The sequence below is a fragment of the Microcystis sp. MC19 genome (assembly GCF_003019735.1).
In the GTDB taxonomy this organism is placed as follows: Bacteria; Cyanobacteriota; Cyanobacteriia; order Cyanobacteriales; family Microcystaceae; genus Microcystis.
Map to the genome: position 1 here is coordinate 4,648,138 of NZ_CP020664.1, position 115,343 is coordinate 4,763,480.

General features: G+C 42.8%; 107 protein-coding genes and 7 pseudogenes (2 of these 114 only partly in view). 55 read left to right on the forward strand and 59 right to left on the reverse strand.

Annotated elements, in window-relative coordinates; translation table 11 throughout:
• Nucleotides 1-274 carry the 3' portion of a YggT family protein gene (locus B5D77_RS23680; protein ID WP_002763635.1) on the forward strand. It extends 14 nt beyond the left edge of the window, so 274 of the gene's 288 nt are visible here — the last part of the coding sequence; the start codon falls outside the window, past its left edge; it ends in the stop codon at nt 272-274.
• Here the strand turns inward: B5D77_RS23680 and B5D77_RS23685 are convergent.
• Nucleotides 271-711 (reverse strand): hypothetical protein, encoded by a 441-nt coding sequence (locus B5D77_RS23685; protein WP_008199515.1) that lies wholly within the window; start codon nt 709-711, stop codon nt 271-273. The genes B5D77_RS23680 and B5D77_RS23685 overlap by 4 nt on opposite strands.
• Before the next feature lie 86 nt (nt 712-797).
• Here B5D77_RS23685 and B5D77_RS23690 point away from each other — a divergent pair, with 86 nt between their 5' ends.
• The 5 genes from B5D77_RS23690 (at nt 798) to B5D77_RS23710 (ending at nt 3,479) form a co-directional block, all read left to right on the forward strand.
• On the forward strand, nt 798-1,391 hold the full coding sequence (locus tag B5D77_RS23690; RefSeq protein WP_008199518.1) for a hypothetical protein: 594 nt from the start codon (nt 798-800) through the stop codon (nt 1,389-1,391).
• A gap of 63 nt (nt 1,392-1,454) precedes the next feature.
• Complete coding sequence (grxC, locus tag B5D77_RS23695) at nt 1,455-1,715, forward strand: glutaredoxin 3 (RefSeq protein WP_002763636.1); 261 nt, start codon at nt 1,455-1,457, stop codon at nt 1,713-1,715.
• Nucleotides 1,716-1,730: 15 nt separating this feature from the next.
• Nucleotides 1,731-2,714, forward strand: coding sequence for a glutathione synthase (gene gshB, locus B5D77_RS23700; protein ID WP_106909772.1), 984 nt, complete (start codon nt 1,731-1,733; stop codon nt 2,712-2,714).
• Nucleotides 2,715-2,851: 137 nt separating this feature from the next.
• Nucleotides 2,852-3,163, forward strand: a complete 312-nt coding sequence (locus B5D77_RS23705) for a DUF2499 domain-containing protein (RefSeq protein WP_002734463.1) — start codon at nt 2,852-2,854, stop codon at nt 3,161-3,163.
• Complete coding sequence (locus tag B5D77_RS23710) at nt 3,156-3,479, forward strand: DUF3593 domain-containing protein (RefSeq protein WP_008199525.1); 324 nt, start codon at nt 3,156-3,158, stop codon at nt 3,477-3,479. Before B5D77_RS23705 ends, B5D77_RS23710 begins: the two co-directional genes overlap by 8 nt.
• A 104-nt stretch (nt 3,480-3,583) precedes the next feature.
• On the opposite strand, the gene B5D77_RS26085 is transcribed toward B5D77_RS23710, so the two are convergent.
• Nucleotides 3,584-3,742 (reverse strand): hypothetical protein, encoded by a 159-nt coding sequence (locus tag B5D77_RS26085; RefSeq protein WP_159036994.1) that lies wholly within the window; start codon nt 3,740-3,742, stop codon nt 3,584-3,586.
• 296 nt (nt 3,743-4,038) lie between these two features.
• Between B5D77_RS26085 and B5D77_RS26805 the strand changes: the two genes are divergently transcribed.
• The 3 genes from B5D77_RS26805 (at nt 4,039) to B5D77_RS23720 (ending at nt 7,320) form a co-directional block, all read left to right on the forward strand.
• On the forward strand, nt 4,039-4,995 hold the full coding sequence (locus tag B5D77_RS26805; RefSeq protein WP_216362947.1) for an IS110 family transposase: 957 nt from the start codon (nt 4,039-4,041) through the stop codon (nt 4,993-4,995).
• A gap of 281 nt (nt 4,996-5,276) precedes the next feature.
• Entirely contained in the window at nt 5,277-6,296 is a 1,020-nt protein-coding gene (locus B5D77_RS23715) for a glycosyltransferase (protein WP_008199531.1), read from the forward strand.
• 148 nt (nt 6,297-6,444) lie between these two features.
• Nucleotides 6,445-7,320 (forward strand): Tab2/Atab2 family RNA-binding protein, encoded by an 876-nt coding sequence (locus B5D77_RS23720; protein WP_106909773.1) that lies wholly within the window; start codon nt 6,445-6,447, stop codon nt 7,318-7,320.
• A 44-nt stretch (nt 7,321-7,364) separates the two neighbouring features.
• Here the strand turns inward: B5D77_RS23720 and B5D77_RS23725 are convergent, their stop codons facing one another.
• Complete coding sequence (locus B5D77_RS23725; protein WP_106910059.1) at nt 7,365-8,834, reverse strand: carotenoid oxygenase family protein; 1,470 nt, start codon at nt 8,832-8,834, stop codon at nt 7,365-7,367.
• A 114-nt stretch (nt 8,835-8,948) separates the two neighbouring features.
• Complete coding sequence (locus B5D77_RS23730) at nt 8,949-11,120, reverse strand: glutamine synthetase III (RefSeq protein ID WP_106909774.1); 2,172 nt, start codon at nt 11,118-11,120, stop codon at nt 8,949-8,951.
• Nucleotides 11,121-11,545: 425 nt separating this feature from the next.
• On the opposite strand from B5D77_RS23730, the gene B5D77_RS23740 reads away from it, so the two are divergent.
• A complete protein-coding gene (locus B5D77_RS23740; RefSeq protein WP_254053013.1) occupies nt 11,546-12,475 on the forward strand; it encodes a PEP-CTERM sorting domain-containing protein in 930 nt (309 codons plus the stop codon).
• Nucleotides 12,476-12,531: 56 nt separating this feature from the next.
• On the opposite strand, the pseudogene B5D77_RS23745 reads toward B5D77_RS23740, so the two are convergent.
• Nucleotides 12,532-12,804 (reverse strand): annotated as a pseudogene (locus B5D77_RS23745) (Txe/YoeB family addiction module toxin).
• Nucleotides 12,788-13,087 carry a type II toxin-antitoxin system Phd/YefM family antitoxin gene (locus tag B5D77_RS23750; protein WP_002763657.1) on the reverse strand — a complete coding sequence of 100 codons (300 nt, stop codon included), beginning with the start codon at nt 13,085-13,087 and terminating at the stop codon, nt 12,788-12,790. Before B5D77_RS23750 ends, B5D77_RS23745 begins: the two are co-directional and overlap by 17 nt.
• A gap of 378 nt (nt 13,088-13,465) precedes the next feature.
• Here B5D77_RS23750 and B5D77_RS23755 point away from each other — a divergent pair, with 378 nt between their 5' ends.
• The 6 genes from B5D77_RS23755 (at nt 13,466) to B5D77_RS23780 (ending at nt 15,079) form a co-directional block, all read left to right on the forward strand.
• On the forward strand, nt 13,466-13,678 hold the full coding sequence (locus B5D77_RS23755) for a type II toxin-antitoxin system HicB family antitoxin (protein WP_008199545.1): 213 nt from the start codon (nt 13,466-13,468) through the stop codon (nt 13,676-13,678).
• Nucleotides 13,675-13,899: a type II toxin-antitoxin system HicA family toxin gene (locus tag B5D77_RS23760; protein ID WP_002733933.1), complete on the forward strand. Its 225-nt coding sequence runs from the start codon at nt 13,675-13,677 to the stop codon at nt 13,897-13,899. Before B5D77_RS23755 ends, B5D77_RS23760 begins: the two co-directional genes overlap by 4 nt.
• Before the next feature lie 77 nt (nt 13,900-13,976).
• Nucleotides 13,977-14,249: a hypothetical protein gene (locus tag B5D77_RS23765; protein ID WP_106909776.1), complete on the forward strand. Its 273-nt coding sequence runs from the start codon at nt 13,977-13,979 to the stop codon at nt 14,247-14,249.
• A gap of 69 nt (nt 14,250-14,318) precedes the next feature.
• Complete coding sequence (locus tag B5D77_RS23770) at nt 14,319-14,507, forward strand: hypothetical protein (RefSeq protein WP_002766800.1); 189 nt, start codon at nt 14,319-14,321, stop codon at nt 14,505-14,507.
• A 105-nt stretch (nt 14,508-14,612) separates the two neighbouring features.
• Nucleotides 14,613-14,858 (forward strand): type II toxin-antitoxin system HicB family antitoxin, encoded by a 246-nt coding sequence (locus B5D77_RS23775; RefSeq protein ID WP_002753457.1) that lies wholly within the window; start codon nt 14,613-14,615, stop codon nt 14,856-14,858.
• Nucleotides 14,858-15,079 carry a type II toxin-antitoxin system HicA family toxin gene (locus B5D77_RS23780; RefSeq protein WP_002732388.1) on the forward strand — a complete coding sequence of 74 codons (222 nt, stop codon included), beginning with the start codon at nt 14,858-14,860 and terminating at the stop codon, nt 15,077-15,079. Before B5D77_RS23775 ends, B5D77_RS23780 begins: the two co-directional genes overlap by 1 nt.
• Nucleotides 15,080-15,175: 96 nt before the next feature.
• Here B5D77_RS23780 and B5D77_RS23785 read toward each other — a convergent pair whose 3' ends face one another.
• From B5D77_RS23785 to B5D77_RS23825, 8 genes and pseudogenes are all read right to left on the reverse strand, one after another.
• Nucleotides 15,176-16,612, reverse strand: a complete 1,437-nt coding sequence (locus B5D77_RS23785) for a folate/biopterin family MFS transporter (RefSeq protein ID WP_008199556.1) — start codon at nt 16,610-16,612, stop codon at nt 15,176-15,178.
• A gap of 1,798 nt (nt 16,613-18,410) precedes the next feature.
• Nucleotides 18,411-19,124 (reverse strand): PEP-CTERM sorting domain-containing protein, encoded by a 714-nt coding sequence (locus B5D77_RS23795; RefSeq protein ID WP_106909777.1) that lies wholly within the window; start codon nt 19,122-19,124, stop codon nt 18,411-18,413.
• Between the two features lie 1,059 nt (nt 19,125-20,183).
• Nucleotides 20,184-21,116, reverse strand: a complete 933-nt coding sequence (locus B5D77_RS23805; protein ID WP_008199563.1) for a DNA cytosine methyltransferase — start codon at nt 21,114-21,116, stop codon at nt 20,184-20,186.
• A gap of 6 nt (nt 21,117-21,122) precedes the next feature.
• Nucleotides 21,123-21,401, reverse strand: a pseudogene (locus tag B5D77_RS27555) (HindVP family restriction endonuclease); the annotation flags it as partial.
• A complete protein-coding gene (gene kdpB, locus B5D77_RS23810) occupies nt 21,401-23,560 on the reverse strand; it encodes a potassium-transporting ATPase subunit KdpB (RefSeq protein ID WP_106909779.1) in 2,160 nt (719 codons plus the stop codon). The pseudogene B5D77_RS27555 and the gene kdpB, both read right to left, overlap by 1 nt.
• A 15-nt stretch (nt 23,561-23,575) precedes the next feature.
• Nucleotides 23,576-25,321, reverse strand: coding sequence for a potassium-transporting ATPase subunit KdpA (gene kdpA, locus B5D77_RS23815; RefSeq protein WP_106909780.1), 1,746 nt, complete (start codon nt 25,319-25,321; stop codon nt 23,576-23,578).
• A 910-nt stretch (nt 25,322-26,231) separates the two neighbouring features.
• Nucleotides 26,232-26,582: a hypothetical protein gene (locus tag B5D77_RS23820; RefSeq protein ID WP_008199569.1), complete on the reverse strand. Its 351-nt coding sequence runs from the start codon at nt 26,580-26,582 to the stop codon at nt 26,232-26,234.
• Nucleotides 26,583-26,675: 93 nt separating this feature from the next.
• Nucleotides 26,676-27,734, reverse strand: a complete 1,059-nt coding sequence (locus B5D77_RS23825; RefSeq protein ID WP_106909781.1) for a tocopherol cyclase family protein — start codon at nt 27,732-27,734, stop codon at nt 26,676-26,678.
• 2 nt (nt 27,735-27,736) lie between these two features.
• On the opposite strand from B5D77_RS23825, the gene B5D77_RS23830 reads away from it, so the two are divergent.
• Entirely contained in the window at nt 27,737-28,987 is a 1,251-nt protein-coding gene (locus tag B5D77_RS23830; protein WP_008199573.1) for an FGGY-family carbohydrate kinase, read from the forward strand.
• A 162-nt stretch (nt 28,988-29,149) separates the two neighbouring features.
• Here the strand turns inward: B5D77_RS23830 and B5D77_RS23835 are convergent, their stop codons facing one another.
• Together B5D77_RS23835 and glmU are read right to left on the reverse strand one after the other, a co-directional pair.
• On the reverse strand, nt 29,150-29,731 hold the full coding sequence (locus tag B5D77_RS23835) for a thioredoxin family protein (RefSeq protein ID WP_008199574.1): 582 nt from the start codon (nt 29,729-29,731) through the stop codon (nt 29,150-29,152).
• A gap of 146 nt (nt 29,732-29,877) precedes the next feature.
• A complete protein-coding gene (gene glmU, locus B5D77_RS23840; RefSeq protein ID WP_008199576.1) occupies nt 29,878-31,230 on the reverse strand; it encodes a bifunctional UDP-N-acetylglucosamine diphosphorylase/glucosamine-1-phosphate N-acetyltransferase GlmU in 1,353 nt (450 codons plus the stop codon).
• Nucleotides 31,231-31,421: 191 nt separating this feature from the next.
• On the opposite strand from glmU, the gene B5D77_RS26390 reads away from it, so the two are divergent.
• The 4 genes from B5D77_RS26390 to B5D77_RS23860 all read left to right on the forward strand — a co-directional run bounded on the left by B5D77_RS26390 (nt 31,422) and on the right by B5D77_RS23860 (nt 35,186).
• Nucleotides 31,422-31,589: a hypothetical protein gene (locus B5D77_RS26390; RefSeq protein WP_002756735.1), complete on the forward strand. Its 168-nt coding sequence runs from the start codon at nt 31,422-31,424 to the stop codon at nt 31,587-31,589.
• A 92-nt stretch (nt 31,590-31,681) separates the two neighbouring features.
• Nucleotides 31,682-32,425: a DUF561 domain-containing protein gene (locus B5D77_RS23845; RefSeq protein ID WP_008199580.1), complete on the forward strand. Its 744-nt coding sequence runs from the start codon at nt 31,682-31,684 to the stop codon at nt 32,423-32,425.
• 289 nt (nt 32,426-32,714) lie between these two features.
• Nucleotides 32,715-33,974, forward strand: coding sequence for a dihydrolipoamide acetyltransferase family protein (locus B5D77_RS23855; RefSeq protein WP_106909783.1), 1,260 nt, complete (start codon nt 32,715-32,717; stop codon nt 33,972-33,974).
• Nucleotides 33,975-34,238: 264 nt separating this feature from the next.
• On the forward strand, nt 34,239-35,186 hold the full coding sequence (locus B5D77_RS23860) for a PRC-barrel domain-containing protein (RefSeq protein ID WP_106909784.1): 948 nt from the start codon (nt 34,239-34,241) through the stop codon (nt 35,184-35,186).
• Nucleotides 35,187-35,333: 147 nt separating this feature from the next.
• Here B5D77_RS23860 and B5D77_RS23865 read toward each other — a convergent pair whose 3' ends face one another.
• From B5D77_RS23865 to B5D77_RS23930, 13 genes and pseudogenes are all read right to left on the reverse strand, one after another.
• Nucleotides 35,334-35,561, reverse strand: coding sequence for a type II toxin-antitoxin system HicA family toxin (locus B5D77_RS23865; RefSeq protein ID WP_008199586.1), 228 nt, complete (start codon nt 35,559-35,561; stop codon nt 35,334-35,336).
• Nucleotides 35,554-35,763: a type II toxin-antitoxin system HicB family antitoxin gene (locus tag B5D77_RS23870; RefSeq protein WP_002734849.1), complete on the reverse strand. Its 210-nt coding sequence runs from the start codon at nt 35,761-35,763 to the stop codon at nt 35,554-35,556. The genes B5D77_RS23865 and B5D77_RS23870 overlap by 8 nt, the downstream gene beginning before the upstream one ends.
• Before the next feature lie 216 nt (nt 35,764-35,979).
• Nucleotides 35,980-36,255, reverse strand: a complete 276-nt coding sequence (locus B5D77_RS23875; RefSeq protein ID WP_002801699.1) for a hypothetical protein — start codon at nt 36,253-36,255, stop codon at nt 35,980-35,982.
• Between the two features lie 212 nt (nt 36,256-36,467).
• Complete coding sequence (locus B5D77_RS23880; protein ID WP_106909785.1) at nt 36,468-37,241, reverse strand: hypothetical protein; 774 nt, start codon at nt 37,239-37,241, stop codon at nt 36,468-36,470.
• Between the two features lie 324 nt (nt 37,242-37,565).
• Nucleotides 37,566-38,006 carry a DUF29 domain-containing protein gene (locus B5D77_RS23885; RefSeq protein WP_008199593.1) on the reverse strand — a complete coding sequence of 147 codons (441 nt, stop codon included), beginning with the start codon at nt 38,004-38,006 and terminating at the stop codon, nt 37,566-37,568.
• 61 nt (nt 38,007-38,067) lie between these two features.
• Nucleotides 38,068-39,987 (reverse strand): hypothetical protein, encoded by a 1,920-nt coding sequence (locus B5D77_RS23890; RefSeq protein ID WP_149037237.1) that lies wholly within the window; start codon nt 39,985-39,987, stop codon nt 38,068-38,070.
• Nucleotides 39,988-40,288: 301 nt separating this feature from the next.
• Nucleotides 40,289-40,423 (reverse strand): annotated as a pseudogene (locus B5D77_RS28245) (type II toxin-antitoxin system PemK/MazF family toxin); the annotation flags it as partial.
• An 87-nt stretch (nt 40,424-40,510) separates the two neighbouring features.
• Nucleotides 40,511-40,783: a type II toxin-antitoxin system PemK/MazF family toxin gene (locus B5D77_RS23900; protein WP_253257794.1), complete on the reverse strand. Its 273-nt coding sequence runs from the start codon at nt 40,781-40,783 to the stop codon at nt 40,511-40,513.
• Nucleotides 40,776-41,000: a hypothetical protein gene (locus B5D77_RS23905; RefSeq protein ID WP_004158853.1), complete on the reverse strand. Its 225-nt coding sequence runs from the start codon at nt 40,998-41,000 to the stop codon at nt 40,776-40,778. The genes B5D77_RS23900 and B5D77_RS23905 overlap by 8 nt, the downstream gene beginning before the upstream one ends.
• A 394-nt stretch (nt 41,001-41,394) precedes the next feature.
• A pseudogene (locus tag B5D77_RS28250) lies at nt 41,395-41,532 on the reverse strand (clan AA aspartic protease); the annotation flags it as partial.
• Nucleotides 41,533-41,536: 4 nt separating this feature from the next.
• Nucleotides 41,537-41,803 carry a hypothetical protein gene (locus tag B5D77_RS23920; protein ID WP_106909787.1) on the reverse strand — a complete coding sequence of 89 codons (267 nt, stop codon included), beginning with the start codon at nt 41,801-41,803 and terminating at the stop codon, nt 41,537-41,539.
• 235 nt (nt 41,804-42,038) lie between these two features.
• A complete protein-coding gene (locus B5D77_RS23925) occupies nt 42,039-42,335 on the reverse strand; it encodes a type II toxin-antitoxin system RelE/ParE family toxin (protein WP_008199612.1) in 297 nt (98 codons plus the stop codon).
• On the reverse strand, nt 42,332-42,556 hold the full coding sequence (locus tag B5D77_RS23930; RefSeq protein ID WP_008199613.1) for an addiction module protein: 225 nt from the start codon (nt 42,554-42,556) through the stop codon (nt 42,332-42,334). The genes B5D77_RS23925 and B5D77_RS23930 overlap by 4 nt, the downstream gene beginning before the upstream one ends.
• Nucleotides 42,557-43,118: 562 nt before the next feature.
• Here B5D77_RS23930 and B5D77_RS23935 point away from each other — a divergent pair.
• The 5 genes and pseudogenes from B5D77_RS23935 to B5D77_RS23955 all read left to right on the forward strand — a co-directional run bounded on the left by B5D77_RS23935 (nt 43,119) and on the right by B5D77_RS23955 (nt 48,512).
• The gene (locus B5D77_RS23935) at nt 43,119-45,584 is read left to right on the forward strand and encodes an ATP-dependent Clp protease ATP-binding subunit (RefSeq protein ID WP_004160623.1); all 2,466 of its coding nucleotides are present in this window, start codon (nt 43,119-43,121) and stop codon (nt 45,582-45,584) included.
• Between the two features lie 77 nt (nt 45,585-45,661).
• Nucleotides 45,662-45,942: pseudogene (locus B5D77_RS23940) on the forward strand (hypothetical protein).
• A gap of 141 nt (nt 45,943-46,083) precedes the next feature.
• Nucleotides 46,084-47,631: a glycosyltransferase family 39 protein gene (locus B5D77_RS23945; protein ID WP_106909789.1), complete on the forward strand. Its 1,548-nt coding sequence runs from the start codon at nt 46,084-46,086 to the stop codon at nt 47,629-47,631.
• 213 nt (nt 47,632-47,844) lie between these two features.
• Nucleotides 47,845-48,153, forward strand: a pseudogene (locus tag B5D77_RS23950) (ATP-dependent Clp protease ATP-binding subunit ClpC); the annotation flags it as partial.
• Between the two features lie 77 nt (nt 48,154-48,230).
• A complete protein-coding gene (locus tag B5D77_RS23955; RefSeq protein ID WP_106909790.1) occupies nt 48,231-48,512 on the forward strand; it encodes a hypothetical protein in 282 nt (93 codons plus the stop codon).
• 247 nt (nt 48,513-48,759) lie between these two features.
• On the opposite strand, the gene B5D77_RS23960 is transcribed toward B5D77_RS23955, so the two are convergent.
• From B5D77_RS23960 to B5D77_RS23995, 8 genes are all read right to left on the reverse strand, one after another.
• A complete protein-coding gene (locus B5D77_RS23960) occupies nt 48,760-49,959 on the reverse strand; it encodes a thioester reductase domain-containing protein (protein WP_106909791.1) in 1,200 nt (399 codons plus the stop codon).
• A gap of 7 nt (nt 49,960-49,966) precedes the next feature.
• On the reverse strand, nt 49,967-50,779 hold the full coding sequence (locus B5D77_RS23965; protein WP_008199623.1) for a hypothetical protein: 813 nt from the start codon (nt 50,777-50,779) through the stop codon (nt 49,967-49,969).
• A 58-nt stretch (nt 50,780-50,837) separates the two neighbouring features.
• Nucleotides 50,838-51,641 carry a hypothetical protein gene (locus B5D77_RS23970; protein WP_008199626.1) on the reverse strand — a complete coding sequence of 268 codons (804 nt, stop codon included), beginning with the start codon at nt 51,639-51,641 and terminating at the stop codon, nt 50,838-50,840.
• Nucleotides 51,642-51,718: 77 nt separating this feature from the next.
• Complete coding sequence (locus B5D77_RS23975; protein ID WP_106909792.1) at nt 51,719-52,540, reverse strand: hypothetical protein; 822 nt, start codon at nt 52,538-52,540, stop codon at nt 51,719-51,721.
• A gap of 60 nt (nt 52,541-52,600) precedes the next feature.
• Nucleotides 52,601-53,413, reverse strand: coding sequence for a hypothetical protein (locus B5D77_RS23980; RefSeq protein ID WP_106909793.1), 813 nt, complete (start codon nt 53,411-53,413; stop codon nt 52,601-52,603).
• 100 nt (nt 53,414-53,513) lie between these two features.
• Nucleotides 53,514-54,374 carry a sulfotransferase domain-containing protein gene (locus B5D77_RS23985; RefSeq protein WP_254053014.1) on the reverse strand — a complete coding sequence of 287 codons (861 nt, stop codon included), beginning with the start codon at nt 54,372-54,374 and terminating at the stop codon, nt 53,514-53,516.
• A gap of 38 nt (nt 54,375-54,412) precedes the next feature.
• On the reverse strand, nt 54,413-56,179 hold the full coding sequence (locus B5D77_RS23990; RefSeq protein ID WP_106909795.1) for a thiamine pyrophosphate-binding protein: 1,767 nt from the start codon (nt 56,177-56,179) through the stop codon (nt 54,413-54,415).
• A 217-nt stretch (nt 56,180-56,396) separates the two neighbouring features.
• Nucleotides 56,397-57,110, reverse strand: a complete 714-nt coding sequence (locus B5D77_RS23995; RefSeq protein WP_008199635.1) for a sulfotransferase family 2 domain-containing protein — start codon at nt 57,108-57,110, stop codon at nt 56,397-56,399.
• A gap of 314 nt (nt 57,111-57,424) precedes the next feature.
• Between B5D77_RS23995 and B5D77_RS24000 the strand changes: the two genes are divergently transcribed.
• The 4 genes from B5D77_RS24000 to B5D77_RS24015 all read left to right on the forward strand — a co-directional run bounded on the left by B5D77_RS24000 (nt 57,425) and on the right by B5D77_RS24015 (nt 62,005).
• Nucleotides 57,425-57,904 carry a hypothetical protein gene (locus B5D77_RS24000; RefSeq protein ID WP_008199637.1) on the forward strand — a complete coding sequence of 160 codons (480 nt, stop codon included), beginning with the start codon at nt 57,425-57,427 and terminating at the stop codon, nt 57,902-57,904.
• Between the two features lie 349 nt (nt 57,905-58,253).
• Nucleotides 58,254-59,489: a DNA sulfur modification protein DndB gene (locus tag B5D77_RS24005; protein ID WP_106909796.1), complete on the forward strand. Its 1,236-nt coding sequence runs from the start codon at nt 58,254-58,256 to the stop codon at nt 59,487-59,489.
• A gap of 158 nt (nt 59,490-59,647) precedes the next feature.
• A complete protein-coding gene (dndC, locus tag B5D77_RS24010; protein WP_106909797.1) occupies nt 59,648-61,249 on the forward strand; it encodes a DNA phosphorothioation system sulfurtransferase DndC in 1,602 nt (533 codons plus the stop codon).
• 63 nt (nt 61,250-61,312) lie between these two features.
• Nucleotides 61,313-62,005, forward strand: coding sequence for a M15 family metallopeptidase (locus B5D77_RS24015; protein WP_106909798.1), 693 nt, complete (start codon nt 61,313-61,315; stop codon nt 62,003-62,005).
• Between the two features lie 268 nt (nt 62,006-62,273).
• Here the strand turns inward: B5D77_RS24015 and B5D77_RS24025 are convergent, their stop codons facing one another.
• Nucleotides 62,274-62,678, reverse strand: a complete 405-nt coding sequence (locus B5D77_RS24025; RefSeq protein ID WP_008199646.1) for a response regulator — start codon at nt 62,676-62,678, stop codon at nt 62,274-62,276.
• 82 nt (nt 62,679-62,760) lie between these two features.
• Here B5D77_RS24025 and B5D77_RS24030 point away from each other — a divergent pair, with 82 nt between their 5' ends.
• From B5D77_RS24030 to B5D77_RS24045, 3 genes are all read left to right on the forward strand, one after another.
• Nucleotides 62,761-65,514 carry a DNA topoisomerase (ATP-hydrolyzing) subunit A gene (locus tag B5D77_RS24030; protein WP_106909799.1) on the forward strand — a complete coding sequence of 918 codons (2,754 nt, stop codon included), beginning with the start codon at nt 62,761-62,763 and terminating at the stop codon, nt 65,512-65,514.
• 233 nt (nt 65,515-65,747) lie between these two features.
• A complete protein-coding gene (locus B5D77_RS24040) occupies nt 65,748-67,019 on the forward strand; it encodes an RNA-guided endonuclease TnpB family protein (protein WP_106909800.1) in 1,272 nt (423 codons plus the stop codon).
• A 31-nt stretch (nt 67,020-67,050) separates the two neighbouring features.
• On the forward strand, nt 67,051-67,734 hold the full coding sequence (locus B5D77_RS24045; RefSeq protein WP_008199657.1) for a YdcF family protein: 684 nt from the start codon (nt 67,051-67,053) through the stop codon (nt 67,732-67,734).
• Nucleotides 67,735-68,159: 425 nt separating this feature from the next.
• On the opposite strand, the gene kdpC is transcribed toward B5D77_RS24045, so the two are convergent.
• The 7 genes from kdpC to B5D77_RS24080 form a co-directional block, all read right to left on the reverse strand.
• Nucleotides 68,160-68,804: a K(+)-transporting ATPase subunit C gene (gene kdpC / locus B5D77_RS24050; RefSeq protein ID WP_008199659.1), complete on the reverse strand. Its 645-nt coding sequence runs from the start codon at nt 68,802-68,804 to the stop codon at nt 68,160-68,162.
• Between the two features lie 2 nt (nt 68,805-68,806).
• Nucleotides 68,807-69,013 (reverse strand): potassium-transporting ATPase subunit F, encoded by a 207-nt coding sequence (locus tag B5D77_RS24055; protein WP_051011164.1) that lies wholly within the window; start codon nt 69,011-69,013, stop codon nt 68,807-68,809.
• A 398-nt stretch (nt 69,014-69,411) separates the two neighbouring features.
• Nucleotides 69,412-72,690: a non-ribosomal peptide synthetase gene (locus tag B5D77_RS24060; protein ID WP_106909801.1), complete on the reverse strand. Its 3,279-nt coding sequence runs from the start codon at nt 72,688-72,690 to the stop codon at nt 69,412-69,414.
• 141 nt (nt 72,691-72,831) lie between these two features.
• Entirely contained in the window at nt 72,832-74,106 is a 1,275-nt protein-coding gene (locus tag B5D77_RS24065; RefSeq protein ID WP_253882630.1) for a sulfotransferase, read from the reverse strand.
• Nucleotides 74,107-74,288: 182 nt separating this feature from the next.
• A complete protein-coding gene (locus B5D77_RS24070) occupies nt 74,289-75,602 on the reverse strand; it encodes a coproporphyrinogen-III oxidase family protein (protein ID WP_008199664.1) in 1,314 nt (437 codons plus the stop codon).
• Nucleotides 75,603-75,647: 45 nt separating this feature from the next.
• Nucleotides 75,648-75,929: an acyl carrier protein gene (locus B5D77_RS24075; protein ID WP_008199665.1), complete on the reverse strand. Its 282-nt coding sequence runs from the start codon at nt 75,927-75,929 to the stop codon at nt 75,648-75,650.
• A gap of 3 nt (nt 75,930-75,932) precedes the next feature.
• Nucleotides 75,933-77,351, reverse strand: coding sequence for an AMP-binding protein (locus B5D77_RS24080; protein WP_008199666.1), 1,419 nt, complete (start codon nt 77,349-77,351; stop codon nt 75,933-75,935).
• A 237-nt stretch (nt 77,352-77,588) separates the two neighbouring features.
• Between B5D77_RS24080 and B5D77_RS24085 the strand changes: the two genes are divergently transcribed.
• The 13 genes from B5D77_RS24085 to B5D77_RS24150 all read left to right on the forward strand — a co-directional run bounded on the left by B5D77_RS24085 (nt 77,589) and on the right by B5D77_RS24150 (nt 98,792).
• Nucleotides 77,589-78,176: a hypothetical protein gene (locus B5D77_RS24085; RefSeq protein WP_106909803.1), complete on the forward strand. Its 588-nt coding sequence runs from the start codon at nt 77,589-77,591 to the stop codon at nt 78,174-78,176.
• A gap of 115 nt (nt 78,177-78,291) precedes the next feature.
• Nucleotides 78,292-80,847: a sulfatase-like hydrolase/transferase gene (locus tag B5D77_RS24090; protein WP_106909804.1), complete on the forward strand. Its 2,556-nt coding sequence runs from the start codon at nt 78,292-78,294 to the stop codon at nt 80,845-80,847.
• Nucleotides 80,848-81,318: 471 nt separating this feature from the next.
• Nucleotides 81,319-81,891 carry a chorismate pyruvate-lyase family protein gene (locus tag B5D77_RS24095; protein WP_008199669.1) on the forward strand — a complete coding sequence of 191 codons (573 nt, stop codon included), beginning with the start codon at nt 81,319-81,321 and terminating at the stop codon, nt 81,889-81,891.
• Nucleotides 81,892-81,978: 87 nt separating this feature from the next.
• Nucleotides 81,979-82,971: an acetylserotonin O-methyltransferase gene (locus B5D77_RS24100; RefSeq protein ID WP_232306155.1), complete on the forward strand. Its 993-nt coding sequence runs from the start codon at nt 81,979-81,981 to the stop codon at nt 82,969-82,971.
• Nucleotides 82,972-83,036: 65 nt separating this feature from the next.
• The gene (uppS, locus tag B5D77_RS24105; protein WP_008199671.1) at nt 83,037-83,729 is read left to right on the forward strand and encodes a polyprenyl diphosphate synthase; all 693 of its coding nucleotides are present in this window, start codon (nt 83,037-83,039) and stop codon (nt 83,727-83,729) included.
• Nucleotides 83,730-83,787: 58 nt separating this feature from the next.
• Nucleotides 83,788-88,182 carry an amino acid adenylation domain-containing protein gene (locus tag B5D77_RS24110; RefSeq protein WP_254053015.1) on the forward strand — a complete coding sequence of 1,465 codons (4,395 nt, stop codon included), beginning with the start codon at nt 83,788-83,790 and terminating at the stop codon, nt 88,180-88,182.
• Nucleotides 88,179-89,543 carry an aspartate aminotransferase family protein gene (locus B5D77_RS24115; RefSeq protein ID WP_008199674.1) on the forward strand — a complete coding sequence of 455 codons (1,365 nt, stop codon included), beginning with the start codon at nt 88,179-88,181 and terminating at the stop codon, nt 89,541-89,543. The genes B5D77_RS24110 and B5D77_RS24115 overlap by 4 nt, the downstream gene beginning before the upstream one ends.
• Before the next feature lie 289 nt (nt 89,544-89,832).
• A complete protein-coding gene (locus B5D77_RS24125) occupies nt 89,833-90,870 on the forward strand; it encodes a methyltransferase (RefSeq protein ID WP_106909806.1) in 1,038 nt (345 codons plus the stop codon).
• A gap of 17 nt (nt 90,871-90,887) precedes the next feature.
• On the forward strand, nt 90,888-92,090 hold the full coding sequence (locus B5D77_RS24130) for a thioester reductase domain-containing protein (protein WP_008199679.1): 1,203 nt from the start codon (nt 90,888-90,890) through the stop codon (nt 92,088-92,090).
• 55 nt (nt 92,091-92,145) lie between these two features.
• The gene (locus B5D77_RS24135; protein WP_106909807.1) at nt 92,146-94,158 is read left to right on the forward strand and encodes an ABC transporter ATP-binding protein/permease; all 2,013 of its coding nucleotides are present in this window, start codon (nt 92,146-92,148) and stop codon (nt 94,156-94,158) included.
• Between the two features lie 326 nt (nt 94,159-94,484).
• A complete protein-coding gene (locus B5D77_RS24140; protein WP_008199684.1) occupies nt 94,485-96,506 on the forward strand; it encodes a phospholipase effector Tle1 domain-containing protein in 2,022 nt (673 codons plus the stop codon).
• A gap of 51 nt (nt 96,507-96,557) precedes the next feature.
• Nucleotides 96,558-97,019 (forward strand): hypothetical protein, encoded by a 462-nt coding sequence (locus B5D77_RS24145; protein ID WP_008199687.1) that lies wholly within the window; start codon nt 96,558-96,560, stop codon nt 97,017-97,019.
• Nucleotides 97,020-97,130: 111 nt separating this feature from the next.
• Nucleotides 97,131-98,792, forward strand: a complete 1,662-nt coding sequence (locus B5D77_RS24150; RefSeq protein ID WP_106910062.1) for a GUN4 domain-containing protein — start codon at nt 97,131-97,133, stop codon at nt 98,790-98,792.
• A gap of 289 nt (nt 98,793-99,081) precedes the next feature.
• Here the strand turns inward: B5D77_RS24150 and B5D77_RS24155 are convergent, their stop codons facing one another.
• From B5D77_RS24155 to psbA (B5D77_RS24175), 5 genes and pseudogenes are all read right to left on the reverse strand, one after another.
• Nucleotides 99,082-99,546: a helix-turn-helix domain-containing protein gene (locus tag B5D77_RS24155; protein WP_008199691.1), complete on the reverse strand. Its 465-nt coding sequence runs from the start codon at nt 99,544-99,546 to the stop codon at nt 99,082-99,084.
• 219 nt (nt 99,547-99,765) lie between these two features.
• Nucleotides 99,766-100,515 carry an SIMPL domain-containing protein gene (locus B5D77_RS24160; protein WP_039899763.1) on the reverse strand — a complete coding sequence of 250 codons (750 nt, stop codon included), beginning with the start codon at nt 100,513-100,515 and terminating at the stop codon, nt 99,766-99,768.
• 226 nt (nt 100,516-100,741) lie between these two features.
• Nucleotides 100,742-100,873, reverse strand: a pseudogene (locus B5D77_RS24165) (type II toxin-antitoxin system PemK/MazF family toxin); the annotation flags it as partial.
• Nucleotides 100,874-100,875: 2 nt separating this feature from the next.
• Nucleotides 100,876-101,106 carry a hypothetical protein gene (locus B5D77_RS24170; protein ID WP_046663804.1) on the reverse strand — a complete coding sequence of 77 codons (231 nt, stop codon included), beginning with the start codon at nt 101,104-101,106 and terminating at the stop codon, nt 100,876-100,878.
• A 92-nt stretch (nt 101,107-101,198) separates the two neighbouring features.
• The gene (gene psbA / locus B5D77_RS24175) at nt 101,199-102,281 is read right to left on the reverse strand and encodes a photosystem II q(b) protein (RefSeq protein ID WP_002731626.1); all 1,083 of its coding nucleotides are present in this window, start codon (nt 102,279-102,281) and stop codon (nt 101,199-101,201) included.
• 403 nt (nt 102,282-102,684) lie between these two features.
• Here psbA (B5D77_RS24175) and B5D77_RS24180 point away from each other — a divergent pair, with 403 nt between their 5' ends.
• The 5 genes from B5D77_RS24180 (at nt 102,685) to B5D77_RS24195 (ending at nt 105,845) form a co-directional block, all read left to right on the forward strand.
• A complete protein-coding gene (locus B5D77_RS24180; protein ID WP_106909810.1) occupies nt 102,685-103,161 on the forward strand; it encodes a hypothetical protein in 477 nt (158 codons plus the stop codon).
• 3 nt (nt 103,162-103,164) lie between these two features.
• Nucleotides 103,165-104,943: an ABC transporter substrate-binding protein gene (locus B5D77_RS24185; RefSeq protein WP_106909811.1), complete on the forward strand. Its 1,779-nt coding sequence runs from the start codon at nt 103,165-103,167 to the stop codon at nt 104,941-104,943.
• A 146-nt stretch (nt 104,944-105,089) separates the two neighbouring features.
• Nucleotides 105,090-105,218, forward strand: coding sequence for a hypothetical protein (locus B5D77_RS27820; RefSeq protein ID WP_256386900.1), 129 nt, complete (start codon nt 105,090-105,092; stop codon nt 105,216-105,218).
• A gap of 106 nt (nt 105,219-105,324) precedes the next feature.
• On the forward strand, nt 105,325-105,660 hold the full coding sequence (locus B5D77_RS24190) for a DUF433 domain-containing protein (protein ID WP_106910063.1): 336 nt from the start codon (nt 105,325-105,327) through the stop codon (nt 105,658-105,660).
• Nucleotides 105,661-105,671: 11 nt separating this feature from the next.
• Nucleotides 105,672-105,845: a DUF5615 family PIN-like protein gene (locus B5D77_RS24195; RefSeq protein WP_159036995.1), complete on the forward strand. Its 174-nt coding sequence runs from the start codon at nt 105,672-105,674 to the stop codon at nt 105,843-105,845.
• A 332-nt stretch (nt 105,846-106,177) separates the two neighbouring features.
• Here the strand turns inward: B5D77_RS24195 and B5D77_RS24200 are convergent, their stop codons facing one another.
• From B5D77_RS24200 to psbA (B5D77_RS24210), 3 genes are all read right to left on the reverse strand, one after another.
• Nucleotides 106,178-106,516, reverse strand: a complete 339-nt coding sequence (locus B5D77_RS24200) for a type II toxin-antitoxin system PemK/MazF family toxin (protein ID WP_002739429.1) — start codon at nt 106,514-106,516, stop codon at nt 106,178-106,180.
• Entirely contained in the window at nt 106,506-106,745 is a 240-nt protein-coding gene (locus B5D77_RS24205) for a hypothetical protein (protein WP_106909813.1), read from the reverse strand. The genes B5D77_RS24200 and B5D77_RS24205 overlap by 11 nt, the downstream gene beginning before the upstream one ends.
• 252 nt (nt 106,746-106,997) lie before the next feature.
• Entirely contained in the window at nt 106,998-108,080 is a 1,083-nt protein-coding gene (gene psbA / locus B5D77_RS24210) for a photosystem II q(b) protein (RefSeq protein ID WP_046663108.1), read from the reverse strand.
• Between the two features lie 271 nt (nt 108,081-108,351).
• Between psbA (B5D77_RS24210) and msrB the strand changes: the two genes are divergently transcribed.
• Entirely contained in the window at nt 108,352-108,768 is a 417-nt protein-coding gene (gene msrB / locus B5D77_RS24215; protein WP_008199763.1) for a peptide-methionine (R)-S-oxide reductase MsrB, read from the forward strand.
• A 52-nt stretch (nt 108,769-108,820) separates the two neighbouring features.
• Here msrB and B5D77_RS24220 read toward each other — a convergent pair whose 3' ends face one another.
• The 4 genes from B5D77_RS24220 to ruvA all read right to left on the reverse strand — a co-directional run bounded on the left by B5D77_RS24220 (nt 108,821) and on the right by ruvA (nt 111,278).
• Nucleotides 108,821-109,024, reverse strand: coding sequence for a phycobilisome linker polypeptide (locus B5D77_RS24220; protein WP_002739162.1), 204 nt, complete (start codon nt 109,022-109,024; stop codon nt 108,821-108,823).
• A 189-nt stretch (nt 109,025-109,213) separates the two neighbouring features.
• The gene (apcB, locus tag B5D77_RS24225; protein ID WP_002758327.1) at nt 109,214-109,699 is read right to left on the reverse strand and encodes an allophycocyanin subunit beta; all 486 of its coding nucleotides are present in this window, start codon (nt 109,697-109,699) and stop codon (nt 109,214-109,216) included.
• A gap of 79 nt (nt 109,700-109,778) precedes the next feature.
• Nucleotides 109,779-110,264 carry an allophycocyanin subunit alpha gene (locus tag B5D77_RS24230; RefSeq protein WP_002739012.1) on the reverse strand — a complete coding sequence of 162 codons (486 nt, stop codon included), beginning with the start codon at nt 110,262-110,264 and terminating at the stop codon, nt 109,779-109,781.
• Nucleotides 110,265-110,648: 384 nt separating this feature from the next.
• Nucleotides 110,649-111,278 (reverse strand): Holliday junction branch migration protein RuvA, encoded by a 630-nt coding sequence (gene ruvA / locus B5D77_RS24235; RefSeq protein WP_008199771.1) that lies wholly within the window; start codon nt 111,276-111,278, stop codon nt 110,649-110,651.
• A 63-nt stretch (nt 111,279-111,341) separates the two neighbouring features.
• Between ruvA and B5D77_RS24240 the strand changes: the two genes are divergently transcribed.
• Nucleotides 111,342-112,571, forward strand: coding sequence for a site-2 protease family protein (locus B5D77_RS24240; protein WP_106909814.1), 1,230 nt, complete (start codon nt 111,342-111,344; stop codon nt 112,569-112,571).
• 191 nt (nt 112,572-112,762) lie between these two features.
• Here B5D77_RS24240 and B5D77_RS24245 read toward each other — a convergent pair whose 3' ends face one another.
• A complete protein-coding gene (locus B5D77_RS24245) occupies nt 112,763-113,911 on the reverse strand; it encodes a substrate-binding domain-containing protein (protein WP_106909815.1) in 1,149 nt (382 codons plus the stop codon).
• 239 nt (nt 113,912-114,150) lie between these two features.
• Here B5D77_RS24245 and B5D77_RS24250 point away from each other — a divergent pair, with 239 nt between their 5' ends.
• Entirely contained in the window at nt 114,151-114,753 is a 603-nt protein-coding gene (locus tag B5D77_RS24250; RefSeq protein WP_106909816.1) for a chromophore lyase CpcT/CpeT, read from the forward strand.
• 11 nt (nt 114,754-114,764) lie between these two features.
• Here the strand turns inward: B5D77_RS24250 and B5D77_RS26400 are convergent, their stop codons facing one another.
• Nucleotides 114,765-114,938, reverse strand: coding sequence for a hypothetical protein (locus tag B5D77_RS26400; protein ID WP_002739017.1), 174 nt, complete (start codon nt 114,936-114,938; stop codon nt 114,765-114,767).
• A gap of 153 nt (nt 114,939-115,091) precedes the next feature.
• Here B5D77_RS26400 and B5D77_RS24260 point away from each other — a divergent pair, with 153 nt between their 5' ends.
• Nucleotides 115,092-115,343: the 5' portion of a hypothetical protein gene (locus tag B5D77_RS24260; protein ID WP_002803572.1), read on the forward strand. The gene runs 117 nt beyond the window's last position; the window shows 252 of its 369 coding nt (coding positions 1-252); its start codon is at nt 115,092-115,094; the stop codon falls past the right edge of the window.

Consider the following 115,343-nt stretch of genomic DNA (forward strand, 5'->3'; position numbering starts at 1 on the left):
GTTTATTTTGACGATAATCAACAATTTCCTGCAAATTTACTCGGTAATCCTAATTGTTAGGGTTTTACTGACTTGGTTCCAAAATGCCGGTTGGGCCTATCAGATTATGTCTTTTCTCAGTCCGATTACCGATCCCTATTTAAACCTCTTTCGCTCGATTATCCCACCCCTAGGCGGGATGGACTTGTCCCCGATTCTCGCTTTCCTGCTGCTCAACGTCGTTCAGAGTGTCGTAGCCACAGGGGCCAGCAGTCTGGTCAGTAGCAGTTTCTAAATCCGCGGATCCACACTACTGGTAAAACCGGAAGCTTTGAATTTTTCCAGTCGCAAGGGGGTTGGTTGATTGGTAGAAACAGAAATTCTGATCTCGAAATCACTAATCCCCGGCGGCACTTCGGGAATTGCTCCGACTCGGCTACGATTTTGTAAAGCCGGTTCCCCGTTAGCATCGTAAATCCGACCAAAAACATCGGCATCATAGACGGTTTTTCCAGAATTATTTTTAGCCTTGCCGGTGATTAAAAAACAATTAGCCGGAAAACTGGTTCCCCCACTGGTGACACTCCCCTCGGCTAATTCGGGGGGACAGTCCTTGTAAGATACATCTAATAGTTGAATTGGGGTCAAAGCTTGAGCAGTAGGGATGATAAGCCAGCTAGACAGCCAGAAAAGAAGAGAAAGGAGCAAAACGGTGAGCGAGCGTGGTGTCATAGATGAGTAATTTTACGGTATGATTTCCCCAATACTTAGATTATCGTGGATCGTCACCCTTTGAAATCAGCTTTTTTAGGACTCTCATGGATCGAGATGAGATTGAAACCACTCTCAAAGCGGCTTTTCTCCAGTGTGAGGCTTTATCCTGTCCTCTCAATCAACAACAAAAAGAAATTTTGTTAGAGGTGTTTTTTGAGCGAAATTCCCTCGCTGATGGCAATCCCCTCGACGCATTAACATCTATGCAAAGGGAGATTTTGCTGGAATTTATCCTCAAACAAGAACGGGAAAATTTAGCTTGGAAAAGTTCCCTCCTCAATGATTGGCTTAATGATCGCCCTTCCGGTGCGGTACAATTTATCCGCGATCGGTATGGCTTGGCTTGGTTGAATAGCATAAAACCGATTCATTGGCAAGAATATTTACAAAAATTAAGGTTAACCAGAGAAAAATTACAGGTGGGAGATACGATCGAGGTGTCTAATGGATTATGGGAATGGATTCCCGCAGACGCTGCCGATAGTTGCGACTGGTTTCCCTGTGAGGTAATAGAAGTAAATGAAAGTGAGGATGACTCCCCCCCTGTTAGTTGCCGTATTCGCTTTCAAAACGGTGAAGAATGGGAAATACAAGGAATATATCAGTGGAATCGCCCTAATTGGCGTTTTCTGACCTGAAGGAAGATCACTGCTCGGTTATCGGCTAAAATTTAAGATATGTAAAGAAGGGAGATAAATTTTATGGCCGCTAATGTTGAGATCTATACTTGGAGTTCCTGTCCTTTCTGTATCCGCGCTAAAGCATTACTCAAGAAAAAAGGAGTGGAGTTTACTGAATATTGTATCGATGGTGATGAAGGAGCGCGAGCCAAAATGTCCGATCGAGCCAATGGTCGTACAAGTGTACCACAAATTTTTATAAACGATCAACACATCGGGGGCTGCGATGACATCTATGCTTTAGATAGAAGTGGTGGTTTAGCTCCCCTGTTGCAGAATTAAGGATAAAAACTATTAATGAAACTAGCCTTTATTATCGATCCGATCGAGCATCTCGATCCGGGCCATGATACCAGTGTAGCTATCATGGAAGCGTCCCAATTATTAGGTCATGAAGTCTGGATGACTTCCATCACTGATCTCAGTGCGATTGCGGGAAAAGCTTGGGCAAAACTAACTAAAATTGAACTGGTTCCCGTGGAATTAAAAGATAATCATTGGGAGGCTGTATCTCAATGGTATCAAAGACAAGAGACAGTTTTTACCTGCCTAGAAAACTTCGATTTTGTCTGGATGCGAAAAGACCCACCCGTGACAATTGCCTATCTTTATGCCACCTATTTATTAGACCTGATCGACCCCCAAAAAACCCAAGTAATTAACTCAACTAGGGGTTTACGCCATGCCAATGAAAAGTTATATACTATTCACTTTGCTCAGGTAATGCCCGCCACAATTGTTTCCCAAGATAAAGCGACAATTAGGGAATTTGTCAACCAAAAAGGGGCAGCAGTTATGAAACCTTTGGGGGGCAAAGCAGGGGAGGGAATTTTATTTCTTAGTCCCGAAGATCGCAATCTCAATTCAATGATTGAAATTAGCACAAAATGGGGACAAGAACCGGTAATGATTCAAGATTATTTACCAGCTGCCAAAGAAGGAGATAAACGCATTATTGTCCTCAATGGTGAACCCATCGGGGCAGTTAATCGCATTCCCACCGGTTCAGAATTTCGCGGTAATATGGCCGTGGGTGGACGGGTGGCAAAAACAGAAATCAGCGATCGAGAATTAGAAATCTGTGCCACTTTAGCCCCAAAATTACGAAAAGATGGCCTATATTTTGTCGGATTAGATGTGATTGGTGGCTATCTGACGGAAGTTAATGTCACCAGTCCCACTGGCATTCGCGAGATCGATCGATTAAACAATCTTAGTTTAGGTCAACAGGTGATTAAATGGCTAGAAAATTTTTCGGGAAATGGGGAGTATTTTCAGTGAACAGCAAACAGTAAACAGTAATCAGCGAAAAGACAGTAGGAAACTTCTATTTAATACTGCACACTTAAAACTCAAATCTGATAACTGATAACTGATAACTTACCCACTGATAACTGATAACTGATAACTGTAAAAAAATGAATGCTTTATCAATACCGACGTGGATAGTTCATGTATCGAGTGTCGTAGAATGGATAGCGGCGATCTGGTTAGTCTGGACCTATGGCGACATCAGTAGCGATCGATCGTGGCGAATGTTATCTTGGGGAATGTTACCCGCTTTAATTGGGGCCATGTGTGCCTGTACATGGCATTTTTTTGATAATATCAGTGCCTTATCCTGGTTAGTCACCCTACAGGCAGCCATGACTGTCTTAGGAAATTTTACCCTCTGTGCTGCCGGTTGGTGGCTGTGGCGTTCCAGTAAAATCAGCGTTAACAATGAATAAAGAGAGTTTATTTGCCATTTCCCTGTTTCCCTATCTGGGGTTTCTTTGGTTTGTCACTCGTTCGGGAAAAATGCCCCGTTTAGCCTTAATTGGCTTTTATGTGCTGTTAATCTTCGTTTTTATCACTATTCCTGCTGGTATCTACGCCAAAATCCACTATGGTCAAGAATTAGCCAACGTCGATTGGTTACACGGCAGCGCCGAATTTTTCCTCACCCTCTCCAATATTCTCGTCGTCTTAGGTTTTCGTCAGGCAATTTTAGCGAAAAAGGAAACAGAGAAAGGGGAACAGTGGACAGTGAACAGTAAACAGTAATCAGTGAACTGACAACTCACATCTGATAACTGATAACTGATAACTGATAACTGATAGTGGGGGGTATTTTCAGGGAACAGTGGACAGTGAACAGTAAACAGTAATCAGTGAACTGACAACTCACATCTGATAACTGATAACTGATAACTGATAGTGGGGGGTATTTTCAGGGAACAGTGGACAGTGAACAGTAAACAGTAATCAGTGAACTGACAACTCACATCTGATAACTGATAACTGATAACTGATAAGTAGGTAGGCACAATTATTTGTAGGATGGGTTAGCGGTAGCGTAACCCATGCGGACGTTGGGTTTCATGCTTCAACCCAACCTTGTATATTGAGAGAGGTGGTAGACCGTCCCAACCTTGGTCGGAAAAGACCGCTTCGTAGCAAGGGTCACCACCATAATCTCCCTGACAAAACTCGAACAGTCGCCGGGGTCGTGGCGAAAACAATCAATTGTTAAGCTAAGAGACCGTATCGGGCAAGGATGAGTAAAATCAAGGGGATGCTCTCCAAAAGAACCATTAATCCCGCCAATTTCTCAGGTTTAATCATGGAAAATATCTCTCAATGGGTAGGCATTGACATTAGTAAAGCGACCCTAGATGTTTACCTTCGTCCCCTCAGTAAAGCGATGAAAGTTGCTAACACAAAGGAGGACATATCTAAACTGGTCGAAACCCTAAAATCCTACACTGTCAACCTCATCGTTCTGGAAGCAACAGGAGGTTTAGAAACTGAACTGGTGATTCAATTACAAGAAGCGGATTTACCTGTAGCCTTAATCAATCCCCGTCAAGGAAGAGACTTTGCTAAAGCCACTGGTAAATTAGCCAAAACCGATGCCATTGACGCTCAAATTTTAGCTCATTTTGGCGAAGCAATGCAACCGCAAATATTAGCGGTTGAGTCGGAAGAATCTCGTCAATTGGGCGACTTAATTAGTCGTCGCCGGCAACTTGTCGAGATGCGGACTGCCGAAAAAAACCGACGGGAACGCGCTCGCGGTAAAGCTTTGGTCGATATCGAAGCCCATCTTGAGTATCTCGATAACTGCCTCGAAAAACTCAATCAAGAAATTGAGGAATTGACCCAAGCTAACCAACAATGGCTCGAGAAAGTCAATTTACTCAAAACCGTGCCGGGGATTGGTCAAGTAATTTCTACTACTCTCGTCTCCGACTTACCAGAACTCGGTCAATTAACCGCCAAACAAATCTCTCGCTTAGTCGGTGTCGCACCGATTAATCATGATAGTGGTCAACATAAAGGTAAGCGAATGATTCAGGGAGGTCGCGCTCAGATTCGGGCGACTCTTTACATGGGAGCGGTGGTAGCTATGCGTCATAATCCGGTGATTAAAACCTTTTACGAACGCCTAGTCGGACGCGGTAAATCAAAAAAACTGGCTCTGACTGCTTGTGTGCGGAAAATCTTAGTTATTCTTAATGCAATGGTTCGCCAAAATCAGCCTTGGCAGCTTGCTGACAATTTACCACCTTGTTCCTAGAGATTCACACTTTTTGTTATCTCTGATCAAGGGTTGCGCTTGCTTTGGTTTAACCTGAGCGACTTAGTTTTTGCTGCGCTTTTTTCTGGCTTGAGATTTTAGGTTCGACAGCAACTCCTTGATTGTTTTTTGAGTTACCCCTTGACAATCAAGACAGTCGCTACGTTCATTTTATATTTAATTCCACCCACCTACTTAACTGATGACTGATAACTGATAACTGATCACTGATCACTGAATTGTGATACAATCGCCCCAAAAGGCCCCTGCGTCAGTCAACTATGCCCCCGATTACACCGTCCATCAGTGTCAATGAACCAAACCCGCAGGCTGCTATCCAGACTTTATCGGTAGTGGTTCCCATTTATAACGAAGTGGACAGTATCCCCCATCTCGTCGAGAGTATCGCCACGATTTTGCGTTCTTATCAAATTAACTACGAGATTATCTGTGTTGACGACGGTTCTAAGGATGGTTCCACCGAGGTTTTAACTAATTTAGCCCAAAATCGCCATGATCTCAAGGCGGTAATATTGCGACGCAACTACGGACAAACCCCCGCCATGGCTGCCGGATTTAATTATGCCACGGGACAGATAATCGTTACCCTCGACGGCGATTTACAGAACGATCCCAATGATATACCCCTATTATTGGCCAAATTAGAGGAAGGTTATGACCTCGTGAGTGGCTGGCGCAAAAATCGCCAAGATGACCGGGTAAAACGGCTTTTACCCTCAAAAATAGCTAATTGGCTAATAGCAAAGGTAACAGGGGTCAAATTACACGACTACGGTTGTTCTTTGAAAGCCTATCGAGCCGAATTAGTGGCCGATATGAATCTCTACGGGGAATTACATCGCTTTTTACCCGCGTTAGCTTTTATTGAAGGGGCAAAAATAACCGAAATTCCCGTTAATCACCACGCTAGACGGTTCGGACAGAGTAAATATGGTTTAGGTCGCACAATTCGCGTGATTATGGACTTATTTACTGTCTTTTTTATGAAAAAGTTCCTCACCCGTCCGATGCACATTTTTGGACTCTACGGACTGTTATCCATGGTGGTGGGGATTATTTTAGGCACTTATCTGACTATTCTCAAACTCGGTTTCGGACAAGACATCGGCGATCGACCTTTGTTAATCCTAGCTGTGTTATTCTTTTTAACTGGGGTACAATTACTCTGTTTTGGTCTTTTGGCAGAAATTTTGATGCGAACTTACCATGAATCCCAAAAACGTCCTATCTACCGCGTTCGTACTGTTGTCGGGGATAGGGGATTTTTCAGTGAGCAGTAAACAGTAAACAGTGAGCAGTAATCAGTGAAAAGACAGTAGGAAGCTGCTATTTAATACTGCCCACTTAATACATACTGCACACTTAAAACTCAAATCTGATAACTGATAACTGATAACTGATAACTGATAACTGATAACTGAAAAAAATATGACTATTTGGGAACTTGATTTTTATTCGCGGCCGGTGCTGGATGAAAATAATAAAAAAAGATGGGAATTATTAATCTGTGAAACTCCAGCAACAATCGATCGCTCCTCCGATACACTATTTAAATATGCCAGTTATTGTCCTAATACGATGGTTAATTCCCAATGGTTAGGAGAGGCAATTACTGCAGCTATCAAGGAAGCGGGGGTAACTCCCAAAAAAATTCGCTTTTTCCGTCGTCAGATGAATAACATGATTAGCAAAGCTTGCGAAGATATCGGTATTCCCGCTTCCCCTAGTCGTCGCACTCATGCTCTCACTAGATGGATAGAAGAAAGAATGGTTAATTTCTACCCCCAAGAAGTTGGTTATGATCAAAATTTAACTAAAACCGCTTCCGTTAATTATCCCCCTTTAAATGCTGTTCCCCTTCCCGATGCTGTCCGGGGAGATAAGGCAGATAAATGGGCCTTTGTCACGCTAGAATTGTCTTCTTTTAATGATTTAAAAGATTGGGATATTAGCTTCGGAGAAAATTTGCTTATACTGGGAATGGGATTAGATGAGAATCTAAAAATACCCGGTTTAGTTATTTTTTCCCCCCGCGCTTTACCCCTAGCTGGTTGGATGTCAGGGTTAGAAATGGCCTATTTAAAGTTAGAAACTGGTTCTCGTCCTCTGCTACGTTTAGAAACGGGTGCTAGTGATAGCTGGATTCTCGTCAACGTCACTAATGCCGAGACTTTAAACGAAGCTAAAAACTTTGAAGAAGCTAAACAAAAAGCCAATAATCTGCATTTTTTAGCCGTTCAATCTAACCCTGAATCGGAATCCTTCGCTGGTTTTTGGCTACTACAAGAAGGCTCTCAAGAGTAAAGTTTAGTCAGGGTGGTTTTTCAATCCACCCCTAGACAATTAACTTAAAAACATTGTCTAGTCCAACTACCGTGTAACCCGTAGGGAATATGATGTTTAAGATGGATAACTGCTAGGGAATTAGTGATATCTTTAGCATCTAAGATTACCATATTCGATCGATGATTGGCCGCATCGTAAGTAACTACCAATAACCAACCATCATCCTCAGCAATTCCATCGGGTTTAGGCACAAAAATTGGTTCACCCGCAAATCCCCGGGGAGCAAAAGAATGTAATTGTTTTTCTCCCGTTAATAGGTCCAGTTTTAAGATTGCTTGCAAAGGAGCATTACCGGTGGCATGATGAGCGGCAGCGATGTATAAATAACGGTAATCTCGACCAACTTTTGCAGGATTGATGCTGGGAAATTCACAACAATGCTCTAGAATACATTCTCTTGTAACGGTATTTTCTGATAAATTTAGTGTAAATCGCCACAGATGTCCGGGAGCTAAACTATCAAAATCTACCGATTGAAAACTGCTATTTGAATCCAGTTGTGGTAAGGATTGATAACAAATAGAATCAATATAAATTTTCTCCCCTTGTTCAAAAGCATTGCTATGGTGGAAGACAAAACCCGATGGAGTTTCTAAAACTTTCACTTCTCCTTTGTTATGATCCCGGGGGATAATAATAATCCTAGTTAACTTGTCCGGTTGATTGATGAGGCATTCTCCCGCACCTTTTAACCCAAAAAGAAAGGGAAAAGGATTATAACCAACCGGGTTTTGGAAAAAGATAGCGTAGTGGGGAGTAATAACAAAATCGTGGATAAAACAAAAGCCCGGTACACTGTGGGTATGACGACGTAATAACTTACCCGTGGGACTAATTTCGTAGAGAGTAATAGCACTCGACAAACCCGTTTTAATGGCAAAATTTACCAGACAAGGTTGATAATTATCGAAGATACAAGCGGGATCGATGCGAGGATGAGCGGCAAAAGCATCGCCTTTTTCCAAGATACCATCGAGATAGTCTAAACCAATAGTATCAAGGGTTTTAGCATCGAGGCGATGGGGTTCGGCCGCTTCCCAAAGTGCCAGTAATTTATCACCCCAGTAGATAACATTAGTATTAGCAATATTTTTCAGACGCAAATCAAAAGCATTGCCGAAAATTCCCCCCGGTTTTTTCGTGCCGAAAACACCGCGATAAAGGGGTTTTCCCGCTTTCTGTTCCTGGAGATAACCCTCAGTTTTCACAAAACGATTACGATAATGTACGCGGCCATGGTTGAAGCTAATCGCGCTGATCATACCATCCCCATCAAAGGGATGAGCGATCGCAGTGCCAGCGATATCCAGTAAACCGGGGCCGTTTTTAAAGACTGTACCCTGTAAATCGGGGGGAATTTGCCCCTCGATGTCCTCTACCTCGTAATCGTACTCGTTAGGTTGGGATTGATAGCCTTTTTGCCAATCCTGACGATTATAGGATTTTTCGCCAATTGTCGGAGTTAGTACCATAGTAGTTTTAGGTTTGAATTTACTTTTCTTAACATAACTTAAAACTACCAGAGCTAAAAAGAAGGGGGTGGCCAATCATTTTTTCAGCTTATTCACCCCCTCCTTGCCGTCGTGTTATTTAACAAACAACATTTCTTGATAGGTAGGTAGCGGCCAGAAATTGTCGGCCACTTCTCCTTCCAGCGTGTCAGCATATTCGCGCACCTTATCCATCAAGGGACGGATCGTTTGAGCGGAATACTGCATATGTTCCTCGATCGAGTCAAAATCGTGTTTAGCAATGGCCTCACTCAGTTTACCAACGCTATCCATCATTAACTTAATCAGATTCGAGACGGTTTGGGCGTTTTCCTTATTGATCTCGATGCCGATCGCCGCCGCATTAGAGATCGCCAAAGACAATTCCGACAAGTAGCGAACAGCAGCGGGATAAATAATCGTTTTAGCCATACTTACCACCAGTTTCGCCTCCACTTCGATGGCCAGTAAATACTGTTCCGCATAGACATCGAAACGACTTTCCAGTTCAACGGGGGTAAACACACCCATGCGGGTAAACAGTTCTTCAATATAATCAGCTTTCAGCACGGGTAAAGCATCGGCAGTGGTGCGGAGATTAGCCAAACCGCGCTCTTCTACCGCCATTTTGTGCCATTCTGGGGAATATCCGTTACCTCCGAAGATCACATTTCTGTGTTTGTCCATGATCTCCTTGAGAACACCCTCGGCGGCAGTATTGAGGTCTTCCCCGGCTTTCATCCGGCTTTCTAAGTTATCCGCCACCCAAGTCAGGGAATCGGCTAGAATCGTGTTCATCGCCACCAGCGGCCCAGAAACTGACTGATTAGAACCCACAGCGCGGAATTCAAAGCGATTGCCCGTAAAAGCAAAAGGAGAGGTACGATTGCGATCGCCAGGATCCTTGGGGAATACCGGCAGGGTATCGACACCGAGATCCATCAATCCCGGGGCATCAGAACCCTCAATTCGGCCTTGGCTAATTTGGTCGAATACCTTTTCTAACTGGCTGCCCAAATATACCGAAATAATGGCGGGAGGAGCTTCATTTGCCCCCAAACGGTGATCATTGCTGGCGGTAGCCACCACTGCGCGTAAAAGCGCCCCGTACTTGTGAACGCCACGAATCACCGCCCCACAGAATAACAAAAACTGCATATTAGCGTGGGGAGTATCGCCCGGATCCAACAGATTGCCCTGGGTGGCGTTGCCGACGGACCAGTTAACGTGTTTTCCCGAACCATTAATTCCGGCAAAGGGTTTTTCATGCAGTAGGCAGACAAAACCGTGTTTTTTAGCCGTACTTTTCAGCAAAGTCATAATTAACTGCTGATGGTCACTGGCCACGTTAGCAGCCTCGAAAAAGGGCGCAATCTCGAACTGTCCGGGAGCGACTTCGTTATGGCGGGTTTTGGCTGGAATGCCGAGGCGATACATTCTTTCCTCCACTTCCTGCATAAACACCTGAACCCGTTCGGGAATCGCACCAAAATAATGATCGTCGAACTGTTGACCCTTGGCGGCGGGTTTACCAAATAGGGTGCGACCGGTGAGCAGTAAATCGGGGCGACTATGGGCAAAATGAGCATCTACGAGGAAATATTCCTGTTCAGCACCGCAGCTGGAGTTAACGGGGGCGACTTCCGTATGTCCTAAGAGCTTCAGCACCCTGGTGGCGGCTTTACTCATCGATGAAATCGAGCGTAAAAGCGGCGTTTTTTTGTCGAGGGCCTCTCCTGTCCAAGAGATGAAAACCGTGGGAATACACAGGGTGACACCATTATCCGTCTCCATGACGTAGGCGGGACTGGTGACATCCCAAGCGGTGTAACCCCGCGCTTCAAAGGTGGAGCGAAGTCCGCCGTTAGGAAAGGAGGATCCGTCCGGTTCCCCCTGTACTAAGACTTTGCCCGTAAATTCTGTGATCACCGAGCCGTCGCTCTGCACGGAGATAAAACCATCATGTTTTTCGGCGGTGGCGTTGGTCATCGGATAGAAGACGTGAGCATAGTACAGCGCCCCTTTGGACGTGGCCCAATCCTTCATCGCTGCCGCTACCGTACTGGCGATGGAAACGTCTAATTTTCCCCCGGTTAAAATCGTGTTTTTGACCGATTTGAATACATCTTTGGGGAGACTGGCCTGCATTTTGCTCAGGGTAAAGACATCGGTTGCCCAGAGGGCCTCTAAACGCTGAGGAATTTTGCTAGGTAGGGGTTTACGGTCTGTGACTTGAGAGATAGCTTGAACACGGGTTCCATAACTCATAAGTATTTTTCCTATTTTGTTGTGTCGTGGATAAGGGGTTACTTTACTTAGGCGATGACAAGTTTCCTACTAACTTTGATGTTGAAGTCCGGTCAGAGGCTATTCTCCGCTTAATAATTTTGATCCCACGGCACAAGCTTCTCTGCGGTTTTTATCTGCTTGCGCCGGCCTCTTTTCCGATCAATTAGCAACACCAGCCTTCATCTTAAGAACAGATGATCGAGAGATTTGTATCAAACATTACAAATATCCCAAACCCGATCTTCCACAAGCGATCGCACCTCACCCCCTCTTGACCCACGCAGGGGAACTGAGAAAACGGGTTTCTTTGAGAAACCCGTTTTCTGGACTTAGGGCGATCGCTCCTCACTCCCCCTCAACCCAGAAGATTTGACGAAAAACAGAGATAAAACCCTATAAAATCGATGAAAACAGCGATACTTGACAAAATCGGGGGGGGTGATAAGCTTTTTCCCATAATTTACCCGAATAAACCGATGGCTACTCAAAAAAGCTCATTCTTAAGCCGCTCCCTTCCCTTAAAGCCTGTCTCAGATTTTCTCGGGACAACAATCGGGATGGCAACTGCTGTCACCCTCGGAACGGTAGTTAGCTTGCCCGCACAGGCAACTACTCTATTTAGCCAGACAAATATCGTCACCAACCCAGGTGCAGGATTCAACGGATCAGATGTCAGTCAAGCCTCTGCTACTGTGGATGCAGGGGGGGTGACTGTAACGCGCGTGGCACAAAGCTTTACCATTTCTAATGCAGGACTGTGGGCGATCGATAAGGTATCGGTGATGGGTTACATGGTATCAACTTATGGGTTTCCCCCTGCTTCACCTTTTACTGGCATCTCAGTTAATATTTGGGACAATGCCCCCGGTCTTGCTGGAAGTAATATTCTCGGTTCGTCCACAAATCTACTATCTACTAACTGGACTGGCGTTTACCGCACTTTCAATGGCGTGTTAGACAATGCCCGACGCCCGGTGATGAACATTGCCGCCAATTTCAGTGGTTCTGGTCTTACTCTCGCGCCAGGCACTTACTGGGCAGACTACCAACTAACGGGGCTGTCACCCACAGGAGGTACAACTGCTTTTACTCCTTTTCTAATGACAACTTCAGGGGGAAATCCCGTAACTGTAAATGGAAATGCACGGCAGTTGGATTCAGGTAGCTGGATTACCCTCGCTTTGGGTAATCCGGCTCAAGGGGTTTCTTTTCCCTTAACCGTAACAGGACAGAACGTTCCCGAACCTAGTACCGTTCTAGGATTGGGACTGTTGGGCTTCGGTGCATTGGTTAAACGCCAGTTAAAGCCAAAGCAAGGCAGTGACAAAGCTTAATTGCCATAGAAAACGGGTTTCTTTGAGAAACCCGTTTTCTGGAATACATAAGCTGTTTAAGTATAGTGATATCGTGCTGCTAAAAACTCAATGCGGTCATCTTTGACTCGATAGACTAGACGGTGTTCTGTGGTAATTCGGCGTGACCAACTATTAGCTTCAAGATACTTTATGGGTTCTGGTTTGCCTATTCCAGTAAAGGGATCGGCGGTGACAGATTCTACGAGATCGAGTAGGCGAAAGGCGATTTTTTTATCTGTTTTGTACCACCATCTTAAATCTTCTCGAAATTAACTGTCAAAGACAATTGCCCTACTCTTGGCGTTCAATTCCTAACTCCTGACAAAGTTCTGTAACTGTCTGTCCCGGTATTGTTTGAACGTCCCTCTCCATTGAACGTTCCAGTGCTGCCAATAACTTTCTCGCATTCGCAGGCGATCGCAAAAGATAAACGGTTTCTAATAAGCCAGTTAATTCCTCTGCGCTCAATAGTGCCATATCTTTATGACCAGGGCGCGTAATAATCGCCATACTATTCTCGCTTTCCAATCGATCCAGAAGGCTCGCTAAATTTTCTTGAGCTTGAGTGTAGGTAGTTTGGATAGAAAACATAAGGCGAGGGCAACGAGTTGATTCGATTTTAGCTTATTTCATCAACTGAGAAAACGGGTTTTTTAAAGAAACTCGTTTTCTGGACTTAGGGCGATCGATCTTCACTCCTACCTCATCCCAGAATAATTGACGAAAAACATCGATAAAACCCTATATAATCGCTTAAAACAGCGATACTTGACAAAATCGGGGGGGGATAGGCTTTTGGATAGAATTTACCAAAAGACAGGACTTGGTTCCCTAATCCGTGCCATAGAAAAGGGGTTTCTTTGAGAAACCCCTTTTCTGGAATAAGCCGCGATCGCTAGGGTTTGCTAACTCGCGCTAGACTGGATTAAAATAATTAACTTCCAATCAATTCAAAGCAAGGACAAACCCATGAAATATCGCGTCTTAATTGAGCAGGATGAAGATGGCATTTATGTGGCTGAAGTTCCCTCCCTACCCGGCTGTATTTCTCAAGGCAATACCCGGTTCGAGTTACTCGCCAACATTCAGGAAGCAATTGCTTTATATCTAGAAAGCCTAGAAGCGCACAATGAACCGATTCCACCACCAATTTCTGAGGAACTGGTAGAGGTTAAATTATGAGTGAACTCCCTCCTATCGCTGGTCGCCAAGTCGTTAAAGCACTGGGCAAGATTGGCTACGAATTAGATCGGCAGCGAGGAAGTCATATCATACTCAGACAAAAAGCCTATCCCTATCGACGCATCACCATCCCTGACCATCGAGAAGTCGCTAAGGGAACGCTGAGATCTATCATTCGTCAAGCGGGATTGACAGTGGCAGAGTTTAAAACTCTCCTTTAGCTTGAGTCACCAGAGTCGAAACAACCGCTCATAAATCGCCAATTCAAAAATAGACTATTAAACAATGTAAACGCTATATGAGTCAAGCTGCTGCTGCAATCAATACTAAACTAATTGATTCCCTTGCTCAAATTATCCTCTCCTTAACTGACGAAGAACAACAGCTTCTGCTACAAAAAATTCAGCATCCAGCCTTATCTGATGTCGATTTTCATCAAGGTTTTCCCTTTGATGTTCAAATTCCTAATACAGAAACGCTCGCCGCCATTGAAGAAGTAGAAAAACATCCTGAGCGTCTTAAGCGTTATACTAGCGTTGGGCAGATGTTCGAGGATTGGAACAGTGATTAAGACAACCCAAGTGCCGATTCCTGCCTTGATGCGTAGTGTCGAAGAAATTAAACTTGAATGGAGTTAAATATGGATTTTGTTCCTCAGCTTCCCCGGGATTCTGATCAACTTAAGCAAACTTTGGCAAAAGCACACCGCAATTGTCAAGAGATGGAATTAGTTGGATTACAATTAGAAGAAGCGATTAGTCGCTTAGAAGCGGAAAATCGTCAAAGACGAAGACAGCAGTTAGAAAACCTAGAAAACGGGTTTCTTTGAGAAACCCGTTTTCTGGAGAAACAGGGCAAAATTATCGCCAAGTTCAAAACAACTGATAATCACATCGACAATCTTCGAGACAATAACTGAGCTTTATTCCTGTCAATGATGCTAACAAAATATCTAAAACAAGCAATGGAACTGGCAACCTATGAAGTTCTAGAAGACGGTACTTTTTATGGAGAAATTCCGGGATTTGAGGGAGTATATGCTAATGAAACAACTCTCGAAGCTACCAAGGAACAGTTACAGGAAGTTTTGGAAGGCTGGGTTATTTTAGGACTACGCTTACAGCATCAGTTACCGATTGTTGACGGTATCAATCTAACCCCTCAACAAAAAATCGCCTGATGCCACCTTTTGCCCCCATCAAAAGGAAAGAGTTAATTCGCCAGTTGAGAAAGCTGGGATTTTCTGGTCCTCTGGTAGGAGGAAATCATCAATATATGGTGCAGGGAAAGTTAAAAATCTGGATTCCTAATCCACACCAAGGAGATATCAGTAAAAGCTTGCTGGCTAAAATTTTACAACAAGCAAATATTAGTAGAGAAGAATGGGAAAAATTACGTTAAACAATTCTGTCTTGGAAAAGTTAAAAACTGTTCTCAATTAAGCAAGATGAATGCCATAGAAAAGGGGTTTCTTTGAGAAACCCCTTTTCTGGACTGTCAATCTCTTGTGTCGATTAATTCGGGGACAAGTTCGGGAATAAAACCAGGTTCAGCTAAAGAACCGGTAACATGATGTTCAAAGACTTCTGCGGGGGGAAAAGTTTTCTTGACTTCCTGAGATTGCGGATCCGTAGAAGGTAGCCATTTAATTAGAGGTAAAGGTAGGAGAGTGGAGAGATTAGTAATCACCACCAATAACCAAAGGTTATCAAAATTAGTTTCGGTGACTCCCAACCAATGGGTTAATAAAGCACCGATTTCTTGGGAAACTAATCCTGACATATTCCAGATAGACATTAATAAAGCGAATAGAGATGCTTCAATGCCCACGGGACAAAGACGGGCCGATAAGATTAAGACGGGTAAAAAGGCAATTTGTCCCATGACGGTGAGGATGAGACTATCCCCCAAACTAAACCAATGATCGTCAATACCGAGCGCTCGATTAGCATGGGTAACTAAGAGTAGGGTAGTCATGCCTAAAAGCGCGGAAATCACCGTACTCCAACCCAAAATTAAACGGAAGGAAATCGCTTTTAAAAACCTTTGATATACCCAGATACCCAGGATCGAGGCTAAACTGGTGACTAAGCGCACTCGTCCTAAAAATTCTGGTTCAAATCCTAACTCGTTGGTGGTGAAGTAAAAAAAGGCAGAATCGGCGCTAGGAGTAGCCTGCCAGAGAAAAATAAAGGCAGTGGGTAATAAAATTGATTTTTGTCTAATTGCTGACCATAATTGCCCGATTTGCTCCTTGACTTTCGGCTTAGATCGTGCATCGTTATTATTCTTGATTTTTTCCTCTGTAATTAAAAACGCCATGGCTGAGGCAATCAGGGGAAAAATAGCGGTGAGAGCGAAGACAGGACGAGTACCGAGGTGTGCCAGTAACCAACCTCCCAGATAAGCCGTAATTAAGCCGCCTAGGGCCGATATTCCCCAAGTTAAGGACTGTAGAGAGCCGGATTGAGTGAAGGACTCTCTGCGGGCCCTTTCTACTACCAAAGAATCGACGATGACATCACTAATGGTGACAGAAAGGGAACCAAGCAGGATCGCCGCCGTCGCTTGCCAAGCATTCTCCACCACAGTGGCGAGGGCCAACCAAGCTAAAACACCGAGAATTCCCGATAAAATGAGGTAAGGCCGACGACGATAGCCGAAAATAGGCAAACCATCCGAAAGAAAGCCAAAAGCTGGTTTAATCACCCAAGGAATCGCCGCCACTCCGATTAATGCCCCCATCTGGGAGGGACTCAAGGCCAAATCGTCTTTTAAAAAGAAGCTAACCGCTAATCGGGAGAGTCCGAGAATGCCCTGCACGAAATAAACCCCTAAAATGCCGATTAATTCGGGATTAGGGTCATTTCCGAACAAGATAGTCTCTTTAAGGAATTTTTTCCCGCGATCGATGCCAAGGTGATTAATAAGCATGAAGTTTCATAAATATTTGTTACTGTCTCTATAATAATGATTGATCGCTCGATCGGTGCGTTAGCTGTTAGGGTTTAACTGTTGAGCTTTAGGTTTTGGCGGTTGGGTATTGGGTTTTAGGGTTTTAGTTGAATTTCCCCATAAAAGGCTTATTGTCGTGTTATGGGGAAACTTTTTTGCGATCGCTCTATTTGAGAGTAATATACAGAAAGATTTTTAAAAAAATCTGTATTTGGTCTGATATGGGGAAAGTTTTGGTCTAATGTCTAGTTAGACCATCTAGATCAAATTGCGATTTAAGGTGTCCAAAATGACAAAACCTAGAATTCTCACTTTAATACTCAGTATCTTCTCAGTTATTCAGATATTAGATATCCCAAACTCTCAGCAAGTACAAGCACAATTGATTTCTCAGAGAGGCGTTACAACTTTCTCCTCAGAACGTAGTGATTCGGGAACGGGTATTAATCAAAGGTGTAGATATTTTTTCTATGATGGAGGCGATTTTAAACAGACCTGTTCTTCATTTATAAACAGTGGATACACGACACCTAGAACGAGAACATCGAGTGCTTCTGGTTACTGGGAAAGCGATGGCTCAAGAGTTCGTGTGATTATAGTTAGTCCTGAGAATTTATCAGGCCAGATTATCTATCAAGAAGGTCGAGGTGGAGAGTTGATAAGTCCTAGTGGGATTCGACTTCGCCCTGACTAATTATTGTGGCTCTTCGTTACTTGTTGTGGTTCGATAGCCGTAGGGTGCGTTCCCTAATGCAAGTCCTACTACTCCACCGATAGATTTTTGGGAACGCACCATGCTCATGTATTCCCTTAAGTAAACAGAGCCTGGTTTAACAGTTTCTGACACAAGAATAGAAGCAAGGTTAGGTATTGCTCACCTACACTTTCAGGGCGATCGCATCGCTGCGTAGGTTGGGTTGAGCGCAACAATACCGGGTCGAAAATAGCTCAAGTCCCTTGTTTAAGCGAAACCCAACCACCCTAAAGGTTACTCTTGGTCGGCTTTCCTGGCGTCAACCCAACCGACAATAATTGCTGCTCTCTATTGGCAGGAAACCTGGCTCGATGGGAAGCGCGTGCGCTCGTTGTTGATGTCCAAGTCAGTTCATTCCCCACCCTTGATCTTGCCTTCGCTTGCACTCAAGCACCCAATGTGCCTTTAATCTTAGGGCAAGCCAATTTCTTCAACGGTCAATAATGAGGTACAGCGATCACCGATATATTAGGATGCGAAGCATAAAATGTAACGCGTTATCTTTTTACCGCTTGTCCTTTTGCATCCCATAGGATATACTTAGGGTTTGCTGAATAAGTACGGGCGAAGCATTCGGATAGAAAATCTACCTTTTCACCGATAGGTTATTGTCCGAATGCTTCGCCCCTACAGGACGCGGGCCGATGAAGACGCAAGGTTTTGAACGACGATTCTCTCAAAATCTTGCACCTGTTTCGCGAGAAAAGCCCCAAAACCTTTACTTTGCCTACATTTCAAATTTATTCAGCAAACCCTACTTAATGAACATAGGGAATTACTAACAAAACACATACCGTATAAGTTAATGCCAGTTCAGACTGGGCATAAAACAAGTCACCTTGTTTTATGCCCAGCACCTGAAGGGAAACCCGAAGAAGCAGCCGCAAAAGACCGTCAACGAGCGGAGCCGGTCTTAGAAAAAGTGGGATAGTCACAGGAAAGCTTGAGGCTCTTAAGTAGATTTAGCGCAGAAAGCGGGGGAAGCAAAACTTTATTCTCCCACTTCGTTTAAATCTACCGTTTTTATTTTAACTTCAAACCAATCCCCAACAGTCCGAAACCTAGCAATCCTAATATTGCGGAAGGTTCGGGAATAGGAATAGGAGTAGCGTTAAGGGTTATCAGATCGAAATTGGCCTGTACTCCCGATGAGACCAGGCGGATTTCTAATGCCTGCCCGGGGGTAACCATACTGCCACTGGTATGGTTAACGGTGACAAGTGAGAACCTGCCATCAGCAGGAATAACACTACCGTTACTAGCTAGAAGATTAGTTCCGGCCCAAAGTTGGATACTGTAAGTCGGGAAATTTTGAAAGTTTCTGTTCCCGACATAGGCCCCCAAAGTATATCGCGTGTTCGCTTGCAAAGTTGCATTAAGTACCTGGCTGATGGTTCCCCCGTTACTGTAGGCAGTTTGAGAGCCATCGGGGATCGGGTCAGTGAAAGCACTCATGGTCGAGGACGCCATCATTGGGCTAAAAACCCCCTGCAAAGCATTCGATGGATTAGGAACTAGGGTCCAGTTATTGATGACATTCATGCTATAATAAAGATTACCTGCCTGCATAGGAGCGGTCGGGCTTTCAAAGCTATGATTCAATATGGGAATAGATGCCGCCCTAACTTGCACCTGCGGAACAATCACTAAACAGGAGGATGCGATCGCTAGTTTTAACAATCCTAGCTTATCGCCACCAGCAAAAGAAATTAATTTCCTTAATATTTTTTGATTCATGGCCTTAACACTCCAGAGTAAGGTGTTTTAACATTATAATAGCATCACTTGGAGTTTTTGGCAACATTGTAACCCTGATTAACCCGTTTTTATACTAAATCCTGTTAAAGGTGATAACAATCACTCATAAGGGTGATAACAATCACTCATAAGTTAGCCAATGATAGTTAGTCAAGTTTTTAATTTCATTAGTCATTGTTTCGAGATAGTGACAACGAGTTATCACTGGACTTCCCCCCTAAGTAGTCGTGCAAAATTAATTTCCTAGTCGAGACAGGAGACAGGAGACAGGAGACAGCTATTAGGGATCGGATTTGAGTTTTCAGTTCACTGTTTCCTCACACCATGAAGTCTGAAGGAGTAGTGGTTTAGATGTGTAATTAATTTTGCTTAGGTACTTATAAACATACTAGCTATGGCTAAAAGTCTTACAGAGCCTGAGTTAAATCAATATAATACCAATGGACTACTGGACACAAAATCCTGAAGTCCTTAGACAGATAGGGTTTGAGGCAAAAATCTTCCAATTTGACTTTTCCGCCATTATAGCTTATTTCGGTGCAGAAAACCAGCAAAAACATGGCTACAGAGGGAATCCCTTACTCTAGAGATTAATGACACCATCTGTCACCATCAGGTTAGTGATCGCTATACAGCCAACTCTACGGAATCGCTCTAATCCAGATACAGTCAACGGTACAGCGATTTTCAAGCGAAAAATGTAACCAGGAGCGTCTTTTCAATTTTTTCTGAGAAGCTCCATGCAGTCAGGGTTTTGTTGATTTTTTAGTATTTATGTATGTGGGGGAAGTCTAGATAGCCATGGCCATCATTCTAGCAAATGGAGAGAATTCCCCTCCATGAGGAAATATTGCAAATTACATGGGTATATTAGGAAAAGTTAAGGGGTATATCCATTGATAGATAATGGTTTTCGGCTATTGTAGTAGATATGTATGGAAAAAGTTCAGATATACCAGAAAAATCTGCATTTTCTAGGGGATGCTTTCATAAGAATTAGAGTTTTGAGTTTTTGGGAAATTTGTTTTTGCCAGTAAATCAAGAAAATAGCTGTAGTTGTCGATAGGTTATCTTTTTCCCTTTTTTCAATTCATAGTTAAGAATACATTGGCCTACATATCTGGCCAAATTAACAGGGACAGCATTGCCAATCATTTGTTCTAGATTAGATTTTGTTCCAGCAAAAATAAAGTCTTTAGGAAAAGTTTGGATATAGCTTCTCTCGCTCGTTGTTAGCGGTCTTAATTTTTCATTAAGATGACAAGCATCACCGGGATGTTGTCGATAGGTTTTGGGAATTGGTCGATTTACTCCTCGAATAGTAGGGCTAGGTTCATAAATACTGAATATCGCCCTTCTTTGATAGCTTCTAGGATGTCTATAATAGTATTCTATATCTAATTCTTTGCCCATATAGTCAAATACAGTCAGAGGTTGACTTGATAGATTTTCATTGATCTCATCGATTAAAAAATCATCTTCTTGCTTCATTTTACCGATCAGAAAATATCTTTTTCTAGTTTGAGGAACTCCGCAGTAACAAGAATTAATAACTTTTCCAGTCAAACCATAACCATGGCTTTTAAAAATTTGTTTTGCCTGAGTGAGTATTTTACTTTTCTCAATTCTATCCACATTTTCCATAACAAACCATTGGGGACTTACTCTAGTGACAATTTCAGCGAATGTGAGCGTTAGATTCGCTCGTCCTAAACCCTCGTTTCTCTTACCGGCACTGGAAAAGTCTTGACAAGGAGGGCTGCCGACAATAATCTCAGGATTATATTGAGCCAATATTTCTTGATTAGATTCTCTAGATAAATCGACATTAAATATCGGATGACTAAAGTTATTTCTATAGACATCTATAGCAGGTATCCAATTATCAAATGCAGCCACAATAGTAAACCCCGCTTTCTGGAAACCTAAAGATAAACCACCACAACCAGCAAATAAATCGATTGTGATCATTTTGCTCCCTCCTCTAAATTGACTCTCGAAAGCGTAAAATAAATTATCGGAATCGGGAGCTAGACCGTATAACTCTTTTGTACTTAACTCCGTCGGTTGAATTTTTAAATTTTCGTCAAGTTTCAGATATACATTTTTCAGTCCTTTCCCATCCAAGTAAGCGCACAAAGAAGCTGGAAATGAGGAGTTAAATTGATTTTTACCCCAGGTTTCTTTTTGGCTAAAATCCCGATTCGAGTGCTTCAATCCGAATAAACTAGGCTTAAATATTGCCGATTTTGCCATTACCTCAACCCGATCGCTGAAATTATCTCATCAATAATCTTAATAGCAATAAACGGCGCGATCACGCCTCCTACCCCGTAGATGAGGATATTGCGCCGCAATAGTTGGTCAGCAGTGAGCGGGCGAAATTGAACGCCTTTAAGTGCTAGGGGAATCAAAACGGGGATAATCAGGGCATTGTAGATCAGGGCCGAGACGATCGCCGATTGAGCGCTTTTCAAACCCATAATGTTTAAAGCACCGATCCCGGCGGCGGCGAAAATAGTCGGGATAATGGCGAAATACTTAGCGATATCGTTAGCCACCGAAAACGTGGTCAGGGCGCCGCGGGTAATTAATAACTGTTTGCCGATGGTTACTAAATCGATCAGCTTGGTCGGGTCGGAATCGAGATCCACCATATTGGCCGCCTCCTTCGCCGCTTGGGTTCCGGAGTTCATCGCCACACCGACATTAGCCTGGGCCAGTGCCGGTGCGTCATTGGTTCCGTCTCCCGTCATGGCAACTAACTTGCCCTTGGCTTGCTCGCGACGGATCACCTCGATCTTATCTTCTGGGGTGGCCTCGGCGATAAAATCATCCACCCCCGCCTCCGCCGCGATCACCGCCGCCGTGATCTGGTTGTCGCCGGTGAGCATGATCGTTCTCACACCCATGCGCCGTAATTGGTCGAAACGCTCTTTTAATCCAGGTTTCACGATGTCTTTGAGATAAATAACCCCGTAGATATCGTTACCCCGACAGACGGCCAGGGGAGTTCCCCCCAAACGGGAAACCCTTTCCTGTGCCTCATCGAGGGTCTGGGGAACAGAACCACCGCGGGAACGGACGAAACCTTTAATCGCTTCTACGGCTCCCTTACGGTATTCCTCGCCGGCCCTATCGGTGCCGCTCATGCGGGTACGAGCGGAGAATTCGATTCCCTCGCCGGGTTGGCCATCGATATCGAGGTTCGCGCCCAAATTCCGGGCTAAGGCAATGATCGAGCGTCCTTCTGGGGTTTCGTCGAAAAGGCTGGCCGCTAGACAGATGCGGGCTAATTCCTCGAGGTTATGACCGTTCACGGGGATAAATTCGTCAGCCAGTCGGTTGCCGAGGGTGATCGTTCCCGTTTTGTCGAGAAGGAGGGTATTCACGTCGCCGCAGGCTTCCACCGCGCGCCCGGAGGTGGCGATGACATTAAACTGAGCCACACGATCCATCCCAGCGATGCCGATCGCGCTCAATAAACCGCCGATCGTCGTGGGAATGAGAGCGACGAGGAGGGAGATCAAGATGGCGATACTGGAGCCGGCCCGAAAAGTATCCGCAACCGCCGGCCCGAGGCTCGTTTCCAAGAAACCGGCGATATAGTTCCCGATCGAGGGAATCGTGGCCACGACAATTAAAAAGACTTGGGTTAACACGGCCAGAAGTACCGTCAGCGCGATCTCGTTGGGGGTTTTCCTGCGCTCGGCCCCTTCCACAAGGGAGATCATGCGATCAATAAAACCCCGGCCGGGATCTTGAGTGATCCGTACTGTCAACTCGTCCGAGAGAAGCCTGGTGCCACCGGTGACGGAACTGGCGATGTCAGTGCCGGGTTGTTTGAGGACGGGGGCCGATTCTCCGGTGATCGCCGATTCATCCACCGAACCGATTCCCTCGATCACTTCCCCGTCGGCGGGAATCACGTCCCCAGCCACCAGTTTTACCCGATCGCCCCGACCCAAGGCCGTGGAACTGACCGACTCGATCGAGCCGTCGGCAAGGATTTTCCGGGCGATCGTGTCGCTGCGGGTCGATCGCAGGGCATCGGCCTGGGCTTTTCCCCGTCCCTCGGCGATCGCCTCGGCGAAGTTGGCAAACAGCACCGTGAAGAAGAGGATCAGGGTGATGATGCCGTTAAGTAGCCGTTGTTGTCCCCTATCCCCTGCGATCGTGCCGAATAGATGCGGGTCGATCGTCACCAAGGCCGTGACGATCGTTCCTAACCAGACCACGAACAGGACCGGGTTACGCACGGCGATGCGCGGGTCGAGTTTGAGGAAGGACTGCCGGATCGCGCTTTGATAGAGACCGGTCCGGTTGACCTTGGGGGTGTGGTGGCGGTCGTCCAGGCGACCTCTCGGCACTCGCAACGGGCGGGAGGATTTAGAATTTCCTTTGTTCGTTCTCATAAATTATCCCAACTCCTAGCCGATCATCCGGGTGATTTGAAAGGCTTCCGCAATCGGCCCGAGGGCCAATATCGGCAAGAAAGTGAGCGCACCGAGAATTAAAATCACCCCCGCCGTCACGCCGGTAAAGAGTCCAGTATCGGTGCGGAGGGTTCCGGTGGTGGCAGGAACCGGTTGTTTGCGGGACATCCCATCGGCTAACAAGAGCAGGGCGGCGATCGGGATATACCGTCCGGCGAGTAAACTGAAGCAGGCGCTTAGATTCCACCAGAGAGCGGTAATCGTCGGTTTGGCACCAGCCGCGATCGCAAGCGGCGCGGGTTGGGAGTCCCCCAGTCCCTCGAATCCCGACCCGTTATTGGCGGCGGCGGAAGCGTACTCGTAGATAACTTGAGATAATCCGTGAAAGCCGGGGTTACTGATGCCCTGAAAGTCGGGAAAGGCAAGGGCGATCGCTGCGGGGATGAGGATGGCGATCGGGTGAACCAGCAGAATTAAAAAACTCGCTAACACCACTTCCCGCTTCTCGATTTTGCGCCCGAACAATTCGGGGGTTCTTCCCACCATTAGCCCGGTGACGAATACCGCTAGGATCAGATAGGCGAACAGGTAGGCTGTGCCGGTTCCCTGGCCGCCGAAGACGATTTGCAGGAACAGATTCGAGAGGGTGGCGAAGCCGCCGTTCGGCATCAAGGAATCGTGCATGGCGATCACAGCACCGCACATGGTGGCCGTGGTAGTTACCGCGTACAGGGCCGATTGCGCCCAACCGAAGCGTACTTCTTTACCCTCGAAGTTAACCGCTCGATCAACCCCTAGCAGCGAGTTAACCGCCTGGTTGCCGTTATATTCCCCGATCGCTGTGATGATCGTAAAGCCGATGAAGATACCGAGGGGAATTAGATAGATTAACCGAGCTTGCTTGAGATTATCGGCGAAAACCCCGTAGGTATAGATCAGGGAGGTGGGAATCGAGAGAATCGCTACCAACTGCACCAGATTGACGAATCCGTTCGGGTTTTCAAAGGGGTGGGCCGAGTTGCTGGCAAAAAAGCCGCCGCCGTTTTCTCCCAATTCCTTAATAATCTCGAAGTGGGCCACTGGACCGCGGGCGATCGCCTGACTGAGGTTGGGGTTTTCTAGCGTCGGCAAGATCGCCGGGCCCGCGAGGGTTTCCGGGACTCCGGCGATGATCAGGGCAATTGCCCCCACGATCGAGATCGGTAAGAGGATACGGGTGATCGCTCGGATCAGATCCACATAGAAATTGCCCAACGGTCGCCCCGTCAGTCCCCGAATAAAGGCGATCCCCACCGCTAGACCGGTTCCGGCCGAGGTGAACATCTGGTAGCCGAGACCCCAAATCTGACTCCCGTAGCTGAGGGTGGTTTCTCCAGAATAATGCTGTTGGTCGCTGTTGGTGATAAAGGAAATCGTTGTATGTAGCGTGGTGTCCCAAGTGGGGGCGGGGATCGCCGTCGGGTTGAGGGGAAGGACTCCTTGGCCGGCAATCAGGGAAAAAACCAGAATTGCTATTACCGCATTACTGTAGAGAAGGGCGCAGAGGTACTGCCAGCCGGTCATATTCTCTTTCCTTTTCACCCCGACGAAGCTGTAAAGAAGACTCTCGGCTCGATCGCACAGTGGGTCGAGTAGGGTTCTCTGTTCCATAAAAACCCTAGCCATATACCGCCCGAAAAAGGGGGTGATTGCCACGATTATCAGGATCGTGAGCGCGATTTGAATCCATCCTTGCAGCATGGTTCGATCAACTCCAAAAAAAGACCAGTGGTCGGGATGATTATAGCGATTTGTCGCACCTTGACAAGCTAAGTAGGTAGGCACAATTATTTGTAGGATGGGTTAGCGGTAGCGTAACCCATGCGGGCGTTGGGTTTCATGCTTCAACCCAACCTACGTTCATTTTATATTTAATTCCACCCACCTACTTATATTTTTTCCGTTCGTTATCCTATCAGCTTTTACGCACTTATACAGAAATACTGACAATTAGCAATTATCAGTGACTCTTAGGATTTTACCTCACCAGTGGCTGAACAAACAGGAATAATTATGCAAACGCCATCGTAATTTTTAATTAGGTAGGTGTTAAAAATTGTCCGCTTCCCCCCCCCTATCTATTATTCACATATTTCTTAACATAAAATTTGACAAAAAGAGCCAAGTGTGCAAGACGGCTTAAGGTGGTTCTATCGGGTAACTAATTTGATGTAAATAGTTTCCAAGTCTCGCCGATATCATGTAAGGGATGTTCTTTGATACTTTCTACTCTACTTTTGACTTGGGCAGCCCTTAGCTCTCAAGGTTAAAAGTGAGGTGATGGCTATTAATCATCTGTGCCATTATTTTTGAAAAGTATTATTAATTAGGGTTGGCTGAATAAATGTGAAATATAGACTCCGAATGCTTCGCACCTACTTTTTGCAGCAAACCCTAAATTATTATTAAAAAAATACCAAAATTTACCTCTCTAAAACTTAACTAAAAAAGCCTATTTTTTGACTTTAAAATAATTTTTCAACCAGACTCAGCGACCGATTCGGTTTCTGAGGAGAGATTTATAAAGTTTTTTATAGCAATAAAGCATAAACTGATGAGGTATTATCCTCTAAATACTAGCTTCTAACTCCTGAAAAGGGAGACTTTCCACCTAGCCATTAAAATAACTGCTATCCCACCTTTCAGAATATGGTTTTGTGGGAATATTGTCTTCATCTTCCACTTCTGTCTGCGCTACATAATAAAATTTTAGCTCATGCAGCCTATCAGTGATCGCTCTTTCTACAGCAATTTTTATTCTTAATCTTCGGGTGTGGTTATCGTGATATTTCTCTCCCAAAGTTTTGAGGCTACGGGGCAGAATTTGGATAGCATTATTAATGATTTGATCGATTTTAATCTCTGGGAGATATTCGCCAAAAGAAGCCGGTAAACTCCCCAGCTGTTCCTGCACTTCTGCTATCACTAATTGCTCAACAAAATTAAGAGAAGGTCGGTTCATAAAACAATTTTTGGGTACTCAAAAACTGACCCCATTTTAATACCGAACGATCAAGAATAGGGTGATATTATGCCGTCACCATGGTGATTTAACTCACTGTTTTATCCAAGCTGATGGCCAAATACCGCCAATTTCGAGACCAGCTAGACCACTAGAGGCATCTATAATGGTTTTACCGCGACTATCAGCCAATTTTATCGATAATTTACCTTTGAGGGTATCTTGACAAGCAAAACAGAGACCTTTTTCCGTGGGTACACGCACGCGATCGGGAGGATGATCACTGATGCCGATTAAGACAATGGTATAATTCTCGTTGCTTGCCCTCATTTCCCAGTATCCCCAGGGTTGCACTGTCCAAGTTAGTTGAGAATTCCAGATATCAAACTTATAAAAGCGATTTTGCCAGTGAATACCGATAATTCCTACCGATTCCGTCCAGTTAAGAACTTTCCGGGTAGAACCCACTGCGGTTAAGGTTAAATCGGGATTTTCAGGGAAAGCATTACAATTAATCCAAAACCACTTTTCCGGGAAAGAATAACCCCAATTTTTCTCGCTATAAAAAGGTACATTCTCAAATTGGTAATTTTTTCCCCGATGGGTAATCATTCCCGTTGCTAAAGCATGAGCAGTTAAAATCTGCCAACCCGGGTCAAAAATCGGTAAATAAGATAATATTCCTGCTGTTGCTTCGGGTGGACGCTTTTTATCTCCCCAACTGTACCTAGTTTCAACGTGATAATCCCATTGACAGATTTCTCCGGTGACAGGATCATAAATTCGTCCTTGCTGCTGGTGTGCCGTTGCTTGATAACCTTCTCGAATAGACTCAAAAAAATCTGACGGGGAAAGCAGACAGGGACGGGTTTTTAAGTTAGTTTTTCCCCAATGGATAATGGCTAATTGCTGACGACTTGCCCAAAATTTATCCGTATCGGGAAAAGTGCGACAAAGATAATCAGATTCTATGGCTAAAATTTGCACCGCTCCGCCGCTATTGACTTGACCGCCGCTTGGGTCTTGAATAGAATACATAAAGGCGAATCCGTCGGCTAATTGCGGAATCATGACTCGGAAGTACCAACCTTCAAAGAATCGAGGAGTGATACCATCCCAATGGTAGCCAGAATGAGGGGGTTGTGAAGACATCTATGGGTTTATCTTTAGGTATTGATTTTGGCACGTCGGGAGCGCGAGCGATTGCTATTGATTCTAGCAAAAATATCGTCGCTGAGGTTCATTATCCCTTCACTAATGCCAATTTTCAGGATTGGCAAAAGTCCCTATTTTATTTATTGGATAATCTAGGGGATTCGGTGCGTTCAGAACTTAAATCGATCGCGATTAATGGTACTTCCTCGACGGTGTTATTATGTGATAATTGGGGTAATCCTCTTTCTGAGGCCATATTATACAATGACGGGCGAGGAATTGGGTTTTTAGAAGCAATTAAAGCCATTGCACCCCCTCACCATCCCGTGATTAGTGCCACCTCCAGTTTAGCCAAATTATTTTGGTGGAGTCAGCAAGAAATTTTTTCCCAAGCGCGTTATTTTCTCTCGCAAGCGGATTGGTTAGCATTTCTGCTGCACGGTAAACTGGGAATTAGTGATTATCACAATGCCTTAAAGTTAGGTTATGATCTCGAAAATCTCTGTTATCCCCATTGGTTAGAGAATTTACCGATGTTTAATTTATTACCGCAAATTTTTGCCCCGGGTACAGCGATCGATACTATTAAACCAGATTTAGTGACTTGTTTTGCTATCCCGAAAGATTGTTTAATTTATACGGGAACCACCGACAGCATAGCGGCATTTTTAGCCAGTGGTGCTAATTCTTTAGGGGCTGCAGTGACATCTTTAGGTTCAACTTTAGTTTTAAAATTATTAAGTAGCCAGAGAGTTGATGATAGTAACTATGGCATCTATAGTCATCGCTTAGGAAATTTGTGGTTAACCGGTGGGGCATCGAATACGGGAGGAGCGGTGTTAAAGAAGTTTTTTTCTGATCAAGAATTGAGAAATTATAGTTTAGCAATAGATGGACAAAAAGAAAGTAATTTAGATTATTATCCCCTCCTAAAAGCTGGCGAGCGCTTTCCCATTAATGATCCTTTTTTACCCGCAAAACTGACTCCCCGCCCCGATAATCCTCTAGAATTTTTGCATGGTTTACTAGAAAGTATTGCTCGCATTGAAGCTTTAGGTTATCAGCGTTTACAGGCATTGGGAGCCAATAAATTAGAGCGAGTTTATAGTGCGGGTGGTGGGGCAAAAAATCCGACTTGGAGAATAATTCGTCAGCGTCATTTAGGGGTTCCCGTGCTTTTATCTCAACAGGATCAAGCGGCCTATGGTACTGCCCTATTAGCACAGCAATCGGTTACGCTCTTGAAATAGTCTCATAGGTAGGGTTTGCGGCAAAAAGTTTGTTGGTGGGGTTAGGAGTCGGTCGTTAGGAGATAGGAGATAGGGTGATACGGTTTTGGGGCGATAGGGTGATGAGACAGCTTCCCCACTTCCCCACTTCCCCACTTCCCCACACCCTACACCCTTCGTTAATTAACCATAATAGGGTGGCTCATTACCCGGTTTCCATTTGATATTACAGCCTAAACTGGGTTTTTGGTTCGTCGGCACCGGTTGACCGGCTAAAACCTTGTCAATAGCGGTGCGGAGATCTTTGCCTGTCACCGGTACGCCATTACTAGGACGACTATCATCCAATTGACCGCGATAGACTAGAATGCGCTGACTATCAAAGAGGAAAAAATCCGGAGTACAGGCTGCTGTGTAAGCTTTCGCCACTTCTTGGCTTTCGTCATAGCATAAATTGAATTTAAAGTCAAGAGTTATCGCCATTTTTTTCAAATTTTCGGGCGAATCATCGGGATATTTCTCCACGTCATTAGAACTAATGGCGAGGATGCCCAGATTGGTGTTAGCATAATCGCGACCTAGACGGGTAAGTTCTTCTTGAATGTGTTTAACAAAGGGACAATGTTCACAGAGGAAGATGACTAACAGAGCGGTTTTAGCCGCAAAGCTGTCCAGAGAAATAGTTTCACCCGAAACCACATCGGGTAAGGCAAAACTGGGAGCTTTTGTCCCCAGATCTAACATTGTGGACTCGGTGCGTGCCATAAAGTTTCTACTCTTTTCTATAGGGAGGACTGAGATTTTTATAGCATTTCATGCTTCATCGCGCAAATTTAACGCCTTAATCAGCATCAGTGAACAGTAAACAGTGAACTGATAACTGATAACTGATAACTGATAACTGCCATAACCTACTGAAACTGATTTGGCCAATTTTCGATCACACGCTGACTTTCGCGAGCAATAACTAAAGCGTTATCGGGGACATTTTTAGTGATAGTTGAACCAGCGGCCACGGTGACATTTTTTCCTAATTCTAGAGGAGCTACTAGAACACTATTTGCGCCAGTTTTTGTGCCACTGCCGATCATAGTTTGGTGTTTTTTCACGCCATCGTAATTAGCAGTAATGGTTCCCGCACCCACGTTAACTTTTTCCCCTAAAGTGGCATCTCCCAGATAGGATAAATGGGCAATATTGGTTTTATTGCCGATGTCACTTTTTTTAATTTCAACAAAATTACCGACTCGACAATTAGCCCCAATTTTCGCTTCTCCACGCAAATGAGCATAGGGACCAATACGACAACCAGAATCCACCTGACTATCAGAAATAACCGAAAATAAGACCGTCACATCGCTGCCTATCTGACTATTTTCGATTAAACTCCCAGGACCTATACGACAACCGGAAGCAATTATCGTCTTGCCGCGCAGATGGGTTTGGGGTTCAATAATCACATCGGCACTGAGGGTGACAGTATCCTCAATGGTGACACTATCGGGGTCAATAATGGTGACTCCGGCGGCCATCCAATCATCTTTGACTCTAGTTTGCAGGATATCATAGGCGGCGGCCAATTGTTTGCGATCGTTAATGCCGCTAATTTCTAAACAATCCTCCACATCCACAGCCATGACGGGATCGAGAAAATTGACCACATCCGTGAGATAATACTCACCTTGATCGTTATTGGGCGTTAAATTAGGCAGTATATCCGCTAATTTTGACCAATTAAAGCAGTATATACCCCCATTAATCCGGTGGTTTTGTCGTTGGCCATCGGTACAGTCTCTTTCTTCCACAATCTCCTTAACGAGATTATTGCCATCACAAAAAACTCGACCGTAACCTTTCGGGTTAGGGAGGTTAGCAGTTAAGAGGGTGGCAGCGTTACCATGGTCTTGATGAATCTGGAGAAGATTTTGCAAGGTTTCAGGACGCAACAGGGGAACATCGCCATTTAAGACCAACAAATCCCCCTGAAAGTCCTCTAAATGGGGGATTAACTGCTGAATAGCATGGCCAGTGCCTAACTGTTCCTTTTGTTCGACAAATTCGATATCCGCAAGATGCTGTAGAGTATTTCGCACCTGTTCTCCCTGATAACCGATAATTACCAGTTTTCGCTGGGGATGTAAGGATTCGCTGACATTAAGCACCCGTTCCACTAGCGAGCGACTGCCGAGGGGATGTAAAACTTTCGGAAGGCTGGACTTCATTCGGGTTCCCTTACCCGCCGCTAAAATTGCTACCGCTACCATGGTCATGCTTGCCAATATCGTTCGCGACTGAGTATATCGCACTACGATCCCTTTGGTTGCAAGAATTTTTCCCCTCTTTCATCCTGTGCCAGTTGAGAAACTACCATAAAAAGGTTTTCTTTAAGACATTGTTAAGGTACAATACACAAATTGAAACAATTAAACATAATTAGCACTCTATAGATACCGCTATGACAACTGTACTAACAAAGGAATCGTCCGCCATGAAACAGATTCGCACCACCTACCAGGCTGACCAACAGGTTAAATACCTGCATCTGGAAGCGGAAATCGAGGTACTGCTGCAACAACTGCAAAACCTCAAGCGTAAAAACCAAGAGAATCAACACCTAAATTAAAGAAAATTTCCCTAAGAATTCTCAAATCCCACCCTCTTATCGGCGAGAAGGTGGGAAAATGTTTTTTGAGAATTCCAGATAGGTGTAGATTAATGATCAATTTTGCCTTACAGCAAGCCTTCGCCCGTCGTCATGCCCTGAAAGTGATCAGTGGGTTAAATAATTTCGATCGCTCGCAGGTTCTCTCAGTAGTTAAAGCTGCTACAGCCGGAGGAGCAACTTTCGTCGATATTGCCGCTAATGCTGACCTAATTCGGGCAGTAAAAGCCTTGACAAATTTACCCGTGTGTGTATCGGCCGTTGAACCAGAATTGTTGGTGATGGCAGTGGATGCAGGAGCAGATTTAATTGAGATCGGTAATTTCGATAGTTTTTATGCCCAAGGACGCATTTTTGAAGCGGCGGAAGTTTTAGCCCTCACCCGTCAAACTCGCGACTTACTGCCCGAAATTACCCTGTCTGTGACAGTTCCCCATTTCCTACCCCTCGATGAACAGGTGAGACTAGCAGAAGCTTTAGTTAGTCAGGGTGCCGATATCATTCAAACCGAAGGCGGCACTAGCAGTCAACCCCGTCACGCCGGTATTTTGGGACTGATTGAAAAAGCCGCCCCGACTTTAGCGGCAGCCCACGCTATTTCCCATGCGGTTAAGGTTCCCGTCCTCTGCGCTTCCGGTTTATCCAGCGTTACCGCTCCTATGGCGATCGCTGCTGGAGCGGCCGGTATCGGTGTGGGTTCGGCGATCAATCAATTGGATAATGAAGTGGCCATGGTGGCAGCCGTGCGCGGTTTAGTCGAATCTCTGCAAGCACAACCGGTCTATATTGCCAACTAGAACAAATTTTGTCTAGATACGACGGAGAAGGGGCCGTTTTCCCTTCTCTTTTTCTCTCTGTCACCAGTTATCAGTATTCGGGAGTCAGGAGTCAGGAGGCGGTCGTCAGGAGTCAGAAGTCAGGAGATAGGAGATTATTTTATTTATTCTCCCCACACCCCACACCCCAATTCATAATTCATAATTCATAATTTATAATTCCCACACCCCACTTCCCCACACCCCCAACCCCATCAACTGTGGTAAAATGCGCTATGGCTCAAAACATTAGAGATAGAAGCACTCCACCATGATTCGAGATATCTTCATGCCCGCGCTCAGTTCCACCATGACCGAAGGAAAAATAGTTTCTTGGGTGAAGTCCCCCGGGGAAAAAGTCAGCAAAGGGGAAACGGTGTTAGTGGTCGAATCCGACAAAGCCGACATGGACGTAGAATCGTTTTATGATGGCTATCTCGCTGTAATTTTAGTCGAAGCTGGCCAGGAAGCACCCGTGGGGGAAGCGATCGCCTATATTGCCGAAACTGAAGAGGAAATTGAACTGGCCAAAGCTCAGGGAAAAACCGCCGCAACCGCCCCTAGCAAGCCTGTAGAGACCCCAGAAATCGCTCCGCCTCCCGTTTCGATCCCCGTCGCCGCCGTTAAAGATAATGGCCGTTTAGTCGCCTCTCCCAGGGCCAAAAAACTGGCTAAAGAATTAAAGGTAGATCTGAAAACCCTAGTGGGTAGCGGTCCCCACGGACGAATTACCGCCGAAGACGTAGAAAAAGCGACAGGAAAAGTCAGCACCGCCCCCGCTCCCGTCATTACTCCCCCGCAACCCGTCAGTGTGCCTGTAGCGGCTCCTAAAGCCCCGATTCCAACCAGCGCCCCGGTCGGTCGGACTGTTCCCCTCACCACTCTGCAAAAAGCCGTCGCCCAGAATATGTCGGTTAGCCTACAGGTTCCCACCTTCCAAGTGGGCTACACTATCACCACCGACCCACTGGATCAACTCTATCAACAGCTAAAATCCAAGGGTGTCACCATGACGGCCCTGTTAGCAAAAGCGGTGGCCAACACCCTCGCTAAACATCCTATAGTTAATGCCTGCTATAGCGACGCAGGAATTCAATACCACGGGGCGATTAACGTCGCTGTCGCCGTAGCTATGCCCGATGGTGGCTTAATTACGCCGGTTTTGCGCTCTGCTAACCAGATGGATATCTATTCCCTCTCCCGCAGTTGGAAAGATTTAGTTGATCGCGCCCGCAGTAAACAACTGCAACCGGAAGAATATAATAGCGGTACTTTTACCATTTCTAATCTGGGAATGTTCGGAGTCGATCGCTTTACCGCTATCTTACCCCCCAACCAAGGCGCAATCCTGGCAGTGGGTGCTTCCCGTCCCCAAATCGTCGTCCACAATAATGGTTTATTCGGAGTGCAAAAACAGATGACGGTTAATCTCACCAGTGACCACCGAGTCATCTACGGGGCCGATGCGGCCTCCTTCCTGCAAGACTTGGCTAAACTGATCGAAACCGAGGTACAGTCTTTAACTATGTAATCAGAATCTAGACAGCAGGAGCCAAGGGAGTTTCTCTCTAGCTCCTGTTTTGTTGTTACTAAAAAAATGTAAAGAATTAGCTAAAATGGGTTTAACCCTATCTATCACCCCAAACTATCGCCCAAACAAGGCCAAAAAAAGTGTTAATCTCAGGGAACTTTAAGATCTAAGCTAATATCGGTAAATTAACCCCCGATCTCGCCCTATATATTAAGCCTACAATAATTCGTATTCCCACGCCCTAACGCCTACCCATAGGAAAAAATGATCACAGAGAATAGTCGCTTACGTTCAGAATTTTTAAATACACAGGTTATCACTCGCAATACAGGCAAAAAACTCGGCGTTGTTAAAGATATCCTAGTAGATATCGATCAACGAGAAGTGGTTGCCCTAGGACTCCGCGATAATATCCTCTCCCTGTCGGGAATGCCTCAATATATGTATTTATCGAGCATCAGTCAGACGGGAGACGTGGTTCTTGTTGAAGATGATAACGTCTTGGAATCCGTCGATATCGATGCTTATACTCCCTTAATCGGTAGTGACGTGATCACGGAAACCGGCGAACCTTTAGGCAAAGTCCGCGATTATCAATTTGATCCCCTTAGTGGTCAATTACATTCCATTGTCATCGCTTCCCTGGGATTGCCTCTTATCCCCGAACAATTGATCAGTACCTACGAAATTTCTATTGAAGAAGTGGTTAGCAGCGGTCCGAATCGCTTAATTGTCTTTGAAGGGGCCGAGGAACGTCTCACGCAGGTTAGTGTGGGGGTTTTGGAACGTTTGGGTATTGGTCGTCCCCCCTGGGAAAGAGAAGAGGAAGAAGCTTATTATACCCCCGCTGCTCGTCCAGAAAATCAGTTAGGTACGGGCATTCCCCTCCGCACCCCCGTGGAAGCCGCTAAACCCGTTGAAGAACGCTGGAGTGAGGATGAATGGGAAAAAGAACCCCTGCGTGCCACTCCCCCACCGCAAAAACGGGCCGAGGCTCGTTATTATGAGGAAGAATACGAGGAAGAAGAAGATAACTGGGGAGAAGCTCGCTCAGAACACGCAGAAAGCTTTTCTCGTCCTCAGTACGACGATTACCAAGATAAGGCCGAGGATGATATGTGGGATGATGACGTGGAACCGGATTACAATCCCCCCCGGATCAATATCACCGAGAAGAAAAAGGAAAGAATCCCCGAATACGAAGACGGTTAATCTTTGACAGTCCCCCTATCCATTAGTTACACATTTCTTAACATAAAATTTGACAAAAAAAGAAAAGTGTGCTATGTGGACAAAGGGGGTTCTCTGGGGGGACTAAATATTTTTGGGATCACGTCGAGTGCATTGATTTGTCAGACCTTATAGATGTTCAATGAACTCTTCAACTGTGACTTGGGCTTGTTTCAGAATTCCACTTAATGTACCAACCTTCAATTCCTGATGTACAGGGACAACACAACCGATTTTGCCCTCTTCGGTTTCTTTCTTCATCACAACATGGCTACCTGTTTGACGAACTTGCTCGAAGCCTAAGCGTTCAAGAGATCTAATTGCCTCCCCACTAGAGATTCGTGGCAGCTTAGGCATAACTAACCTCAATACTGGTCACAAATCTAGGGGATGTTTCTGGTAAGGTAAATTCCTCTAGGTAAAGCCGTGTGGCTTCTTTCAATCCAGCAATCGCCTGCTCAATTGTTTCTCCTTGATCTACTGTGCCAACTTCTGGACATTCAGCAATGTACATATTATCTTCTTTGTACAAAATAACAGTAAAGATGCGATTTTTCATGGTGTCTTATCATCTCCAGCTTACTCTGAAAATCATAACATAACTGTTTCCTAATCGTTTGGTTAGAAAATAGTTATGTTTCCTGATCATTGACCCAACTCAAGCTTTTTGAAAAACTCTATAAGATATTAAGTTATTAGTAATTAATCCAATATTGTCCCACCTTCCTAGAATTGAGTGAGAAGATTGTGCAAAAACAAGCGTAGAGTTGATTAATCATTGAAATAAATTTGCCCCAATCAAACCGACTCGATGAACTGCTCGATGTCCGATTCTTACGAACCAAATTTGAGCATAGGTCAATCGGGCTAAAAGTTGATCGGAAGCTGTGAGGCTGTCTTTTGCTACTTCAAAAGCCCCTGTTTCAATATCTATGGCTACAATCTTCCCATGATTGCCTTCCTCGACTTGGGGGCGCACCTGAGATTGATAAATCTCTTTACCACGTCGGGCGAATTCTTCTTTGCTGTAGCGGAGTTGATTAACTGTCATTGTCCTGACCCCGTTGCAACTTTTGCCCCTCTATTTTAACCTAAACATTGGCAATCTTCGCTAACATTTCTCAACTGCGACCACAAAGGCTGCATCGCACTTAGACTCACAGTTTCAATCAATGTGCATGGTGCGTTCCCCAAAAATCTATTGGTGGAGCGGTAGAAGTTGCATTTGGGGAACGCACCCTACAAGATTGCGATCGCAGTGCGTTATACCTTAGCTCTTCGCAGACGCAGTTCTCTGTAACTCTTCCCATCGAACTCCATGACGCAGGCTCGATCAAAAGAGCTTAGATACTCATTATTCATCAACTGCTCATGCGGGCGAAGCATACTTGCGCCGACGCTGCCATCTAAGACAAGTAAAAGCAATGCCTCATCAAATCCATCACGCCATTTCAGAATATTCCGTTCTTTGTCGTCAAGCGCATTCTGTATTAGTTCGTCTGTTGTTTCACCGACCCAAAAGCTATCTGTGTAACTCCAATGAGGGGGGTGATCCCCTTCAAGTCGCATTACGCGAACATAGTCGATTTCTTCAGGCCAATCCGGCCCCCACAACTTTTCAGCACACAAGGTGAAATAATCTCCAATTTTAGGATCATACTTCTCAACCAATTTCACTAGCATCTCAGCTATTTTTCTTTCTCGCCTTGCGATCAGGTCAGCATCACGATAACTGCTAAAGGATACCTGGACATCAATCCATTTGTCGCTACGCCTTGAATGAATGTGGGAACAAGTTTTAACTACAGATTCATATATGCCACGACGCTTACGGTCGCGACTGCCAGACCCCTCTTTCTCGTCATTGAATAGATTCCTGATTTCGATTCCAATCGTAATAGAATCAATTCTTGCTATGATATCGGGTCTTTCCAGGTGATCTGGCACGTGCAGTTCTGCGTAGTGGCTCAATCCTCCTGCATCACGAAATAGCTTGACTACGTTTAGCTCGTAAAGTTTTTGGCTTTCTCTGGTCATGGCTCTAATCGGTATAACTACATATTATACAGAAACTTTCTGCATAACAGTCTCCAGAGCAACGATAGGGGTCAACTTCCTGTATATCACCCCGTCTTACAACATATATACTCATTTGTCAATAGGTAGTAATATTTAATCTGCTTATACTTCGAGTTTTGGTCTGAAAATGGGCGATCGATAGTCAAGCGATCGAGAGATGGGGAACAACTTATACTAAATCCGTTGAGTATAGGCTACATATCAAGACAGACAAAAGGCACTCATGCAAAAGGGAGAATAAATAATCAGTCTTTAATAACCAGATTTAGGATTATTTAACCTTCAATCCGGGCTATCACCGGGCAACCAATCTTCGATCACCTGCGCGATAGTATAGGGACAAAACTCGGGAAAAATGCTGAGGACTAAACCTGTTTGTCTGGCGGCTTCTCGACGCGCTCTGGTGTATTCCTTATCCAAAATTTGCGCGGGATAACCGCGTAAACTGGGACTATCCTCTAATTTGCGACGAATTTGCGATCGCCCATCATTGATGGAATCCAGCCAACTATCGGAGTGCCGTTGGGGTTGATATTGCCACTTGAGCAGATGAAGCAAAATTCGCTCCATTTGAGAACCAATCGCACTGCGTTCACTTTTCCCCAAATCCTCGATTTCCTCGATTAAATGCTCCCAGTCAATGGCATCCCAGCGTTGTTCCCGCAAAAGTTGAGCCGTATCCCGGGCCCAGAGAATTAAATCGCAATCGTAGGTGGTTGGCATAACCGGTTCCCTGTTTTTCAAGCTTTTCGGGTCATCTCTCCTGTTGTCACGAGTACCATGATCAGAACCTCACCGACCCTGCAGCTACAGCAGCAGAAAAGCTGGTGATATCAGCCCCTGGGCCGAACAACTCGAAGCCTGAAACGTTCATGATGCCGTTGATTACATAGTTACCCGCACCCACCCCGGCAGTGATTGTGTAGGTGCCAGGATTGAAAACCAGCGTATCTTGACCGCTGCCCCCCTGAAAAGTTCCTCTGCCGAAGCCTTTCAGGGTGTCATCGCCTGCACCTAGATTCGTTATACCGCTTCCGGCGAAACCACCGATTAAGGCATCAACTAAGTCCCGGTCACTGCCTGTATCAATGGTGCCATCGTTGTAGATACCGATGCTGCCAGATCCCATGCCAGATCCGATGATGTTGTCCTCGCTGATGCCCGTGTTGATGGTGACACCGGTGCTAATGTAGATGCCAGTGCCGCCAGGTCCCGTTGCGGATCCTATGATGGTGTCTTTATCGGGGCTGGTGTCAATGCTGATGCCGGCATTGATGTTACCGCTGGTGGTGTAGATGCCATAGGCTTTACCAGTTCCCGTGATGCGGTCGTCGCCGCTGCTGGTGTCAATGGTTCCACTGTTGTAGATGCCATAGTTCATACCAGCTCCCGTTGCAGATCCCGTGATGGTGTCATTGCGGATGCCGGTGTTGATGGTGTAACCAACACTGTTGTAGATGCCATAGGTGATACCAGTTCCCGTTGCAGTTCCTGTAATGCTGTCGTTATCGGCACCGCTGCCAGCACTGATACCAGTATTGATGGTTCTACTGTTGTAGATGCCATAGGTGAGACCATTTCCCGTGATGCGGTCGTTGCCGATGCCAGTATTGATGCTGCCGGAAGTAAGGATGCCATGGATACCACCAGTCCCCACGATTTCGTCGGAGCCGATGCCAGTTTCGATGGTACCGCTATTAGTGATACCAGAGCTACCAGGGCCAGATGCCGTTGCAGTTCCTGTGATGGTGTCGTTATCGGCGATGGTGCCACTGCTGATGCCGGTGTTGATGGTACCCAGGTTACTGATGCCATAGGCGAGACCAGATCCACTGATACGGTCGTCGCCGCTACCAGTGATGATGTTCCTGAAGCTGTTGTTGTAGATGCCGGAACTGTCAGATCCCCCAGCAGCTCCCATAATGGTGTCGTTGTCGGCACCGGTGTCAATAGTGCCGGTGTTGATGATGCCATGGATGGCACCAGTTCCCGTACTTTCAGTGCCACCTGTGATACTGTCGTTGCCAGCACCAGTATTGATGGTGCCACCAGTGTTGTTGATGCCGGCCGTGACACCATAACCGTCTCCTGTAATGGTGTCGTTGCCAGTGCCAGTGTCGATAGTACCGTCATTACTGATGCCGTAGTAATGCCCCCACCCTCTGATGGCGTCGTTGCCGGTGCCAGTGTTGATAGTGCCGCGGTTGATTTGGATGCCGTCGCCGCCACTACGTACAGATGTATCTTTAACTCCTGCAATGTGGTCGTCACCGTCACCGGTGTCGATTCTGCCAGAGTGGTAGATGCCAGATGCACTCCCTGTGGCAATTCCCCCAATGATATCCCTACCGCTGCCGGTGAGGATAGTGCCGGTGTTGTAGATGCCGCACCAGCCCTCTCCCGTGATGCTGTCATCATCGGCGCCGGTGCCACCGGTGTTGATGGTGCCAGAGTTGTTGATGCCGTAGCCGCTACCAAAACTACGACCCTCGATTCGGTCGTTGCCGCTGCTGGTGTTGAGGGTGCTCCTGCTGTTGAGGCCGATGCCGCTGATACCAGATCCTGTAGGCGTAGTTCCAGTAATGCGGTCGCCGCCGGCCAAAGCATCGACAGTCACATCAGTCGGAACAAGCCAACCTTCTGGAGAGGAAGCCAAATCCGCACCTGCCGTGAACGTAAATCTTGTGCTAAGATCGTAAGCCATGATCTTAAGTTCTTTTTTGCTAATAGAAACGTCATGGTAAAACACATACAAGAATTTGTCAATAGGTAGTAATATTGAATCTACTTATACTTCGAGTTTTGACCTGAAAATGGGTGATCAGATCAATAGAGCAGCAATTATTGTAGTTGGGTTGACCCAAGGAAACCCAACCAAGAGTAACCTTTGGGGTGGTTGGGTTGCGCTTTTTCAAGCGAATTGAGCTATTTTCGCCCCAGTATTGTTTCGCCCAACTCAACCCACGAGGCGATGCGCTCTGCTACGCAGTGCCTTTGGCATCGCACTATGAAGGCTTAAAACCTAAACTGAAACCGAGTTGAATACAGACTGCTTTCTCTATTTCTTGCCAATAAACGTCTTCTAAAACACCCTGTTTATTCTTAATTCTTTGAGAATCTACAGCCCTCATTTGACTTAAGTAGGTAGGCACAATTATTTGTAGGATGGGTTAGCGGTAGCGTAACCCATGCGGGCGTTGGGTTTCATGCTTCAACCCAACCTACGTTCATTTTATATTTAATTCCACCCACCTACTTAAGTTGATGTGTCGATCTCCGTCTAGTCCATTCTGCACTGTCGGGGTAATATTGACAACAAAAGGATAAGTCCTTTTCCCAGGCAACAATGGAGCAACTATTGTCGTTGTTCCATTTTGATTGCCAATATCGTTTTGTAAAATCAGGCAAGGGCGTTCTTTATCGGTTTCATAACCAACAACGGGTTTCAGATCGACCCACCATATCTCTCCTCGCTTATAGGTTAGTCTTCCATTAGGCATTTAGACCATCGCCCACTGCAATATCCCAGACAGAAATTTCTGCTTGCATCTCTGGATCATTGGCCTGATCTTTATAAGCATCTTCTAGCTCTTTCATAAAAACCCTTTTCTTCTCTTGCCAGAGAACATCATTGATAAAGCGGCTACGATTGCTTGCTAGTCGATCTACAAAGTCCAAAACTTCGTCGTCTAAGGTTATGCTAACTTTCTTACTCATTGCCCTAAACTGCCCACGACAGCCCAGTAGGATTAGCTCATCATACTAACTAATCCTACATTAATTGTCAATGCCTGCCTCTGATCTTTAAGTAGATTGAATGTCTAACGCTTGAACTCACCCGCCGTCACTAACTTTGGATGATAGCAGTAGTTTAGCAATTATTTTAGGTTGGGTTGACCCAAGGAAACCCAACAAAGAGTAACCTTTGGGGTGGTTGGGTTGCGCTTTTTCAAGCGAATTGAGCTATTTTCGTCCCAGTATTGTTTCGCTCAATCCAACCCCCGCGGCTTAGACTCACAGTTTCAATCCATGAGCATGGTGCGTTCCCCAAAATCGATCAGTGGAGCGGTAGAAGTTGCATTAGGGAACGCACCCTACAAGATTGCGATCGCACTGTCAGAGGTAAGGTCAAAAAGCCTGTGAACCCTGTATCAATAACAGCATCAATTACTTGCCTCTGTTTACTCTCATTGCTTACGACTAACCTAAGCCTCGCCTCGCAGTTTTGATCAACAATTCCGTTCATCATAAAGTTAAAGCAGACGACCTACGCCAAAGCGGTGAACGCCTTTATGTCCAATTCGGACACGCCAGATTTGAGCATCAGGGTTTCGTTCAAGCAATCGATTAGAAGCAGTTATTGTGTCATTGGCAAGCTCAAAAGCACCTGTTTCAATATCTATGGCTACAATCTTCCCATGATTGCCTTCCTCGACTTGGGGGCGCACCTGAGATTGATAAATCTCTTTACCACGTCGGGCGAATTCTTCTTTGCTGTAGCGGAGTTGATTAACTGTCATTGTCCTGACCCCGTTGCAACTTTTGCCCCTCTATTTTAACCTAAACATTGGGAATCTTCGCTAACATTCCCCAACTGGGCCCACAAGAGCGGCATTGCATTTAGACTCACAGCTTCAATCAATGTGCATGGTGCGTTCCCCAAAATCGATCGCTGAAGCGGTAGAAGTTGCCTTAGGGAACGCACCCTACAAGATTGCTAACCAATAACCTCAATGGTCCGGTGCATTGGGGTTGTTAGGTTCGCGATCGCCATGACTTTGGATCACGCCGACCATGAAAAATTGCGGTCACAACGACCCGACTTGAAATCACTCGATAGTAGACAGCATATGGGAATCGTCTGATGACTGCTCGTCGAATGTCCAGATAAACGATTGCATAAGACTCTGGCATCATGCCGATCTGATTGAGTAAGTCATCTACACAATCAATAAATTCATCACCCAAACCAGCTTGTTGACTCTCATACCAATCATAGGCATCCCTGAGGTCGTCACGGACTTCTGGACGAAATACCAGTACATACTTCATGCTTGCTTTCTGACTGATGCTTTCATCTCTTCCCAGGTGAGGACGTTATCGGGATCATTATTATGACCCTCAATCCGCTGATCGAGTTCGTGTTTTTGCGCCTCGGTTAAATCAGGATACACCTGTTCCACTGCAATACTGTCCCAAATCGCTTGAACCAGAAGGATTCTATCCTCAACACTTAAAGTTGTAATTTCATTTAGTGTAGCCGCGATATCCATACAGACAAGCTCCCGATTCAGATTGAGCGAGTAGTTCTAACAAGTTGTCATGGGTTCGGACTTGAAGCGTTAGTTTAGGCATACATAGTGATGACTCAAATACTAAGCGACCTGACTATACATTATAGGTCAACTTTCTGCATAACACTCTCTGGGGTAACGATATAGGTCAACTTTCTGCATATCACCCCGCCCTACAACATATATACTCATTTGTCAATAGGTAGTAATATTTAATCTGCTTATACTTCGAGTTTTGGTCTGAAAATGGGCGATCGATAGTCAAGCGATCGAGAGATGGGAATGACCACGACTTTAGGAGATTATGCAACGGTGAACAACTTATCGGCAGGTTTCCAGGGGGCTAAAACCATAATCCGGGAGATTCCGGGCATCTCCGCAAGTCAGCTAAGAGCCATTGACCCCAGAAAAAATCTTCAGAGCTATAACTACTATAACTAATAGCCGCTCCCCAATAACTGATCACTGAGAGACAGCTAAACTAAAAAGCCGTGCTAAAATCAGCATATCTAGGGTCGCTTGTGTAGGTGATGGATAGGCTATGTTTGAAAGATTTACGGAAAAAGCCATTAAAGTAATCATGCTCGCCCAAGAAGAAGCCCGCCGCCTTGGCCATAACTTCGTGGGAACAGAGCAGATTTTACTAGGACTAATTGGAGAGGGAACGGGAGTTGCCGCCAAAGTCCTCAAGTCCATGGGTGTCAATCTCAAAGATGCGCGCGTGGAGGTGGAGAAAATCATCGGTCGCGGTTCCGGATTCGTAGCCGTGGAAATTCCCTTCACCCCCAGAGCCAAACGAGTTTTAGAACTCTCCCTCGAAGAAGCCCGTCAACTGGGCCATAACTATATTGGCACAGAACACCTCCTTTTAGGACTAATTCGCGAAGGGGAAGGTGTGGCCGCTAGGGTTCTGGAAAATCTCGGCGTGGATCTCTCGAAAGTTCGCACCCAAGTGATCAGAATGTTAGGGGAAACCGCCGAAGTGGCCGCCGGTTCATCTTCCCAAGGTCGCACTAAAACCCCGACTCTTGATGAATTTGGTTCCAATCTCACCCAAATGGCCAGCGAGGGTAAACTCGATCCCGTGGTCGGCCGACAAAAGGAAATCGAGCGCGTTATCCAAATTCTCGGTCGTCGTACCAAAAATAACCCAGTCCTAATCGGGGAACCGGGGGTCGGTAAAACAGCGATCGCAGAAGGATTGGCCCAACGCATTGCTAACAAGGATATTCCCGACATTCTCGAAGAAAAACGGGTTGTCACCCTCGATATCGGCTTGTTAGTGGCGGGAACCAAATATCGCGGCGAATTTGAGGAACGCCTCAAAAAAATCATGGACGAAATTCGCCAAGCGGGTAACGTCATCCTTGTGATCGATGAAGTTCATACTCTCATCGGTGCTGGGGCAGCCGAAGGGGCGATCGATGCGGCCAATATTCTCAAACCGGCTTTGGCCCGGGGAGAACTGCAATGTATCGGCGCGACGACCTTGGATGAGTATCGCAAACATATCGAACGGGATGCGGCTCTAGAAAGACGTTTTCAACCGGTTATGGTCGGTGAACCCTCCGTAGAAGAAACGATCGAAATTCTCTACGGTCTCCGGGAACGCTACGAACAGCACCACAAACTAAAAATCTTAGATGAGGCCCTGGAAGCGGCGGCGAAATTGTCCGATCGCTACATTAGCGATCGCTTCTTACCGGACAAAGCGATCGATTTAATCGATGAAGCTGGTTCGAGAGTGCGCTTGATTAATTCCCAATTGCCACCGGCTGCCAAGGAATTAGACAAGGAACTGCGGCAAATTCTCAAACAAAAAGATGACGCGGTGCGCGGTCAAGACTTCGAGAAAGCCGGGGAATTGCGCGATCGGGAAATGGAAATCAAAACCCAGATCCGGAATCTCGCATCTACCAAAAAAGGCGAAGATGGCAACGATGAACCCTTTGTGGATGCCGAGGAAATCGCCCACATCGTCGCTTCTTGGACTGGGGTTCCCGTCAATAAACTGACCGAAACCGAATCCGAGAAACTGCTGCACATGGAAGATACCCTACATCAGCGTCTCATCGGTCAAGAGGACGCAGTAAAAGCGGTGTCTCGTGCCATTCGTCGCGCTCGCGTCGGTCTGAAAAATCCTAACCGTCCCATTGCTTCCTTTATCTTCTCCGGTCCAACGGGGGTGGGTAAAACCGAGTTAACTAAAGCTCTGGCCGCTTATTTCTTCGGTTCTGAAGATGCGATGATCCGTCTCGATATGTCGGAATACATGGAACGGCACACGGTTTCTAAGTTAATCGGTTCGCCTCCGGGTTACGTTGGTTACAACGAAGGGGGACAATTAACGGAAGCGGTGCGTCGTCGTCCTTATACGGTGGTGCTATTCGACGAAATCGAAAAAGCTCACCCCGATGTCTTCAATATGCTTCTGCAAATCCTTGAAGATGGACGTTTGACCGATGCCAAAGGTCGCACGGTGGACTTTAAAAATACCCTGTTGATCATGACCTCGAACATCGGTTCTAAGGTGATCGAGAAGGGTGGCGGTGGTTTAGGTTTCGAGTTTGCTGATAATCAAGCCGAGGCCCAGTATAATCGCATTCGATCGCTGGTTAATGAGGAATTAAAACAGTATTTCCGTCCAGAATTCCTCAACCGTCTCGATGAGATTATTGTCTTCCGTCAACTCAATAAGGAAGAAGTCAAGGAAATCGCCGAAATCCTGCTCAAGGATGTGTTTAAACGTCTGACAGAACAAAATATTACTTTGTCTGTTACTGATAAGTTTAAAGAACGCTTGATCGAGGAAGGTTATAATCCGGCCTACGGCGCTCGTCCCTTACGTCGTGCGATTATGCGTCTGTTGGAAGATGTTCTGGCTGAGGAAATTCTCTCCGGACGGGTTTCTGATGGGGATACGGCTATGGTCGATATCGATGAGGAAGGTAAGGTGAAAGTAATTTCCGGTGAAAGACGTGAGTTAATCGCTCCCGTGATTGAATAACTTCTCACTGGAATTAGTTAAATAAAGGGTGGGCTTTTTGCTCACCTTTTCTCGTAAAGATAGGGGGAAAAAGTGCGATGAAAGTTTGGGTTGTGGGCTGTGTTTTGTTATTTTTGTTGGTGGAATTTTATCAGTGGGCAAAGGGTTTTATTTTACCTTTACCTATCTATATTTTTGCTGGAGCTTTGCTATCGATCGCTTCTAATTATTCTCAAGATATGAGCAATTTATTTGCTAGAAATGAACAGGTTTATCAAACTGCTAGTTTAAGTGATGTTCCTGACATTTTGACGGCAGAAACCGCAATTACCAGCCTAGAAGCGGCAGATCAGAAGATAGTAAAAAGCGGTGTCGCTGAATCAAGACATGAAGACTAAATTGTGCCTCCTATCCACAAGTTACCTTAGTGCTAGGTTTTAAAAATTGCCGAGAGGACAATTGATACTTAAAATCAGCAACGCCCTATAACTTTTCAAACAGGTTCTAAGAATAGATGATCATGAAAACAGTCACAAAATTAGCTCTTATTGCCCTACTCTGGATAACAATAATCAATCCTGCCAACTTACCTCCAGATACCGATGTTAGGCTAAAAATGGCCCATGCCCTGTGGACAGGAACTGAGGAAGTTTCTTTACCCCCAAATTATCGTCCTTCCTCTCGATTAGACCGTGTTGGTGTTTTAGGAGTAGATGGAAAACGATATGAAGCTTATGATATAGGACAATCATTATTAATGTTGCCCGCAGATTGGATTGGCACTCAACTCTCTAAAGTTTTTCCTAGTATTAAGCCTTATTTATTACGAGAATTTGCGGTTAGTTTTCTTGTAGTTATCCCTCTAAATGTATTAGTTGTTCTCTCTTGTTATTGGTTACTTAGACTATTTGATTTTCAGGAGAAAATTGCGGCATCTGCTAGTTTGATTTGGTTGCTAGGTACTACCGTTCTCCACTATGCACAAACTTTTCAACAAAATAATCCAGTCCTACTTTGTGTGATTTTAGGTTATGCTTGTGCTTTAGCTTATATTAAAACTAACAAAGTACCTTATGTTTTTTTGAGTGGATTGGCAATCGGAGCAGCTATTATAATTCGCTCCACAACTATCATTTATGCTCTCACAGTTTTTGGGTTTCTAATTAGCTGTCTAATTTATAAAAATTTCAAGCTTAATCAAATCTTTAAGACAGCCATACTCTGGAACGTCGGCTTATTTCCTTTCCTTTTTGTCAGTAGATTATTTAATTACTTACGCTTTGGGGATTTTTGGACAACGGCAGCATCCTTAAGCATTGAGCAAATACGCAATGGAGCAATCTTTTCAGGGTTGCCAGAATTGCCCCCTAATTATCCTTTCATACACCCTCCCTACGTTGGTATTCTCGGCGTTCTCTTCTCGCCAGCTAAAAGTATATTTATTTACGACCCGTTTCTTTTACCATGTTTAGTATTAGGGATTATTTTATTTAACAAATTAACACCTTATATACGAATATATTTTATTTCCTCAATTTTTGCACTTGTCTTTCATATTATCTTAACCAGCAAACTGGATTTCTGGCATGGAGATGGTTCTTGGGCTGCTCGTTATCACGTTACCTCAGTTCAGCTACTACTTCTCCCCTTAATAGCTTTGCTAATCTTAGAGATGTTATCGGTTAATCGGCTCAAACGATGGTTAATTAGCAGCTTGGTTGTTCTTTCTATTTTGGTTCAATTTGCTTCTCTTGTCTTTGACCCTAGTGTAAATAGTGGTGCGGTCAACTTTGCAGAACCAAAAAGTTTTTTGAGGTTTCGTTTAGGTGAACGTATCGACAGTGTTAGTTGCTTAATTGGTCTTTCTCGATCCCAAAGTTGCTTAACTGAGGAAAAGTACAGTAAGTCTGCTCTCGCCGGTAGAAAGTACAGTAAGTCGGATCTCGCCAGTAGGGTGTATTTCTGGCCTCTTAAATCCAACAAAGCGCAAGGATTGCTCTGGAAAATTTGGGGATTCCTCTTGCTCACAGCTTTGATCAGCACTCTACTTTTCCTGGTGATTGGGTAAGCTGTTCGTAATTTAAATTGCTTGTTGAGACGAGGCAAGAGGTAAGAGGCAAGAGGCAACAGTAAAGGGATTGAGGGAGATTCGGCTAATCTTAAGAATAAGCACTTTAAATGCGTCTTAGCTTAGTAGTGATGGAGACTTAATATCTTGGCAATTGGGCATTGTAGATGATTATCCATTTTTTGGGAGAACGATAGACTCTGTTCGACCAATGAGGAAGTCAAGGAAATCGCCGAAATCCTGCTCAAGGATGTGTTTAAACGTCTGACAGAACAAAATATTACTTTGTCTGTCACCGATAAGTTTAAAGAACGCTTGATCGAGGAGGGTTATAATCCGGCCTACGGCGCTCGTCCCTTACGTCGTGCGATTATGCGTCTGTTGGAAGATGTTCTGGCTGAGGAAATTCTCTCCGGACGGGTTTCTGATGGGGATACGGCTATGGTCGATATCGATGAGGAAGGTAAGGTGAAAGTAATTTCCGGTGAAAGACGTGAGTTAATCGCTCCCGTGATTGAATAACTTCTCACTGGAATTAGTTAAATAAAGGGTGGGCTTTTTGCTCACCTTTTCTCGTAAAGATAGGGGGAAAAAGTGCGATGAAAGTTTGGGTTGTGGGCTGTGTTTTGTTATTTTTGTTGGTGGAATTTTATCAGTGGGCAAAGGGTTTTATTTTACCTTTACCTATCTATATTTTTGCTGGAGCTTTGCTATCGATCGCTTCTAATTATTCTCAAGATATGAGCAATTTATTTGCTAGAAATGAACAGGTTTATCAAACTGCTAGTTTAAGTGATGTTCCTGACATTTTGACGGCAGAAACCGCAATTACCAGCCTAGAAGCGGCAGCAGCGGAGGATAGTAAAAAGCGGTGTCGCTGAATCAAGACATGAAGACTAAATTGTGCCTCCTATCCACAAGTTACCTTAGTGCTAGGTTTTAAAAATTGCCGAGAGGACAATTGATACTTAAAATCAGCAACCCCCGATAACTTTTCAAACAGGTTCTAAGAATAGATGATCATGAAAACAGTCACAAAAGTAGCTCTTGTTGCCCTACTCTGGATAACAATAATCAATGGACAAGAGTTATTATTGCTCAACCGAAACTACGGCTATAAATTATAATCTAGAACAGGGGGAAATAGCCAACTTTCTGAAAGTAAGAAAAATATAAACTGAGCAATTTTTCATCAATAACGGGACAGGAGATAGATAGCTCTGTTAATTCTATCAATGTTCGAGTTGCGTCAAATTCTAGCTTATCAGGGGAAAATAGTTTTGACAGTTTCAAAAGCAGTAATAAAGATGAGTATAGTGTATTCTTGGGAGACCGGGATAATTGATACTTTAATTCGGCATAAAAATTATCATAATTAACTTTTTCTAAGGAATAGCCTAAAAGTTGAAGAGAATTAAAGAAAGTTTCCCAGGAAATTAGCTGAGAATTAATTAAATGAAATACTTTGCCAGCATGGTTTTTTTGCTGGGATAAACCGACAATTGCCTGACTGACATAATCAACGGGAACGATATCTATTTGTGTGTTTAAAGCGGGGAATTTTTTTAATTGAATACAACCCTTTAGCAAAATACACAGGAAATCTTGGAAATTACCGTTAATCCCCGTTTTACTATTCCCGATAATTCTTGAAGGACGATAAATACAAGCAGGTAATCCTCTTTTTTGTGCGACCATCACTAATTGTTCTGCCACCCATTTACTTTGGCGATAACCTCCTTGAAGATTAACAAAATTAGGGCTATCCATTTCGGTGATTCTGCCAATTTCCTCCTGATTATCACCGAGAAAAACCCCAAGAGTCGAAACAAAATGAACAGGTTTAGTTTGCTCCCTACTAGCTAATCTTAGCACTTCCTGCGTCCCCAACACATTTACCGGTTTTAAGGTGGAGTAGGGACGAGCAGAGTTAACCCAAGCTCCATTGTGATAAATAATATCAATTATTGCCGCTAATTCCTCAAATGCTAGTTGAGAAAGACCGAATAAATGTTTCCCTAAATCTCCAACAATAGGAATAATACGAGAATTAAAACCATCTTGCCAAAGAGAATAAAACTCTAAGTTTTTTTGAAGACGATTTTTACCCTCCTCTATATTAGAACAGCGAACTAAACAATAAATATCTGCGCTGGTTTTCTGGAGAAGTTCTTCGAGTAAATAAGCACCAAGAAAACCAGTTGCTCCTGTCAATAAGATAGCTTTTGGCTCTAGTACATTCTTGGAAAGCGATTGCTCAAATTGAATCGAGGAATCCAAATTTACTTCCGCTTTCAGGTCTAACTGTTGAGTCACAGGTTTAGTCATGTGTTTTTTAAATCCCTTCTAGAGCAACCTGATGAATAAGTTCGGCATCGGAGAGATAGGGAAATCTTTGCCAAAAACGAGACCATGTTACTAAATATATCTCTTGTTCTTCTTGAGGAAATCGCTTAAGTTTCTCCTCAAATAGATTTTTATAACGGTCTATTTCTGCTTTTAAATAATGGTGTGCTTCCTCTCCATAGAATTTTTGAAACATCCAGTAGGTATTGTAACTACCTGCTGCCATATCCTTTTTGTAGGAACGAAGATCATCATTAAATTCTAGTAAAACTTCTAGAGGTGACATCAGATCAAAAATTTCACTTCTGTAGGGTTTACCTGAAATCTGAACGAGAGCAGAGTGTAGAATCCTCAAATCAGAAGACCTTAGTTCAGAGGCAAGAAGTAAGTCCTCATAAGTTATTTTTTCAGAAGCAATTAGCTGACCTTCTAATTCAATATATTTACCTAAGTTGTCTGCTTGTGCTAAAATTGCGGAGCCTTCTACACCAAGTTCATGCAACAGAGATTCAATAATTTTTTTTCTGGCATCCCAGGGAGAAACTTGAGTTAATAGTGAGCCATCTTTTTGATTACTCTCTTCTAGTTCTACATCGGTTTCGTAGATCAGATATTCAATAAATGCTAAGAGGGGATAAAATTCAAAAAATTCATCATCATAAATGTTATAAATTGGACAATATATTTTGAAAAACGGCTTTAAAACTGAAGTAGCTTTATAGATACTATAATAGGAAATATAAGGGATTTGACTAACGGTTTTTTTTCTTTCAATCATCCCAGGGGACATTTGCGGGTTCATTTTAGTTTCTCCTTTTTGAATTTTTAAACAAATAAGTTTCCGCAGTCAAATAACAGGTTTAAACCCCTTCTAAAACAGTCTGACGAAGAAGTTCAGCACTAGAGAAATAGGGAAATACATCTTGCCATAAACGAGACCATTTTGCTGAATAAACTTCTTGTTCTTGTTGAGATAATCCTTTGAGGGTTGCCTCAAATAGATTACTGTAACGGTCTATTTCTGCCTTTAAATAATGGTGTGCTTCCTCTCCATACAATTTCTGAAACATCCAGTAGGTGTTATAGTTACTGGCTGCTCTATCCTCTTGATAGGAACGAAAATCATCATGAACTTCTAGCAAAATGTTGATCGGTGACATCAGCTCAAAAACTTCAGTTTTGTAAGGTTTACCTAGTATTGAAATTAAAGTAAAGTAAAGCATATTGATATCGGAAGACTGCAATTCAGAAGCACGAATCACCTCTTGATGAGTTATTGTTTCAGAATTCACTAACTGACTGCCAAGGTGAAAAAATTCTCCTAAGTTCTCCATAGCATTTAGGATAGTAGGATGTTCTACATTAAATTCCTTTAAAAAAGATTGAATGATTTTCTTTCTAGCATCCCATGATAAGTTATTCTGTTGATTGCTTCCTAGATCAATATTGACTTCATGGATTAAAGATTCAATCAATGCTAAAACTGGATAACATAAAAGAAACTCATCAAGAGAAACGTCGTCAATCATATTATATTGCTTAAAAATAGATTTAAACATAAAAGCAGTTTTGTATAGACTATGATAAGAGATGTAACGGGTTTGACTGCTTGGTTGTTTGCTTTTAAGACGCTCATACAAAATCTCTAAGTCCTGTAGATTCATTTTTGATGCTCCTAATTTTGAATTTTCCAATGAATAGTGATGCAGATTTTAATAATAGCAGGCTATGGGATGGCTAATTATTCATTATTTTCGACCCCTTCCAGAGCTACTTGACGAATAAGTTCAGCACTAGAGAGATAAGAATATCTTTTCCAGAAACGAGACCATTTTTTTGTATATCTTTCTTGTTCTTCTTCAGGAAATAGCTTGAGTTTCTCTTCAAATAGATTTTTATAACGGTCTATTTCTGCTTTTAAATAATGGTGTGCTTCTTCTCCATACAATTTCTGAAACATCCAGTAAGTATTGTAATTACCTGCTGCCACATCCCTTTTATAGGAACAAAAATCATCCTGAAATTCACTCAAGATTTCTGTCGGTGAGAGAATTTCAAAAATTTCCGCTCTGTAGGATTTACCTGACATCTGAACTAGAATAGTGTGGATAATCCTCAAATCAGATGAACGCAATTCGGAAGCACGGATTACATCCTCTAATGTTATTTTTTCAGAAGCTACTAGCTGACTTTCTAATTCAATGTATTCACCTAGATTCTCCATGTGATTTAAAATCCTAGGGTTTTCTAAATCAAATTCTTTTAAAAAAGATTGAATGATTATTTTTTTGGAATTCCATAGAGAACGTTGAGTTAATGGGGTGCTATCCTTGGGATTGCTCTCTAACTCTATATCAGTTTCATAGATCAGAGATTCCACAAGTGCTAAGAGTGGAGAAAATTCAAAAAACTCATCATCAGAAATATTATAAATCGGACAATATAGCCTTAAAGAAACGTGGATTACAGAAATAGCTTTGAATAGACTATGATAGGAAATGTAAGGGATTCGACTAATAGTTTGTTTGCTCTTAAGCCGCTCAATGGATATCAATGGGGTCATTTGGTTTTCTCCTTGTTTTGAATTTTTAAGCAAATAAGTTTATGCGATAAAACAACGGGTTTAAACCCCTTCTAAAACAGCTTGACGAAGAAGTTCAGCACTAGAGAAATAGGGAAATACATTTTGCCATAAACGAGACCATTTTGATGAATAAAATTCCTGGTCTTGTTCAGATAATTGTTCAAGAGTTGCTTCAAATAGCTTACTGTAACGGTCTATTTCTGCTTTTAAATAATGGTGTGCTTCCTCTCCATACAATTTCTGAAACATCCAGTAGGTATTATAATTACCGGCTGCCCTATCCTCTTGATAGGAAAGAAAATCATCATGAAATTCTAGCAGAATATGTATGGGTGACATAATCTCAAAAATTTCATCTCTATAAGGTTTACCTGACATAGCAATCAAGGTACAGTGGAGAATTAACTCGTCAGAAGACCGCAATTCAGAGGCACGAATTACATCTTCTAATGTGATTTTTTCAGAGGTGACTAGCTGACTTTCTAATTCAAAATACTGACCCAAATTCTCTATGTGCTTTAATATTGTAGGAGCTTCTAAATCAAATTCTTTTAAAAGAGATCGAATGATGATTTTTTTAAAATCCCACAGAGAAGACTGACTTGATGAGCTGCTATCCTTTTGATTGCTTTCGATCTCTGCATCAGTTTCATAGACAAGGTATTCAATAAATGCTAAAAGGGGATAATATTCAAAAAACTCATCTAGTGAAATATGATAAATCGGGCAATAATGCTTGAATATGAATTTGAGACTGGGAGTAGCTTTGTATATACTATGATAGGAAATATAATGATTGCGACTGATGGGGTGTTTGCTTTTAAATCTCTCAAGATTTGCTTGTAAGTCCATTTTTGTGTTTCCTTATTTTAAGTCGTGGAAGGATCGTACCATATCTAGGAAAATAATCACCAATAAACTGGGAATTTATCAGACTAATCCTAGGTATAACTCAATACATTTCATAACCCGCCTCTTGACATAATGGTTGACAATAGGTGTTTAATTTTTCGATATCTGCCGGCTCTATTGAGTCTTTCCATCCGTCTATTTTACCCATTCTAAATGTTCTAGCAGAAGGGTTATAAATCTCCCCCAACTGAGAAGCAATAGTTTCATTAAAAGGAATATCCAAATGGTGGCAAATTTTTTCCATCGTCTCCCTTTGTTTTTCCGACTTGCCACCTCCCTGTTCTCCCACCAGATCCTCAAAACGGATAAATAAACAATTTTGCTCTTGAGACCAAGCTAACATAGAACGGAACACTTCAGCAAAATTTCTGATTTCTACTCCCGCTTTTGCCGCATAGCCTCCCACTAAAATAAAATCTAATCTTTGGCTAGGAGACATGGACTTAAAATCCTCTTCTAAAAAGTGTCTTGCCGGCATTTTTCCCGTATCTAAAACAAAGGGAATTGAGGAAGCTATAACAGCACGAGGATCACGAATAATGAAGATATGCTGATAATTTAATTCCTGAAGAATTGGGGTTAACAGAGGTGTCCAAGGAATATGACCTAAAATGTATTGCTTTTCGGCAATCAGAGTTAACCAATGTCGAACAATCGCCAAATCTACATAGTAGGGAGTTAAAGCCCCTATGCTAATCTGTTTTTGGCTAAATTGGGTTTGATGCTCGATTCTTTTTTTAACTTCTCGATAGTTAAAAAATAGAGGCACTTCTTGAACTTCTCGATCCTCAAAATGTTCTTTATAGCCCAGAATTTCAACGGACTTAGCCAACAAATGAGTGCCACTTTTAGGCAAAGAATTAATTAGTAATCGCTTGGCTGCTAACTCGGTATAGGACATCGCTTTTGAGTTAAAAGTATTGATCATTGTTCGTGGCTTTAAAACATTCCTATGGGGGGAACATATTCCGAATCAATTCGCACATCTAAGACGGTAGGTTTGCCATCCCGATAAATTGCCTCATAATCTAATTCATGCAAGTCTTGACTATTACGAATAATATAACCATTCGCTCCCATTCCCCGAGCAATTTGACTAAAATCTACTGATGGTAAAGCAAACTCTAGGGGTTCTACTCCCGTTTGAAGATGTCGGTGTTTAACCATACCAAAAGATTGATCATTAAGAATGATAAAAATAATCGGTAATTTTTCAGCAACAGCAACAGCAAGTTCGTTACCGTGCATTAGAAAACATCCATCACCTGTCAGACAAACCACTGGGGTATTTTTTGCCCCCATAGCTGTTCCAATCGCACTGCCAATTCCCCAACCCATGGGAGCAGTTGCCACAGCTAAACGGAAATTTTCCGGACGGGGTGGGAAGAAATAGTGAATTGTCCAAGCTAACCAATTACCCACATCGACTAAATAGCGGGTTTCCGGGGGAAAATGTTGTAGGAGTTCACCGATTAATTGCTGGGGTTTAACAGGGGAATTATCCTCTGAAAGTCGATAGCTATCCGGTTCTTTAACGGTAATGTGAGCGGGTTGATAAGGCTGGGAAAATTCAGGGGATAAGCTCGCTGATAACTCCGGTTTTAATTGTCCCCTTTGCCGAGTTTTCTGTAATCTTTTTAGTAATTCTGCCAAGGTAGTTTTGATTGTACCTTGAATGTGTAAACTGGCCATCGGAGAACTTTTAAAATAGTCCCTTGCGTGATGAATATGAACTATTTTTTTAGTTAACAATTTCTGATCCCAAGCCGAGGTTTCCCATTGGCCTAAGTTCATCCCAGCCGCTAAAATTAAAGCAACAGAATCATCGGTTAAAGCTTGACGGGCCGTTTGATGTCCGGCGAAACCAAAGACCCCTTTTACTAAAGGATGATAAGGATTAACACAGGTTTTACCACCTTGAGTTGTGACAATAGAAGCGTTAATTAATTCGGCTAATGCCATAATTTCTGGGGTGGCTTCCGTACAATCTTGACCAACCCAGATGGCGATGGTTTGACCTTGGTCTAAGATATTGTTTATGGTACTATCAAGCTCATCTAAGGCTTTTAAATCAACTAATGCAGCAGCTTGAGTCGCTACCTGGGGATAAGCAAGGGATGAGGGAGACTCAACCCGGAAAATATTCACAGGAATACTAAGATGAGCCGGTCCAAAAGGTGAATGTAAAACTGTTGTTAATGCCGCTGCCAATTTTCTTTCTAATTGATTAGGGTGGGTGACGAGGGTGTTATAACGGGTACAGTGCTTAAACATGGCCACTGTATCAATGGTATCAGGCGATGATTCTTGAAAGGCACTCCAGCTAAAATTAGGTAGGGCAGTTTGTGCGGTGATAACAAGTAAAGGTATCCCTTCGGCATAAGCTGAGGCTAATCCTGTAATGAAATTGGTGCTACCCGGTCCAGTTGTGCCGCAGCAAACCCCGATTTTTCCCGTTTCACGAGCATAACCATCAGCCATAAAAGCGGCACCGGTTTCGTGACAAGTCAAAACGGCACGAACCCCCCCGCGTCTTTCACTGCGTGCTAAGGCTTCGTAGAAGGCACTATTATGTCCTCCCGGGATGCCGAAAACGTATTCTACCCCTAATTGCTCTAAATAATCGACAATTAGGTCACTCATATTTCTTGGCTGGATTTGTTCTGGCTCTGTCAAGGTAATGGGAGAAGAGGCTTGTGAAATCATTAGATTTTGTCTTGTTAATGGACTATTGTTAGAATATCTCACATAAGTAGCTAGGTGGAATTAAATTAAAAATGGATTTTAGGTTCTATCCCCCCTTGCCCCCTTAATAAGGGGGGTGCCGATAGGCGGGAGGATCAGATTAATTAGAACCACTCACATAGACGCTGGTTTTGAAACCCTAGGCAGAAAATTGGTTTAGCTAAATTTTTGTAAACTCTCAATAACCCCCGGCAGCTGTGAGGAAAAATTTTTCCGCTGCAATTTGGGATTGATAACTATCAAATGTGTAGCCAAATAAGGCGATGTCATCCTGAAAGTGTTTTTCTACTAATTTTCTGGTTCTGTTGTTGTAATATTCTCGATAATCACGATGTTTTGACTTGTTTAAACAGGGCAGAGAAGCTTTAATATTTAGCCTTTGACAGACCAGATCAAAATCAGCTTCTAAAGTTTCATATCTACCAACAAAGTCAACTATTATTTTGCCTTCTAAGTCAGTAATAAGGTCTTTTTGTAGTTTAGTTGCTCCTTTGGGAAAGGGATTTTTGGTACTAATAACCCATTCCAAGTATTCTTCAAAACCGTCCAGAGATTTAACCAATTCATGTCTAACATGATCTTTCTCCTTAAGAATAAAATGATAATAGGATACCTGCCAATCCCAAGGATTTCTGACAAAAGAAAATTTATAAAAATTATTATATACTTCCTCTGACAGTTCTTTTTGCATATCTCTGGCTTTAGCGTGCCAAAGAGAGGATTCCCACATTTCATACAGGGGATTGATTTGCTCTCCTAACATTCTGGGAGGGCGATTAATTTTGAATTTTTCAGGTTGTTGTGCATAAGGTTCTAAGACTGCTTTAACGCTTGTCCCCGCAGCTTTTGTGACATGAAAAAAAATGAACTGATGACTGTAGGATATTAACATTAATCTTGCGGTGTGATAACAATAGCTCTGCCCGAGACCGGTAAGCGTATCAATTTTAGTATAAATTGAACTTGACAAAAGAGACAGTATCTAAACTGTCAGCTTGTCCATTCTGGCTGCCCTCTGGGAGATGCTCTAGGGGTTAACCCGAAAATGCACAGAAATTGCTATTTCCTTAAGAACTGAGGATTTTCTACAAGTTGTGTGAACAGTAAGACTGATGTAGAATGCTGCCAGGCATCTGAATACCCGAACTTTATATGACTGAAATCCCTAGCAACCAATCCAACTTAGTGATTTTAGGAGTCTCATCAATGACGGAAACTACCGCACCCGTCATTCCCCAGGATTTTCTCGGCATTAATCCCGCAGAAATCAACAAAAAACTTGTGTCTTGGGGAATTTCTCTGGATGAAGTCCTTCAAAAACTTGCCTCTCTTGGACTCCCCGGCATTATTTTCATTATTGCTGTTGCCGCATCCACTAGCACTACCTATCCCATGATTTACGCACTTTTGGGGTTAGGCGGTCCGCTGGGGGTAATTGGCGGACTTGGGGTCTTAGGTGTCTCTACTATTATTGGTGACATGGTTACGGGTTATGGCATTGAGGCAGTGCTGAAAGCGGTATATCTCAAACGTCGTGAAACAGAAACTCAAGAATATCTCATCAATGAGGTGAAAGGTTTGCCAATTTCTTCAGTTCTAAAACTTAACCTGAAAAAGGCTATTGAAGTAGAAATTTTCACCCAAGAACCCCTTGCTACCAAAAAAGTCGAAATTGTTGAAGAGTAGTTTTGACTTGACTAAGCACTTTCTCCCCCCGCTCCCCCGTTGCCATGCCAATTGGCTTTTTCTTAGTACATATATTCTGTAGTATGCGATCGCTGTTTTGGGTATAGGTACGATACCCTACTGAAGTCTACCCATCAATCTACTTTTCGACTGCAAAAACAAAAATCAGTTCATATCTTGACTGCAAAAACGGTATTTTAACTTTATATAGGATATTGACAAGCCTAAAAGCTTTCTTTAAACTAGATTCAGTGCATAAACAAAAATTCCGATAAGTACCTATTGCAGTAAGACTTCTCGGACGTTTGTATGTACTTAATTGTTTTTGGACATTTTTTCAAGGTTAATTATGACTCAGATCACATCGGCTGTCAATGACGACGGCTACCGTTCCAGTGCTGACATCGTACACTGTCAAAGACAAGATGAAGCGCAGACTTTAGCTTTCGCTGATTCGGCCACATCAGGAGCGAGAGTTTTTATTTGTCATGTTTACGAACAGGGGGGAAGAACTCATCTAGTTTTTTCTCTACCTTGTAGTCTGCTGATTGAATTGGCAAAATTACAGAGTGCTGAAGCTAAAAAGAATAAGTCTAACGCGGATGAAGTCATGAACAGACCACTTATTCCCCAGCACGTTAACGAGATTGCAAAGTATTTGCTAGATACAGACCAGTATATTTTGCCCCCATTCATCTTTAACTCGAATACACCGATCAAAGTTTTTACCTATGGTGCAGGTCCAGTCAAATTCGGTTATGCTGTTATGCCAATAGATGTAGAACTTTATGTTACTGATGGTCAACATCGGTTAAAAGCGATCGAAAAAGTTTTACCTGAAAAACCTGACTTGCGTAACGACAGCGTAACTGTGCTGGTAGTTCAAGAAGCAGATATGGATCAAATTCATCAAGATTTTGCCGATTGTGCCAAAAATAAACCCATACCTCCCGCTTTATTGGCTGCTTTCGACGTTACCGATCCTCTTGCTAAGTTGACTCGGACAATTACTAAAGATTTAGTCATTTTCAATGGACGGATTGATAAAATCTCTCGTACTATCGGAAAAGACACCAAATATATGTTTACTATGAGTCAGTTAAGAATCGGTGTCGCTGAATTTCTTTTTGGTTCATCTCGAAAACCAGTTATAGAATCTCATTCTCGTCAAAGTAAGAGTGAATTTTTCCTGATGTTAGAGAGATTAAAGATTTTTTACACAGAATTCGCCAAAAACAATGATACTTGGCGACTTTTGCTACAACCTGCATCTCAAACGGTCAATCTCAACTTGTACGATCTCAGACAACAGCGTGTGGATTTTAATACCGTTGGGTTTCAGGTACTTAGTCGAATTGGACATTTAATCTTTTTTGGACAAGAATTCACTGATTTACAGCGAGAAGCTCTAATTAAAGCACTTGCGGGTTTGGATTATACCCGTGACTCAGCTTTATGGCTAAATAGTATCGTGATTGATGATGCTGGTGCTAAAAAGATAGTTACACAGACAACAGCAGTCGATAAAGCGTTTAAAATCGCCAGAGATGCTGTACAAGAGAAAACTGGGATAGTTTTAATCTAGTTTCGAGTAGATTTAGAGCAATTCAGTCTTATATACCTTCTGAAATCACAAGCAGAGATCGAGCAGTTTTGCTTTATCTCTCTTTTCCTGTGACTATTGATAGGTTTTACTAATTAGACATACAGTATAGAGAGGAGAACTTTAAAAGCATATATGTAATGACCGCAATCCAAACCTCTCTACTACCGAATCGTACTATTGATGAGTTCGTAGAAGATATTAAACTACTGACTCAAGAAGTACAAAAGCTCTACTGTTTAGATGAGATTCCTTGGATTATTGGTGTTTCTTGGGGAAAAGATAGTTCAGCAGTTTTACAGTTAATCTGGAATGCGATCGCTGCTTTACCATTAGAGAAGCGACAAAAAACTATTCATGTGATCACCACCGACACAATGGTTGAAAATCCCATTGTCTCCGCATGGGTTAGAAAGTCGATGGAAAAGCTGGAAAAAGCTTCAGAAGCTCATAGAATGCCATTTAAATCACATTTACTCTATCCTGCTGTAGAAGATCGCTTTTGGAGTGGATTAATAGGTAAGGGTTATCCTGCTCCCCGTTTGAAATTTCGTTGGTGTACTGGAAGACTGAAAATTAACGCTTCTAATAACTTTATTCGTGAAGTCATCAGAAATTGTGGGGAAACAATATTAGTTTTGGGAATCCGCAAAACAGAAAGCTCTCGTCGTGCCAAGGTCATGGAAAAATTAGAAGCTAAAAGACTTCGTGAGCGTTTGAGTCCTAATGCAAATATGCCCAATTCTCTCGTTTATAGTCCGATCGAAGATTGGCGTACTGATGAAGTATGGATGTACTTAATGCAGTGGGAAAATCCCTGGGGAGGAGATAACAAAGAATTATTAGCAATGTATCGAGGAGCGACTGCGGATAATGAATGTCCCTTAGTGGTAGATACTTCCACTCCTAGCTGTGGAAGTTCCCGTTTTGGTTGTTGGGTTTGTACTTTGGTAGATAAAGATACATCTCTGAGTATGATGGTTCAGAATGACCAAGAAAAGGAATGGTTACAACCACTCGTAGAACTTAGAAATGAATTAGACCTTTTGGATGATAGAGAGAGACGTGATTTTCGTCGTCTTGTTGGGAAAGTACAATTATTTGAAAGAAACCTAAATGGAGAAATATCGATCGAACCCATACCGGGACCTTATACTAAACAATGGCGGGAATATTGGCTGAGAAGGGTATTAGAAGCCCAGGAGAGCGTGCGTACTAATGCGCCAGAGGAGATGAAAGATATTACCCTAATTACCACGGAGGAACTCAGCGAAATTCGCCGGATTTGGAGGGAAGAAAAGCACGAATTTGATGACCAATTACCGAAGATTTATAAACAAGTGACTGGAGAAACTTTTCGAGACCCGCGACCGGGAGCGGATAATAATCTTTTGGGGAGTGAAGAATGGGATATCCTCGCGGATATCTGTGCCGAGGATTCCATGCACCTAGAATTATTGGCTAAACTTATAGATACAGAACGTCAATATTTTCTCAAAATCTCTCGCAAGGGTATTTACAAAGACCTAGAAAAATGCTTTGAGTCTAGTTCTCGTAGTAAAGAGGAAGCGATCGAAAATGCTCGTTATGTCTATGATCTAAAGAATGCCGCTCAAAGTGGTAATATTGCCCAGGTGAAAGAACAACTCAAAGAGAGTTTTAGTGAACCGGAAAAAGACCCGCAAAAACAGTTAACTTGGGCCAGTATGAAATTCCCTACAACCGATGAGGAGGAGGAATAACAGGTTTATGTAAACTGGCGATCGAGTTGACCATCAATAAAATTACTGTTTCTCGACGACGCGATGAAACCCTACCAAAAAATTCCTATTCGTGAATGTGGGGAACCCCTAGTACCGATACCCGCAGATAAATTTGTTATCCCTTCTCCCCATGCTTACGAGAAATTGGGGGCTAATTATCGGGGTAAATCTCCCTATTTTTTGCGACAAGGGGTGTTAAATGCCCTGATTGACGCTCAAAACCGTCTGCAAGTCTATCAACCCGGTTGGCAAATTTTGATTTTTGATGCCTATCGACCCGTGGAAGTGCAACAATTTATGGTCGATTATAGTTTTCAGACTCTCCTAGACACAAGAGGATTAGCCAAAGAGAAACTATCGGAGGCAGAAAGTCAAGCGATTTTAACAGAAGTTTACACTATTTGGGCGGTTCCCAGCGATAATGCCGCCACTCCGCCTCCCCATAGTACCGGAGCGGCGATCGATATTACCCTAGTGGACGAGAAGGGACAAGCCATCGACATGGGGGGAGAAATCGATGAGATCAGTGAGCGATCGCATCCCGATCATTATATCGCCGCAAAAAGCCCGCGAGAACAGAGTTATCATCAAAAACGAGTTTTATTGGCTAAAGTGATGGAGGAGGCGGGATTTAGCCGACATAAGGGGGAATGGTGGCATTTTTCCCTAGGGGATCAGATGTGGGCCTGGTCGCTCGATCAACCCTACGCCATCTATGGCAGAGTGGAGGATTAAGTAGGGTTTGCGGCAAAAAGTTTCTTGTGGGGACAGGGTGTGGCCCCCCAACCCCCCCGACATCGGGGGGTGTGGGTTTTGACCGATTCTCATCTGCTCAATTACCTAATTTTCAGGGGAAAAGTCCCTGAATTTTCCCCCCAATCACTCCCGTCGCCGGTACTTTTTGATTGACAAAAGGTCTAAAAGTCTTACCCAACAAGGTTTTGAGATTTATTCAGCAAGCCCTAGATAAATACTGATATACTAACAAAACAAGACTCAAAGCTTACACCGGCTTCCGCTCGATGATCGCCAAAATTTGATTAACAAAAGCTTGGTGATCAACCACTGGTTTAGAAATATAACCATCGGCCCCACTCTGCTTAAGAAAATTCTCTCGATCGCCCTCCATAGCGTGAGCGGTGACGATAATAACGGGTAAATCGGCGGTTTCGGGGTTAGCTTTGAGAATTTGGCTGATTTTAATGCCATCTACCGCTTTCCCTTCATAGACACTATGGGAGAGGGAGACATCCATTAAGATCACGTCCGCTTCCTTATCCCGAGCAATACGAAGCACTTCTTCCACATCTTCGGTCCCTTTGACCTCTAGACCACCTCGTTTGGTCAAAATTTTGGCAAAAACGCGAAAATTTATCGGGTCGTCTTCTACAATCAAAACAGTCGTCATAGGGATGCTCAGGGATAAACAAGGTTAAAAAGGGCAAAATGCCTTATGATTCACAGCTAGACAGATTAAAAACGAGAGACTCATGGCCAAACAACTGGATTTCTTAGCTAGTGGTCAAATTATACCCACGGCTTTACACCAAGAGATGGAACGCTCCTATCTAGAATATGCCATGAGTGTGATCGTGGGGCGAGCCTTGCCGGATGTACGCGATGGCTTAAAACCAGTACACCGTCGCATATTATACGCTATGCACGAACTGGGTTTAACTCCTGATCGCCCCTTTCGCAAATGTGCGCGGGTGGTGGGGGATGTCTTGGGTAAATATCATCCCCACGGTGATCAGTCAGTGTACGAGGCACTGGTTCGTATGGTACAGGATTTTTCCAGTCGTTACCCACTTTTATCGGGCCATGGTAACTTTGGTTCGATCGATAACGACCCCCCGGCGGCCATGCGTTATACAGAAACCCGTTTGGCCGGCATCGGTGATCAGGCGGTTTTAGGGGGAATTAGCGATGCTATCGTTAATTTTAGCAGTAATTTTGATAATTCTCAACAGGAACCCGTTGTTTTACCCGCTCAGTTACCGATACTGATTCTTAATGGTTGTTCGGGTATTGCGGTAGGAATGGCGACTAATATTCCTCCCCATAATTTAGGGGAAGTGGTGGAAGGTTTAATCGCTTTGATTGATAATCCCGATTTAAGCGAGGAAAAGTTAGTAGAAATTATCCCCGGGCCCGATTTTCCCACGGGAGGCGAGATTTTAGATGATACCGGCATTCGCGAGGCCTATCGCACTGGTAGGGGGATTATTCCCGTGCGCGGAGTGGCGAAAACTGAAACAATTATTATTGAGGGCAAGCGCCGAAGGGAAAGGACGGCAATTGTGGTTACTGAGTTGCCTTTTCAGGTGAATAAGGCGGCATGGATTGAAAAAATCGCCGAATTAGTTAATTTAGGGAAATTGGAGGGAATTGCCGATATCCGCGATGAAAGCAATCGCGAAGGCATTCGGGTGGTGATTGAATTAAAGCGGGAAAGTCAACCGCAGCAGGTTTTGGCGGCTTTATACCAACAAACGGCGCTGCAGACTAATTTTGGGGCGATTATCCTGGCTTTGGTTGATAATCAACCGAGGCAGTTGTCTTTAAAACAAGTTTTACAGGAATTCTTGCGCTTTCGAGAAACAACTCTCACCCGTCAGTATGGCGATGAGTTGCAACAGGCCAGCGATCGCTTACACCTAGTGGAGGGTTTATTATTAGCTTTGCAGAATATCGATCGAGTGGTGGATATTCTCAAAAATGCTCCCGATGGGACGACGGCTAAGTATCGTTTTCAGGCAGAATTGGGCATTAGTGACGCTCAAGCTGATTCTATCTTGGCTATGCCTCTGCGTCGTTTAACTGGTTTGGAAAGACAAAAGTTAGAGACGGAAGCGACGGAATTACAAACAAAAATTCAACAGTTGGAAACCCTCCTCCATAACCGTCAGGAGTTTCTCAAGTCTCTGAAAAAAGAATTGCGCTCTTTAAAGAAAAAATTCGCCGATAGCAGACGGACAAAAATTCGCACCGGCAAGTCGGGGGACAAGAGACAGGAGACAGGAGACAGGAGACAGGAGACAGGAGACAGGAGACAGGAGACAGCAGGGAAGAAATTGGATTCTGCTGTTAAAAAACAGGAGACAGGAGACAGGAGACAGGAGACAGGAGACAGGAGACAGGAGACAGGAGACAGGAGACAGGAGACAGCAGGGAAGAAATTGGATTCTGTGGTTAAAAAACAGGAGACGGGAGACAGGAGACAGGAGACAGAAGGGAAGAAACAGGATTCTGTGGTTAAAAAACAGGAGAATAAAGTTAAGAAAAAGTCTGAGAGTGAGAATGCACCGAGTTTAAGCCTATTTACGCCCCAAGAACCCCCAGAAAATGCGATTTTATTGCTTGATGCCGAAGATAAAATTGGTTGGACGACACCGGAAGAGCGAGCGCCGGACCGAGGTTTAATTATCTATCAACAGGCGATCGAAAAACGGGAAAATTTCCTAGTTATCCTCGATAATGCCAAAGCTTACCCGATTGCTATCCGGGAAGTTCCCCCGCAAGCGAATCAACCGGTTTTAATCTCCAGTCTGCTGACCAAAACCGCCCAAAAAGAGTCAGAAGCCGTGTTAAATCAATTTTTCTTGGCAGAACCTCAAAAAAATCAAGAATTGCTTTTACTGAGTCAACAGGGGCGAATAAAGCGGCTTCCCATCGATGAATTAGAGGGGCTTGGTAGTCGGGGTTTGTCCCTCATGAAATTGAAAGAAGACGATCGCCTATATGCTGCTATTTTTACTCACGAGGGCCTGGACTTAGCGATCGCCACCAGTAGCGGTCGGGTGTTGCGTTATCCCGTGCGCGAGGAATTATTGCCAATGATGAGTAAATCCGCTCAGGGTTTAGCAATTTTGCGATTGCGTTACGGAGAACATCTAGCCGGCTGTGTTTCTCTCCCCCATCGGGAAAATCTGCTCCTGATTTCGGGATTAGGCTACGGGAAAAGACTGGCGATCGATAATTTACGACTATCACAATTAGGCGATCTTGGTTCACCCGCTTTACAATTCGTCAACAAACAGGATAGTTTAGCGGCCATGGTAGCGGCGCGGGCGGGGGGTATAGTGTTATTAAGTACCGATCAGAAGCGAAAACTATCCTTAGAGGTAGAAACTGTAACAGTTACGGGTAAAGACGGGACAGGTTCACAATTAGTAAAACTCAACCCTGGAGAAAAAATTATCAAAGCACAATTGTTAAGTAGTCGTGCAAAATTAATTTCCTAGTGAAGATAGGCAAGAGGCAAGAGGCAAGAGGTGGTTAGATATGTGTAATTAATTTTGCTTAGGTACTTACCTAAAATGTCGGATGAATGCCCCCGCTAAATTTTTCGACAAGACATCAACCTTTGCGGGGGATGAAATCCGACCAGGATATTGACTGCGAAGCACGATTTTAATTCTACCATTTGTAGGTAAACTGTGTTATACTTAATTTATCCAGGGTCGAGGATTAATCAATGCTAGTCGTAGAAGCCAAGTTAAAAAACGGGACACCAGAACAATACCAAAGACTAGATAAAGCAATTAGGACATCTCAGTTTGTGCGTAACTCTTGTGTTCGTTATTGGATGGACAATCAAGGGACAACCCGCAATGATTTTCAAAAGCTTTGTGCGGTACTAGCTAACAACAAAGAGACACCATGGGTTAATAAATTAAACTCTCAAGCTCGTCAATCGGCTGCTGATAGAGCCTGGCAATCAATTAATAGGTTTTACCAGAATTGTCATGCTAAGATACCGGTCAAAAAGGGTTTTCCTCGGTTCAAAAAGCATAGCCGTTCCGTTGAGTACAAACTAACAGGCTACAAACTATCTGAGGATCGACGTAAAATCAAGTTCACCGATGGCTTTAAAGCAGGAGAATTTGATTTATGGTGTAGTCAAAAAACCTTAGTTTATTATTCAGAGCAACAGATTAAACGGGTAAGAGTTGTTAGACGTGCTGACGGTTATTATTGTCAGTTTTTGATTGACGTAGAACGGCAAGAATACCATGAACCAACGGGACAAATAACAGGAATTGACTTAGGGTTAAAAGAGTTTTATACTGACGACCAAGGCAATACTGTAGAGAATCCACGTTATTTAAGAAAGTCAGAAAAACGACTGAAAAAAGCACAAAGGAGATTATCAAAACAATTTCGCCAAGGAAAGAAACAGTCTAACAACTATCACAAGCAACGGATAAAAGTAGCTAGGCTTCATCTTAAGGTGTCAAGACAACGTAAAGACAAAGCGATTAAAGACGCTTTGGCGTTAGTCCAGTCTAATGATCTGGTAGTCTATGAAGCTTTAAAGGTAAGAAACTTAGTAAAAAACCGTAAGCTATCTAAGTCGATTAGTGATGCTTCTTGGTATCAATTCACTGAATGGTTGAATTATTTTGCCAAGATTTATCGGATTGTTTGTGTTGCTGTCCCTCCCCATTTTACTAGCCAAGATTGTTCAGTTTGTGGGACGAGAGTTCAAAAAACATTAAGCACTAGAACTCATCAATGTCCTAACTGTAAAACAATCTTAGATAGGGATCATAATGCAGCAATCAACATTCTTAAAAAAGGGTTAAAATATTTGGGAAATCATCTCAACGGTACTGTTGGGCAAACAGAAACAGACCCAAACCCCCCCGATGTCGGGGGGGCAAGGGGGGGGGAAAGTCCGGCCTCTGGATTCTTAATGGAGACATTTAGTGATATGGAAAGAATCCCCCGTCACAGCGTAGCTTGACGGTGGGAGTATGTCAAATCGTCTCTAAACAATGGCGAAAAAACCGAAAAATGTTGCCCGTAAACAGAGGCATTGGCAAAGATGGTTAAAACTAACTCTGGTCGCAGTTTTTGGGTTTATTATCCTTAATTTAGCGATTAATTTAGCCCTCCGCTGGCCAATTAATCAACAAAAACCCGTGGATGCCATCTTACTGTTGGGGGGCAGCATTCGTCGGGAAATTTATCTAGCCAATCTAGCCCAGCAACACCCCAATATACCGATTTTAATTTCCCAAGGCTCGAAAGACCCCTGTATTTTATTACTATTTGAACGGGCAAAAGCACCAAAAACTAACGTCTGGTTAGAAAAGTGTGCTGATTCTACCTTCGGCAATTTTTTCTTTGCCGTGCCAATTTTAAAACAATGGGGAGTACATAAAGTAAAAGTTGTCACCTCTCCTACTCATTTACCCCGCGCTAAGTGGTTAGCAGCAATTCACTTGCAATCCCACGCTATAGCAATAGAAATCGATGCAGTTAGAGAAATTGGTATCCCCGGTAATAACGAATCAAAGCTAAAAACTGGGTTAGATGTGACTAGAAGTATAATTTGGGCTTTTGTCGGACAATTAATCTCTCCCCCCTGTTGGCAAGTCATCACCTTAAATTCCGTTGATTTAGAAGCTTGGCGCGATCAAGGTTTTAAATGTGAATATCAAGGTAAGATCGGGTAAACCATCCTCTCCTAGTTAGGGTTTGCGGCAAAAAGTTTTTCGTGGGGGCAGGGTGTGGGCTTCGGCCGTGATCTCAGCGTTCGACTGAGCGTTCGACAAAAGCTCACGCCGAAGTCCCGCCGAACGTCCGAAGTCTCACGCCGAGGTCCGAACGGGTGTAGGGTGTAGGGTTTTACCGATTTTCAGGGAAAAAGTACCTGAATTTTCCCCCTGATCACTCCCAGACCCAGCACTTTTGGATTTCAAAAAAGTCTAAAAGTCTTATCCAACAAGGTTTTTAGATTTATTCAGCCAACCCTAGTTAGTTTTTTAGCGGCTCTATACCATTTTTGTAAATCTACTAAGTTGGGGTTTTTAAAGGCAAACTCTCTCTTCCTACTTGCCACTTTCCTATACCTTTTAAACAGGATGTAGGATCAGAAACCCTATCGGGTATTGGCGATCGCATCTAGAGCCAGATTCAGTTTCAGCAGGTTAACCCCCGGTTCGCCGAAGATGCCGAGAAAGCGCTCGTCGGTGTTTTTGATAACGAGGATCTCCACTTGATTCGGCGGTAATCCCCGCGAGCGCGCCACCCGCTCGATCTGCGACCTGGCGGCCTCTGGGGTAATATGGGGATCGAGACTCGATCCGGAGGTGTACACCAGATCCGCGGTGGGTTTAATTGCCGCTTTCTCTAATCGGGGAATCTCCCCCTCTATAGCTTTCACCAGATCGGGATTGGGTTTTCCTTGAATTCGCTCAATCAATGCGGGGTTACTAGGGGCCAGGTTACTCGCCCCCGAAATTCCGGTTTGCAGGATCTTGTTAGGATCGTTTTTCGGAGCGGCCGTACTGTAGGCGGTGGTGCTCGGACGACCGTTGAAATAGCGATCGCTGGTGAAAGGTTGCCCAATTAGAGCCGAACCCACCACTTGACCTTGATTATTGGTGATCAAACTCCCGTTTGCTTGAAAGGGAAAAAGAATTTGACCGATGGCGATCATCGAGAAAGGATAGATCAGGGCGGTAATTACCCAGAGAACTAGGGTAGAACGGATGGCTCTACCGGCCTCGCGTGCAAAACTCATGATTAAAACCTCTCCGGTATAAAAATGACAAGGAACAGATAGATAAATAAAGCAAAGGCGACTAATCCTAAAAGGATTAATGGGAAGGATTGACCCCTATCGATAGTGCTTCCCCTAGAAGCTTGAACGATGGGGGAGAAAAGAATTGTCAGACAGAAATTTAAGAAAATATACCAGAAAAATCGGAATTTTCTAGGGGCTGCTTTCATAAGAATTAGAATGTTGAGTTTTTTGGAGATTTGTTTTTGCCAGTAAATCAAGAAAATAGCTGTAGTTGTCGATAGGTTGTCTTGTTCCCTTTTGTCAATTCATAGTTAGGGTATGCTGAAAAAGTTTCTCGTGGGGGCAGGGTATAGGGCTTTACCGCTTTTCATCTGGTCAATTACCTAATTTTCAGGGGAAAAGTACCTGAATTTTCTGGGTTGAACAATAATAACTCTTGTCTGTCAAATATATCGACGATTGAGGGAAGCTCAACTGCACCGATGTCTTTAAGAATGTTGGGTTTTCCTCAAACCATTGCCTCGATCAGTTTTGTTGCAAGTATTAAATCGCTCAACCCAACCTACAAGCTATCATAGATAGGGACAAAGTTTTGTAAGGGATGCTATATACTTTTAAGATTTTGGAAGATAGTAACTGGCTGATGAGGATTCGTAACAATTTCCGACCATATCTGCATGAAATCTCGGTTAATTTGAGTCATTGAATCAAACTCAAAATAATCTTTTTTATATTGCCACCAACCCTTAAGAAAGGGTTTTGGGGAAGTTTTATTTTCCCAGAGTATTAACTCTAAGTCGGGCCTAACTTCAAACTCTTCCATTTCCCAAGATGTCACCTCTAACCCCGGTAGTTTCAATTCTTCTTCGGGGGACTCTGACAAAACCGTAATAACTGCTTTAAAACTAGAATTATCAAGGCGATATTCTGGTTTGATGACTTTGGCTAAATGCTCAAAGGGAATATCTTGATACTCTAAAGCTTCTAATACTACCCTTCGCACTTGCGTTAGTAACTCTTTAACAGTAGGATTACCACTTAAATTAACTCGGAGCAACATTATATTACTAATTAAACCGATTAGAGGCTTCAGGTGTGGATGATTACGAGCGTCACGGGGAGCGCGGATGATAATATCTTCACAGCCACTATAGCTATAGAGTAAAACAGCAAAGGCTGTTAGTGCAGTCATAAATAAAGTGATTCTTTGCTCTTGACAGAGGATGTTTAATTTCTCTGTGAAATCCCTAGGAATTTCAAAATCAAAATTAGTCCCTAGACTTGAAACCGATGAATCGGATAATTTATCACTAGATTTAGACGGCGAAATCAGGTGTGGGGGAATTTTTAAGGTTGGTGACTCTCCCGCTTCTAAAATACGTTTATAGTGGTTAATTTTCGGTTCAATTAGTTGAGAACTAAAGGATTTTAGTTGCCATTGAACATAATCAACATACTGGATAGGTAAGGGAGGTAAAGGGGAGGAATCACCTAAGACAAAAGCCTGATAAAGTAGCTCCAATTCTTTAAAAAAGAGCGTCAAGGATGAATTGTCTATAATAATATCATGGATGTGAGTGAGGAGAATGTGATCCTTCTCATCCAAACGAATTAATATCAGTCTGATTAAAGGGCCATTAATCAAGTTGAAGGGTTGATTAATAATCTCTTGTAATAATCTTGCTAATTCCTCATTTTTCTGGTTCTCTGGCCAGGTTTGTAAATCAATTATGGGTAGGTTTTTTTCGGTGTAGGGGTTAATTAACTGAACGGGGGAACCGTTGACTTCTCGAAAGGTAACACGCAATATTTGATGGCGATAGATAATCTCATTCAAGCTGGCTGTTAAAGCGGCTAAATTGAGGTCTCCTTTAAGGTAGTGTCGTCGAAAATTACCCGAAAAATGGACGACTGTATTAGATTTTTCATAGGCCCATCTTTTCTGTTGAGTCAAAGATAAGGGAAAATAAGGACAGCCAGATAAGTAATCAATCTCCAGGGAAGAATCGGCAATGAAATCTTTGTCTATGATTAAGGGATTAATTACCTCATTAAATTTTATCTTCTCAATTTTTTCGATTAGCTCTGGATGAGTTTTCCGTAAATATTCGGCAAATTCGGCCACCGTTGCGGCATCAAGAATAGTTTCTACAGCAAACTTTTTTTCAAAATAAAACTCTAGCCTCTTACAGAGGGCAATAACTTTGAGGGAATGTCCCCCCAATTGAAAAAAGTTCTCATCAATTCCTACTTTTTCTAATTCCAAAACCTCCGCCCAAATTGCGGTTAATAGTTCTTCTTCTGGGTTTCGTGGCGGTGTAACCAGACGAGAAGTATCATAATTTAGGGGCAATTTAGCTAAAGCTGCACGGTCAACTTTATCATTGGGGGTCAAAGGCATCTTTTCTAAAATTACTAATGCCCGGGGAATCATATAATGGGGTAACTTTTCTTTTAGATAGTCGCGCCATTGAGCGAGAACTTGCTCGACTTTAACGGTGGGGTTAATAACAGCATAAGCGATTAATTGAGGATCATTTAACTGCTCTTGACGGACAATGACTACCGCTTGGTGAATGGCGGTATTTTCGTTTAAGATGCCTTCAATTTCCCCTAATTCAATTCTTAAACCACGAATTTTAACTTGAAAGTCTATACGCCCTAACCATTCAATATTACCATCGGGAAGATAACGGGCTAAATCGCCGGTTTTGTATAACCTCGCCGATGGATTATCATCAAAAGGATGGGGAATAAATTTTGCCGCAGTTAATTCGGGACGATTGAGATATCCCCTAGCTAAACCTACTCCCCCAATATGTAATTCTCCCGCAACCCCCACAGCCACTTTTTTGAGAGACTCATCAAGGATATAAGCTTGAGTATTAGCAAGAGGACGACCGATAGTTAAGGGACTATCAGGGCTACATTCTGCTATGGTGGCATCAACGGTGGCCTCGGTGGGGCCATAGGCATTAAAAAAGCGTCTTCCCACTGACCACTGAGCCATCAAGGCAGGGGGACAAGCTTCTCCACCGACAATTAATACCTGTAGGTGTTTTAAGGGTGCTTGAGGGAGGACGGCTAATACTGATGGGGGAATTTGTGCATGGGTAATAGCTTTTTTTTGCAGAAAATTAAGCAAGTTATCCCCCGGAAGTAAGGAGTTAGAATTTCCTAGACAAAGTTGCGACCCCGAACAAATAGCGGTGAAGATTTCCGAAACGGAAGCATCAAAATTTAAGGAAGCAAATTGCAGAACACGACTTGAGGGATTTAAGTTAAATAGTTTAATTTCTGTTTGAGCTAAATTAACTACTCCTTTATGAGTAATTAAAACCCCCTTGGGTAGGCCAGTGGAGCCAGAAGTATAGAGAATATAGGCTAAGTTGTCGGAGTTTACAGCAGTTTTAGGGTTTTCTTGACTTTGTTGAACTAGGGACTGATCTTTATTTAAAAAAATTACTTTTATCTGCTCAAGGGGGAGATTTATAAGGGGTTTTTCCTGTGTCAATAAGATAGATATACCGGCATCTTCTAGGATGAATTTTAGCCGTTCTTGGGGGTAAGCAGGATCAAGGGGTACATAACCCCCTCCCGCTTTGAGAACACCTAAAACCCCGATGATCATTTCTAGGGAACGCTCAACACAGATTCCTATTAATTGTTCTGGTTTTACTCCTAATTCAATTAAATAATGGGCGATTTGGTTGGCCCGATCATTTAACTGCCTATAGGTTAAGGAGGAATCTTCAAAACTTACCGCAATCTGATTAGGGGTCTTCTCCACCTGGGTTTCAAATAATTGATGAATTGTGGTGGAATAAGAATAATTTTCTGCCCTAAAATTCTCCTCAATTGGCTGTAATTGTACTTCAATCATGATTTAAGTAGCTGGTTATAATTAAATTAAAAATGGATTTTAGGTTCGATCCCCCCTTAGTCCCCCCTTAATAAGGGGGGTGCCGATCCCCCCTTAGTCCCCCCTTAATAAGGGGGGCATCTGAAAGTTTTCAATACCTACCTACTTAAGATAGTGCAAAAAATCAATTATGTTTTCTAAGTCTGGTGATAATGTGGCCAATTCCCGTTCATGTTTGCGCCATTTTTCTTGTCTAGGAGCAGATAGGGTTCTTTGAGCGATGGGTAAGGGTTGAGAGAGAATTTGCTCGATTTGTTTGTCTTGATGCAGTTGGGCAAATTGGGCAATATGATTAATGGTTTGCCCGGGATGTTCAATTAAATCGCGATAATTGACCGAACACCAACAGGAAGGGTTGAGGGACTGAAGGTCTTCTATTAGGTAGGAATTAGCCATTTTCCACTGATAGGCGGCAATTTCTACCAGAGAAGATTCCTGGAGAGATGACCAACCGGGTACGAGCAGAAAACTCCACTGACTATGCTCCCAACCGGGTAAGGGTTGATAGCTAATAAAACGATGCGATCGCCATCCTTCTAACAAACTACTAATATTTTCCCTAGCATCTCGATAAAGATAGATAAAGAGAGCATCAGGAAATACAGCCTTTAAGAAAGGAACTCTTAGAGCATTTTTCGGCGTTTTTTCTAAAAAACGAATTTTGTTAGGACGCTCATTTTCAGCAATGTTTAAATATTTTACCCCCTCCCGATTTTGTAATTGTTGGGTAAAACCTTTTCTCAGAGTCTTACTAATTTCTGGGGTAGCATCGCCTTCATCCAAGCGGTTGGAGCTAAAATTGCGTGCGGCAGGATGTAAAGCGGGTATTCCTTCGATAATTTCGTGACTTTCATCTCCAATCGTCCATAAATCGGGGAATTTAGCCAGGGTTTCAAACAATAAACTACTTCCTGCTCTGGGTGCAGAAACAATAAAAATCGGCTTTTCAAACTCTGGGATTGAGAGGTTTTTATCTTCTACTTCTAGCTGAGATTGGTGCTTTTTTTTGGCAATTAACAAACGCTTTCTCTGATGCAGAGAAAGCATCTCGCCATCTTTTCCCCTCAGGGGTGGGGAAGGGGATAGGGTTGAAAGCATGGAAGTAATAGGATTAATTATTTCTTGGATTGCCACGGATGAAGATAGCCATTTTTGTAATAATGGTGCAATTTTTCGGCTAAATTCCCCGATTAAATCTCGATAGGCTAATTCTCCTCGATAGTTTTGTCCAAATTTGGCAAAAACTGCTTGCCATTGGCTTTGAAATTCTGCCAGTTTTTCGGTCAGTTGCTCTAGTTGTCCCTGGGGAAGGGAGCAATTTTCAAGAAGACCATAAATAGCGGCTACTTGCTCCTCAATTTCCGCAGCAGTAAGCACGGGTAAATCATTAAGTGGGACCTGAGCTAAACTGTTTGTTCTGCACATCTCATCTGGGTCATTTTCAACAATGAACAATTATTAGTTAGCGATTATCCAGTTTCTAGATTTTAACTGAGTAAGGGGTTCTGACCCCCCTGATTAAGGGGGGAAACTGACAATTTTTAACACCCACCTACTTACTAACTTTTGAGTTTTTTGAGAGATGCTGCTAAAGTTTCGCCCACATAGTCCCCATAAAGAATCCCCTTAGCGGTTAATTCAATTTCTTGGGTAGATACGGTGACAAAACCATCTCTTTCAAGCGCTGACAAAGTTTCCCCGCAAAGGGATTGTAATTTAAACCCATGTCTTTGCTGAAATGCAATTAAATCAAAACGTAATGTCTTGATTCCTAGTAAAACTTCCCGCACCATCCGGTCCAAGCTAGTCAGCTTATAACCGCGAGATAAGGGTAGTTCGCCTTGGGCCAGAAGGGTCGCATATTTCTCCATATCGCTAGTATTTTGTAACAGAGAATCCCCTAAACAGCCAAAAGCAGAGACTCCCAGTCCATAAAACTCCATTCCGTGCCAAATATTAAAAATGTATTCACTGCGATATTGTTTGGTACTTGTGGCCAAATCGCTGTCATTTTTAACATAGGTAAAATGACTCCAAGGATTATAGTTTGCTTGAGCAAATCGCTCCATGGCCAACTGCATAAACTGCATTTCTAGCTCTGCTGATGGCAATTCTATAATTTCTTGGCGAACCCCTTGATCAAATACTTGGGTATTGGCAAAAGCTTCCATTTTATAAACGGTGATGCTTTCTACACCGGTTTTCAGAGCGCATTCTAAGCTTTCTTGCCAAGTTTCTACAGTTTCTCCGGCTAGTCCACTCAATAGGTCAATATTAATTGACCATTGCCCCTCGCCAGCTTTTTGAGCTACATCGATCGCTCGATAAGCTTGTTTTTCGTCATGACCTCTGCCACTTAGTTTGATGATTTGATCATTAAAAGATTGAACACCTAAACTCAGGCGATTTACCCCTAATTCTTTGAGTACCCTCATTTTTGATGGGGAAACACTCAAGGGTTCTGCTTCTACGGAAAACTGTTTCTTTTCTTCAAAGTAGGAGAAATTTTCCCGTAAATTCTCGACAACTTGGACTAACTGGTTTCCGGTTAAGGTAGTGGGAGTTCCTCCGCCAAAATAAACCGCCTGAATCCGTCGGTTTTTCAAATTGAATCTTTCGGAAACGAGTTTAATTTCTTGGCAAAGCGTATCTACATAGGCCTGTACTTGGCTCTCTTTTAGGTCAACGGTTTTGTAATAACAAAAAGCACAGCGTTGAGTACAAAAGGGGATATGAACATAGAGACAGATTGGCTGTTCTTCTAGTTTTTCGGCGATTACCCCTGCTTTCCACTGGCGAAAGGGGGGATAGTTAGGATTTAAGGGTAAACGTTGCGGCGTTTGGGTTTTCGGAAGTTCGATGGTTAAAGTCATGGTTTTTGACCAGGGTATTGTTATTGAGGTTGCATTAACTCTAGATCAAGCTGTGACCGTTAATTGTTCACTTGCCGGTATTTTCTGGGCAATACAACTAGCTAAAACGTTAAGATTGCTAAAGGATTCTAGATTTAAATCCGATTCCGCAAACTCAACCTCGAAATGCTGTTCTGTCAAAGCAATTAACTCAACTACTGCGATGGAATCCAATCCTAACCCGTCTTCAAATAGGGAGGCGGTTTCGTCAATTTCCTCGATTTTGAGATTGACGTCCAGTTTTTCGGCAATAATTGTCTTGAGTTGATTTAAAATATTTGTCGCCATTTTCTAAGCTTTGGGTAAAAAACTGACTAATTGCTGATGGTCGATCTTCCCGTTAGGTAACATCGGTAAGGTTTTCAAAGTGACAATGCGGTCTGGAATCGCTCTTTTCGGTAGTATATCAAAGCACAATTCTCTGATTTCATTCTCAGACAGATGACTCCCTTTTGTCAAGACACAAAAAGCGACTATACCTTTGCCTCTTTGACTCTCTCCATGGCATTGAACCGCAACCGCTTCAATTTCCCCTAAGGTTTCCATATTTTTCTCGATGTCAGAAAACAAGACCAATAGACCATCCCGGTTAATACTGCGATCGCATCTTCCCCAAACTTCTAGATGACCGTCTAAATGTAGCTTACCTAAATCTTTAGTAGGGAACCAATCATCAGAATTTGTTGACATCAGCGGCACTCCTGCCGGATCAACATAACCATCAAAACCCAGGGGATGCTGACAGCAAATTTCCCCAACTTCTGACATTTCCGAGTTTAAAGATTTATTAAGTTGCAATCGGACACCTGGCATAGGTAAACCGACCGTTTGACAACGGAGCGATGATTCTTCTTGGGGACTACCTGCGGCAATTACCCCCATTTCTGTACTGCCATATAACTTAACTAGGGGTCCGAAATTCTCTTCATATTTGATAAAAGTGTTTTCTTTGATCAGATCTCCCGCCACCACTGTTAATTTATACTCTCTGGCTGATTTTCTGCCTTTAACTAAGGTTTCACAAAAGCTAGGAGTCATAAAAGCAACATTAGGATTAAAGTCTTTTTCTCTCTGAAGATAGCGTAAAAGGTTAGCACCTTTCTGTAAATCAATAGAGGCTCCAACAGCCACACTAGGAAGAAAAGCAGCCCCTAAACCATAGAGATGATAAATCGGGACTGGAATCGCCACTCTCGCCTCTGAATTTAATCTCAATCTTTCCACACAGTTAAGCACATTTTCTAGCAATTTAGTCTGAGAATGAACCACTATTTTGGGTGTTCCTGTACTCCCAGAAGTCCTCATATACAGCCTTTTACCTTTATCATCAATGGTTTTGTATTGATGATTTTCGGTAATTTTTAGCCAATTGCTAATCTGATCTAAATTGTCAGTTTTTTCTAGTTTGGGAGTGAGGCAATAGCGACAAAACTCAGGAATAATAGAGGGCGAGTTTGACTGAGGCTGCAAAAAGAAACTATAGCCCTTTTCTAACAAAAATAACAGGGTTAAAGCACTGGGAAGAGAATTTTCACATTCCAGGGCCAAGCAGTCTGCTAGATCGATTTTTTCTTGCCTGAAAAAGCTTGACAAATTGTCAAATATTTCCCCAACATCTTGCCAAGAATAGGTTAAACATCCATCGGTAAGCACGTTGGACTGATACGAGTCTAGAGAGGGAATGCGGGCTATAAATAAGCTGTTCAACATTTACATTGGTATGGAAGGTTACATGGGGGTGAGATAGTGGCGGCAGAAATCAGGGTAAACGCGGCTCAAACGCTATTGATAATTGGCTAATTTTAGCGGCCGTTGGTCTGCTGTCTAGGCATTGCAAGTGCTACCAGTCAATCAGAATATTTACGAATTGTCAAGGATTTTTAAAATAGGTTTATCCCTCGGTAAAAGTGTGTTAGACTCCGGGAGATTGATTTTTAGGAGTTTCTCATGGACGAAGTTAACGAACAGGCTGGCGCTGATGAATCTTCATCCCAGAATGTTAACGAACAGGCTGGCGCTGATGAATCTTCATCCCAGAATGTCAACGAACAAGCTGCCGCTTCAGAATTTTCTTGGGAGGAAATCAGCAAAAAACTAAAGGCTGCCCCGGGTGAAATCAGCAAAAAACTGGCATCCTGGGGGGTTTCTTTGGACGAAGTAGCCAAAAGAATTGGTTCTTTGGGACTCCCAGGCGTAATTCTCGTGGTGACGGTATCCACCTCGGGAGCTACCACTTATCCCATTGCCTTCGCTCTGGCAGCTTTAGGGGGTCCCCTCGGCGTTTTCGGTGGTTTGGGACTGCTTAGTCTGACCACTGTGGTGGGGGATGTCTTGACAAACTATGGAATTGAAGCGGTTCTTGGTGCTATCTATAAAGATCGTCGTAAACAGGAAGCTCAGGAAGACTTAATCAAAGAAGTTGAAGGTTTACCGATTACCCAAGCACTGAAACTGAAGCTCAAGCAGCAAATAGAGTCGGTGGAAGTTGTGTCTGAGGATGTTGGTTCCCCAAGAAAAATTGAAATTGTAGAGTAATGACTTCAAGTCATGCCTTGTTTTTTACTCTGATTTCGTCTTCGTCTTTGATGACATCAACTAAGTTGGTTGCCTTGAATTGAATTAACCCCTAAGTAAAGAAAGGATCCGTTTTATGTCCGCTCAACAAAGTGTTTTGTCCAATATTTTGTCCTTTGATGGTAAAGGAGATTATGTAGAGATACCTAATTATCCTAACCCAACTGAATCTATGACCATTTCTGTTTGGGCTAAGAGCAATACTCCCACTTGGAACCAGACTGGATGTTTAGTCAGTAAACGGGATGCCTTCGTATTATATCCCGTTGCTGGTGGTAAATCAATCAGGTTCTGCATCCCTTCCCAGGGTTGGCAAGAAACAGCAGTTGACCCGAAAATAGACATCACTCAATGGCATCATTATGCAGGAACCTTTGACGGTAAGAGTATCCGTTTGTATATTGATGGAGAAGAAGTAGCCCGAAAAGACTATGTGGGAAAAATTCAAGCAGATAACGGCTCCTTGTTTATCGGTTGGGATGATGGAATAGGGGGACGGTATTTTAATGGACAAATAACAGAAGTGTGTCTATGGAACATTGCCCGAAGGGAACAGGATATCAAAGGGGATATGTACCGGCGACTAAAGGGCAATGAACCAGGCCTGGTGGGCTATTGGCCCCTTAATGAAGGTTCAGGTAATATCGTCACTGACAAAACCGGTAAGGGCAGTAATGGCACAATTAACGGGGCAACTTGGCAGCAAGAACAACTCCCCTTAACTGCCAAAGCCTCTAAACCCAATATTGTCATTTTCCTCACTGACCAGGACAGTGCCGCCGTTGCTGAACGCTGGCCGCAAAGCTTTGAAGATGAGCATCTACCGGCCCTGAAACGACTGAAAAAGAACGGGCTGACCTTCAACAAAATGTTCACGGTAACGGTGGCCTGCTCTCCCAGTCGGGCTACTCTGCTCACCAGTACCTATCCCAATCAACACGGTGTCATCAACACCATTGCCGAGCCTTTTTCCGATATTACCAACCGCTATGAGGATAGCTACGGACAATCCCTAGAACAAAAGCTTCTTAGTCCCACTCAGGTGAACCTAGCTCGGGTTCTGAAGGCGGCTGGTTATAAGGTCTATTGGAAGGGCAAATGGCACTTGAGCGTTCCCAAGAGTGACACCGATAAGTGGTCAAGCGAAGACATCGAATACATGAAACAGTCCTACGGTTTCGATGGCTGGACTCCGCTTGATGCGGGAGTTGCCCGCAATGATTTAACCAAGTTTGGCAAAGGAATTTTTTACAATGATGAACGCTATCTACGGGGTGTAGAAGGGGTCAAAAAAGTCATTGAGCAAGATGCCAAGGAAGGACGCGGAGCTTTTAGTGGACTTTCCCCGGAGAAAAAGGAAGAGAAAAAGCAAAAGATCTTGGTTGAAATTGACAAGGCCATTCCCCGGGAAGAACAAGGGGTTCTCGAATTTATTGAAAATTACAAATCCGAGGACGGTCCTTTTTGCTTGGTGGTGTCTTTGGTCAATCCCCATGATATTCATGTGGCTCCTACCTTTGAGAAAGATGCTGGCTATTCCCTAGAGGACTTTAAAGATTTTAATCTTCCCATTCCCGAAACTGTCTTCGAGGATCTATCCTTTAAACCAAGCGTCCAAGAAATTTTTAAACAAGGCTGTCAAGTCAAGGAAGATCAACGCTTAAAACGGATCAAGGAAGCGCGACGCTTAGAACTGAGCGACGAAAAGGTGTGGTATGAAGATTTACCAGAACTAAAAGATGGTCAATTCGCTACCAATAGTCAGCAAGTTCAGCAGATGTTTGTTAACTTCTACGGCTATCTGAAAAAACTGGCAGATAACCAAATCAATGAAGTGCTGAATGCCCTTGAAGCTAAGGGATTAATTGACGATACCTTAATCGTGCGGACTTCCGACCATGGGGAAATGTGCCTGGCCCACGACCGTCAGCGAGAAAAGCCTTTCAATGCCTACGAGGAAGTGCTTCGGGTTCCTCTGATTATTTCTAACCCGAATCTGTTCCCCAACGCCGTTAGTACCGATTCCTTTGCCACGACCTTGGATATAGTGCCAACTCTGGCTAAATTTGCTGGGGTATATGATCTGTTCCAGTTTGCCTTTCAGGGTTGTGACCTAACGCCTTTATTCACCAATCCCCATCAGGAAGTCCGCGATGCCATTCATTTTACTTTTGATGATGGTACGCTGCCTCCCCGGTTTTTCAAAACCATTCCCCGACGTATCCGTACTATCCGCACCAAAGAGTGGAAATATTCTGTTTACTTTAACGACGAGGGGACTAATTACGAGTACGAAATGTACGACCTAGTCAATGACCCTCTGGAAAAAACCAATGTTGCGGGTAAACCAGAATATTTAGAAAAATTCCGGCAACTACACGCGCAATTGATCACCCAGATGGTTAAGTTAAAAACTGTTCCGGGTCGTTTTTCTATCTATACAGAAGAGATGAAGCAACAGAATTTTATTCCTCCTCTGTATTGGCCGACGGAAGACGAGGCCGAATATGAAGCCATCATGGATTATGCGGCTAACCAAGCTCAGTCTTCCTACCGGCACCGAGATCACAAGGAGGTGATCAAAGCCCAGGCAAAAGATGTTGATCCCGATATGTGGTGGTTGGGAATCTAATCAAAGCGCCGCGGCAAAACAACTAAGTAGGTGGGTGCCATTGATTTGCACCCACCTGTAATGGGAGCATACCGCCCACACTGGGTCTTACATTCAATGAGACCAACCTACTTAGGGCTTGCTGAATAAATCTAAAAACCTTGTTGGATAAGGCTTTTAGACTTTTTTGACCTCAAAAAGTGCCGACCATTGGAGGGATCGGGGGTAAAATTCAGGTACTTTTTCCCTGAAAATTAGGTAACTGACTACCTCAAAATCGGTAAAACCCTACACCCCACCTGCCCCCCCGATGTCGGGGGGGTTGGGGGGGCCACACCCTGCCCCCACCAACAAACTTTTTCAGCAGACCCTACTTAGTAGATTGTCCAGCTTAAGGTTGTGTTTACCCAGTTATAACAAGATGCCCAGAGAGCGCTTAGGCACATCGATCGGCTAACTTTAAATCTATCCAGCAAATTAAGGAATTGTGCCATGATGCCAGCGAAACTACCGAATCGGTGTAAAATCGAGTTGCTAAAAAATAGTTTTAGCAAAACCCCTCTTAATCTTTCGGAGTTAAGCACACTCCAGCGAATCATTTTAATAACCGATGGGACTCTGACCGACATTTTAGAGATTTATTTGTTGGAAAAAATGTCAATTGTTAAACTGTCTGAAGAAGCGGTATATTTAGAGGAAGACTTGCCGGTTTTAGATCTTGAAAAAGGTAGCAAAATTATCAAAAGAAAAATATTTCTTTGCAGTACAGTCAGCCAAAAAAAATTAGTTTATGCCGAGTCTATTATTGTTATTGATAGACTAGACACCAAGTTTCAAGACGAATTAATCAATTCAGGAAAACCCATCGGTAAGCTTTGGTTAGAAAATCGGATGGAAACCTTTAAGGAAATCGTTGATTTATCTCAAGAACCTGCGGGGGATTTGGCTGAGGATTTTAAAATCAGTCCAGAAGAAAAACTTTTTTCTCGTACCTATCGTGTTTTCTCTCAGAAGCAAGCGATTATGATGATTACAGAAAAATTTCCCGAGAGTTATTTCGTCTAAAAATATCTCTGGAGTCATTCCATTAACAACCATCTCAACTTTGCTCATTCAATCATGTTTAATCTTCAGCGAGAAAATCCCGGGCAAATGTCTGATAGAGACACTGTCTTGCAGATGGTAAGGGGTTTTCAGATTAGCCAATGTATTTATGCGGCCGCCAAATTAGGAATTGTTGATCTGTTGGCAGATGGAACAAAATCTTATCAAGAGTTAGCCACTGAAACCAATACTCATGCTGATTTACTTTATCGTTTTTTGCGGACGTTAACCAGTCTGGGGATTTTAGAAGAAACCCAACCCAACTATTTCCAAAACACTGCTTTAGCAACTTATTTAAGAGATAAGCAACAGGGAACTGTTCGCAATTTTCTGATGGCCGAAATAGAAGAAAGTTATGCTAGTTGGGGAAATCTGACTCAAAGTTTAACCACAGGTCAAGGTGCTTTTGAGTCTATGTATGGTGTCAATATTGAAGAGTTTCATCAACAAAATTCTGATCAAGCTGAAGTTTTTGATCAAGCAATGGTTGATATAACTGCAATTCAAAACCCCCTGATTTTGGCCGCTTATGATTTTTCTGTCGGGGAAATTGTCGCAGATATTGGTGGAGGATACGGAAAATTTCTGGCTGCTATTTTACAAAAATATCCCCAGATTAAAGGAGTGCTATTTGAACAACCCTATTGTATTGAGCAGGGGAAATATCTACTAACACAAGAGGGAGTGATCGACCGTTGTAGTTTGATTCCTGGGAGCTTTTTTGACCCCATTTTCCTTAAAGCAGACATTTATTTATTGAAGAAAATTCTGCTCAATTGGGATGATCAAAAAGCCCTTGAAATTCTCAAAAACTGTCGTCAGGCTATGGCCCCATCCTCTCGATTGTTAATCGTGGATCGAATTTTGCACAAAAATCGTTGGAAGGATAATTTAGCTGATCTCAATTTATGGATGCTAGGTTCAGGAAAAATTCGATCGGAATCTGAATTTAGGGTATTATTAGAAACGGCTGGCTTTCAAATAACTAAAATTATTGACACTCAGTCTATAGAGAGTTTAATTGAAGCTACTCCACTCTAAACCAGAAACTTAAATACCGCTCTGTTTGCCAAACTACTCAATTCAACCTTATTAGGAAAAATTTTATGACTAACAACATCTCTACTAAACCTCTCAAGCATATTGCCATCATTCCAGACGGTAACAGAAGATGGGCAAAAAATCAGGGCTTATCTCCCCAAGAAGGTCACAGAAAAGCATTTATAGAGGTGGCACCTTCCCTATTAAAAACGCTTTGGGATAAGGAAATTTACGCCGCAACATTGTGGCTATTCTCCACCGAAAACTGGAAGCGTTCCGATAGCGAAGTTGACAACTTAATGGATGTTTTTAGTCAGTTTCTCAGCAATTTATTGCCCTTATCGGTTGAATACTCAGTACAGTTGCGACACTTAGGTAGAAAAGATCGCCTTCCTGAACATCTCTTGTCTATTGTTGAGGAGGTAGAGCATAGCACCAAAGGAATGACCGGTCACATCTTCAATTTTGCCCTAGACTACGGTGGTGAAGATGAGATAATCCGCGCAGTCCGCCGCCTAGTAGAAAAGGGGGTTAAACCTGAAGAGATCGAACCTCATCAGCTAATGGATCAATTTTGTCCGCCGCCAGATCTGATTATTCGGACGTCTGGAGAATGTCGGTTATCTGGATTTATGCCCCTACAGAGTTGTTATAGTGAACTCTACTTTACAAATACCTTCTTTCCCGATCTAAATCCGGCAGATATTGAAGAAGCTATCCACTGGTTTCAAAATCGCGAGCGTCGCTTTGGAAAATAGGATCAAGCAAATTAAGCCAACTATAGCCATTGAGTGCAATCAAATTACTTTATTTCCCATGACTCAATCTATTCATCAATTATTGGAACAGCAGGTACAACGCACCCCTGAAGCGATGGCTCTGATTGGGGAAAACTGGCAAATTAGCTATGAAAGCTTAAATCAAAAAGCCAATCAACTGGCCTATTATTTACAAAAATATGGGCTAAAACCGGAAAGTCTCGTCGGTTTATCTGTGGAACGTTCCCCGGAAATGGTGATGGCCCTTTTGGCTATTCTAAAAGCCGGATGTGCCTATGTTCCCCTCGACCCCGACTATCCCCCGGAGCGCTTGGATTATATGATACAAGATGCTCAATTATCTCTCATAATCACCAACAGTTATTTAATCGGTAAATTCGGGGACAATCAGAGAGTTAAAATTCTGAAATTGGATGAAGATTGGGGGCTAATTGCCCTAGAAAAGCCAGAAAATCTCGATATTGAAGTTAACCCCGAAAACCTCGCTTATATTATCTATACATCAGGTTCCACCGGAAAACCCAAGGGCGTGATGATTGAACATCGCTCTGTGGTTAATTTTATTGAAGTGGTTAAGACTACCGCTAATCTCAGTCAAAGCGATCGAATTTTACAATTTGCCTCGATTAGTTTTGATGTTGCCGTCGAGGAAATTTATCCTTGCTTAACTGTTGGTGGCACGGTTGTTTTGCGAACTGAGGCGATGTTAAGCTCATTTTCTAGCTTTATCCAAAAGTGTCGAGAATGGCAACTGACAATCTTAGATTTACCCACAGCTTTTTGGCAGGCTTTAATTACCGAATTAGCGCGAACTAAGGAACCCTTCCCCGAATCGGTGCGATTATTATTTGTGGGTGGAGAAAGTTTATTACCCGAAAAACTCAAACTATGGCAGCAATATATAGAAGAAATGCTACAAACTGGGAAACTCCGCCGAGTACCCCAATTAATTAACGCTTATGGACCGACAGAAACCACTGTCGAAGCAACCTATTGTGATTTATCTAATTATAAATTAACAGAAAACTGTACCTCTGTCCCTATTGGTCGTCCCATCAATCAGACACAAATCTATATTCTTGATCAGAATTTACAGCCTGTCCCCCAAGGAACTCAAGGGGAATTATATATTGCTGGTGTTAGTTTAGCGAGAGGTTATCTCAATCAGCTAGAATTAACCCAAGAAAACTTTATCAATAACCCTTTCAATCCCTCCGAACGGCTTTATAAAACTGGAGATTTGGGTCGCTATTTAGCCGATGGTGACATTGAGTACTTAGGACGCATTGACAATCAAATTAAGATTAGAGGTTTTCGGGTAGAACTAGGAGAAATTGAGAACGTATTGATTCAACACTCGGCGATTGAGTCGGCGGCGGTTATCCTCAGCCAAGATCAATTAGGGGATAAACAGTTAATCGCTTATGTCGTTCCTCATCTAACTTCTGAGGATTCCTTAGAACAGGAAAAAACTCAACAAGAATATCTGGCTCTTTGGAAAACTGTTAATCAGCAAACTGACAGTCAAACCCCTATTCAAAGTGATCTTACTTTTAATATTATTGGTTGGGATAGTAGTTATGACGGACAGCCAATTCCCGAAAAAGAAATGCACGAATGGGTGGATAAAACCGTTGAAAGCATTCAAGAGTTACACCCAGAAAAAGTTTTAGAAGTTGGCTGCGGTACGGGATTATTATTAACTCGAGTTGCCCCCGATTGTTCCGAGTATGTAGGTCTTGATTTTTCTCGTCCTGCTTTAGATCATATTCGGAAAATTCAGCAAACAATAGGCGGTTTAGATCATGTAACTTTGTGGGAAAGAAGCGCCGATGACTTAGCGGGATTGGAGTCAGAAAGTTTTGATACTATTATCATGAACTCTGTGCTGCAATATTTCCCCAGTACCGCCTACCTACTGCAAGTTTTAGAAGGGTTGATTAAACGGGTTAAAAAAGGAGGTCATATTCTTGTTGGAGATATTCGTAATTTAGCCCTTTTGCCAACCTATTGTACTTCGGTAGAAGCTTATCGAGCTAATGATCATGTTCTTGCCTGCCAATTGCGAGAAAGAATTACCCGCAAACACCAAGCAGAAGAAGAGTTGTTATTACATCCCTTTTTCTTCCTAGCACTTCAACAACAATTTCCTGAAATTACTCATGTGCAAATAAAACCCAAAACTGGGGTTTATGATAATGAATTAACTCGCTTTCGTTACGAGGCGATTTTATCTATCAATAGTTCCGTTGAACCGTTGACAGAGATTGATTGGTTAGACTGGCAAAAAGAACAACTGAACTTAGACGAAGTTAAACGTATTTTAACTGAATATCAACCGAGAAATTTAGGTATTTCTCGTATTCCTAATGCTCGTTTGAGTAAGGAGGTTAAGGTTCAACAATGGTTAGAAGAAGCTGATCAAAGCGACTCACTTAAGCAACTAAACCAGTGGCTAGGTAAGCAGCCGAAGCATGGGGTAGAAATTGATCGGATAATGGCTCTTGTGGAGGACTTACCTTATCACCTAGAGATTAGCTGGATTAATACCGATGCCACAGGATATTATGATCTAGTTTTTAGCCATAAATCCGCACCATTCCAACCAGCAATTTTTCCCATTAGTTCTCCTATTGAAGATATATTTACCTATGCCAATAATCCAATCGAGATTAAATTTAAGCAGCAATTAATATTAGAACTCGGTCAATTTATTAAAAGCAAATTGCCAGAATATATGAGGCCAAATGCCATCAGTATTTTAGACAAATTGCCCCTTACGCCTAATGATAAAATAGACCGTCTAGCCTTGTCAAAACTGGCAAAACCGAGTTATATATTAACCAGTAATAAAGCTAATTTTGTAGCTCCTCGTAATCGAGAAGAAGAAATATTAGCGAACTTGTGGTCTGAAGTTCTGCAACTAGAGCCAATCGGTATTAATGATAACTTCTTTGAGTTAGGCGGAAATTCTCTCAAGGTCATTGTTTTATTGAATAGAATCCAAGAAAGGTTGAGTAAAAACTTGCAGATGCTTGACCTATTTCAGTCACCCACCATTGCTGAATTAGTAACTTGTCTGTCAGAAAAATCATCAACATTTAACAGAATTGAAGCAACAAATCTCCAACCTGCCGACGAAATTCGTTATTATCCGCCCTCTTTTGCTCAAGAGCGATTTTGGGATTATCGTCATTTAGGGAGCTTTTATTATCTACCTAACTACTTCCATCTGGAAGGAAAGGTTAATATAGCTATTTTGGAAAAAAGTTTTAATGAGATTATTCGTCGCCATGAAATTCTAAGAACAAAATTAGAAGAAATCAATGGTTCTTTAAGGCAGGTTGTCTATCCCAACACAAAGATAGCTCTTGAAATTATTGATCTGCGAAACCGCTCAGAAGTAGAGCAACAGCAAGAAATAGAAAGAATAACCGCAGAAAAAATCAAAAAACAAGTTTTTCTGGACAAAGATCCTTGGCTGTTTGTTAATCTACTACAATTGTCAGAAACGTCTCATATTTTGCTGATCGGTTTACACATGATGCTGGCCAATGAACAATCTTCGGAAATATTAATGCCAGAATTGAGCCTTCTCTACGATACTTTCCTCTCTGATAACCCTTCTCCTTTGCCCGAATTACCCCTACAGTATGGCGATTATGTGATTGCCGAACGTCAATCTCTTACAGAAGAAGGACTAAAAATAAGGCGCGACTATTGGCAACATTGGTTAAGTCGAGAACCCCAACCTTTAAATCTTCCCACTGACAGACCGCTACCAGAGGTGCAAAGCTTCCAGGCGGCCACCCTAGAAACAGAGATTTCTCCTGAACTGACTACTCAGTTAGAAATTTTGAGTCAGAAACAAAAAGTGACTTTTTTTACCACCATCGCCACTACCTTTGGACTTTTACTCCATCAGTACGCTCCTCAGGAAAGTCTCGTTATCGGCGTTCCAGCGATTGATAGCAATCAGCAGCAATTTGCATCTGTCATGGGAGATTTTGGTAAGCACTTGCTTTTAAGACTTGATTTTGGCGAAAATGACCACTTTTTCCACCTATTAAAACGGGTTCAACAGGAGATGCTTGCTGTTATCACTCACCAAGATGTCCCTTTTGAGCAAATCGCCAAAACCTTTGACCCGCCGATAGAGCGAAATAAACGCTTTTTTAGAGTGTATTTAGACTTTTTGCAAAAAGCTCCCACAGAGCATTTAGAATTATCGGGTTTGAATGTCACCCCCATACCGCTTAAATTATCAATGGCAAGAGTAGATTTAGGAGTATTGTTCTGGAAAAAAAATACCCCTTCCGGAACTGTTATTAAGCTATGGTGGAAGTATAAAAAAGATTTGTTTGAAGCGGATACCATCGCTAGGATAGCGTCAAATTTTGAAAATTTATTAGAGGTAATCGTCAATCAATGAAAACCGATCAATCCCACGTTTTCAATACAACTCGTTGGCATAATACCTGTTTAATGGCAGAATCGGGAAAAGGTATTTATGTTTATGATTCAGAGGGAAAAACCTATCTAGATGCCATCGGGGGGACTCATGTTATTTCCATCGGTCATGGTGTCACAGAAGTGGCCGATGCCATGGCAGAACAAGCTCGTCAACTGTGTTTTATTCATAAGGCTCAATTCACCAGTGAACCCCAGGAAAAGTTGGCCAATGTGGTGACAACAATGGCTCCCGAAGGTATGGATAGAGTCGGTTTTGTCACCAGTGGTTCAACCGCTAATGAAATGGCTTTTCAAATAGCTCTTTATTACCATAAACTACGAGGCAAAGCCAGCAAATACAAAATTATTTCTCGTTGGCATAGCTATCACGGACATACAATTGCCACTCTCGCCATGACTGGTAGTAGGTTTGTGCGAGAAAGTTTATCACCCTTTGACCTCTTAAATTTTCCCCATATTCAAGCACCTCACTGTTATCAATGTCCCTATAAACTTACCTATCCCAGTTGTGAATTAACTTGTGCTAATGAACTAGCAAGAATAATCGAACAAGAAGGAGCAGATACCATAGCAGCTTTCGTCGCTGAACCGATTATTGGCGGTGCCGGGAGTGCCATTGTTCCGCCTCCTGGCTATTATGAAAAAGTGCGAGAAATTTGTGATTTCTATGATATTCTTTGGATTTCTGAGGAAGTTATCACGGGTTTTGGTCGAACGGGTAAAAACTTTGGCGTTGACCATTGGGCGGCAATTCCCGATATAATTACAGCCACGAAAGCCTTAAGCAGCGGGTACGCTCCCATTGGTGCAGTTATTGTTCATCAACGGGTTCGGGAAGTATTTGACAATGCAACTAAAAATATACCCCTGTCATTGTTTACCTATGCCGGTCATCCTATTAGTTGCGCTGCGGCTTTAGCTGTGCAGAACTATATGGCTAAACATAATTTAATAGAACGATGTGCAGTGATGGGTAAATACCTCAAACATCAATTAGAAAAACTGGCTGAACGGGAGCCAATCATAGGCGATGTTCGGGGGGAAGGATTATTAATAGGAATTGAATTTGTTAAAAATCGAGACAATCATCAACCTTTTTCTCGTTCTCTAGGTATTACTGAAAAAATTATGCAACTAGGCTTAGAAAATGGATTAATACTCAGAGGAAGGTTTGGTACTGGTGTCGGAGTCGATGGAGACCATATCTTAATTTCGCCACCCTTTATTATCACAGAAAGTCAATGTGATGAATTGGTGGAAAAGTTAGAGTTAACTTTCAAGCAAGTAAAACAGTCTTTAAAATTGGTTGAGGTGTGTTAAAGATGATCGCTCAAAACAGTCTGCTACCAACAGCTAAATACTCTTGTACTCTGGCGGCGGTTACTATTTCCAAAGGTGCGGCTAATTCAGTAAGTCACCCTGACCAAAGAATTGAGCAAGAGGCTCTCGTTTTTGCTGTTTCTGGTTCAAACTGAGGGAATAATACAGTCAAGCCTAGAATTGTTGACAACTAAAGTAAAATCGTTAATAATTTAGCCAAGGATTTATTCTTAGCAAAAAATACCCTTTTTAGGGAATCCGTAAGCTCAATCAAAAAGGTCATTAAATTATGTTTAATCTTCCCAGAGAAACCCCAAATCAAATATCTCCTAGAGACACCGTTTTACTGATGATCAGGGGGTTTCAGATCAGTCAATGTATTTATGCTGCTGTAAAATTAGGGATTCTTGATTTGTTAGGAGATGGCTCAAAACACTATCAAGAATTAGCGACGGAAACTAACACTCATGCTGATTCTCTCTATCGTCTTTTACGAACTTTGGTCAGTTTAGGAATTTTGCAAGAAAATCAACCGGATTATTTTCAAAATACTCCCTTAGCGGCTTATCTAAGGGATGATCAAGTGGGAACTTTACGCAACTGGCTAATTACCGAGATAGAAGAAAGTTATGCTTGTTGGGGCAATTTTACCCAAAGTTTAACGACTGGTGAAGGAGCTTTTAAAGCCATGTATGGTCTTGATATTGAGGAGTACCATCGAGAGAATCCTAGCCAAAATAAAGTTTATGATCAATCAATGAATGATATAACCACATTCCAAATAGCCAAAATATTAGAAGCTTATGATTTTTCCTCCGTAGAAGTATTGGCAGATATTGGTGGCGGTCAGGGAAAACTGATTGCTGCTATCTTAAAACGTTACCCTCAAATAAAAGGGATACTTTTTGAACAGCCATACTCCCTTGAAAAAGCCAAAAATTTATTGAAACAGGAAGGGGTAAGCGAACGCTGTGAGTTGATAAGTGGAGATTTTTTTGAATCGGTTCCCGTCCTAGCTGATGTTTATTTACTCAAGCAAGTTTTGCTCAGTTGGAATGATCAACAAGTGGTTGATATTCTCAAAAACTGTCGCCAGTATATGCCTTCCACATCTCGATTATTAATCGCAGAAAGAATTATCCGCAAGATTTATTGGAGAGATAATTTAGCTGATCTACAGTTATGGATGCTTCATTCAGGAAAAATTCGCTCAGAAAATGAATTAAAAGTCCTATTGACAAGGGCTGGATTTCAAATAGATAGAATTATTGACACTATGCCTGTGCAGAGTTTGATTGAAGCAAGTCCACTCCCTAAATTAAATTAGATATGTCCTAGCAAATAATGAGCAATCAAGAATGTATTCCAGATTTAAAAACAGAGGCTATTCTTAATCCTGATATCAGTTTTGACAGTCCTCTCAAGGACAATTTTGACGAGCCAAAATCAATTTTTTTAACTGGTGCTACTGGATTTTTAGGGGCTTATTTGCTCAGGGAACTGCTCGATCAAACCACCGCTAATATCTATTGTTTAATTCGTTGTCATACTTTAGAAACTGGTAAACAGCGACTAAAAGAAAACCTCCAATCTTACCAACTTTGGCAGCAACATTTTGAGGCTCGTATTATCCCGATGCTTGGCGATTTGTCTCAACCATTGCTAGGTCTTTCTGAGAAAGAGTTTTGTCAATTAGCCAGCGAGATTGATGTTATTTATCATAACGGATCACAAAACGACCCGATCCCCCCTTACTATCAAATGAAAGCGGTTAATGTTCTGGGAACTCAAGAAATTCTTAAGTTAGCCGGACTAAGAAAAACTAAACCTGTTCATTTTATCTCGACACTGGCCATTTTTTTTAGTCAGGCTCATAGACAAGATACACCCATTAGAGAGACAGAATTTCCTCGATTTTCTCCCAGTTTAAATACGGGCTATAAACAAAGCAAATGGGTTGCTGAAGAATTAATACACCTAGCTCAAAAAAGAGGTTTGCCCGTCTCTATTTATCGACCTACAAGAATTATGGGTGACAGCAAAACTGGAATTTATCGAAAATCCAATAATTTCTTTTTTAGGTTTATTCAAATATGTATTAAATCAGAAAAATTTCCCACTTTTGATGTGGATATAAATATTATTCCCATGGACTATGCCAGTAAAGCTATTGTTTATCTCTCAAGGCAAAAGCAACTTTTAGGAAAAACCTTTCATTTAGTTAATCCTGAATCAATTTCATGGCAGAGACTTTTTGAACTAATTAATGCCTGTGGTTATGCCACTGAAGCGGTATCCGATAAAAATTGGTTAGTAATGGTTGAAAATTACCTTTTTGAGCGGGGAGGAGAAAAAGCCGTTAGTTCTTGGTTCCCAATTATTTTAAAATCAGCTAAAATGATTAGTCAGACAAAGCCTCGCTTCGATGCTTGTCAAACCATGGAAGGATTAGCCAGTAGCTCCATCGTTTGTCATCCTCTCGATTTATCCCTGATCTCTACTTATTTACTTGCTTGGAAAAAATATGAGACAAAAATGTTAAACTAGCAGAGGCTCAACTGCTGCCCGACTACCAATAGCGTCAACCCTTTTTTTTGAAAATATGTCAACCCAAGTTGCTGAAAATAAAAATGCACTTGCTTCTTTTAACCAATTTTTGAAAGATGTCAAGGCGATCACTCAACCTTACTGGTATCCGACCGAACCAGGAACAAGAAGCTTTCCCGCAGTAATTCGTGGCTGGGGAATGCTATTTTTGCTACTTTTTCTAATCCTCGGTCTAGTAGTCGTAACTCTTTTTAATAGTTTTGCTATTCGTCGCTTGATTGACGCAATTGTACAACAGGGAGACTATGCCAGATTTAATCAGGAATTGATCGCCTATGTGATTGGGCTGATCCTGGTGACACTGCTAGTCGGTTACAGTAAAAATATTTCCAAAAAAATTGCTTTGGATTGGTATGAATGGCTAAATGGTCAGGTTTTAACTAAATACTTCCATAAGCGTGCCTATTATAAAATTAATTTCAAATCTGATATTGATAATCCCGATCAACGCATTGCTCAAGAAATTGAACCGATCACCAGTAATGCTCTTAGCTTTTTCTCATCTTTTCTAGAAAAAAGCCTGAAGATGCTTGTCTTTTTAGTGGTGATTTGGACGATTTCTGAGCGGATTGCTATTCCGTTACTTATTTATACAGTCATCGGTAATTTTATCGCCCTTTATTTAAATCAAGAATTAATCAAGATCAATGAAAAGCAATTAGCTTCAAAAGCTGATTATAATTATGCGTTAACTCACGTTCGGAATCATGCTGAATCCATCGCTTTTTTTCGGGGGGAGAAAGAAGAATTAAATATCATTCAGCGAAGATTTAAAAAGGTATTAGAAGATACTCTCGATAAAATTGATTGGGAAAGAGGGAACGAACTGTTTGCTAGGGGCTATCAAGCCGCTATTCAAGTATTTCCCTTCTTAATTCTTGGACCTTTGTATATTAGAGGTGAGATCGATTATGGACAGGTGGAACAAGCTTCCACAGCCTGTTATATATTCGCTACTTCTTTGGGCGACCTGATCACTGAATTTGGCATTTCGGGACGATTTTCTAGTTATGTTGAACGTTTAAATGAATTTGCGACTGCCCTAGAAACCGTCACTCAACAACCGGAGAATATCAACACGATCAAAACTATAGAAGAAAATCATTTTGCCTTTGAGAAAGTCACTTTACAAACTCCCGACTATGAGCAGGTAATTGTCGAAGATCTATCTCTTTCTGTTCAACCCGGTGAAGGATTACTGATTGTTGGCCCTAGTGGCCGCGGCAAAAGTTCCCTCCTACGAGCGATCGCGGGTTTATGGAATTCCGGTACCGGACGTTTAATACGGCCACCCCTTGAAGAAATTCTCTTTTTACCCCAACGTCCCTACATTATCTTAGGAACCTTACGCGAACAACTGCTCTATCCTCAGACCGAGCGTCAGATAACTAATAGCGAAATTCAAGCAGTATTGCAACAAGTCAATTTACAAAACGCCCTAAGTCGGGTGGATGAATTTGACTCTGAAAAACCCTGGGAAAACATTCTCTCCCTAGGAGAACAACAACGTCTAGCCTTTGCTCGGCTCTTAGTTAATCCCCCCAGTTTTATCATTTTAGATGAAGCAACCAGCGCCCTAGATTTAGTCAACGAAAGGATTCTATATGAGCAATTAAAAGCTCGTAAGACAACTTTTATTAGTGTCGGTCATCGAGAAAGTCTCTTTAATTATCATCAATGGGTTCTAGAACTCTCGGCTAACTCTAGTTGGGAACTCTCGACCGTTGAGGATTATCGCCTTAAGAAAGCGCAAGAAATGTTTACTAATACCCCTAAGAACAATTCTGTAAAACCTGATATTACCATTAATCATGGGTCAGAATCTCCAGAAACAGATCAGTCTCTTGAGGGACTTTCTCATCAAGAGATGAAACTATTAACCGACTTATCGCTCTCTAGTGTTCGTAGTAAAGCTAGTCGCGGAAATTTGATCCTAGCCAAGGATGGTTTTACCTATCGTTATGACAAAAATCCTCAAATCTTAAAGTGGCTTAAAATCTCACCTTAAGCTCTCTGGCTGCAAAAGATTGATATAATCAGGCCAATAGCCGGACCGCGAATCGATCCCAGAACCTGGACAAACCCGCCAGCTGTCTGAGGATGCCAGCAATTTAATTGCCAGTTTCTACCAACAAGAATTGAGTAAGAATATAGGATGAGAGGCTATTGAAACTAAATTTTACGAAAACTTCTCACTTATATCGCTAGATGATTAAAATGTGGTAAGCTAGGCGGTAGGGTTCAGAAAGACCGCAACGGATAGGTCAGTCTCTTATTGGTCAGAGTCCCTGAACCCCTGATTACCTCTTTCTCCCCTGGGCAATTACAAAACCAATGGCTGAACAACGCTCTGTACTAAAATTTAATGGCATTGATGATCAGATGGAGCTATCCCGGGGATTTCTCGACATCGATCAAAGTATTACCATTACATTTTGGGCAAAAGGGGAAAATAATTTAGCTACAGAAACGACTCTTTTAGAAGCTGTTAATCAGGAAAATAACCGCGTCCTACATATTACTCTGCCCTGGGGTGATGCCGTGAAACCTGCGATTTTTTGGGATGCGGGTAATGAAGAAGGTTTCGATCGAATTGAAAAAAAAGTCAAGCTTAAGGATTATAATAACTGGACTCATTGGGCCTTTGTCAAAAATGCCGCCACAGGCCGAATGTTGATCTATCGCAATGGGATCATTTGGCATCGTGGCAACGGTCATAACCGGTCCTTAACCGGGATTGAAAAAATTATCTTGGGGGCCTCTGTTAATCCCGCTCATTATTGGCAAGGTTGTCTCGCTGAATTTTCTCTTTGGAATCAAGCACTTAGCCAAGAAGAAATCCAAAAAACGATGTATCAATCTCCCGGGGTTGATGACGTTGGCTTAGTCACTTATTTATCACTCAATGGCAGTGCTGAGGATCAAACAAGTTATGGTAATCATGGTGTTCTTTATGGGACAACCTGGCAACTAGATAGTCTTCCCTCTAAATCAACCTCGATCCCTAAATCAAAAACTCAGACTAGCAGTAAAGCTAGAAGGAATGCGAAAAGGATAACAATGGTCAACGAAATTTTTGACTCCCTTGAAGAAGAAGAAGCGATTGAACAGAATGCTCCAGCCGAACATCAAGAACCTTCCCCGGAAGAGAATCCAGAATCAACGATAATCACCGAAGAAGCTGCTCTTGCCAACAACGAGAGCAATGAAATTGAGGAGATTGCTGAAACGGCAATTTCTGAACCCGCTATAGTCACTAACTCAAGCCAGAAAAAACGGTTAATTGTTTGTTGTGATGGTTCTTGGGAAGACTCGGTCAGTGCTGATCCCACCAATGTGGTTAAATTCGCCACATCTATTAAGCATATTGCCGAGGATCAAACCCCCCAAATCATCTTTTTATCAGGTTATGGCGGCCCCGAAGACAACGAATTTATTAAAAATTTAGGGAATGAAACTTTTGGCTGCGGCCTCGATCGGATGATTCAAGATGCCTATCGTTTTCTTGTCCTTAACTATAATCCCACAAGCGAGGATGAAATTTATTTGTTAGGTTTTAGTCGAGGAGCATATATCGTTCGTTGTTTGGCCAGTTTTATCGATAAATGTGGAATCCTAAAACGCTCTAAGCTTCAAGCAATTCCCCAGGCTTATCAACTCTATCGGGACCACACCGTTAGTGCTGATAGTGCTAAAGCTCGACAATTCCGTGCCGCTAATGCTAAAAAAATTGAGACAGAAAAGGAAGATCTTCAAGAGCGTATTCCAGTTAAGATGTTAGGTTGTTGGGATACCGTGGGGGATTTTGGTATTCCCGATTTAACTCCTTGGTTTCCCCTGGCTAAGTTTTATCATAAAAAATATGAATTTAGTAACACAAAATTAAGTCCGATTATCCAGAATGCTTTTCAGGCTGTTGCCATTGATGAAAAACGTAAAAACTTCCCTTCGACTCCGATCAAAGCCAACCCCGAAAATCCCGAACAAGTTGTCAAAGAAGTTTTGTTTGTCGGTGAACATACCTGTCTAGGCGGTGGCAAAAAAGAATATCAAGGACTTGCCGATTACCCGTTACAATGGATGATTAATCAAGCCAAAAAATTGGGATTAGAGTTTAACTCAACCCTCCCTGAATCTGAGGAATTCCAAATTAAACTAGACCCCACCATCAAGTTCGATAATGCGGTTAAGGGATTGGCGGCATTGGGAGGGGAAGAATGGCGAACTTTCAATGGCAAAGTTGTCACCGTTCATCACAGTGTGGTAAAACGATTAAAGGCTTTTTCCGATTATCGTCCCAAAAGTCTTGAACCTTTTCTTCAAGCTTTACTTGACAGCGAGCAACAGACAGATTAACCTTGCTTTACAATTAAACTAATCCTTCGCTAAAAATTTGAGGTGATTTTTATGGAACTTGATAACATTATTAAAAAAGTTGCTGGTGCTTATTTAGCTTCGGCTATTATTGCTGTCATCGTGCTAATTCTCACCCTCGGACAACCCTTTGTCGTTTTTCTGGGTATCGGAGCGATGGGGTTGGTGACTGTCTTAGGAGATGCGATCGCCGAGTACGGAATTGAAGCGGTTCTCAATGCTTTTTACGCCGAGCGAAGTAAAAAAGAATCTCTGGAAACACTTTTGGCTGAAATTGATAGTTTACCTCTGACTGATGACTTGAAATTAAAAACCAAAAAACACTTAACCGAGTATCAAGAACAGACAGTAAAGCAGCCAGAAACGGTAACTGATCCAACTCCTGAAAGTCCTCAAACAGTTGTTATTGAAAATGAACCAGTTATTGAAAAGGAACCGGTTGTTGAAAATGAAACAGTTGTTGAAAATGGAACAGTTGTCGTTGAAAATGTTTAATTAGGGATTGCTCCCTCTTGCAATAGCTGGGGGAAGGGAATAATTATTGCTAAGTATTGAGAAATTTTTTGGTCTAAGATAGCTATGCTAAATAGGAACTCTCAAAATCTGATGACCTATAAAAAAATTGCCATTTATGAGCAAAGCTATCAACTTCCTGTTTTTAAGAATAGATGCTTAAAAAATTTTCAGAAAATCATCAAGGAACGTCGGAAATTAATTCAGGAAGGAGTTCGCTACCATTACTATTTTGGTAAGATTATCAAACGAAAAGAAAAAATTACTCAACAGGAAATCTTGCTCGAGACTCAGTTATTAATTAAAGACTATAATTCATTAATTAATGGACTAGAACTCTATCAAGAAGGATATTATCGTTTTTTACTGCAACTCAGTGACAATCTAAAAATTTTATTTTCCCAAAAATATCAAGAATTAAAAATCTTAGACTACGAGAGAATAAAACTGGAAATTAAAAATAATAACAATCAAAATATTCTCGAGCAACTCAAGCTGGAAAAACAGGAAAATTTTCGGGCAATTTTGCTACTGGGAAAAACATCTTTTTTGATGTTGAAAAAAACTAAATTGCTAGGGGAAGGAGTTCAGAAATTAGCCGAGGATACTCAAAATCAGAAAAAAATTGTGCAAACAATTATCCAAGAACTCAAAATTTATGAGGAATTAAATCATTATCAACTCAGAGCTCAACGGGTTCGCCAAGAAATTGCTGATCTTGCCCAAAATGCGGTTAATTTTGAAAACTACTTACAGGACTATTTTGCTCCTTTTCAATTATTAATAGAAGAAGTTATTAAGGTGGATGAAGAATTTTATGCAACAGTGGGAGAAATTAAGTATTTAGTAGATAATATTTTTATACCTCAGCCTGATCTGTTAGAAACGTCAGATTCCGCCATGAATTCTGAGTTTTTGCTCAATTTCCTGGCGACTGGTTACGAGAAAGAAGCAAGGTTAAAAGATGCTTTGTCCTCTGGCCAAGTTAATGATTACTTATTCAATGAAAGTGAATGGTCAGCACAATTTATTTCCCTAGAAAAAACCATCAATAAATTATCTCATCATTTAGCAGAACAAGAGGCTTGTCAAAAAGACACTAGGCCAAAAACTCCCCCGGCAATAGTTGTTTCTCAATTCACTCAAAACAGTCTTGACAAATCTTCTAGTTCTAAAAATCCCCAGACTTCCCCAAATATCTTAACTCAAGAATCGGCGGATATTGATTATAATCAATTACAAGATTTGCTAAGAAAGCAACAGTGGCAAGCCGCTGATCGCCAAACGACCAAACTACTATTGAAAATTTTGGGTAAGACCTACTGGAATGAGGTTTATCCTCAAGATATTGCTCAATTACCTTGTTCGGAACTGAAAAAAATTGATCAACTTTGGCTCCATTATAGTAACGGTCATTTCGGTTTTAGTATTCAGCAAGCTATTTTCTCTAGTCTCGGTGGTTTAGTGGATTATGAAACTCAAAAGAAACTTGGCGAGCGCCTAGGTTGGCGGCAGCAGGGTCAATGGCTCAATTATGAGCAACTAAACTTTCAATTAGATCCGAATTCTCCCCTCGGTCATTTACCCGTTCATTGGCTGATTTTTGAAGAAAATCTTTGTTCCCCATCTGGGGAGGTTTCTGACCATCAAAACTCCTTGGCTTTCTGGAGGGTTGGCAATTGGTTATTGTGGCAACTTCACCTCGTTTTAAACAAAATTCAAGCCTGTGGAATTATTCCTCTGTCTGACTTTTAATGCCAAATCCTGTTTTGAAAAGCTGATAACAATCAATCATAAGTCATTGTTCTTCCCTTTCTTCCATCGTTTCAAAATGCTCATTAACCAGGGATTCATCTACTAGAGACCACAACCTCTCGGCTGGCTGTAATTCTGGCGAATCAGCACAGTAGAAAATCGAGCATGATTCCATCGGCAACTTACAGTTTTTAACTTCTCTCTGAGCATTGGGAAATTTATGTCTTAATATTAAAATTTTACTGGTAAATTCTGCTTAAATTTTTCTGGTTTAACTGGGGTTAGCTTTTTATGTTTTGGCCTCGGTTTTTGACAAGAATAACCGCACTTTTTTTAAGTAATCCCATCCCCTTTGATTCCAAACTTTTTCTCGTCCCGTTTCCTTTTCTATCCATCTAGCCACCTTCGGACCTGTCCAGATTCCTCCATCGGCAGGACGTTTTTTCAGTTCTTCTTTTAATTTTTGCAACTGTTCTTCCTTCAATAAAGGTTCTTTTCCTCTCCGATGTTCCACACTTTTTTTCTTGAGATTTGTAACTCCTTCTTCTCCTAATTCATTATATCTTTTGAGAATTCTAAAACTATATTGATAATCTAATCCCACAGCTACTGCCGCATTTTTGATTGTCCATCCTAAGGATATTTTCCACAATAAGTGCCATCTTCTTGTTTCCACTGAGTCTTGACTACTTCTGTATCTATCTTTCAGTTCCTCTGAACTTAGATGTTCAGCTAAGTAAGCTTTCTTCGGCATTTTATCTCCTGGTTTTTATTTACCCTATTATAACAGGATTTAGCATCAGACGGTAAACGTGCCAAAGGAAGCGTCAAAAGCGCAAAATCTGCGAGATTAGTCTTGGAAACCCTAATCTCAGCCAAGCGGATTGGCCTAGTTCCTATTGCTCTCATCGTCAAGTCTAGCTCTAGCACAGAGGCTTCCCTGCCTAGACAGCAGTAAGGATTGTGTTGTAATTCACTCGATCCCGAACGTCACCGAAACCACCGCAGTAATATCTTTGTCGATCGAGGAAGTGTCGTAAATTCCCGAATCGCTCACGTCAGTGGAATTGCGCGAGGTGATCTGAAAAACTCCCGTTTTCGCATCGCGCACCCTTCCCACCCGACTGCCGGTACTACCGGCGATCGCTTCGGCTCTCGCTCTTGCGTCCTTGGTCGCTGCCGCCACCATTTCCACCCGCAGCTTATCCAGTTGGGTGTAAAGGTATTGGGGGGGTTCGGAGACGAGGTTAATTCCCTCCTCGATCAATTCCGTTACCTGCCTAGAAAGTTCCGTATAACGGGTCACATCGCCTGCTCGAATCTCGAAGCGTTGGGTGAGGCGATAGGCGAGAATTTGCCCGGTCTCCTGGCCGTTAGTCGTTACTTCGGGAATCGGCATCGTCTCGATCGCATTGGTGGTGATTGCGTCGTCGGGAACTTGTTTTTCTTTGAGATAAGCTCGTATCCGCTCGGTTTGCATGGTCAGATCGCGGTAGGCGTCGCGGGCAGTCGGTTGTTGACTGGAAACCGACAAACGCCAAAGAAGATAATCGGATGTGATCGCCCTTTTTGCCGAACCGGTCACGACAAAAACATCGCTGGCCCGTTTCACTGCTAAGAGGGAGCGCGCCGCTATCCACGAACTCAAGACGAGAGCGATCGATAGCACCGATAAACCCGCGAATACCTGCGGGAAACGTCGGAATATAGAACTGTCTTTCATCATCACCCCTCCTGGAAATTCAACGTTTCTATCCTATGCTAGTAGCGAGCGCGTTGAAATTATTATTTACAAAAATCAATTTTTCTCGCATCAGGTTGATGCGCTTTGACAGCGGAGATGATTCAGTCCCTCGTCTCAAATAAATGGTCTATTTACAGATTTTATGCAATTTAATCCTTGTTTTTACCGTTTTTGAACCCTCAAAAATTAATTATGCAAGAGGTTTAATAACCGTCCCAATTTGTGACTGATTCAGAGCATCATTTTGCACCACAACACAAGGACGAAGATAAGCAGGTTCAGAACCTTGTGGTTCTCCTAAATCAATCCAATAAATATCACCTTGAAAAATCGTCATATTTACTCAGATAATTGGCGTTGATGATGGCGTATTCCCTCTAACATCAAAGTTTCTGATTCGTCCAATCCATCACTATAAGCTTCATTCCAACTATCCATTAATCGTTGTTTAGTTGTTTTTTGATTATTCAATCCTAATTGTTGATGTAACTGCTCCAATAACCATTTTTTATCTTCAAGAGAACAGTCTCGTAACTTTTGTTCCAGTTCAATAATTTGAGGGGATATCATAAAATTAACTCCATTTAACATCGAGCTATATCATAATTCTAACAACAAAAAAGCACCCCCTCGCAGGAGTGCCTTTTCGTTCAGACTAGGAATTAACCATTGATAGCAGGAGCAGTCAGAGCTACAGGAGCCTGTTCACCACTAGCTAAGTCTAAGGGGAAGTTGTGAGCGTTGCGCTCGTGCATTACTTCCATACCGATACCAGCGCGGTTTAACACATCGGCCCAAGTACCGATTACACGACCTTGAGAATCGAGAATCGACTGGTTGAAGTTAAAACCGTTGAGGTTGAACGCCATGGTGCTAACACCCATTGCCGTAAACCAGATACCGATTACCGGCCAAGCACCTAAGAAGAAGTGCAGAGAACGGCTGTTGTTGAAAGAAGCGTATTGGAAGATTAAACGTCCGAAGTAACCGTGAGCGGCAACGATATTGTAGGTTTCTTCCTCTTGACCGAATTTGTAACCGTAGTTCTGAGATTCGATTTCAGTGGTTTCACGCACTAAGGAAGAAGTTACTAGAGAACCGTGCATTGCACTGAACAAGGAACCGCCGAACACACCAGCAACACCTAACATATGGAAGGGGTGCATCAGAATGTTATGTTCTGCTTGGAACACGAACATAAAGTTGAAGGTTCCAGAGATTCCTAAAGGCATACCATCAGAGAAAGAACCTTGTCCGATGGGATAGATTAAGAATACAGCAGTAGCGGCGGATACGGGTGCAGAGTAAGCTACACAGATCCAAGGACGCATTCCTAAACGGAAAGACAGTTCCCACTGACGACCGAGGTAGCAGAAGACACCTAGTAAGAAGTGGAAAATGACTAACTGGTAGGGACCACCGTTGTATAACCACTCATCTAAGGAAGCAGCTTCCCAGATGGGGTAGAAGTGGAGTCCAATCGCGTTGGAAGAAGGAACAACTGCACCAGAGATGATGTTGTTTCCGTAGAGTAGAGAACCAGCTACAGGCTCGCGGATACCGTCGATATCTACAGGAGGAGCGGCGATAAAGGCGATGATGAAGCAGGTGGTGGCGGTGAGCAGGGTGGGGATCATGATCACACCGAACCAGCCGACATAAAGACGGTTGTTGGTGCTGGTGATCCACTGGCAGAACTGCTCCCACAGGGAAGCGCTCTCGCGCTGTTGTAAGGTGGTGGTCATTGGTTTATGATTCCTATTAAGTTGTCGAGGTACGATTGATGATGTCTCTATCTTAGAGAGTTTGTATCGGTTTGTAAAGGGGTTTGACGATATTGTTACTTATGCTATTGATAAGTTTAGCTGATATTAGAGGGGGGAAAACAGAAACCCATGTAAACGTCGCTTCCCTCTATGCTTCCTTCAGAAAAATGGTGACACTCAATAGCACGGCGAGTAAGATGGTTACAGATGAGCAACGTGGCACTTCTAAGACGGATGTGGTTGTTATTGCGGTGCGCTCAATATCTGGGCTGTGCTGAGACTGTAACGTTGAGTCAGAAATTGGCTGCACTAGAAGCCAAGGTAGAAGAACTACAGGCTTTGGTAAAAAAATATTAGTTTGTAAGAAGGAGAGGAACTTTCAATGAGCGATCGCCAACGGTTAGCATATTTAGAGGACAATCTAGAAATACTCTACGAAAAACTGGGTGAGTTTGAACAAGAGTTGATTATCAGTAGTAGTCAACCCGCCAAGTTTGAGCTAAAGCAGCGAATTAAGCGAGAGATTCTCCCTGATATTCGTCGATATGAAGCAGAATATTGGGAGCTTTACCCAAAAGAAGCGATCATTATCTCGGATGAGGAAGCGGCAAGTCAACTGGTAAAGGTAGAGCAGGCTGTAGAATCTATCGATCGCATCTCGTTAACTTTTGATCCAGAACTGATTCCCCTACTGCAAGATATTCGAGCCGAGTTAGAAGAACAGAACAAGGCAGCCTCAGCTAAGTTGAAGGTCGTTCTGCCCTTGATTCCGATGATTGCCTCCTACGAACTGGAGATTGAGACAGAGGGATTGATGTACAAAGCATGGAAGTCCATTAAGAGATTAGTTCGGAGGTAGGAAATGTCGCGGGAAAAGCTAGAAGACGCTAAGAGGAACTGGGAAGAAAAACTTGCTCATTATCAGTGTGAACTTGCAATAACTGCTGATGCGTCTCGAAAATTTGAATTGCGAAAGGGAATTCAGGAATGTGAGAAAGAAATCGAGAAACTAGAAAAAACAATCAACTCAAGTGAATCGGGAAATGATCCTAACAGCAGTGATAACTCAAATCAACCCGGATCTGTAATTCCCCCAATTATCATAAATACAATAAGTTTATCTTATCGCTGGACTAAAAAGAGAATAATGCTATTTTGTCGCTGGTTGATAGAACTCAATAAATGGTTTAAGTTTGCCATTTTGTGTATTTTAGCATTAATACTTTCTCTGGTTATTTTTTATGTAAGAGAGATAACCGATCCATTATCGGCGTGTAATAACACCCCTGATTTTATAAGTTGTGGAGAAAAACTTGGTTTTCCCGATTATCCATTACCGGGACAACTACTCCCAGAAGAAGAAAAGGGAAGAGAAGAATTCGCTAAGGGTAATTATAAAGAGGCTATTAGTTATCTAGAAAAAGCCTGGGAAAAAGAGAAAGATCCAGTTACTTTAATTGCTCTAAATAATGCCCGTGTCATGTATCGACTAAAAAGCGGCACTATCAGTCCAAAGAATGTATTTACTATTGCTGTATCTACTCCCTTTGGCGATAAAATACCACCAGATTTTGGTGGAAGTATTCTTACTGGAGTAGGTTGGCAACAAGCTGAATTTAATAAAGACAATGTTTTTAAATTAATAGTTGTCATGGCGAACGATTCTAACAATGACTATGAAGCCTTAAAGGTAGCTAAAGAATTAGTAGGTAGGGAAAAAATTATGGGGGTTATTGGACCGTATTCGAGTCACGCAACTTATTATGTATTAGATGATTATCTAGAAAAATTAGTGCTAATTTCACCTACAAGTACGGCTACGATAGAGGCTTTCAAGGCTCAAGATAAAAATAAGAGTCAGGCCTTGTCTTGGTTTTTTCGACCTGTATCTACGACAGAAATCGCAGCTCAAGACTTAGTTAAATACCTAGAAAAAAAAGGATATCAACAAGTGATAATCTTCCATGATAATGATTTGGTAGCACAATCCTTTTATAACAATTTTAAGGAGGAATTAGATAAGTCAAGTATAAATATAAAGGGTGAAGTAAATATAACGACATCACCAATAGACCGAGTCAACAGTTTAAAGCAAAAATTTAATCAGCTTAAAGACAAAACAGCCTTAGTTCTTATAAGTGATGCTTTTATCAATACGGAGAGCAAGGAGAAAAAAATTCAAATTATTAAGGAAAATCGGGGGACGTTTTTGATAGCTGGTAACAACCCACTGTTTAATGACGAAGTTTTAGAACTTGTCGATACCATTGGCAGGGAATCTCTAGAAAAGATGGTAATAGCTATACCTTGGTATCCCTCTGATGAAGAGAGTAAAAAACTGGCTGATTTTGTTGACCAGAAACCACTACCTTGGTCAACTAAGCCGAAGCTCAATTGGCAAATGGCCATGGCTTATGATGCCACAAAAATGTTAGTTGAAGCTATCGTACAACAGCTTGAACAGGGACAAACGCCTAGCAGAGAGGGGACACGAAACACCTTAGCTAAGGATGATTTTAAGACTGAAGGATTAACGGGGAAAATTACCTTAAAAGGAAGTGACCGGGAAGACCAATCTAGCTCATTAATTAGCCCCGACTGCTCAACGACTCCTTGTGACTGGCGCAAAATAAATCCTTGACCAGCATGGTGTGTTGTTTCCAGCACACAGCTTGTTCTGTGTAGATACTGGCTAACCCTTAATACTGATTGAAAGCGATTGCCGTCTTTTTTTCCTAAGTCCGGCTTCCTTTCTTTACCTCAAAGTGGATTTCTAGAGCTTTAAAGGTGAAACTAATTGAACCTTCGGGAACAGCTTTGCAGAACCAGACAACCATGGCCGCTAGAGGGAAGACAATGGCGAAGTCAACACTAGCGGCGAATTTACACTTTCTTGCACTTCATCCTTGGCAGTAGAAACACCTTTTCAGTTATCAGTGAACAGTTATCAAAGAGCCGGGCTGATAACTGATAACTGGTAGCGATGCTACAATTAAAAGAAAAAGTTTGCTCCAAGAAAACCATGCAACTAGAAGAATACTTTGAAGTTTTTGAGCCAGATGACATCCGCATTAAAGGGCATCGCATTGGGATTGAGGATGTTATCAACTACCATTTAAAAGGTTATACTTCCCAGCAGATTCTCCAAGAGTTACCCACCTTAAACCTAGAGAAAATTTACGCTACTCTCACCTATTACTACCAAAATAAGCCCCAGATAGATGCTTATGTTCAGCGCCTCCGTGACTGGCAGGAAGAACAATACCAGCAGTGGTTAAATACCGAGCCATCCCCCCTGATTCAACGCCTAAGACAACTAAAACTAAAACGGAAACAGCAAGAACTAAACCTCGCATGAGAATCCAGTTTTTGTTAGATGAAAACTTATCCCCAGACCTCAAAATATCTCTGTTACGATCGAATCCTAATCTCGATATTTTGCGAGTAGGTGAACCCGATGCACCACCCCTAGGAACTTTAGACCCAGAAATCCTAGATTATGTTGCGTCATTTCAACGGTTATTAGTTACCAATTCCTCATAACTAGCCTGTACTCAACGGATTTAGTATGATTTGGGAAGCATCCGAAGCAGAAGAATGGATTGACCGAGTTGATTGGATTCCCTTTTAAATCTTCGCTATTTATAGAGGAATATGAGTAATCCGGTCTTGATAATCTTGGGCATCTCCTAATCAAGCAATGAGAATTACTTAATACTGATTAATAATTTTCTGCCGCTGCCCTTTCTGCCTTTAATTTCCGCATTTTCTCCACAAAAGCGGGGGGTTCATACTAAATCCGTTGAGTATAGGCTAGTTATACAGAGAAAAACAAACGTTCGCCTCTAGCAAGATTTACCTAATTTAAAGGTATATTAGGAACGTAGAATATCGGACAAAATATCTATAATTAAAGTTTGAGTTTTTAATGATAATGAGCCTAGTTCACGCTGAATCAGTGAAGATCGAAGTGTTACTAAATGATCAAGTCTGATGGCTGAGGATTGGCGAAGACCACTTATCATAAAATCTGGACTTTCTGGTCTCAGAATAATATCTGTACGAAGGGGATTTTCGGGAATACGACTGGTGATCAGAGCAAAGATAATGTGTTGATAGCCTCCAATTTTATTGGTTAAGCAATAAGCGGGGCGAACTTTACTGGAAGATAAATCGTCGAAGGGAAATTGAATTAAAACGATTTTACCCTTCATTGCTTACAGGTTGTCCATCGTTTAGAGTATAAATATCTTCTTCGGTATCATGCAGAAAAGCAAAGCTAGGGTTATGAGAAACGGCATCTAGCCAGTTTTTTTCGTTCAGTTTATCCTCCGACATCAAAAGAATGACGCGCACAAACCGATCTTTTTCTTGGGGAATAGGATGATCAAGTTGAATTTGCCCTTGGGTATTGAGGATACCAGTGGTTTCAATCGCACGCATAGCAAAGTCTAAAGGGAGTAACTCGATTCTAACATTAAAAATGTGGCTACTATGAAATTAGGATTAAAGGAACTGGGAATGGGGAACAGAGTAAAGTAAATGTTTACAGATAGTTCTAACAATCCAAAAGAAGATTTCAGGAGGATCAACCCAAAATTATCAAATCATCCCTAATTCAGCAACGCTTATCATAATTCTAACAACAAAAAAGCACCCCCTTGCGGGAGTGCCTTTTCTCGTTCAGACTAGGAATTAACCATTGATAGCGGGAGCAATCAGAGCTACAGGAGCCTGTTCACCACTAGCTAAGTCTAAGGGGAAGTTGTGAGCGTTGCGCTCGTGCATTACTTCCATACCGATACCAGCGCGGTTCAGCACATCGGCCCAAGTACCGATTACACGACCTTGAGAATCGAGAATCGACTGGTTGAAGTTGAAACCGTTGAGGTTGAACGCCATGGTGCTAACACCCATTGCCGTAAACCAGATACCGATTACCGGCCAAGCACCCAAGAAGAAGTGCAGGGAGCGGCTGTTGTTGAAAGAAGCGTATTGGAAGATTAAGCGTCCGAAGTAACCGTGAGCGGCAACGATATTGTAGGTTTCTTCCTCTTGACCGAATTTGTAACCGTAGTTCTGAGATTCGATTTCAGTGGTTTCACGCACTAAGGAAGAAGTTACTAGGGAACCGTGCATCGCGGAGAACAGAGAACCGCCGAACACACCAGCAACACCTAACATATGGAAGGGGTGCATCAGAATGTTATGTTCTGCTTGGAACACGAACATAAAGTTGAAGGTTCCAGAGATTCCTAAAGGCATACCATCAGAGAAAGAACCTTGTCCGATGGGATAGATTAAGAATACAGCAGTAGCGGCGGATACAGGTGCCGAGTAAGCTACACAGATCCAAGGACGCATTCCTAAACGGAAAGACAGTTCCCACTGACGACCGAGGTAGCAGAAGACACCTAGTAAGAAGTGGAAAATGACTAACTGGTAGGGACCACCGTTGTATAACCACTCATCTAAGGAAGCAGCTTCCCAGATGGGGTAGAAGTGGAGTCCAATCGCGTTGGAAGAGGGAACAACTGCACCAGAGATGATGTTGTTTCCGTAGAGTAGAGAACCAGCTACAGGCTCGCGAATACCGTCGATATCTACAGGAGGAGCGGCGATAAAGGCGATGATGAAGCAGGTGGTGGCGGTGAGCAGGGTGGGGATCATGATGACACCGAACCAGCCGACATAAAGACGGTTGTTGGTGCTGGTGATCCACTGGCAGAACTGCTCCCACAGGGAAGCGCTTTCGCGCTGTTGTAGAGTGGTGGTCATTGGTTTATGATTCCTATTAAGTTATCGAGGTACGATTGATGATGTCTCTATCTTAGAGAGTTTGTATCGGTTTGTAAAGGGGTTTAACGATATTGTTACTTATGCCATTGATAAGCTGAGGTTATGCTAAGTTTATAGGGTTTTCTGACCAAGTTTTCCTTTTGGGGAGTACGTCGTCAGGGGCCGATGTTAAATCAGGTCATACTTCATGTTTATGAAAAAAACCTAGATCTCGAACTCAGGTTAGACTAAAAAGGGAAATTTAATCATAATGGCGGTTGTCCTGACTATGGTAGAAAAAGTTCGTAAAACCGAGGCGGAATGGCAGGCCCAGCTAACTCCCGAACAGTTCCAAGTTACCCGCAAAAAGGGAACAGAACGGGCTTTTACTGGTAAATATCACGATAATAAAGAAAAAGGTATTTACAAATGTGTCTGCTGTGGTACGGAGTTATTTGCTTCTGACAGCAAGTATGATTCGGGTACTGGTTGGCCGAGTTTCTGGACTGCTGCTAACGAAGCTAATATTAAGTACGAACGAGATGTTAGTTTTTTCATGGTGCGGACAGAGATTGTTTGTGCCGCCTGTGATGCTCATCTCGGTCACGTTTTTAATGATGGTCCACCCCCGACGGGAAAACGCTATTGTCTCAACTCTGCCGCTTTGCAGTTTGAAAAAAATCCCTAAAGCAAAAAGAGGTCTTTCCAGACCTCTTTTTTTAAGTTCTAGTGGCAGCCAATTACAGTAAACCTGTATTAGTCCCCGGTTTGCCAGTAGCTAACTGCACTTTGACAATTTTGCCGCCCATTTTCATGATGCGTTGTTGCTCACGAAACCAATTATCGTAGGGAACGAGTTTGGTAAAATAGGTATTTTGTAATTCCCGTTGTGTCCGAATGCGGCTTTGGCTAGGAACACAAGCGGTGATTTTGAACATCCGCATGGATTGATTTCTCCTAATCGCTGAAAAACTTGTCGCTCAAACTAACGAAGGCTTTTTCTAAAATAACAAAGGTCGGGAGTCAAGGATCAATACTAGCTCGTCAAAACCTATCTTGGACAGATTCAGCCTTTAAAGACCTAGCACTCATCCTCGGCTTCCCGAACCCTATTTCGTCCGAGTTCGTTACTTCTAGCTTAAGCCAGAGCTAATGTAGTCGAAGTAAATCCCCATTTCTTTACCCGCATCAGCACCAACTAAACTAGCGGTGACTTCTTTCATCGCTTGGATAGCTTGAACGGTGGAGGAGATGGGTACACCTAAAGAGTTGTAGGTTTCTTTCAGGCCGTTGAGAACGCGCTCGTCGAGGATAGAAGGATCTCCAGCTAACATAGCGTAGGTAGCATAACGGAGATAGTAGTCGAGGTCACGGATACAAGCGGCGTAACGACGGGTGGTGTACATATTGCCACCGGGACGGGTTACGTCAGAGTATAACAGGGACTTAGCCACAGCTTCTTTAACGATGCCGGCAGCGTTAGCACTAATGACACTAGCGGCACGCACGCGCAGTTCACCGGTGGCGAAATAGCTTTTCAGTTTGCCGAGAGCATTAGAGTCAAGGTATTTGCCTTGAACGTCAGAAGAGTTGATAACAGAAGTAATTGCGTCTTGCATGGTGGTTCTTCCTTGGGTTTTGCTTAATCTTAAGAGGTTTACGGGGGGTGTGTCTAGAACAATTCACAAAGGAATTATTCTACGACATAGAGCCGATCACGTAATCGAAGTAGGAAGAAGCTTCAGAAGCATCGTCAGAAGACATAAGACCAGTAGCAACTTCTTTCATTTCGCGAACGCTTTGAGCTACGGCACCGATGTCGGTTCCTAAAGATTTGTACATTTCACGCACACCGACCAAACCGATTTCTTCAATCGGGGTGACATCACCAGCAACTACTCCGTAGGTGATTAAACGTAGGTAGTAGTCCATGTCACGCAGACAGGTAGCGGTCATTTCTTCGCCGTAAGCGTTGCCACCGGGGGAAACGATGTCAGGACGTTTTTGGAATAAGCGATCGCCAGCTTGTTTGACGATGGTTTCGCGAGCGCCGGTCAGGGTTTCAGCGATGCGTAAACGAGCGGCACCACTGCCAACGAAGGCTTTAATTCTGTCTAGTTCGCCGGGGCTGAGGTAACGAGCTTCAGCATCAGCATTCACGATCGATTTCGTGACGATACTCATTGATGGATTCCTCCCAACTAAGTGAGATTAATAAACTTAATCTGACATTTTATAGCAGTTGTGGTCACTACGCTTAAGTTATCTCGTTTCCGCCTCAGCGTCTCAAGACTTCCCTAGCTAGAGCGACCTAACGCAACTATTTTGCGGCATCTGGTTCACCTTCTCACTATTTTCTTAATACTTTTTAACATTTGCCCTCACAAGGGAGTGAGGAAGTGGGGAAGTGGGGTGTGGGGAGACCACTTCGTGCGCGTTGCGGGGGGGGGGAATTATGAATTATGAATTATGAATTGGGGAGAAGGGAGCGGGGAGCAGGGAGCAGGGAGAATAAATAAAACAGTCTCCTGTCTCCTATCTCCTATCTCCTGACTCCTATGTACTGGTTTACCCTAGCCAATTAATTGCCCCTTTAATCCAGTCTTCTGGCTGAGTATTTTTACTAAATAAAGCATCTTGACCAAGGACTGCTATGGCTCGATCAATCTCGTCTTGGCTGTATCCTAAAGCTAAAAGGGTCATCTGCACATCTTCGAGGATGTCCGCTGCCGGTAACATTGCCGTGGTTGTCGTCGTCGCTTCTTTTAGCTGTCGCCATGCCGCCAATTTAGTTTTTAACTCTAAAGCGATTCTTTCTGCTGTTTTTAAGCCGACTCCGGGGGTTTTGCTCAAAATTTTGGTATTTCCTGTCACTATCGCCACCACAAGTTCCTCAATCCCCAAGGTATCAATTAAAGCTAGGGCTAATTGCGCCCCAACTCCATTGACGGAAAGCAGTTGACGAAACAGATCTCGCTCTGGGGCGGTGCCAAAACCGTATAATAAGGGCTGGTCCTCGCGAAGGAGTAGGTGAGTAAAAATCTGACAATTATCACTGTTATCCTTGCCCATGTCTAGGGCTAATCGCGAGGGAATTTGGATTTCGTAACCGATCTGGTTTACGTCTAAAATCAAGATCAGTCGGTTATTCGGGGTTTTGATCACCTCGATCGCTTGTCCGCGTAAATAATTAATCATTAATTTAGTTCTCCTACGAAAATAACCGAACCACAGCAATGACGGTTTTTACTCCCTGAAGGAATGCCGGAGAGATTTGCAGTTTTGTTACAATTGTTAACAGAAGTGAATGGCGTAATTGATAACCTAATCTTCTTGGCGTTAGTCCCCAATAATTGGAGAAGATACAAAATGAATGGCAACATTAGAGTCGGGAATCTCTTTGGAATTCCCTTTTATATTAATCCTTCTTGGTTCTTTGTTCTGGGGTTAATTACCTTAACCTATGGGGGAGAATTAAGTCATTTTCCCCAGTTAACGGGAATCCTGCCCTGGCTCTTAGGATTTTTGGCCGCTATTCTTCTATTTGCCTCCGTGGTTGCCCACGAATTAGGTCATAGTTTTGTTGCTATCGCCCAAGGTATTGAAGTCAAATCAATTACCCTCTTTTTATTCGGTGGTTTGGCAACTCTCGGCAGAGAATCGAAAACTCCTCTAGAAGCTTTTCTAGTAGCAATTGCTGGCCCTTTAGTTAGTTTACTGCTCTTCGGTATCTTCCTAATTATTGGTTCCAATATTAGCTTAAATGCGCCCATGGCGGCGATTCTTTCTCTGCTTGCCTATATCAACCTCGCCCTGGGGTTATTTAACCTGATCCCCGGTTTACCTTTAGATGGTGGTAATATCCTTAAAGCCATCGTTTGGCAAGTAACGGGTAATCCCAATAAAGGGGTTTTATTCGCTAGTCGTTTCGGTCAATTTTTTGGTTGGTTAGCGATTGTCATCGGTGCGCTATCAATTCTCGGAATCAGTCAATTTGGCAGTTTTTGGACGCTATTAATTGGCATTTTCCTCCTACAAAACGCCGGCTTTTCCGCTCAATCAGCTAAGGTTCAAGATTTCCTAAGTCGCTACACCGCTAAAGATGTTATCTCTCCTAATAGTCCTGTAGTTCCGATTAATTTAACCCTGCGCGAGTTTGCTAATAATTATGTTATCGGTAAACAACAATGGTCTAAATTCCTAGTTACCGATAGCGAAGGTAAACTATTGGGGGTGATTAATGTAGAGGCTCTAAAAACGATTCCCACTTCCCAATGGACAGAGGTAAATATCGGCCAGTTATTACAAACTAGCGAAAGTCTTAAACTGGTTTTGTCTCATACTTCCCTCCTAGATGTGGTGAAAATTTTGGAAGGCGAAAATTTATCTCAAGTGACAGTGGTAGAAGAAAACGGCACGGTTTTGGGATTAATTGAGAAAGCTTCTATCCTTACTTTTCTCGCTCAAAAAACCCAAAGTCAAACCGCTTAATCAGTTATCAGTTATCAGTTATCAGTTATCAGTTAGGTAAATGTATTTTTAACCTCAATATTCTCACAGAATTTTTCTAGTATCTCCTGATACCAAATCCAGTTATTAAAGACTGATTATTTATTCCTCCTGTTGCCTTTTGCCTGTTGCCTATCCTCATAAGTAGCCTGTACTCAACGAAGTTAGTATGACTATACTAACTGTCGCATTACTTGCCACAACTGCTCGTATTCTTGCTCAGTTGCTGGCGATAAAGGGTTTAGAAAATCGCTTTTTTTGATCGCTTCTGGATTGACAAGTAAAGGATTATTTTTGATATCTGGGGGAATTTGGTCGGGATTTTCAGTGGGAATTAGGGGGGATAATCCAGAGGTAAATAAAGAGATTTTAGTGGCGGATTCTGGTTGCCAACAAAAATCAATCCATTGCTGGACAAGAGAATTAGGAGTAGTTAAAACTGGTTTTACCCACACATCTGACCAGAGAGAAGTACCGGAGTTGGGGACTACAACTTTAATTTTCTTATAGCGATCGCTCACTGGTAAAATATCATTAGACCAACCCACAGATAGCCAGATATCACCGAGTATCAGGGGTTGTAAATAATATTGAGAACTATAAAATTTTACCTGTTTTTGTAAAGCGAATAGCTCGTCTTTTAGTCCCGTAACTTGTTTTAAATCACCGGAATTATAAGAATAACCCAATTTTTTTAGGGTTAAACCGATGACTTCGCGACGATTATCAATTAGGGCAATTTTACCGGTTAATTCCGGTCGCCATAGATCGGACCAATCCTGTGGCCGCCAGTCAAATTGAGCGAATTTTTCCTCATTATAGGCAATTACTGTCATTCCCCAACGGTAGGGCGCACCCCAGACTTTACCCTCTGTTTGCGGTTGTCCTTGAGCATTGCGAGTCATGTTTTCTTGCCAACGGGGGGGCAGTTTTGACCAATTAGAAAGTTGAGAAGTATCTAGGGGTTGAATTAAACCGTTAGTAATCGCTTTTCCTAGCCAAGCATCCCCTAAAGTAACTAAATTACCGATAGCTGGGTTTTGTTCCCTAAAAGGGATAGGAATCGGAAATTGTGAGGCTGGTTGTTCCTGATTTTTTAACCATTTTTCCAACAATTTTAATAGCTCTTTCAGCTGCCTTTCCGACTGAAAATTGACTTTTTTTTCGGCAATAGTTTTCTGAAAATCTGTTAGTAATCGCGGCGGAATCGAACCGGACAGGAGAACAATGCTCGGCTCGCCGCTTCCAGAAGCGCAGCCATTTAAACCCCCCGCTAAGGCGATTGTACCTAATCCTTGCAAAAAAGAACGTCTGTTTAACATATCGCCCGCCGATTCTCAACTTTAACAGTAATAATTGCCAGTTTCTAGCCTTGAATTATTATAGGACGATTTTTAACGGTAAATTTGACCTCAAGTGCTGGCTGGGAATATTGCTACAATCAAGGAGAAATAAACCAGTTTAAGCGGGTTCCAGTAGACTGAAGGTCATTTTTGTTAAAAAAGTTATTTCTCTGGGTGTTATGATTAATTTTGAGGCAATACGGAGAATTTTTTGACCTATGACCCCTGAATTAATCACTTTCGGTCGGTATCTCGCGGGTGAATTTGAAAATCAACGGCAAGCGCAAGCGGAACCGGTATGGTACGTTCACCTGCGTTTATGGTTGCGTCCGTTGCCTTTATTTCGGGAAGACAGCATCGCGCTTTTTGCCGAACAGGCCAGTATCATCAATTTAGACCAACCCTACCGACCGCGACTGTGGCGATTAACGCGCTCGGAATCGGCAGGGTTAGAGGTTAGGCATTATATGTTTAATGACCTGAAATCCGTGCAAGGTGCGGGCAAAAATCCCGATATTTTGCGAAAAATTAGCTTAGAAGACCTAACTTTCCTGCCTACTTGCACTTTAGCGGTCAAAGTCCATACTCTCGCTGATAATCAATACCAGTTTATCGCCCAATCGCAACCGGAACAGCGCTGTCAATTTACCTATGAGGGGACAACCTATCAGGTGTCTTTGGGTTTCGAGGTGACGAGTCATAGCCTAAAAACCTACGATAAAGGTCTAGATCCCAGCACCGGTAAGGGAATTTGGGGCGCTCTGCTCGGTCCCTATCAATACGAGAAAAAACGGGATTTTTCGGCAGAATTGGAGGTGTGAGGAAGATTGCATCACATTAGGTCAAAATGACGGCAGATGACACCGCAAACAGCCGCTAAAGCGGTAATTCCTAAAGCTGTACCGATGTCTTGTCCTTGATTGACGGCAAAAGAAGTGACGATTCCTGCACCTAAACCGGCTGTGATTGCCGCTCCGAGAAAATCTTTATCTGAGTTTTTATACATAGAGATAAGGCCAAATTTCGACAAAATCGTGCTTTTTACCTTATCATCCTCTTTTGAGCCACTAATCACCCGGAGGCGGAATTGCAATCAAGCTTTAGATTTAGCCACGTTTCTTAACATTAAGTCGGGTCAGATAGATAGGAGGTAAAATCGATGAAATTAGCTAAAATCTCTTTTTATGGCTTTTTAACGCTGATTATCTCCCTTTTGCTAATACTGAGTTTTGTTAATGCCAGCAAAGCACAATCGGATACGGCGGTAAGATCGGAGTTAATTAGTCTCCGCAATCGAGTCGAGCGCCTTGAAAGTCAGGTCCGAGGAATAAGCATCCGCGGGGAAAATGCCGCTCCGATTCCCCAACGGCGATCGGGAACGGGTATAGTAAATGGGGAAGTAGTCGGGGAA

Bases quoted from the DNA above. Each gene is read 5' to 3' on its own strand.
- B5D77_RS23685 (WP_008199515.1), bottom strand. From the start codon at position 711: ATGACACCACGCTCGCTCACCGTTTTGCTCCTTTCTCTTCTTTTCTGG.
- B5D77_RS23690 (WP_008199518.1), top strand. From the start codon at position 798: ATGGATCGAGATGAGATTGAAACCACTCTCAAAGCGGCTTTTCTCCAG.
- grxC (WP_002763636.1), top strand. From the start codon at position 1,455: ATGGCCGCTAATGTTGAGATCTATACTTGGAGTTCCTGTCCTTTCTGT.
- gshB (WP_106909772.1), top strand. From the start codon at position 1,731: ATGAAACTAGCCTTTATTATCGATCCGATCGAGCATCTCGATCCGGGC.
- B5D77_RS23705 (WP_002734463.1), top strand. From the start codon at position 2,852: ATGAATGCTTTATCAATACCGACGTGGATAGTTCATGTATCGAGTGTC.
- B5D77_RS23710 (WP_008199525.1), top strand. From the start codon at position 3,156: ATGAATAAAGAGAGTTTATTTGCCATTTCCCTGTTTCCCTATCTGGGG.
- B5D77_RS26805 (WP_216362947.1), top strand. From the start codon at position 4,039: ATGGAAAATATCTCTCAATGGGTAGGCATTGACATTAGTAAAGCGACC.
- B5D77_RS23715 (WP_008199531.1), top strand. From the start codon at position 5,277: ATGCCCCCGATTACACCGTCCATCAGTGTCAATGAACCAAACCCGCAG.
- B5D77_RS23720 (WP_106909773.1), top strand. From the start codon at position 6,445: ATGACTATTTGGGAACTTGATTTTTATTCGCGGCCGGTGCTGGATGAA.
- B5D77_RS23725 (WP_106910059.1), bottom strand. From the start codon at position 8,834: ATGGTACTAACTCCGACAATTGGCGAAAAATCCTATAATCGTCAGGAT.
- B5D77_RS23730 (WP_106909774.1), bottom strand. From the start codon at position 11,120: ATGAGTTATGGAACCCGTGTTCAAGCTATCTCTCAAGTCACAGACCGT.
- B5D77_RS23740 (WP_254053013.1), top strand. From the start codon at position 11,546: ATGAAAACAGCGATACTTGACAAAATCGGGGGGGGTGATAAGCTTTTT.
- B5D77_RS23750 (WP_002763657.1), bottom strand. From the start codon at position 13,087: ATGTTTTCTATCCAAACTACCTACACTCAAGCTCAAGAAAATTTAGCG.
- B5D77_RS23755 (WP_008199545.1), top strand. From the start codon at position 13,466: ATGAAATATCGCGTCTTAATTGAGCAGGATGAAGATGGCATTTATGTG.
- B5D77_RS23760 (WP_002733933.1), top strand. From the start codon at position 13,675: ATGAGTGAACTCCCTCCTATCGCTGGTCGCCAAGTCGTTAAAGCACTG.
- B5D77_RS23765 (WP_106909776.1), top strand. From the start codon at position 13,977: ATGAGTCAAGCTGCTGCTGCAATCAATACTAAACTAATTGATTCCCTT.
- B5D77_RS23770 (WP_002766800.1), top strand. From the start codon at position 14,319: ATGGATTTTGTTCCTCAGCTTCCCCGGGATTCTGATCAACTTAAGCAA.
- B5D77_RS23775 (WP_002753457.1), top strand. From the start codon at position 14,613: ATGATGCTAACAAAATATCTAAAACAAGCAATGGAACTGGCAACCTAT.
- B5D77_RS23780 (WP_002732388.1), top strand. From the start codon at position 14,858: ATGCCACCTTTTGCCCCCATCAAAAGGAAAGAGTTAATTCGCCAGTTG.
- B5D77_RS23785 (WP_008199556.1), bottom strand. From the start codon at position 16,612: ATGCTTATTAATCACCTTGGCATCGATCGCGGGAAAAAATTCCTTAAA.
- B5D77_RS23795 (WP_106909777.1), bottom strand. From the start codon at position 19,124: ATGAATCAAAAAATATTAAGGAAATTAATTTCTTTTGCTGGTGGCGAT.
- B5D77_RS23805 (WP_008199563.1), bottom strand. From the start codon at position 21,116: ATGATCACAATCGATTTATTTGCTGGTTGTGGTGGTTTATCTTTAGGT.
- kdpB (WP_106909779.1), bottom strand. From the start codon at position 23,560: ATGAGAACGAACAAAGGAAATTCTAAATCCTCCCGCCCGTTGCGAGTG.
- kdpA (WP_106909780.1), bottom strand. From the start codon at position 25,321: ATGCTGCAAGGATGGATTCAAATCGCGCTCACGATCCTGATAATCGTG.
- B5D77_RS23820 (WP_008199569.1), bottom strand. From the start codon at position 26,582: ATGAACCGACCTTCTCTTAATTTTGTTGAGCAATTAGTGATAGCAGAA.
- B5D77_RS23825 (WP_106909781.1), bottom strand. From the start codon at position 27,734: ATGTCTTCACAACCCCCTCATTCTGGCTACCATTGGGATGGTATCACT.
- B5D77_RS23830 (WP_008199573.1), top strand. From the start codon at position 27,737: ATGGGTTTATCTTTAGGTATTGATTTTGGCACGTCGGGAGCGCGAGCG.
- B5D77_RS23835 (WP_008199574.1), bottom strand. From the start codon at position 29,731: ATGGCACGCACCGAGTCCACAATGTTAGATCTGGGGACAAAAGCTCCC.
- glmU (WP_008199576.1), bottom strand. From the start codon at position 31,230: ATGGTAGCGGTAGCAATTTTAGCGGCGGGTAAGGGAACCCGAATGAAG.
- B5D77_RS26390 (WP_002756735.1), top strand. From the start codon at position 31,422: ATGACAACTGTACTAACAAAGGAATCGTCCGCCATGAAACAGATTCGC.
- B5D77_RS23845 (WP_008199580.1), top strand. From the start codon at position 31,682: ATGATCAATTTTGCCTTACAGCAAGCCTTCGCCCGTCGTCATGCCCTG.
- B5D77_RS23855 (WP_106909783.1), top strand. From the start codon at position 32,715: ATGATTCGAGATATCTTCATGCCCGCGCTCAGTTCCACCATGACCGAA.
- B5D77_RS23860 (WP_106909784.1), top strand. From the start codon at position 34,239: ATGATCACAGAGAATAGTCGCTTACGTTCAGAATTTTTAAATACACAG.
- B5D77_RS23865 (WP_008199586.1), bottom strand. From the start codon at position 35,561: ATGCCTAAGCTGCCACGAATCTCTAGTGGGGAGGCAATTAGATCTCTT.
- B5D77_RS23870 (WP_002734849.1), bottom strand. From the start codon at position 35,763: ATGAAAAATCGCATCTTTACTGTTATTTTGTACAAAGAAGATAATATG.
- B5D77_RS23875 (WP_002801699.1), bottom strand. From the start codon at position 36,255: ATGACAGTTAATCAACTCCGCTACAGCAAAGAAGAATTCGCCCGACGT.
- B5D77_RS23880 (WP_106909785.1), bottom strand. From the start codon at position 37,241: ATGACCAGAGAAAGCCAAAAACTTTACGAGCTAAACGTAGTCAAGCTA.
- B5D77_RS23885 (WP_008199593.1), bottom strand. From the start codon at position 38,006: ATGCCAACCACCTACGATTGCGATTTAATTCTCTGGGCCCGGGATACG.
- B5D77_RS23890 (WP_149037237.1), bottom strand. From the start codon at position 39,987: ATGGCTTACGATCTTAGCACAAGATTTACGTTCACGGCAGGTGCGGAT.
- B5D77_RS23900 (WP_253257794.1), bottom strand. From the start codon at position 40,783: ATGCCTAATGGAAGACTAACCTATAAGCGAGGAGAGATATGGTGGGTC.
- B5D77_RS23905 (WP_004158853.1), bottom strand. From the start codon at position 41,000: ATGAGTAAGAAAGTTAGCATAACCTTAGACGACGAAGTTTTGGACTTT.
- B5D77_RS23920 (WP_106909787.1), bottom strand. From the start codon at position 41,803: ATGACAGTTAATCAACTCCGCTACAGCAAAGAAGAATTCGCCCGACGT.
- B5D77_RS23925 (WP_008199612.1), bottom strand. From the start codon at position 42,335: ATGAAGTATGTACTGGTATTTCGTCCAGAAGTCCGTGACGACCTCAGG.
- B5D77_RS23930 (WP_008199613.1), bottom strand. From the start codon at position 42,556: ATGGATATCGCGGCTACACTAAATGAAATTACAACTTTAAGTGTTGAG.
- B5D77_RS23935 (WP_004160623.1), top strand. From the start codon at position 43,119: ATGTTTGAAAGATTTACGGAAAAAGCCATTAAAGTAATCATGCTCGCC.
- B5D77_RS23945 (WP_106909789.1), top strand. From the start codon at position 46,084: ATGAAAACAGTCACAAAATTAGCTCTTATTGCCCTACTCTGGATAACA.
- B5D77_RS23955 (WP_106909790.1), top strand. From the start codon at position 48,231: ATGAAAGTTTGGGTTGTGGGCTGTGTTTTGTTATTTTTGTTGGTGGAA.
- B5D77_RS23960 (WP_106909791.1), bottom strand. From the start codon at position 49,959: ATGACTAAACCTGTGACTCAACAGTTAGACCTGAAAGCGGAAGTAAAT.
- B5D77_RS23965 (WP_008199623.1), bottom strand. From the start codon at position 50,779: ATGAACCCGCAAATGTCCCCTGGGATGATTGAAAGAAAAAAAACCGTT.
- B5D77_RS23970 (WP_008199626.1), bottom strand. From the start codon at position 51,641: ATGAATCTACAGGACTTAGAGATTTTGTATGAGCGTCTTAAAAGCAAA.
- B5D77_RS23975 (WP_106909792.1), bottom strand. From the start codon at position 52,540: ATGACCCCATTGATATCCATTGAGCGGCTTAAGAGCAAACAAACTATT.
- B5D77_RS23980 (WP_106909793.1), bottom strand. From the start codon at position 53,413: ATGGACTTACAAGCAAATCTTGAGAGATTTAAAAGCAAACACCCCATC.
- B5D77_RS23985 (WP_254053014.1), bottom strand. From the start codon at position 54,374: ATGTCCTATACCGAGTTAGCAGCCAAGCGATTACTAATTAATTCTTTG.
- B5D77_RS23990 (WP_106909795.1), bottom strand. From the start codon at position 56,179: ATGATTTCACAAGCCTCTTCTCCCATTACCTTGACAGAGCCAGAACAA.
- B5D77_RS23995 (WP_008199635.1), bottom strand. From the start codon at position 57,110: ATGTTAATATCCTACAGTCATCAGTTCATTTTTTTTCATGTCACAAAA.
- B5D77_RS24000 (WP_008199637.1), top strand. From the start codon at position 57,425: ATGACGGAAACTACCGCACCCGTCATTCCCCAGGATTTTCTCGGCATT.
- B5D77_RS24005 (WP_106909796.1), top strand. From the start codon at position 58,254: ATGACTCAGATCACATCGGCTGTCAATGACGACGGCTACCGTTCCAGT.
- dndC (WP_106909797.1), top strand. From the start codon at position 59,648: ATGACCGCAATCCAAACCTCTCTACTACCGAATCGTACTATTGATGAG.
- B5D77_RS24015 (WP_106909798.1), top strand. From the start codon at position 61,313: ATGAAACCCTACCAAAAAATTCCTATTCGTGAATGTGGGGAACCCCTA.
- B5D77_RS24025 (WP_008199646.1), bottom strand. From the start codon at position 62,678: ATGACGACTGTTTTGATTGTAGAAGACGACCCGATAAATTTTCGCGTT.
- B5D77_RS24030 (WP_106909799.1), top strand. From the start codon at position 62,761: ATGGCCAAACAACTGGATTTCTTAGCTAGTGGTCAAATTATACCCACG.
- B5D77_RS24040 (WP_106909800.1), top strand. From the start codon at position 65,748: ATGCTAGTCGTAGAAGCCAAGTTAAAAAACGGGACACCAGAACAATAC.
- B5D77_RS24045 (WP_008199657.1), top strand. From the start codon at position 67,051: ATGGCGAAAAAACCGAAAAATGTTGCCCGTAAACAGAGGCATTGGCAA.
- kdpC (WP_008199659.1), bottom strand. From the start codon at position 68,804: ATGAGTTTTGCACGCGAGGCCGGTAGAGCCATCCGTTCTACCCTAGTT.
- B5D77_RS24055 (WP_051011164.1), bottom strand. From the start codon at position 69,013: ATGAAAGCAGCCCCTAGAAAATTCCGATTTTTCTGGTATATTTTCTTA.
- B5D77_RS24060 (WP_106909801.1), bottom strand. From the start codon at position 72,690: ATGATTGAAGTACAATTACAGCCAATTGAGGAGAATTTTAGGGCAGAA.
- B5D77_RS24070 (WP_008199664.1), bottom strand. From the start codon at position 75,602: ATGACTTTAACCATCGAACTTCCGAAAACCCAAACGCCGCAACGTTTA.
- B5D77_RS24075 (WP_008199665.1), bottom strand. From the start codon at position 75,929: ATGGCGACAAATATTTTAAATCAACTCAAGACAATTATTGCCGAAAAA.
- B5D77_RS24080 (WP_008199666.1), bottom strand. From the start codon at position 77,351: ATGTTGAACAGCTTATTTATAGCCCGCATTCCCTCTCTAGACTCGTAT.
- B5D77_RS24085 (WP_106909803.1), top strand. From the start codon at position 77,589: ATGGACGAAGTTAACGAACAGGCTGGCGCTGATGAATCTTCATCCCAG.
- B5D77_RS24090 (WP_106909804.1), top strand. From the start codon at position 78,292: ATGTCCGCTCAACAAAGTGTTTTGTCCAATATTTTGTCCTTTGATGGT.
- B5D77_RS24095 (WP_008199669.1), top strand. From the start codon at position 81,319: ATGATGCCAGCGAAACTACCGAATCGGTGTAAAATCGAGTTGCTAAAA.
- B5D77_RS24100 (WP_232306155.1), top strand. From the start codon at position 81,979: ATGTCTGATAGAGACACTGTCTTGCAGATGGTAAGGGGTTTTCAGATT.
- uppS (WP_008199671.1), top strand. From the start codon at position 83,037: ATGACTAACAACATCTCTACTAAACCTCTCAAGCATATTGCCATCATT.
- B5D77_RS24110 (WP_254053015.1), top strand. From the start codon at position 83,788: ATGACTCAATCTATTCATCAATTATTGGAACAGCAGGTACAACGCACC.
- B5D77_RS24115 (WP_008199674.1), top strand. From the start codon at position 88,179: ATGAAAACCGATCAATCCCACGTTTTCAATACAACTCGTTGGCATAAT.
- B5D77_RS24125 (WP_106909806.1), top strand. From the start codon at position 89,833: ATGTTTAATCTTCCCAGAGAAACCCCAAATCAAATATCTCCTAGAGAC.
- B5D77_RS24130 (WP_008199679.1), top strand. From the start codon at position 90,888: ATGAGCAATCAAGAATGTATTCCAGATTTAAAAACAGAGGCTATTCTT.
- B5D77_RS24135 (WP_106909807.1), top strand. From the start codon at position 92,146: ATGTCAACCCAAGTTGCTGAAAATAAAAATGCACTTGCTTCTTTTAAC.
- B5D77_RS24140 (WP_008199684.1), top strand. From the start codon at position 94,485: ATGGCTGAACAACGCTCTGTACTAAAATTTAATGGCATTGATGATCAG.
- B5D77_RS24145 (WP_008199687.1), top strand. From the start codon at position 96,558: ATGGAACTTGATAACATTATTAAAAAAGTTGCTGGTGCTTATTTAGCT.
- B5D77_RS24150 (WP_106910062.1), top strand. From the start codon at position 97,131: ATGACCTATAAAAAAATTGCCATTTATGAGCAAAGCTATCAACTTCCT.
- B5D77_RS24155 (WP_008199691.1), bottom strand. From the start codon at position 99,546: ATGCCGAAGAAAGCTTACTTAGCTGAACATCTAAGTTCAGAGGAACTG.
- B5D77_RS24160 (WP_039899763.1), bottom strand. From the start codon at position 100,515: ATGAAAGACAGTTCTATATTCCGACGTTTCCCGCAGGTATTCGCGGGT.
- B5D77_RS24170 (WP_046663804.1), bottom strand. From the start codon at position 101,106: ATGATATCCCCTCAAATTATTGAACTGGAACAAAAGTTACGAGACTGT.
- psbA (WP_002731626.1), bottom strand. From the start codon at position 102,281: ATGACCACCACCTTACAACAGCGCGAGAGCGCTTCCCTGTGGGAGCAG.
- B5D77_RS24180 (WP_106909810.1), top strand. From the start codon at position 102,685: ATGAGCGATCGCCAACGGTTAGCATATTTAGAGGACAATCTAGAAATA.
- B5D77_RS24185 (WP_106909811.1), top strand. From the start codon at position 103,165: ATGTCGCGGGAAAAGCTAGAAGACGCTAAGAGGAACTGGGAAGAAAAA.
- B5D77_RS24190 (WP_106910063.1), top strand. From the start codon at position 105,325: ATGCAACTAGAAGAATACTTTGAAGTTTTTGAGCCAGATGACATCCGC.
- B5D77_RS24200 (WP_002739429.1), bottom strand. From the start codon at position 106,516: ATGAAGGGTAAAATCGTTTTAATTCAATTTCCCTTCGACGATTTATCT.
- B5D77_RS24205 (WP_106909813.1), bottom strand. From the start codon at position 106,745: ATGCGTGCGATTGAAACCACTGGTATCCTCAATACCCAAGGGCAAATT.
- psbA (WP_046663108.1), bottom strand. From the start codon at position 108,080: ATGACCACCACTCTACAACAGCGCGAAAGCGCTTCCCTGTGGGAGCAG.
- msrB (WP_008199763.1), top strand. From the start codon at position 108,352: ATGGCGGTTGTCCTGACTATGGTAGAAAAAGTTCGTAAAACCGAGGCG.
- B5D77_RS24220 (WP_002739162.1), bottom strand. From the start codon at position 109,024: ATGCGGATGTTCAAAATCACCGCTTGTGTTCCTAGCCAAAGCCGCATT.
- apcB (WP_002758327.1), bottom strand. From the start codon at position 109,699: ATGCAAGACGCAATTACTTCTGTTATCAACTCTTCTGACGTTCAAGGC.
- B5D77_RS24230 (WP_002739012.1), bottom strand. From the start codon at position 110,264: ATGAGTATCGTCACGAAATCGATCGTGAATGCTGATGCTGAAGCTCGT.
- ruvA (WP_008199771.1), bottom strand. From the start codon at position 111,278: ATGATTAATTATTTACGCGGACAAGCGATCGAGGTGATCAAAACCCCG.
- B5D77_RS24240 (WP_106909814.1), top strand. From the start codon at position 111,342: ATGCCGGAGAGATTTGCAGTTTTGTTACAATTGTTAACAGAAGTGAAT.
- B5D77_RS24245 (WP_106909815.1), bottom strand. From the start codon at position 113,911: ATGTTAAACAGACGTTCTTTTTTGCAAGGATTAGGTACAATCGCCTTA.
- B5D77_RS24250 (WP_106909816.1), top strand. From the start codon at position 114,151: ATGACCCCTGAATTAATCACTTTCGGTCGGTATCTCGCGGGTGAATTT.
- B5D77_RS26400 (WP_002739017.1), bottom strand. From the start codon at position 114,938: ATGTATAAAAACTCAGATAAAGATTTTCTCGGAGCGGCAATCACAGCC.